The following is a 115,343-nucleotide window of genomic DNA, read 5'->3' as shown; positions in this document are numbered from 1 at the left end:
CGAAGAAGTCGAAGACCGATGATCTCTTGACTGCCGCCGAAGAGATAGTCAATTTACTGCAGAGTGGTGACCTCATGAGGGGGCAATAAATGGCACCTACAGCGGCACAGATATCGGTTGCGCTCGCCGCTCTCCGTACACAAGCTACGGGGTGGGCGGAGCGGGCTACGACGACTGCGGGACTCGCCACCGAGGTGACCGGCTATAAATACACTGAGCTGGAGGCCGGCCTCTTCGATGGTTTCATCGAAGAATACAACAAAATTATCGATCTGGTCGAAACGCGACTTAAAGAAGGCGAGCTCGCGCTGAAAGAGATGGCCCGTACTTTGAACACTGTGGCCGATGTCTACGAGCAAGAGGACCTTGCCCGTGAGCACGCGACCCGGAACCTGTACTAGCTCGGAGGGGGTGTCGAATGGATGTATCTGTTGCTCAGATGCAGCAAATTGCACAGGATCTTATCGACAAGGTCGAGGAACTATCGGCGCTGCCGGACAAAATTCTTGACAACTTCACCAGCGCGGCTAATTCGGCAATTGTTCGCTTTGTGCTCCGCAATGGTGACGAGATCATAGAACTCGGCACCAAATTTGCCAACGCGGTCAAAGAGCTGTGGAACGATTTCATAGAAGCGCTGAAAGGGCTCGCTGCGCCTGGGTTCTTCATAAGTACCTCGCATGATTGGACGTCCTTCGCGGCGAAAGCGAATCGAATGGCAGGTGAGCTCGAGGATACGGCAGTAAAAGTAGACGGTTACTGGCAAGGCTCCGCCGCATCGGCATATGGCACGGCGATTACGCCGCAACGAGTGGCAATGGCGCGGATCGGAACAATCGCCAATGCTGCTCGGTCCTCGATGGTTACAATCGGTACCGCCGGTATAGCCTTTTACGCATCGTTATTGGGTATCGGAGTCGCGCTCGTCATCGAGGCGACTATGGAGGCGCTCGCTGCAGGCACGGGTATCGGCGCAATCCCAGCTGGTGTTGCGGGGCTGTTGACTGCCGCGAAATTCGCGGCCTTGGTTACTGCCGCGATCACCGGAATGGTCACGATCATCAACTCTGAACTGACGCAGGCGCAGGCGTTGCAAGTAGAGTTGGACAACCCGCAAGGGTTCCCATCCGGGCATTGGCCGACGACAGGGGCGGCCGGCTTCAGTGACGCGACCGTGAAGGATGGCGATGCTGATTGGTCGGTGAAAACGTCGTGATGACACCGATTCCGGATGACAGAAGCGCAGCAGTCCTCGCGCGCCGTATCGGGCGGATTCGTGTTGTGGTCGCGTGTGCAGTCGCGTTGTTCTTTTTTGCGGTGTCCGCCGGGCTGGCTTTACTGGCGCATTCGCCGGAGTCTCGATATACCAACGCCGAAAAGGTGACTCTGGTCGTTGCCGCACTTTCGGCCGTAATTTTCGTGTTCGTCGGAATTATTCTCTACCGTAGCCGTGTAGGCCTTGTCGCTATCCGTGCGGCAGAGATCATATTATGGCTCGATTTCGTCGCGCTCGCCATATTGGCTGTCGTCCTTTTGGCGACCGGCTCTATATATGCGGTGGTCTGGATAGCCGCTATCGGTTTCGGATTCGACTTGGCGAAGCAGCTGAGGCAGTATCCCCCGTCCGTGTGAACATTGGGCGGGAAGTCGGTGCTGCCTGCACAAGAATTATCTCAATCCGGACGATAGAAGCCGATCTGATAGTCGCACGTTTCGTCGACCCGAAAGGGTTCATTGATGTATATGCTGAGTTCCGTTGCTTTCGTTGGTGAGACGTCGCAACCATATATCTCTATGCCTTCGTCGATGCCGAGCATTCTTTTCAGTTCCGAGAGTTCCACGTTGTGCAGCGGATACTCGACGACCAGGATTCCGGTCTTTTTGTCATAAGCTTCCAGGTAATTCAATTGCTCTCCTATGGTGCAAGGTCCAGCCGAGTTGTCTCGGCTCGACATCCTGCCTGTCGGTGGGAAGTGGACCAGCGAACCGAGTACGAAATGGCTATCTGCACAGACCATCTGGGTGGCTACTGTCGATCCGGTGGCTGATATACACGAGATTCAGGTAGGGCAGACAGAGCTCGCGGCGGCGGCGATGCTGGCGCTTCGTCCCCGTTGGGAGTCGCGCCGAGCGGTGGTCGAGTTGATCGATACCCGCCTGCGGCCTGCGGGTTATCGGCTCGTGGGTCTCTTCGAGTCGGAAGCGGGCGCGGCAGTATCGGTGATCGGCTTCCGTCCCGCGTGGTCATCGGCGTGGGGTCAGCATCTCTACGTCGACGATGTATCGACCCTCCCCGAGTCACGCGGCCACGGCTACGCCGACCTGCTGATCCAGTGGGTGGTCGAGGAAGCTCGCCGCCTCAACTGCGAGGGAGTTCACCTCGACTCCGGCGTCGGCCCAACCCGCTCCGCAGCCCACCGCCTCTACCTGCGAAACCACTTCCAAATCTCCGCCCACCACTTCGAACTCCCGATCTGAGCCGACTGCGTCGCCCTGTCGAGGAATCTCTCGGAACCGGACCGAACTCTCGCGCGTCATAGAAAATACAGAGGGACGATCACCCGAGACGCTTCGAGAGGAGCATGCCGGTCATGGCAGATCCAGCAGCGCTATCGGTCGAGCCCGAAGAAGTGCAGGCGCTAGGACGGCTGGCCCACCAGATCGCGGACGAGTTGAAGGCTGGGTATTCGTCGCTGGTCACCGACACGAAGGCCGCGATCGATAGTTGGGCGGGCAACAACGCGGAGGCGTTCACCGCTGCCTGGGACGAGTTTCATGAGGGTGCGGACCAGGTGTGGGACGCGTTGTTCGAGCTGGCCGAAAAGCTGGGAGTGACCGCAGAGACCCTCCGCGCGACCGACCAGTCGTTCGCGGCGGGCGTCAGCTCCTTGGATCTGCCGTGAGCGCGGGTGATCCCCATGAGTGCTGATACACCGGCCTTCTCGGTCGAACTCGACAAACTCGAAGAGCTCGCGGCGCGGATGCGCGGCTACAAGGCGGCGGTCACCGATCGACTGGCGGAGCTCGAGGCGAAAGCCAAAGAGGTCGAAGGCGTTTGGGTAGGCAACGCGGCCGTGGCGTACACCGAAGCCCACCGCGAATGGGTTGCGGGCGTCACCGATATGCAGGACGGCCTTGCCGCTCTGGAAGCTGCACTGAAGACCGCCCACGAGAGCTACACCAACGCTGCCACCCAGACCCGACGGATCCTCGGCATATGACCGGGAAGCTGGAGGTGGATCCCAAGGTCTATTACCAGGCCGCCACCAACTGCTTCGACGCGGCCGCCGCGCTGAACGACAGCTTCAAGTACGTCTTTGGTGAACTGAACAGCTGCGGTCATATGGCGGGGCGGGACGAAGACGGTCGCGCGTGGGGGACCTCGTATGACGAATCTGCCCGCGACGCCGTAGCGTTCTTCGATCAAACCTTCGCGACGCTGCGCGCATACGGCACGGCCCTCAATGATCTCGGGTTCGAGCACGCGAAATCCGACGCTGCGCTCAAAGGAACGGTACAACCGGACAAACCGCAGGACCCGGCCTCTACCGTGACGTTCGGCCCGTACGCGCTTCCCGCGTCCGCTGCTGGTGGTGCCCCGCAGGGTCTGTTCAAAGCGTCCGTCGAAGTGCTCGATGCCATCAATTGCCCACTCCCGGACGGCAACACCGACACGCTGGCCAAGGCTGCTGATGCCTGGGATCGACTCGGCCGGGTTTACCAGAACACCAACGCCAAAGACAAAATCACCATCGCCGCAAGTCTTTTCGATGGTGTGACTTCGCAGGATGCCGTCCAGGTCCGAGAGGATCTGAAGACCCTCGAAACCTCCATCGGCGCGCTACTCGATACGTGCAAGGCGATTAGCAAGACTTGCCTCGACTACAAGGAGTCGATCGAAGAACTCCGCAAAGAGATCAAAGGCTTCATCGACGCCATCATCCAAGAAGCCGCGATCGACATGGTGATCACCGTCATCGCCACCTGCCTCACTGGCGTCGGCGGCCTGATCGCCGGTGCGAAAGCCGTGGAGTCGGCCCGCCGCTGGTCCATAAAGATCAAAGCCGCCGTCACCGCCTGGCGAGCACGAAAAGCCTTCCAACTCAAGGGCATGGCCGACGACGCAAAGACCGTGCTCGCGAAGGGGAAACAGGCGGTCAAGGATCTGTGGGATCGTCTGGGAAAGAAGGTCGGTTCCTGGAACCCGTTGAGGACAAAGAAACTCGAGGATCTTTTCAAGGATAGAACCCCGAAAGCGAGCGAGCTGGAAGAGTTCGCGACGAGGCAGGGTTGGGCGAAATCTCAGACGGAGAACGGACCGATAAAATATACCGACGAGAATGGAATCGTGCGGATGACAATCAAGAAGGGCAGCGACCGTGCGCCCGGAAGTGGAGATCCGCATGTCGAGATCAGGGATGCTACTGGTCAGCGAACAGACCCATATGGAAACCCTGTTACGCGTAAGAGTCCGGATAACCACACGTCGATAGATTGGGACCTGCCGTGACGCGAAATTATGCCGACTATCCGAGCCTCGCTGGCCTCTATTTGGAGGACAGCTATGTAATGGACATCGTCGAGAGCGATTCTGGGATTACTTTCGTACTGGAAGCCGTGCTGACACCCGAACACCCTGAATATCATCCACCCGTCGCTGGCGAGCAGTATTGCTACGCGGATGGGAATCTAGTTTTCGGCGATGTGCTCGGTATCGAATGGGTGGATCGGTCGTTTCAGAAGTATAAGGACGCCACCGGTACCGAGGATATGGGCAACATCGACTCTTTGACCAACTCGGAAGGCGTCTATTCGGTTATTGGAGACTGGGGGGACGTTCGAATTCGTAGCAATTCTGACCCGCAATTTCTAACTCGTGCGGATGCTTGATTTCCTGCCCGCTCTCTGTGCATCCGCTCGTAGAAATGTGGCCGTGCTGCGAGCGAAGACTTGGTCGCGCAGGTTCGTGGTGTGACGCCGTCGGCAGCCGGTTTCCAATGAGCTACGTTTTCGAAATTTGCGGTGAGACGGTCTGGAGTCCGTCGTTGCGGGTTGGGGAGCTGTACGTGCGGATGCTTCGGGAGATTGCATCAGTTCTGGGGGTTCCCGCTGGGCTCAGCGCGGTGGCGTCCGATATGTGGAGCATCGATATCGAGTTTTTCGGTGAACTCGTGAATTCGATGCACGAAACGTATTTCACGAGTAGTCACCAGGTACTAAAGGCATTGATTGGGGGTGTCTTGGCGCCATCTCTGGTGATCCTGGAGCGTGGTGGGCTCGGTATTCCTCCCCGCACCGAAGGGGAACGGGAGTTTCACGACAGGGCGCGCAGGCTATCAATGGCTCGTTGAACACGCGTCGGGTCTCGCGGTGTTGGTCGGTTGATCACCAGGTAATGGTGGCGGCATCGGCCGAGAGGCCTCCACCACCATTACCTGGTGATCGCCTGTCCAGCGCGCAGAGCGGGTGAGATGCGCAGATGCATGTGGATGCTGCGGGGGTGCGGCGAACTTGCCGTCGAGGCGGCGGGTGGTCATGCGCAGGGGCGCGCATGCCTGCGAAGGTGACGGCGAGTTTTGTCGCCTAGCCCGCCTAGCCCGCCTAGCCCGCCTAGCCCGCCTAGCCCGCCTAGCCCGCCTAGCCCGCCTAGCCCGCCGCGGCAGCGGTGGTCGCTGATGTAGCGAAGCTGACGGCAAGTTTGTCGCCGAGGCGGCGGATGGTCATCCGCGGGGCGTGGATGCCTGCGAAGGTGCAGCCGAGTTTTGCGGCCGAGCCCACCTAGTCCGTCGAGGCGGCGGTGGTCGCTGATGCTGCGAAGATGCCGGCGAGTTCTGTCGCCGAGGCGGCGGGTGGTCACGCGCAGGGGCGTGGATGCCTGCGAAGGTGACGGTCAGTTTTGTCGCGAGGCCGCGGTTGTCGCGGATTCCGCGGGGGGCGACGGTGAGTGTGTCGCGCAGCGGCAGCTGCACAAGCCGGCGGCGCTACCGCGAAATGGTGCGAGGGCTCGTGAACTATTGCGGATGCGGCGAGGGCTCACCAGCCAATGGGAGATGCATCAAGGGCTCGCGAATGGGAGATGCATCAAGGGCTCGCGAATGGGAGATGCATCAAGGGCTCGCGAATGCGGGACGTATCTAGACCTCGCGAGCGCAATACGCATCAAGATCTCCGGGTCCCGGCAGTCGCCGGGGCGGGGCCGGAGAACCTGAGCACCCGCTGCCGTGCCCACAACCCCCGCACGGCAGCCAAGTGCCGACTTTCAGTTCTGCTGACTCAAAAGTTCCACAGACCTCTGGTGGGCGCGGGCGGCGAGGGCAGTTTCCCTGGCGGCGTCGGCACCACCTTGGCCGGCGAGGTAGGTGTGCAGGTTGGCTTTGGCCTCGTACCAGGCGGCCCGTTCGGTGGCGCCGGCTTCGGCGGTGGGGCGGCTCAGGGTCAGTGCGGTCATTTCGACCAGGACGTTCACCCGCGGTCCTCCTCGACGATGTAGCGGATGGTTCGGTAGGTACACCGTGACCTGTGTTCGAATCGTTACGCCGGTCACTCGATGTCCCACGTAGTATGTCCCATTTTGTGACCTGGACAACAGAGGTCACGTGATATTCGCTGAGGTGTCCTCTGGAGGTTGCTGCGGTTCGGCACTGCGGACCTGGCGGTTTGCGATTATCCCGCTCGCCGGGCCTTTGTTATCGGACCGTGTCCGAGAAGCTGCGGGATTGCCGGGTGGGGTGAAGATCGGCAACCCCGGTGCATCGGGCGTGCCGCGAACATCGAGCCTGCCACGGGAACCGATCGGACCCGGATTTGGTGGCCAACTGGGGTTTGTCTACACTGGACCGGTTGCTTGGGCACCTCTGTGTCCGCATGTCCTGGGTGTGGTTGTCTGCATCGACATGTGGGACGGCCCGGGCACCGAGAACTCTCACGAGAACTCAATCCGGTCGACAAGTGTCGGCCGGACCGCCGAATTGCTGTAGGCCCACGGTTGACGTGCAGTTTTGTACGTCGACGTTGTATGGGAACCGCAGCGAGAAAGGTGTCAAGGTCGAACCATGACCATGACTGATCCGATCGCAGACTTCCTGACGCGTCTGCGCAACGCCAACTCGGCGTACCACGATCAGGTGAAGGCTCCGCACTCGAAGCTCAAGGCGAACATCGCCGAGATCCTCAAGCGCGAGGGCTACATCGCCGACTACCGCACCGAAGACGCGACCGTGGGCAAGAGCCTGGTCGTCGATCTGAAGTACGGCCCCAGCCGTGAGCGCAGCCTGCAGGGCCTGCGTCGCGTCTCGAAGCCGGGTCTGCGTGTGTACGCGAAGTCCACCAACCTGCCCAAGGTCCTGGGCGGCCTCGGCGTGGCGATCATCTCCACGTCGACCGGTCTGCTCACCGATCGCCAGGCGGCCAAGCAAGGTGTAGGCGGGGAAGTCCTCGCCTACGTCTGGTAAGCGGAGGTAGGACAATGTCGCGTATTGGCAAGAAGCCCATCGCAATCCCGGCGGGCGTCGAGGTGACCATCGACGGCCAGCAGGTGTCGGTGAAGGGCCCCAAGGGCACCCTGTCGCACACCGTCGCCGAGCCGATCACCGTCGCCAAGGGCGAGGACGGCCAGCTCGAGGTCGTTCGCCCGAACGACGAGCGCCAGAGCCGCGCACTGCACGGCCTGACCCGCACCCTGATCTCGAACATGGTCGAGGGTGTGACCAAGGGCTACGAGAAGAAGATGGAAATCTTCGGCGTCGGTTACCGCGTGCAGGCCAAGGGCTCGAACCTGGAGTTCGCCCTGGGCTACAGCCACCCGGTGCCGATCGAGGCCCCGGCGGGCATCACCTTCGCGGTGGAGTCGCCCACCAAGTTCTCTGTGTCCGGAATCGACAAGCAGGCGGTCGGCCAGATCTCTGCCGTGATCCACGGACTGCGTAAGCCCGACCCGTACAAGGGCAAGGGCATCCGCTACGCCGGCGAGGTCGTTCGCCGCAAGGTCGGAAAGACGGGTAAGTGATCATGGCGCAAACCGAAAATCAGATCGCCAAGCGCAAGCCGCGCGGCAAGGACGTGTCCACGACGCGTCGTCTGTCGAAGACCCGCCGTCACTTCCGTCTGCGCAAGAAGGTCGTCGGCACCACCGAGCGTCCGCGCCTGGTGGTCAACCGCTCCTCGCGGCACCTGCACGCGCAGCTCGTCGACGACTCGGTCGGCAAGACCATCGCCGCCGCGTCCTCGATCGAGGCCGATGTGCGCGCGCTGGACGGCGACAAGTCGGCCAAGAGCAAGAAGGTCGGCGAACTGCTGGCCGAGCGTGCCAAGGCTGCCGGTGTCGACGCCGTCGTGTTCGACCGTGGTGGCCACGACTACCACGGCCGCATCGCCGCGCTCGCCGACGCCGCTCGCGAAGCGGGGTTGAAATTCTGATGATCAAGAACAACGGAAGGAACGTCTGATGCCGGGACGTCAGAGGCGTGACGGCGGCAACGGACCCGCCGGACAGAATGGCGCTGCTGGTGGTGGCGACAACCGCGACAACCGTGGCGGTGGCCGCGACCGTCGGGGCGGCGACAACCGCCGGGACAACGCTGCCGAGAAGAACCAGCTCGAGCGCGTCGTCGCGATCAACCGTGTCTCCAAGGTCGTGAAGGGTGGTCGTCGCTTCAGCTTCACCGCCCTCGTGATCGTCGGTGACGGCAACGGTCTGGTCGGCGTCGGCTACGGCAAGGCCAAGGAAGTTCCGGCGGCCATCCAGAAGGGTGTCGAGGAGGCTCGCAAGGGCTTCTTCCGCGTCCCGATGATCGGCTCGACCATCACCCACCCGGTGCAGGGCGAGGCGGCGGCCGGTGTGGTCATGCTGCGCCCGGCGTCCCCCGGTACCGGTGTGATCGCCGGTGGTGCGGCTCGTGCCGTGCTGGAATGCGCCGGCATTCATGACATCCTGGCGAAGTCGCTCGGTAGCGACAACGCCATCAACGTCGTGCACGCGACCGTTGCCGCGCTCAAGATGCTGCAGCGTCCCGAAGAGGTCGCGGCTCGCCGTGGCCTGCCGCTGGAAGACGTTGCCCCTGCGGGCATGCTGCGTGCGCGCGCCCAGGCTGCGGGAGGTGCCAGGTAATGGCGGATCTCAAGGTGACCCAGATCAAGAGCACGATCGGTGCGAAGCAGAACCAGCGTGACAGCATGCGCACGCTCGGGCTCCGCAAGATCCGGCAGACCGTGGTTCGCGAGGACACCCCGCAGAACCGTGGCCTGATCAACGTCGTGCGCCACCTCGTGACAGTTGAGGAGGTCTGACATGACCATCAAGTTGCATCACCTGCGCCCCGCGCCCGGTGCCAAGACCGAGAAGACTCGGGTCGGCCGCGGTGAGGGTTCCAAGGGTAAGACCGCGGGCCGCGGTACCAAGGGCACCAAGGCTCGTAAGAACGTTCCGGCCGCCTTCGAGGGTGGGCAGATGCCGCTGCACATGCGGCTGCCCAAGCTCAAGGGCTTCACGAACCGGTTCCGCACGGAATACCAGGTCGTGAATGTCGGCGCTATCGCGAAGCTGTTCCCCGAGGGTGGCGAGATCGGCAAGGCCGAGCTCGTCGCGGCCGGCGCGGTTCGCAAGAACCAGCTGGTGAAGGTCCTCGGCGACGGCGAGATCGGCGTCGCGGTCCAGGTGACCGCCGACAAGGTCACCGGCGCGGCGAAGGAAAAGATCACCGCGGCCGGTGGCACTGTCACCGAGCTGGGCTGACGGTACTCTGACAAACAGTGGCACCGGACGAGTGAGAGCTCGTCCGGTGCCACTGTTAGAGTTCAATAGTTGTCTGCCAAGCCTCGCCATGGTTTTCAGCGTCCCCACATGCCGATTCGTCGGCGATGGGGTATTGCTTGAAATGACCATGTCCTGACCATGTCGTTCGCCAGGAGGATCTGTGCTTTCCGCCTTCGTATCGGCCTTCCGGACTCCGGACTTACGGCGGAAGATTCTCTTCACGCTGGGGTTGATCGCGCTGTACCGGTTGGGTGCCGCGCTGCCGTCCCCCGGTGTCGACTACAAGGCCGTCCAGGAGTGCGTCAAGCAGGTGTCCGGCGGTGAAGACGCCGGTATCTACCAGCTGATCAACCTGTTCTCCGGTGGTGCGCTACTGCAGCTTTCGGTGTTCGCGATCGGCATCATGCCGTACATCACCGCGAGCATCATCATCCAGCTGCTGACCGTCGTCATCCCGCGGTTCGAGGAACTGCGCAAGGAAGGCCAGTCCGGCCAGACCAAGATGACGCAGTACACCCGGTATCTGTCCATCGCCCTGGCCATCCTGCAGGCCACCGGTCTGGTCGCGCTCGCCTCGCGTGGTCAGCTGCTGCAGGGCTGCCAGAAGGACATCATCGCCGACAACGGCATCTTCGCGATGATCATCATCGTGCTGGTGATGACCGCCGGTGCGGCGCTGGTCATGTGGTTCGGCGAGCAGATCACCGAGCGCGGGATCGGCAACGGCATGTCGCTGCTGATCTTCGCCGGCATCGCGGCCCGCATCCCGACCGAGGGCAAGTCCATCCTGGACAGCCGCGGCGGCCTGGTGTTCGGCCTGGTGTGTGTCGCGGCGTTCGCGATCATCGTCGCCGTCATCTTCGTCGAGCAGGGCCAGCGCCGGATTCCGGTGCAGTACGCCAAGCGCGTGGTCGGCCGCAAGATGTACGGCGGCTCCTCTACCTACCTGCCGTTGAAGGTCAATCAGGCCGGTGTCATCCCGGTGATCTTCGCGTCCTCGCTGCTGTACCTGCCCAACCTGGTGGCTCAGCTGACTTCCGCGCGCAACAACCCGGATCCGAGTTGGTGGCAGGACATCATCAACAAGTACCTGGTGTCTCCGGGCAACCCGGTCTACATCGCGATCTACTTCGGTCTGATCGTGTTCTTCACCTACTTCTATGTCGCGATCACCTTCAACCCGGAGGAACGCGCGGACGAGATGAAGAAGTTCGGTGGCTTCATTCCGGGGTATCGCCCGGGTAAGCCCACCGCCGACTACCTCAACTTCGTCCTGAGCCGTATCACCCTCCCCGGCTCGATCTACCTCGGTCTCGTTGCCGTGCTGCCGAACCTGTTCCTGGATATCGGCGCATCCGCTAACACCCAGAACCTCCCGTTCGGTGGCACCGCGGTGCTGATCATGGTGAGCGTCGGTCTGGACACCGTGAAGCAGATCGAAAGCCAGCTGATGAATCGAAATTACGAAGGGTTCCTCAAGTGAGAGTTGTACTCCTCGGTCCGCCTGGTGCCGGCAAGGGCACCCAGGCCGTCCTGCTGTCGGAAAAGCTGGGCGTCCCGCACATCTCCACTGGAGACCTGTTCCGCGCGAACATCAGCCAGCAGACCCCGCTGGGTCGCGAAGCGCAGAAGTACATGGACGCGGGCGATCTGGTGCCCAGCGATGTCACCAACCGCATGGTCGAGGCCCGGGTGAACGAGCCCGACGCCGTGAACGGCTTTGTGCTGGACGGCTACCCGCGCACGGTCGACCAGGCCGACGCGCTGGAGAAGATCCTCAAGGACATGGACACCAAGCTCGACGCGGTGCTGTGTTTCGTGGTGCCCGAGGACACGGTGGTCGCGCGCATGCTCTCGCGTGGTCGCGCCGACGACAACGAAGGCGTGATCCGCAACCGGCTGCGGGTGTACCGCGAGGAGACCGAGCCGCTGCTGGAGCACTACGACGGTCTGGTCGTCTCGGTGGACGGCGTCGGCGAGGTCGACGAGGTCAACGCGCGCGCACTGCGGGCACTGGGCCACTGATGACCGACGCCGGGGCACTGTTGCCGCGCACGATGGAGGCCTGAGGCCGCGTGGTCTTCAATCGCAAGAAGAAGGTCGTGCCGTTCCGCACGGCAGGTGAGCTGGACGCCATGGCGGCCGCCGGTGCGATCGTCGGTCGTGCGCTGGTCGCTGTGCGCGCGGCTGCCAAGCCCGGTGTCTCCACCCTCGAACTCGACGACGTGGCCGAGCAGGTGATCCGTGACGCGGGCGCCGTGCCGTCCTTCAAGGGCTACCACGGCTTTCCCGGCTCCATCTGCGCGTCGGTGAACGACCGTGTGGTGCACGGGATTCCGACCGCGGAAGAGATCCTCTCCGAGGGCGACCTGGTGTCCATCGACTGCGGCGCCATCCTCGACGGCTGGCACGGCGATTCGGCGTGGACGTTCGGCGTCGGCACCATCATCGAGGCCGACCGGCTGCTGAGCGAGGCCACCAAGCTGTCCATGGAGGCGGGTATCGAGGCCATGCTGCCGGGCAACCGTCTCTCCGACGTCTCGCACGCCATCGAACTCGGCACTCGCGCGGCGGAGCAGAAACACGGTCGCGCCTACGGCATCGTCGACGGCTACGGTGGGCACGCCATCGGCCGGGAGATGCATCTCGATCCGTTCCTCGCCAACGAGGGCGCCCCGGGCAAGGGCCCGAAGCTCGTGGTCGGCTCGGTGCTCGCGATCGAGCCCATGCTGACCCTCGGCACCACGCAGACCCAGGTGCTCGGGGACGATTGGACCGTCGTCACCATCGACGGGTCGCGTGCCGCACACTGGGAGCACACGGTCGCGGTCACCGAGAACGGTCCCCGCATTCTCACCCTCCGCCCGGAGTAATCGGGCAACGTTTCCGGGCTCGATCCGATCGAGCCGTGCCTGCGGTGGGTATGCACGGTTCCCCAGTCTCGCGTGGCGAGGACGCGATCGCACCGACACCGGACTCTCGGTCCGGGTGATCACGTCGCGCGATCCGGCGACACGTTTGTTGTCGCTGGATCTGGACGCTACCCAGCTGCCGCGCTGGATCGGTGACGTCGTTCCTTGCGCCTACTGCGCCTGGCCGTGACGTGGCGGTCCGGGCTACGCTGCCCGGCGGTGAATCAGGTCGACTGTCGGTCCTGATTCCTCGGTGTGTCGAACGATGCTGTCAGCGTATGTCCGGGGCGGGCGGCGGCACGTGAGTAGGCAACTACTCGAATCTGCTTGGCGCACCACGTAGTTGGGGCCGACGCCTGCGTGCCACCGAAGCCTCGGCGCGTCCGGAAAGGGCCGCTGGCATGCGGATTCGGCCGGGGCAGGTAATGCCCGGCAGCCGCAGGAAACGACGGACATCCCGGCTTGCCCGAGCCGGCACAACAGGTTCGGGCAAGACCGGTCGTACAGTGCCGCGGGTCAGTTGCCGCGTAGCCGGGCGCGCAGCACCAAAGTGATCAGGGGAAGGTCGAATTCACCCTCGGCCGTCTCCGGCCTGCTGCGCAGATAGTCGACGATCCGGCCGAGCACCTCTGCCCGCTGCTGCGCCGACACCACCAGGGTGTGTGAATGCGTTCCGATGGTCGCGGCCAGCGTCTCGGCGGTCCGGCGCTGGGAATGCGGGAATTCGGCGCTCACGAAGTCTTCGAACAGGGGATGCGCGGGCAGCGCCGAATCGCCGGGTTCTACCGCCGTGGTCGAGGCGTCGGTCCGGGTGACGTCCGCGAGGCCGGCGACCCAGCCGACGCGTTTGTCGTCGGTGTTCCACAGTGCGGCGAAAACGCCGCCGCGGCGCAGCACCCTGGCGAACTCGGGGAAGGCCCGGTCCTGATCGAACCAGTGGAACGCCTGCCCGGCCACGATCGCGTCGACGGAGCCGGTCGCCAGCGGAATCGCCTCGGCCGTACCCTCATACGCCCGCACGCCGGGTAGGCGGCGCATCAATTCGACCCGCATGCCGTCGTCGGGTTCGACGGCGATCACGGTGGCGCCCGCGGCCAGCAGACCCTCGGTGAGTTTGCCGGTACCCGCGCCGAGGTCGAGGACGACCGGCGCGGGCACGGCCGGAACGGGTTTCAAAGCCCACTGGACCGCCGCGAGCGGGTAGTCGGGCCGGTGTTCGGCATAGGCTGCCGCGTGGGTACCAAAAGAGGATGCGCGCCGAGCGCGCAGGGCACGTTTGTCCGTTTCTCGATCAGTCGTATTCCCCATGCGCCCAACCATAGATCCGTGCGGCGGGCGCGCGGGGACATTTACGACGCGCCCGGCAGCCGTCGTACGCCGGCACAGACCTCGGCGGCCAGGTCGTCGTAGCCGACGGCCAGTTCGGCCAACCGCTGCCAGGCATCCCACAGATCCCACTCCGACGCGCTCGCCAGTGCGGCGTAGGCATTGGCGGTGAACTGGGCGAGCCGATCGATCACCGCGCCGACCGTTTCGGTGTGCACGTGGGCGGCGCCGTGCGCGGGCGGCAACTGGACGGTGATCCAGCGATCGATGTCGCGCACCAGACTCGCACGCAGCGCGTCGATTTCGTCCGCGGACTGGCGATCGGCGCTGATCCGCCGCTCGTGCAGGGTGGTCAGCTCGTGCGCGCACCGCAGCAGCGGGTTGTCTTCCGGATGATCACCCCGGCAGGCCTGCAGCACTTGATGTTTGGCGGGTAGCTGGCCCGTCGTCATCGCGACCCCATGTTCCGGCAGGAGCGTACGGTATTGACGATCGAGACACCGGAGGGACGAAAGGTGTTCTCCGGAGCCACAATCCACTCGCGATAGCCGGTACCGGGGTAACCGGGGGAGGGGAGCGCGATCTCACCGCCGATCGGCACGATGGACACGTTGAGCCGGAAAAGTTCGGCGAACAAACGGACGTCGTCGGGCAGGTCGGGACGGATCAGAAAGGTCCAGCGTTTGGATCGAACATGAGAGATGATCGGGCCCAATGGATTTCGATGGCGTATCAGATCGTCGTGTACCTGTTGACCCAGCGCGGCAGGCATCGTGATGGCGCCGACGAAACCGGCCCGGACGGTGATCCGGCCGATCTCCGGATGAAATCCGGCGGGGAGGTCGCAGGTGTGGCGGTAATAGGCGCATCGGGCGGCAGGAGTTTCCGCCAACGCCACTTGGTCCATGGGGAGCCTCGACTAGCATCGTTGTCTGGTGAAGCCGCCGGAGCCGATACGCCATAGGCACTGGGAGTGACCTGGGACACCGTTCTGGCGTGATCTCAGTGAAACACCCCGGGGGACGGTGGTAACCGTTGCGTTCAATTAGTTCTCGTTAAGTTCGCCGCGATGACGTTTACCTGGTGTTTTTCGCTCATCCAGCGGGCTGGACAACCCCCGGTCAGGGGGTTGTGCGGAAGAACAGGGCGCGGTCGCCGTGCTCGGCCAGCGGCGTGGTCGCGCTGATCTGCCGCAGCCCGCTGGAGGGCAGGTAGGTGAGGTTGGCGAACATCTGGGTGTTGCCGAACGCCGCGCGCAGCTTGGTCTCCGTCGCCCGGTCGGCGTTCAGTTCCGCCAGCATCTTGAAGTCCAGCGGCGCGAGCGGTTTGTCCAGCGGTTCCTGCCCGGCGGGCCGGCCGAGCGCGGCGTACTGGGTGGCGACGCCGTGCTCGTACCAGCACAGCTCGTAGGCGATGTGTTCGGTCACGGTGATCGCGGCGACCGGCCAATCCTGGGAAAGTCGCATCGCCAGTGGATGTTTCGCGACCGGTGTCAGTTCCCAGTGCAGGCTCATCACGGTGACCCAGCCGCCGTAGGGCTGGTCGATCAGCACGATGTCGTCGCCGAGTTTCTCCGCCGTGTTCACCTCGGCGTCGGTGGTTTTCACATGTTCGTCGCGTTCGCCGAAGTAGCTGGCCCGATCCAGTGGATAGGCGTCATCGGTCGCGTACGCGCCGATGATCGCCGCCCGGATCTGGGCGATCGCGTCGGGGGTCGGGCAGTACACGCTCAGCGCGCCGAAGCTGGTGCCGATCTGCACCGGCATCGACGGCGGATCGGGCTCCGCGCCGGGCAGCAGCGGTCGCAGGCCGACCAGCGCCAGCTTCCAGTTGAGTTCTTCGACGGTGGACAGGTCGCCCGAGGACTTGAACAGGATCTGCTGCTGGGTCAGCCGACCCGCCTGCTCCAGCGTGCGGCAACCGAGCTCGGTGAGCGCCTTGTACGACTTCGGGGTCAGGTCGAGGTCTTGGATCCCGCACGCGCGCAAGCGGATCGACATATTCGTCGACGTGAACGCGGAGTAGCGCTCGCGGTACATCGACAGGGCCTGCTTGCGCGACCGCCCGACCATCAGCGTGCGCAACAGGGTGCTCAGGCTGGCCAGGTACTTACCGGACAGCTCCGGATTCGCCGCGGCCAGCGCGCTGCGGATGCGCGCCGCCTCCCCGGTCGCCGCCACGGCGGCGTCCTGGTCGAGCCGGCCCAGCCAGACACCGCATTTCGACAGGCCGTCGGCGCAGAGCCCGGCGACTTCCGGATGAATCCGGGCCAGTTGCCGGTAGGCGTCGCAGGCGCGTCGAATGGTGGTGGTCGCCAGCTCGCGGCGGCCGCTGTGCCGAGCCGCCAATTCGACCGCGCGCAGTGCCTCGTTCAGCTCGCCGGCGAGGCGGGCATTCAACACCTGTCCGGTGGCGAGCAACCGCAGCCGGATGCCTACCGCTTCTTCGGCGGGCGCCAGGGCCTCTCGGGTCCGGTCGCGGACCGACCCGTCGGTCTTCGTGGCGATAAAGCCTTTCGCGAGTTCACTCAGCGAGGTCGCGAGCCGAAGATCCGCCTCGATCGAACGATCGAGCGCCGCATAGCGATCCGCGGCGACCTGACGCTCCAACGCGCCCAGATCCATCGAGCCCCTCGTTTCCAGCATGATCCTCCGCTAACCGGCGGCATCGAGCCACTCATCATCCGTGCACGAGTCTGTCACGGTTGTCGGCCGGGCGCACCAGGTTGTCCCGGCCTGCGGCGTTCTCGCTCCTCATGTCCTTGCTCGCCACCGGATTCCGGTACCGGGCGAGGCTGCCCGGGTGGCCGGGGTGCGCGTCGGGTGCGCTGGCCGACGCGCGAAAGTGCTGACGGCTTTGCGGTATTCGTCGTCTTCGGGATGGGTGACGAGCGCCGTAGTCACGCCTCGAGCAGCAGGGTGACCGGTCCGTCGTTGACCAGTTCGATCCGCATGTGCGCGCCGAACCGTCCGGTCGCCACGGTAGCGCCGAGTTCGCGGAGAGTCTGCGCGAACGTGTCGACCAGCGGTTCGGCGACGGCTCCCGGTGCGGCCGCGTTCCAGGATGGTCTACGCCCCTTGGCGGTATCGGCATAGAGCGTGAATTGACTGACCACCAGAATCGGGGCGTTCAGGTCGGCGGCCGAGCGCTCGCCGTCGAGGATGCGCAACCGCCACACCTTGTCGGCGAGTGCTTTCGCGACCGCCTCGGTATCGCCGTGGGTGACGCCTACCAGCGCGACCAATCCGTGCGGTACGCCCGTCGCGGCCGGCTCGACCCGGCCGACCACCTCGTCGTCGACGGTCACCTCCGCGGAGCGGACTCGTTGCAGCAGGACTCGCACAGCCGTTGATCATGCCGGGCCGGTGCGCCGGGCCTGCCGCGGGGTGCTCGGCAGCGCTACCAGAGCGAGCGGGGACGGATGTCGTTCGCGAGATCGATCAGCGCGTAGCGATGCAACCGGCTCGGTGTGGTTCGCGCGACCGCGCGCAGGGCCGATTCCAGCCCGCCCCGCAGCCCTGCCTCGGTGAAGGGGCAGCCGAGGATCGTGGTGCGTGGTTCCGGTTGCCCGCCCGCCTGCACCCAGGACAGGGCCGCGCCGAGCACGATGGCCCGCAACTGGGTCAGGCGCGGGTCGTCCGGCAGCGCGTGCACGTGCGCTACGGCCGCGTCGAGATCCGCCCGGGTCAGGTCGGCCACCGGCCGGGTCGCCGAGAGCAGGCACGCGGTCATCCTCGCGGTGTTGTGGTGCCGCGAGGAATCGGGCACCTGCTGCAGCGTCGATACCGCGGCATCGATGTCGCCGGCGGCGGCGAGCCCGCGCGCGAGCCCGAACGCCGCGCTCGCCACGCCGCGGGTGTTACGCCAGACCGAGCGGTAGCGCTCGGTGGCTTGCTGTCGCCACCGGTCCTGCTCCTCGATCGCCGCGCTCGACTGCAGGACGAGTTCCGCGGTGGCGGCCAGGGCGAGCAGCGGTGCGATCTCACCGGGGACCATCGCGTGCACCCGATCGAAATGCGCATGGGCCAGCACGTATTCGGCGCAGGACAGGTCGGCTATGGCGGTGTACCACTGGATCCGCCAGTCCGCCCGATGGGCGGGCGCCAACTGGGTGAGGTACTGCCGTGCCTGCTCGACCTCGCCCAGATCGAGGTGCGCGCGCACCGCGGTCAGGGTGCCTTCCAGCTCGAAGGTCGCCGGCGTGCCGATGACCCCGGCACTCATATCGGCGGCGCTCTGACGCAGCGTGTCCAAAGCCTGTTGCGAATCGCCGTGTAGCAGTGGGGAAAGCAATTCCGCGCTCGGATCCTCGCGGTCGATCAGTGGAACCGGCAGCGCGGCAATGACACTCGCGGTGTCGAGGGTCGGGGCCGCGTGTACCCCCTCGATGACGCCCTCGGTCTGCCGGATCAGCGCCTCGATGCCGAAATCGCCACGGGGAGAACCGAACACGGCCGAGGTCTGCGGGTATTCGTGGTTGGTGTCCTCGGCCAGCACCGAACGGAGCACGCCGGCGAGTTGCCGGTACATCGCGTAGGCGGAGGGAAAACGCTGCTCCGGGTCGGCGTCGGTCGCGCGCAGCAGCAATCGCTCGAAGGACGGGTAGCGCCGCAGCACCGGTGCCTCGTCGGCCGTCGGGAGGGCGGGGATGGTCGGGCCGAGCCGTTCCAGTGGGATCGGCAGGGTGAGTGCGGCGAGCGTGCGCCCGACCGTGTGAATATCGGAGGCCACTGTTGGTCCGGTACTGGTGAATTCGGGCGCTTGATACCCGAAGGTGCCGTACAGGCTGCCGCCGGATTCCCGGGCGGCGACCGCGCCGAGATCGATCAGTTTGACCTCGTCCTCGGTGACCATGATGTTGTCGGGTTTCAGATCGTTGTAGGCCAGGCCGAACGAGTGCAGATAATCCAGCGCGGGCAGCACTTCCATCACATAGGCGATGGCTTCGGCGACCGGCAAGCGTTCCGGGGCACGGCGGTCGAGCATGGTCTTCAGCGATTGGCCGCCGATGTATTCCATCACGATGTATCCGGAGGAAATTCCGTCGGCGGAACGATGTTTGACGAAGTTGAAGATCTTCACGATCCCCGGATGCGACATTTCGGAAAGGAACTGCCGTTCGGCGAGCGCGACGACGTGCGCTTCGAAATCGAGCGGGTTCTGCAGTCCTTTCAAGACCACCCAGCGGTCGCTGACATTTCGATCACGGGCCAGGTATATCCACCCCATGCCGCCGTAGGCGAGACATCCCCGGACTTCGTATTGGCCCGCCACCAAGTCGCCGGGGTTCAGCGCGGGACGGAAGTTGAACGGAGAGCCGCATTGTGGACAGGTGCCCGCCGACGCGCCGCGTTGCGTGCCGGACGAGCGGCCGACGGGCTTCTGGCATTTCCAGCAGAAACGTTTGTCCTCTGGCACCTCGGGATCGGACAGCATCGCCCCGGCCGGGTCGACTTGGTCGACCTGCGGCAGCTCGACCAGCCCCGCGGTCAGCCTGCGCACGCTGGGCCGGGATCGGACGATGGGACCCGAGCTGGGCATGGTCTCCGAGCCGAGCGCCGCTTCCGCCTCCGGTGACCACTGATCGGTCTCGTTCGCCGACGCGCGCCGGGTGGCCCACGGCGAGGGGGCCCGGTGCGGTATTTCGGTGGGATCGCGGGTCAGTGTCGTCGCCGGCGGGACCGGGCGAATGTTGTCGGACGCACTGAGGTGTTCCGGCATTCGACCCTCTCCGCACCACGAATACAATTCCGGGACCGAACCCGCCCTGTTCGGTGGCGCCGTACGATATCGGCGCCACCGAACAGGGCGAACTCATCGGTCTCAGCGCGATTCTGCCTCATCGGACGTAACAGCGGCGTTAGTTGTGCGGGTGGAATCCGTAATACGAAGATCACGATGTTCCAGCGGCCGCTCCGCGACCACCGGGAACGCGCCGGTATAGCCATCGCGCATTGCGGCGACATGCATGACCCGGCGTCGCGCGAGGTACCAGCCGCCCACCAGGGTCGGGCCCATGATCACCACCATCGCGATGACCGCGCCGCGTTGCACGTCGCTGTCGCTGAACAGCATCAGCAGGACGACCGCGGCGAGGAACACCAGCGTCGCGATGCTCGTGTACGGCGCGCCGAGCAGCCGGAACGCGGGGCGTTCCATCCGTCCCTCGCGCGACCAGGCCCACAGCTTGAGCTGGCAGAGCACGATCGCCGCCCACGCGGTGACGGTGCCGAGAGCGGACATGTTCAGCACGATCTCGAAGGCCTTCTCCGGAACCAGGGCGTTGAGCCCGACGCCGATCAGCGCGACCGCACCGGTCGCGAGAATGCCGACGTAGGGCACGCCGCGCTTCGACATCAGCGCGGCCATACCGGGGGCGCTGCCGTTCATCGCCATCGACCGCAGGATCCGCCCGGTGGAATACAGTCCGGCGTTGAGGCTGGAGAACGCCGCGGTCAGCACCACCAGGTTCATCATCGTGCCCGCGCCGTCGACCCCGATCTTGGAGAAGAACGTGACGAACGGGCTCTCCCCGGACTTGAACGCGGTGTAGGGCAGCAGCAGCGACAGCAGCACCAGCGATCCGACGTAGAACAGCGCGATCCGGGCGATGACCGAGTTGATCGCGCGCGGCATGATCTTGTCCGGGTTCTCCGCCTCACCGGCGGCGGTGCCGATCAATTCGACCGCGGCATAGGCGAAGATGACGCCGGTGGTACACAACACGATCGGGATCAGGCCGTTCGGCAGCAGACCGCCGTGCTCACTGATCACGCTGATCCCGGTGCTGTTGCCCTCGATCGGCGTGCGGCGCGCGAGGAAGACCGTGCCGACGATGAGGAACCCGACCAGCGCGACCACCTTGATCAGCGCCGCCCAGAACTCCATCTCACCGAACCAGCGCACCGACACCATGTTGATGCAGACCACCAGGGCCAGCGCGACCAACGCGATGGTCCATTGCGGAATCACCTCGAAACTGCCCCAATAGTGCACGTAGGTGGCGATCGCGGTGATGTCCACGATGCCGGTCATGCACCAGTGGAAGAAATACATCCAGCCGACACCGAAGGCCAGCTTCTCGCCGTAGAACTCGCGAGCGTAGGACACGAACGAACCCGACGAGGGGCGATGCAGGATCAGCTCGCCCAGCGCCCGCAGGATGAAGAACACGAACACACCGCACACGGCGTACGCGAGGAAAAGCCCAGCCCCGGCATCTCTCAACCGCCCGCCCGCACCTAGGAACAAACCGGTGCCGATGGCACCACCGATAGCGATCATCTGCAATTGACGTGGACGCAGCGCCTTGTGATAGCCCACGTCTTCGGCGTGCAAGGCACGCGCGGCGGCGGCCTGTTGCTGCACCTCGGCCGGCGGTCGAACGATGGTCATGGGGTTGCCTTCCCTGTGACGGCTGTCATATCGCTGAGTAACGTACCGCTAGATAACGGCACGTTCAATAGTTGCGGCCAGTTGTCATCTCATGAAATGAAATCGTCATATTCGGCAATCGAGCGGCAAACCGTTGTGCGGCAGGCGATATCGCGGGGGTTGCGACGGTGTATCCGGGTCGGCCGGACGGGCCCCGCTGGGGTCGCTCAGGGGGTGGTGTGGGCGAGGCGTCGCACCTCAGGTCGGTGAACAACCTTGTTTCGGTGTGGTTTCCTTGAGGTATGGCAGCGGATACCGAGTTCACTATCGACGAGCTGGCGCGCGAGGCGGGGACAACCGTGCGGAGTCTGCGCGTCTATCACGAGCGGGGCGTGCTGCCGCCGCCGCAGGTGAAGGGGCGGACCGGGTTCTATGGGGACGAGCACCTCAACCGGGTGCGCACCATCGGCAGGTTGCTGGACCGCGGGATCAAACTGAACGGCATCCGGGAACTGCTCGAAGCCTGGGATCGCGGCGACGATCTCGGCGACGTGCTCGGGGTGCCCGACCAGGAGCCGCACGCGCATCCCGGCGTGCCCGCCGCGCTGCCCGATCCGGCGGCGCCGATCGCCGACGTCGATGAAACCTTAATTGCCGCAACCGAACTCGCTGACCTGTATCGGGACGTGCCGAACGGCTTCGCTCGCGTGGTCGCGGCCGGTCTGTACGAGCCGCTCGACGCCGCCACCTATCGGGTGGCCGACCGTCCGCTGCTGCGGATCGTCGAGCAGCTGTGCTCGGCGGGCGCGACGCCGGTGCAGGCGCTCGATGAGGTCGAGCGGTTGCAGGGGGATTGCGACCGGATCGCCCGTCGATTCGTCGACACCTTCGAGCGAACCGCGTGGCAGGCGTTCCGGCAGTCCGGGCGCACCGCGGCGGATCGGAACGAGCTGGCCGAGCGGGTTGCCGGAACTCGGATACTCCCTGGTCAGGCGGCTGCGGATCTCGTAGGACGATTCATCGCGCGGTATCTGGAGCGGGATATCCCGGAACTGGGCGACGAATTGTCCGGACGGTGAAACCCCCGGTCGAGGCCATGGGATGACGCTGGCCAAATCTTGCCGCTAGACAGCGGCGCATTATTCGATGTATCGTCGTCTCAGGACCTGGGGGCATGCCCAAAGCGACGCCAATCTCTGCGCATGTCCCCGGGGCCTTACCGTCGGCCCTGGGTGGCCGCCGTGTCCCCTGGTGCGCACACCGATGAGGGGAAGCAGGGGACACCGGCGCTCCCACTCGGGGCTGACCGGTCTTCGGCGGCCGCATTGCAGGCGTACCCGCGCCGGTGCCGAACATCAACGCGTATAGCACATTTCGCCTAGCAGACGATCAGGTGTATCCGCCCGTTGTCTGTAACTGTCGTGGCACTTTCCGTTCATTTCCGAGCAACAGGCGAGTTGCTATCGGCTGTCATCGTCGAATCCGTAGGAGCTGACGTGCGGGTGACCGCACATGCGCGGAGGGAACGCGGGTGGCGGACAAAGTCCAATACGACTCGGATCTGTTCTTCAAGGCTGCGAAGAAGACCGGGGACGCGCGGGACCGGATCAACGCGGTGCTGCACACCCTGCAGGCCTCGCTCAGCGCACGCGGAAACCCTTGGGGCAACGACACACTCGGTCGAAACTTCGCGAACGGACCGGACGGCTCCGGTGGCTACACCTCCTCGCGCGACAACATGATCACCGGCGCGACGAATATCGCGGGCTCGCTCGACAACTTCTCTTCCGGCCAGACCAAGAGCGCCAAGCTGCTGGAGAAGATGGAAAACGGCAACCGCGACGGCTTCAACTGAGTCCAATTGGCGTATAGCCCACAATGATCGAACTGCCCGGCTGGCTCGAATGGCTCGAGCCGATAGTCGGCATGGAGTGGCCCGAGGGCAACGAGGACCAGATGTGGGCCCTGGCCCAGGACTGGCACACCGCCGCGGCGGACCTGCGGACCATCCTCGGCGACATCGACGCCGCGAAAAGCGCTTCGCTGACCGCGTATCCGGCCGGCGAGGGCGTCGAAGAGATGATCAAGGGCTTCGACAGCATGCGGTCCGGCGACGGATCGGAGAAGGACCAGTCGCTGGAGAAGCTGGCCACGCTCTTCGATCAGATCGGCGAATCCGCCCACAGCGTCGGCACCGAGATCGAGTACGCCAAACTGATGTACTGGTCCTCGCTGGGCTTGCTGGCGGCCGAACTCGCTGCGGCATGGCTTTTTCCGCCTACCGCCCCCGCGGTCGAGGCGGCCGCGATCGGGCTCACCCGGGTGGCCGTGCGGATCATCGGTCAGCGGGTCGTCGCCGCGATCATCCGGCACGTCGGCAAACTCGTCGCGTCCAAGTTCGCGAAATTCATGCTGCGGCATGTCGCGATCGACACGATGCTCGGCACTTTGCAGGAACTGGGCGTCCAGCAGTGGCAGGTCGACCAAGGGCATCGCAAGAACATCAACTGGGAACAGGTCGCGGTGACCGCGGTGAGCTCGGCGGCAGGCGGTGCCGCGGCGGGGCCGTTCGGCGATTGGCTCGGCAACAAGCTGAGCGCGGAGATGAAGCCGTGGATGCGCGCCGCGATCACCGGTCCCGCGGCGGGTCTCGTCGGCGCGGGCGCGGGTTTCGTCGCCGCGACCGGCACCCAGTTCGGGATCGATGCCGCGAAGAACGGGTGGGGCGACGCCTGGAACAACCTGAAGAACACCCAGGTCGACTGGCGAATGTTCACCGCGGGCGCCGCCAACGGTGCCATGTCGGCAGTGAACAAGGTTGGTGCACAGCATGCTTGGGGCAGCATGCGGCCGGAGATGTTCGGCAGGCCGGACTTCGGGACACGCTTCGCCGATGCGGTCGATGGTCCCGGCGGTGCACAGTCGACCGACGGTGCGCGCGTCGGATTCCGGCCTGACGGGGCGGGTGCCGGCAGTCGCGGTGCGGCTGGTGACGGCGGTACGGGTGCCGCTGGTGATGGCAGTAGGGCGGCGGGGGACGGCGGTCGGTCCGGTAGTGACGGCAGTGCGACGCGTCCCGCGGGTGCCGAGGGGCGCGGCCGTGCAGCCGATGCGGACGTTGGTCGGCAGAACGGCAGCGACGGGGCAGAGCGGGGTTCCGCGGGCGACGGCAGAGCGTCTGGAGGAGACGGTCGAAGAGCGTCGGCCGAAAGCGATAGCGGCGCGGCGAGGGACAGCGATGACGGAACGTCGAGCGATTCCGCGGGCCGATCGGGGGACTCTGTTCGGAGCGCAAGCAGTGAGGCATCGTCGGATGGCCGGGCGGGCGACGCCGCGGCCCGGACCGGTGACGGCAGCACCGGGCGACCTGCCGAAGGTGGCAGCGCGAGCGCTGATGGTGTGGCCGCGCAGGGCGATTCGAGTGGTGCTGCCGATCAGCGGGCGGGGATGGCGGCGCAGGACGCAGTGCACTCCTCGGAAGGTGGCATCGACGCCACCACTACCGGAAATGACCCGATTACCGCGCATAACGGCCTGGCTGACGGCGGCCCGGTCACTACCGCACCCTCGCACACGCCCGCTACCCACCCGAGTGCTGCTCCGGCGCAACAGGGCTCGACCGGACCGGTCGCGGGAGGTGAAAATCGCAGTAGCCCTGGGTCTTCCAGCCCGTTGCGGCCGGTGGCAAGCGAGGTCCGACCACACACCGGTACGGATGCACCGCGCGTAGAACAGTCGCGTACGGGTCTGGAGCCGCGCGCCGGGACCGCGGACGGCAGAGCGCCGGGCGAGGCACGTACGTCTACTGATCGTCCGCGCGCGGGTGATGTCCGTGGCGAAAACACCGGCGGTGACCGTAGATCGGGCCTGGCCGATGGTTCCGCGCGCGGCAACGATCACCGGTCGGGCTTGCAGTCGGGATCGAGTGGCGAACCTGTGCCACGGGGGCACGCTGTCGCGGACGGTTCCACCCCGGCCGGCCAGGAAACCGATGTCGGGGTTCCGTTGTCGGAGAACGAGCTTCCGCCCCGAGCCGACAGCGATGGTCCGCTCGATGCGGCAGGACTGTTGCCGCTCGCCGCCGCGGCCGGTGCGGAGACGGCTCCGGCACCGCGCGCAGATCGGGCTGCTCCCACGGAGAGCGGCCAGCGCACCACCGACGAGACCGTCGTGACGCGTCCGGAACAATTGGTGGCCGAGCATCCACGCGACTGTGCGGTGCGCAGCCTCGAACTGATCCGGGAACTCACCGGTAGCGCCGTGATCGAGGTGCCGACCAGAGAAATCGGTCTGGACGGTGTGTCCCAGCCGGAAATCGAGCGAGCCGCCGGCGCGCCGCTGCGAGACGTCGAGAACCACAACGTGATTCGCGACGCACTGCGGTACGAGACCGGGCCGGACGGCAGCGTGCTCCGCGACGCCGGCGGCAACCCGATCGAGCGACCCGACGGGGTGGCCGCGCTGGTGGTGGACGTTTACGGCACGGTCGACGAGCACAACGTCGGTGCCCACGCCTACGTGCTGGTCAAAGAGAACGGGACGATCGTCGTCCGCGATCTCACCGCGGGGTTGGCGCACGGCTTCCCGCCGATCCTGCCGGACGGCGACCATCCGGTCGCGCTCATCCGTACGATCCTGTTCGACGAGAACGGGATTCCGCAGCAGCACAGCGAGTCCGACACGGCGCCCACTGCTTCGGAACTGCACACCGTCGATGTCGGCGATCGTCCGCCTGTACCGGACGGCGACCCGGTCGAACCTGCGTCGAGCTCGAACGGTGGCGGGAAGAAGCCGCCGAGCGAACTACCGCCGTCGGCGGCACCAGACGATCCGGGCGAGCAGGCGAAGCCGAATTCGCACCGCGACAACGATTCCGATGACTCGCCGGTACTCGAGCCGGACGAGATCGTACTCGCCGACGACACCCGCCCGCACACGGTCGATATCGACGGCGAGCAAGTGCCGCTGGCGTTGCGTCCGGACGGCGAAGATCGGTGGCGCGCAGCGCCCGCCGCCGACGGCGAGGCGCCCGCCCGCCGCGAGAGCTCGAGCGAGGTCGAGAAGAAGTCGGCGGTTCGCCGTGCGTGGGAACGCTTTCGGGACCGGACTCATGTGCGCGGCTACGAAGGCGACAATCCGAAATACCCGTCCGGCTCGGGTGAGGACGGCCGCGGGCAAACCGCGCTGCGTGACGGGGTTGCCAGCGCACCGGACCTGTTCGATCCGCCGCCCGCTCCGGCACCGCACGTGCCGGCCAACCCGGACGTCCCGACGATGGGCCCCGCCCCGGAACCGGGCGCAGGCAACGCGCCCAACGTCGCCCGCATCCTGAAAGAGGGGGCGACGATGTGGAAGAACCGCGAGCTCGTCCCCCTCCTCGGTCAGCTGTCGGGACGCGAACGCGATGTGGCAGGCGATTTCGTGCCGCCGCGCACGGCGGACGGCGAGGAGTACCGGTTCTGGGTCAGTGACGCGGACCCGGACCTGGTGCGCGAGACCGTCACCGACCTGTTCGAGGTCCGTCGGATGTCTGCCGAAGAGGCCAGGGCGGTCTTGACCGACGCGCTCACCGTGTCCGATCCGGAACAGCGTCGCCGGATCGTCGACGATATGGCACGGCTGGGTCTGATCTCCGAAGCCGAGGCCGAGCTGCTGGCGCAGCAACCGCCGGCGCCGGAGCCCATAGCCGAGCCGGACGGCCCGCCACCCGCCGACGAATCGCTGTCGGACATGGCTGACCGCTTGGGCTTCGAGCTGCCCGACGACGATCCGGCGACGGTGCGCCGAACGATCGACGAGCAGGAATACCGCACCCTGCGCGAGGCCGCGGCAGTCGAAGGCCTCGCGGACGCGTACCGGCGTTTCAACGAGGAACAGACCCGGCCGTACACCAGAGAGGATGTGGCAGGCCAGGATTCGCGGCCCCCGCTGGAAGCGGGCGAGAATCGGAACCGGCCGCCGGGAGAACTCGAAGGACCGGACGCGCACAGGCGCGACGATGACGACGCCGACTTCTACTCGGACGACGACGAATTCGATGAGGACGGCGCCGATCGCCGGCCCACTCGGCACGGGGAACCCGATCCGGCCGGTCAACCCATCCCGTACTCCGACGAAGTCAGCTTCTTCGACGAGAACCCGATGGGCCGCTTCCTCAGGGAGATCAACGCGGCTTTCGACGGCATGCCGGGTGTGCAGAACTACACCCCCGTCGGCAACGGCGCGGACCCGCTCAAAGAGTGGGGCGATATCGGACCGGACGACGACGAACTCGGCCGTGATCAGGGACCGCGCGCCTACTTCGAACATGCGCTGCGCCGCGACCAGCTCCGCGATGAACTGTCCACCTGGGCGCAGATGTTCGGGCTCGACATCGACTCCGTGACCATCCAGCGGATCGAAGAACTGCGGGCCGCGAACCAGGCGCGCGCCGATCGACTGGCGGAGTTCGCCGATGCCGCCGAGATCCGGCTGTATCCGGCATCCGACGATCAGCCGCCCGTCGGACAGCCGTTCGGCGACCAGGTCGTGCGGATTCCGGTCGGCGAGGGTGCGCCCGATCGGCTCGTGGTCATCGACGGACCACAGGACCGGGCAACCGCGCTGGCCAGGGTGCTCACCGAGCATCCCGACCTCGCGCAGGCGGTGAAACGCGGTGAGGTGCAGGTCGATTTCCATAAGGCCCGGACGGATCGAAACGGTCGCATCCAGCTCGAGCCGGTCGGCACCCCCGATGTCTACCACCACCGGGAACGCGTCGACGGCCGCGATCTGGCGGTAACCCTGTTGCGCGACAACGACGGTCAGTGGCGGCCAGTGGTGCTCGACGACACCACCGCGCCCCGCACCGAGCCGGATGGCGTGGACGCGCCGGAAGCCCCGCCCCGGCCGCGCCCGGAGATCCTTGCGGATCTGGTGGACGTGGCAAGGACACTCGGGCTGCAACCCGACGCCCTGCATCCGGACCGCCTGGCGCGGACGATCGCGGATCTGAAGCTGGACAACGCCGTTCGCGCCGGACAGATCGAAGCGCTGGCCGACTTCGCGCGGTCGATGAACGATATCGCCTCGTTCAACGACATCAGCGACGCGCGCAGCCAATTGGCCACGCGTCTCGGCATTCCCGAAGCCGAGCTGAGCCCGCAACGTCTCGCCGACGCGCTGACCGACAGTTCGTTCCGAAATGCGTTGCGCGCACAGCAGGTAGCCGACCTCGTGGCGTATGCCAAGCAGTTGCGTGATCTGGACCCCGCCGCTTTCGTCGCGGCACGTGACCAACTGGCGAAGCGGCTCGGTGTCGAGCCGTCCGAGCTGGTCCCGCCGAAATACCGTAAGAACGAGGCGGGCCGGCTGGTGCACGGCCTGGACTCGAACAGCCTCGATCCGAAGAAGCTCCGCAAGCTGTTCGCGCAGCTCGAGCGGGACGGCAAACAGGATCTGCTGAAGAACGCGCTCACCGAGTACACGGGCGCCCTGATCCGGGTCGACCCCTACTCCGACGTGCCGCGCGGCGACCTCTCCGCCGATCCGCGCGTCACCGGCGAGCCGCCCATCCACGATCCCGAGGCGATCCACGCCCTGCGCGACATCATCCGCGACGCGATGCCGTCGGGTGATCCGCTCGACTTCGGGCAGACACTCACCGACCATCCCGCTCGGCAGGACGGCGACGGCACCTGGGATCGCGACAGCGACAACACCGATGACCGGCCTGATCCCAACCGGGACTGGGCACGGCTGGTCGGCGTGGACCTCGCCGATGCCGACGACGCCACCTTCCGGAAGGTGTACGAGGCCTACCGCGACGGCAAGATCGAAAAGCACGAGGGGCTCAACCCGCAAGAACTGGCCGCCGAAATCGCGAAGATGCGCGACGAGGTCCGCCGGCGGGCAGCACAGATCCGCGCACTCGGCGTGGTGGCCGACGAGTTCTACGCTGCACCGGAACAGCTTTCGGGTAGTGCGGAGCGCGGTCGGCCGGGTGACGGGCCGCGCACGCCGCTTGATGGGCCTGACGGAGATCCGCCCACGACCGCGCCGCCCACCACCGATCCGCCGCCCCGCCGGCCGAGTTCCGGCGGTGCGGAGGTGCCGCCGGTCTCGCCCGATCAACCGGCATCAGCCGAACCGAAAACGGAGGATTCCGATAATTCTGCGCGGGAGGGCGATTCGGGCAAGGCTGGGACGCGACCCGCGCCGGAACAACCGCGGTCTTTCGTCGAGGAAGTGCTGCGCCGCGAGACCGAGGCGCTGGACGAAGCGCTCCGGCACAACGAGGAGTGGGCGCAGCGCGAACACCAGCGACTGATGGACGAGTTGGCGCAGCGTAGGCGCGAGATCGCGGCGCGGTTCGACGCAGTTGTCGATCGTGACGGTGCCGACCCTGCGCGTACGGACAAGCAATCAGAACCCGTGGCAGAGGGCGAGATTGATCGCACGACGCCCATCCGGGACGGATCGTCACCCGAAACCGGCAGCGTGGCGTCCGCGAAGGATCCGGCGCGGCAGCCGGTTTCCGAGACGCCGACCGAGAACGCGTCGGAACGCTCGTCGCGGATCGATGAGGCGCTGGCGCGTGAGCTGGCGGCGGTGGACGAGTCGTATCGGCGGCACGCCGAGGAGGCCGACGCGGAGTTGCAGCGGGTGCTCGATCGGCTCGAACAGGTGGGTCGCGAGCTGGACGAGGCATTGCAAACCTCGGACCGCACGCCGGAATCGGAGCCGATCGAACCGGTTTCGCGAATCGACGCGGCGCTGGCACGGGAGCTGGCGAAGGTCGACGAAGCGTATCGACGCCATGCGGAATGGGCCGACACCGAACTCCGGCAGGTGCTCGACCGCCTCGAGCAGATCAGCCGTGAATTGGGTGTGCCTGACGCTCAGGCGGATTCGGCCGATCCGCGCTCGCGGATCGATGAAGCGTTGACGCGTGAGCTGGCCGCGCTAGACGAATCGTATCGGCGGCACGCCGAGGAAGCCGACGCGGAGTTGCAGCGGGTGCTCGATCGCCTCGAGCAGGTCGGTCGCGAGCTGAACGAGTCGCTGGATGCGCATGAGAGTGTGCTGGAACCCGATTCGACGGATCCGAGTTCGCGGATCGACGACGCACTGTCAAGGGAACTCGCAAAGGTAGACGAGGCTTACCGCCGTCACGCGGCAGCAGCCGATGCCCAGCTCCGACATACCCTCGACCGGCTCGACCGCATCCGCACCGACCTCGCAGCCCAATCCGAACACCAGCGACTGATGGACGACCTGGACGCCGCCCACCGCGAAATAGCCGACAAGTTCGCCGAACTCGAACAGCGCGATACCAGCGGGACCGCGGCGACAGAACCGGGTGCGTCGCAGACGCGAAATCCGGGCGTCCCGGACGAGTTCGCACCGCGGCCGGGCACAGACTCGCACACAAGCCGCGCAGACGATGCCGATCCGCCGAAACCTGCTACTCCCGAAGACGATTCACACCGAATCCCACAGCTACCAGGTCGAGCCCTGCGTTCACACATCCCTCACCCACCCAGGGACTACGAGTTCGAGTTCCCCGAACCCATCCACCCCACCCCCTCCCATGGCCCGTCCCGGACCCCAACCCCCACCCCACCCCAACCTCCGACCCGGCCTCAACCCCCCACCCCACCTCAACCCCCCACCCCACCTCAACCCCCGACCCCGCCTCAACCCCCGACCCCACCGGTCACCCCGCACCCGCCACACCCCCACGCCACCCCACACCCGCCCACACCCCCTGCACCCCCATGCCCTCCGGCGCCCCCGCAGCTCCCCACACCACCGGTCCCACCAACCGACCCGCCGGAAATCCCGACACCCCCGAACTTCCCCGTGCCGCCGGGCATTCCGGTTCCGCCGGATCTGCCGGTTCCACCGGGCATTCCGATACCACCAGGCATTCCGGTCCCCCCGGATCTGCCGGTCCCGCCAGGGATTCCGGTTCCGCCAGGTCTGCCGGTCCCACCCACCGAACCGCCGGAAATCCCGACACCGCCGAACTTGCCCGTGCCGCCGGGCATTCCGGTTCCGCTGGACCTGCCAATCCCGCTTGGGATCCCGGTGCCGCCGGGGATTCCGGCTCCGCCGGACGGGCCCGTGCCGCCTGGGTTGCCGACGCCGCCGAATCTGCCGACCCTGCCGGATTGGCCCGCTCCGCCTGTGTTTCCGCTGCTGCCGGAGCCTTCAACGTCGCCTGTGCCGCCGGGCCTGCCGGTCCAGCCAGAGTCCGCGGTCCAGCAGGACATAGCGCAGCCGCCAACCCTGCCAGGGCAGGCACAGTCCCCGGTACCGCCGAATTCGCCACAGCTCCCGACCGTGCCGGGCGCACCTGCACCGGATTTGTGGGTGCCGCCGCAGGACCCGGCGCCGAACTCTGCACAGTCGCCAACCCAACCGGGGGCGCCGCAGGATCGCACTCCGCACGTACCGGGTTCGTCGGTACCGGGGAGTCAAGTAGGTCCATCGCAGGAGCCGGCTCGGCCGAATGTCCCATTTTCGCCGCAGGTTTCGCCCACTCCAGGCATGCCGGGCCCGGAGGTATTCCCGGCGCAGAGCACACCACCGTCGCCTCCGTTCGTTCCGCCGATGGGTGGCGGTGCGCAATCCGGCGGGCGCGGTAGCGGGTATGGGCGACGCTCGTACATCACTGAAAGTCCCAGCAGCACAACGGTTGTAGTGCGTCCTTATGTCGGGTACGGCGTGTTCGCCGAGTTCGAACCTGCGACGGGGGCACTGCGGGCGACTCCTGCGGGGGTGAGTCCGCTGGGTGGCGTCTACGGCGATCTGGGTGACATGCCTGTGGTGCTTTATCGGCATCAGGGCCGGTTGGGTTTGCGTATCGGAAATCAGGACATCGATCTGGACGGACCCGTCGCTGTGCAGTGGCTTCCTTACGATCAGCGCACGACACGGTTCGTGGTCAGCGTCGGGGGCGCGATCGCCGCGGACTTGCGTTATCGCTCGCTGCCCGCGGACATGGATCTGGGTCTGCTGGTCCGGGACGTCATCGCGGACGCGTCCCGCCGTGCCGCCATCTTCGTCTGACCACACCATCCTGTGCTACGACACAGCAGGTGAAGGCTGGTTTTGTGCACTCCGCCCGATCGAAACGGCGATGATTGCCAGGGGCGCGAAGTGCTTGGTTCACTGGACAGATGATCAACGGCGATCCGCTGTCCCTACCCAGCCGCGGCACGATCTGGGCGCTGCAATCCACCTTGCGCCCGCTCGGTGCGCGCCTGCCCGCGAACCGGCTCGGGGTGGCCGGTGCGCGACTGGGTTTGGCCCTCGCTTGCCAGCTCTGGTTCGACCGCATGTTGCCGACCACGCCGGTGGATGTCACCGGCCCGCGCGGCCGGACGGCAGGGGAGTGGGTCGGTGTGCCGCCGCGACCGGGCCGCGCCCTCATCTACTACCTGCACGGCAGCGGGTATGTCGGGTGCAGCCCGGCCACGCATCGCGGCCTGGTGTCCGAGCTGGCCCGCCGACTGGACCGTCCGGCGTTCACCCTGCGCTACCGGCGCGCCCCGGAACACCGTTTCCCCGCCGCGCACGACGATGTGCTGAACGGCTATCGCTGGCTGCTCGACCAAGGACACGCGGCGGAAGACATTGTTCTGATGGGTGATTCGGCGGGCGGTCATATGGCGCTCGGTCTGTGTGGGCAATTGCGCGAGCTGGGCTTGCCGCAGCCGAAGGCACTGATCGGCTTCTCCGCGCTGGTGGACGCGACGTGGTCGCTGGCACGGGCCCGCCGCGCGGAGGTGAACGACGCCTTCATGACCCTCGGTCTGGCCCGTCGCATGACCGGTCTTTACTACGGCACAACGCATTTCGAAGACCCGCGAATGGACGTGGCCGCCCACGTCGGAGCCGATCTACCGCCGATGCTCCTCCAAGCGGGCGGCAGCGAAATGCTCAGTGCCGACGCCGAGCACTACGGCACCGCGCAACGCGCCGCGGGCGGCCACTGCGAGGTCCAGTTGTGGCCCGGCATGTTCCATGTGTTCCAGGTCGGTCACCGATTTCTGCCGGAAGCCCGCGCGGCCCTCGACGCGGTCGAGAAATTCGTCGCCGAGGTGGAGAATCCGCAGGTCACCCAGGGTCCGCGCACCGCGTGAACGAGGCGGTGGCCAGTGCCGGGCGCTGTTGTGTCCGGTTACCCGTTGTGGCACAGTCGAGCGCGCAGAAACACGAGGTCCGACGGGGCAACTAGGGTGATCGCATGACGGAATGGCGCGCGCTGACCGACGAGGAGATCGTCGACCTGGCCACTCGGCTGCGTTCGGTGCAGTGGTCGTGGCGGCTGGCGGACGCGGCTGAACTGGCTGCGGAGTTCGGGTGGAAGGTGGTGCTCGCCAAGCCCGAGTGGGCGATGCTCGATACCGGTTTCGGGATGGGCAGTGGCCGCATCGCCGGTTCGGACGGCGCGGCCGAGTACATCACGGCCAAGGTCGCCGGTCCCGCTTCCGACGACGCGGCCGGTCACGCGCAGTCGCGCGACGCGTTCGCCCAGATGGGTGCCGCGCTGACCGGTGCGCTCGGCGACCCGACGGACCGAAAGCCGGGAGCCTCGCCCGAGATCCGTTGGGCCGGTGCGGAAACGACCGTCGTGCTGAAAGATGTCGCCACCGCGGTTCAGCTTTCGCTGATCAACAACGGCAAGCTCGCGCTGCGCGATCAGGCTGTCGAACTCGAAGGGCAAGAGCTTTGACCGGGTGGGATGAGTTCGCGGCCGGACTGGCCGAAGAATTGGCCGCGCTGCCGGAGGGCGCGATCGTGAAGGTCATCCAGTCCGGTTCGGCCTCGGAGGTCGGTCCGTACGCTCAGTTTCTGCAAACCGCGGACAGGGTGTGGGCCGAGCTCGTCAGCGACAAATGGCTGGATTCCGCTGCGCAGGCCGGCGCGGCAGGCAACGAACTGATCGCGGGCGCGGGATGGCAGCTGCCCGATTTCCAGCACGGCGACAACTGGTGGATCGAGTTGCCCTGGCCGATCCGTACCGCCGACTACACCCGGCTGGCGACGATGGTGGTGGTCGGGCTGCGGGACGCACTGCACGTTCCGGAACCCACGGATCTGGTTTATCGGGCCTGGAACGAGAACACCGGCAACAGCCTATTGGAACTGCCTGCTCTCGGCCTGTCCCGCGCTGGGTGAGCCGGTGCGGCGGGCGGCGCGATATTCGCCGCTCGCCATCGGGTCCGCTGTGCCAGGATGAATTCGTGCGGCCGTCCCCGGGGTCGGCCGGTGTCCGTGTGCCAGACGAGGAGAGTTCCGCGACGTGACCAGACCAGACGACGAGGCTCCGCAGGACAAGCCCCGCGCCGAATCGGCTACGGATCGCGAGCAATCCGACGTGTCTTCGCCGACGTCCCCGGCCCGGTCCGCGGAGACGTCGGCCGAGCAGGACGCCTTCATGCGCCGCTACTTGCAGACGGTGATGCGTCGAGCGCCTGAGGAGCCCGCCCTGCCGGGTGTCGTCGCGGCACCCTCGGCTGACGACGAAGCCGCTCGCGCGGAATTCATGCGCCAGTTCTTCGCCTCGCTGTCGGCCGACTCGGACTCGGACTCGGACTCGGATGAAACCGTGGCCGAACTGCTCGAAGGCGTCGGCGTCGAACTGCCGGACGGCGACGACCCCGATGTGGGTTTCACGCTGATGGGCGCGGCGCCGCAGACCGAGGACGTCGCCGAACGGACCAGTGCGATCAGTCATCAGGTCGCCCGCGAACTCGGCGCGGCCGGGCCGGAAGGATGGACCAGGCTGGAGGCGACCTTCGCGATGGCGGTGGGCGCCGAGGTGGCACTGGTCGTCTTCACCGACGAGGAGGGCCGGGTCGCGCGTGCCTTCCCACCCGAGGACGTGCTCGCGCTCATCCGGGAACATCGGCACTTGTCGGCACAGCTCAGTGACGGGCCGTGGTGGCGCTATCTGCTCACCCTGACCAACACCGGTCAGGTCGAGGTCGATTACGACTACGGTGACGAGCCGTTCCCGGACGACCAGCTGTTCGCGCCGGAGATCTACCGCGCCGATCTCGAGGTGTATCCCCGTGCGGCGCTGCCGATTTGGCTATCCGCGTATCTCGGGCACGGCGATCGCCAGTCCCGTACCCCGCTGGACGCGGCCGTGCAGGCGCGGGCGGACCGGGACACCGGCAGGCGCGGTGTGCTGTCCGAGCACGACTTCCCGGCCTTCCCGCTGATGGCCGCCCGCTGGGCCGTGATCGCCGCGGCGTTCGTCGCCGCCGGCTCCGAACTCGGTCCGCGGGTGCTGCCCTCGATGAGCTGGTTCGAGGGCCTCAAGCGCAGCGGTTCCACGCTGTATTCGCTGCCCGGCGGCCGGGCGGTCCTGTCCGGCGGCGTGTGGAACGCGCCCGCGCTGGCCCGGGCCTACAACGACGGCGAGCCGATGCCGCAGCTGTACGCGGGCGCCCCGGAGTGGATCGCCAACCCGGTGCTGAACGCGCGGGTGGCCGGTGGCCTGCTGTCGTTCTGCTACTGGTGGGAAGGCGGCAACTGGTATCGCGGTGAGTCGCCGATCGCGGACGAGCTGAGCGACGCGGTGCCCGGAATGTGGACCTCGGAAACCGTCGTCGACATCGTCTGCGGAGTGCTCGGCGACGAGGTGACCGAGCGGCAGCGCGCGGCCGCCGCGACCCTGGTGTCGGCCGCGGAGATCGGGGTAGTCACCCGCGCCACCCTGGTCGACGTGTTCGGCGACGACGGCGCATTCGACGTGGACAGCGCCTTTTTCCAGCTCGCCATGGCCGGCGCGACGATGACGCTGCCCGAGCCGATGCCGCAGGAGGACGCGCTGGCCCGAGTGCGGCAGTTCGTCATCGACAGCGGTATGAACACCGCACGCTATCCGCTGTCGGATCTACGGGCGGAGCGGATCAGCGTCGGGTGGATGGTCTACGTGCCGACCAAACCGGACGAGATCGCGATTGGCCGGGCGATCTTCTATATCGCCGACGACGGCGTACTCGAGCAGTCCTCGTCGTCGGTGGCGCCCTCGATCTATATCGCGGAGTTCGAGGAACGATTCCAACGACGGCACAGCGCGGTGGAGGCTCAGCGATGACCGGCAACGAACCGATCGACGTCGACGACCCCGACGCGGACATGTCCAATGAGTACAGCCAGATGTTCTACCGCGGGGAGCGGTATACCGGTGAGGCGGTCGAACGTGATGCCGCCGGGACGATCATCGGACTGTGGACGTTTGTGGACGGATTCGAAGACGGCCCGAGTAAGAGCTGGTATTCCGACGGAACGCTCAAGCACACCGGCATGGTCGCCAAGAACCGGCCGGTCGGGGAGTGGCGCGAATGGTATCCGGACGGCAGTTTGCGGGAGGTCAGCGTCTTCGACGGGCCGGGCAAGCTGATCTCTCGGCGGAAGTGGGACGACAAAGGAGAGCTGATCGACCAGATCCCCCGGCCCGGTCAAGAGTGAATTCGCAGGTCGCAGCCTTATGCCCCTAGATTCTGGGGCTCTGTGCACCCCCCGTTTGGAGTAGTGGGTGAGTGTTGTTGGTGTTACCGTTGTTTGACTGATCGCCGCTGCGCACGTGAACGTCGCATGAACGGGCGAGCGGGTCGTGAACGGGGGCATATAGCCTCGGTCGGTACAGGAAGGGGTTCACGATGGCCGATGAGAAATTCGAGGTCGATCCCGCCGCATTCCGCAGAGCCGCCGGAAAGACCCGTACCGTCGGCACGCGCATCGCCGGGGTCTGGTCGAACCTGGAGACCGCTATCACCGGCAGAGGCGCGCCGTGGGGCAACGACAAGCTCGGGAAGCAGTTCACCGACGGTGCCGACGGCCAGCCGGGCTACAACGCATCGAAGAAGAACATGCACGACTTCGCCGTCGGGGAGGGCGGCAACGAGGGAATGGCGGGCACCTTCGATGGCCTCGCCGATTCGCAAGAGAAGGTCGCCGACGATATCCAGAACATCTTGGAAGAACGTAACCGTCAGGGCTTCGAATACAAATGAGTGAAGGTCGGTCGCTGTGACACATGATTTTTCGCGCGGAGATGTCGCGGGGCTCATGGACGAGGTGCAGTCGCAGCTTCGGAACATTGCGCAGCTGCAACGCCGGCGCACGGCGCTGGTGGGCAAGGCCACGGTCCGGGGCGGTCGGGTCACCGTGTCGGTGAACGCCGACGGTGTGGTCATCGACGTCAAATTCGGCCGCAATGTGGAAGAACTCGAATACGCGGATCTGGCCCGTGCGGTGCTGCAGGCCTCGCAGGAGGCAGCGGCGGACGTGATGCGGCAGACGCAGGAGCTGATGGCGCCCATCCAGGAGGATCGCGCCCGGTTGCCCAAACTGTCCGACCTGGTCGAAGGCATGCCGGACGTGCGTTCGATGATGCCGACCATGGATCGGGCCCCGCAATCCAAGCCGGACTCGCCCGATCGTGCCGCCGCGGCGGCCGATCAGGGCATGACGTTCGACAACGTGGAAACCGTGGAGCAGGTCGTACCGAAGAAGCCGGGGGTCACCGATTCCGGTTGGTAATCGGGTGGTGACCAGATATGGGCGATTTTTGGAGCGGCGTAGTCGATGTACTCGGATGGGTCGCCGGTAGCGATTGGCCGGACGGTTCCGAGACCGGCATGCGTGGCCTGGCCGATGATTGGCGCAATGCCGCCGAGGGTATCCGGGGTATCGAATCCGATATCTTGGCCGCGAAGAGCGCTGCCCTGGCTGCGTACCCGCACGGCGCCGCCCGTGACGAAATCGGCGGCGTGTTCCAGAAATTGCTCGACGGCACCGGCGCGACGAAAGAGCAAGAAAACCAAAATCTGAAAAAGATGGCGGAATTCTTCGACGGCATCGCCAAATCCTGTGATCAGGTCGGCGATGAAATCGAATACGCCAAATGGATGATGGCCTCGTCGCTGGGCCTGCTCGCCCTAGAAATCGCTGCGGCGTGGCTCTTTCCGCCCACCGCCCCGGCCGTGGAAGCCGGCGCGATCATCGCCACCAGGTTCGCTATCCGAATGATCGCGCAGCGGGTAATGGCCGCGATCACCAGAGCGCTCGGCAAGATGCTCACCTCCGCTTTCGCCAAGTGGTTCATGAAGCACGTCGCCATCGACCTGGCGCTCGGCACCATGCAGGACCTCGGCATCCAGCAGATGCAGGTCTGGCAGGGCCACCGCAAGGACGGCGTCAATTGGCAGCAGGTCGGCATGACCGCCCTGTCCTCCGGCCTCGGTGCGGCGGCAGCGGGCCCGGTCGGCGACAAGCTCGGCAACATGCTGAGCGGGAAGATGAAGCCCTTCTTCGCGGGCGCGATCACCGGCATGGCCGCCGGCACAGTGGGCGCCGTCGCCGGTGCGCTGCCGCAGTTCGCCCTCGATGTCTACAAGAACGGATGGGGCGCGGCGTTCGGCAACCTCGACCCTCGGATGTTCACCGCGGGCATCTCCAACGGTGCGATGTCGGGTGGCAACAAGGCGTTGGCGAACGGGTACTTCAGCTCGTCGCCGAAGTGGGGCGGCGGCGTGCGCGTCGATCCGGTCGGCGTGCCCCGCGTCGGCTCTCTCGGCACCCTCACCCCGACGGGCGTCGGAGCTGGGGCGAACTCGCCCGCGGTGCATCCTTCCGGTGCAAATGGGTTGGGCAACAACGGTTCTGGTGCACAGGCCGGCACGACGGGTGGCGGTACCGGGGCCGGTCGTACCGGCGACGGCACGGGCACCGGGGGGAGTAACAACAGCGGTAGAGCCGGTGACGGTTCCCGCAACACCAACAGCGGCACCGGCGACGGTTCGTCGTCGCGGACATCCACCGGTGACGGTTCGTCGTCGCGGACCTCGACGGGCGACGGTTCGTCGCATACTTCGACCGGTGACGGCTCGACGCAGACCTCGGGCGACGGATCGAACCGGACGAACCCGAGTAGCTCCGAAACCGGTGCGCAGCAACATGATCGGGGTGGATCGGAAAGCCGTTCTGCCGACGGCGGCCGCCACGAAGGCGGGTCGGAGAGCCGTGCCTCCGACGGTGGGCGCCACGAAGGCGGTTCGGAGAACCGGGCCGGGGCCGCGCCGGAGCAGACCGGCGGCGGTGACCAAAGCCGAAGCGGCGCAACGGATCAGGGCGGCAGCGCACAAGATCGTGGTACCGCGGGTGAGACCGGGAACGCCGGCGCGGGTGCCGATCGCAACGCGGGCCCGCAGCACACGGGCGTCGACTCCGCTGCGCCGATGCAGTCGGGACAAGCTGCGCCGCAACATAATCCGGTCACGACGGCCGATCCGGCGCGCACCGGCGGCGACGGATCGCAGCCGAGAGCCGGTGTGCCGGGTGAAGCGCGACCGCACACCGGTGCCGAGCCGGTACGCGGTAGCTCCGAACCGGTGCGCGGCGGCGAGCAGGCACGGACTCAGTCGGGCGGCGAGACCAGGGCGACCGATCCGCGGGCGGGTTCGCCGGAAGCGCGCCCCGGTGCCGAACGGCCACGCGTTGATTCGCGTGCCTCGGTCGCGGATCCGAATGCCCGTGCTGGAGCGCGTGATTCAACCCCCGGCATCCGTGCGGAATCGAGTGGGGAAGAGGCGCCGCGCGCGAAGCAGCGGGTCACCAGCGAAGCGGGCGGTAACGTCCAAGTTCGTTCGGACACAGGCGATTCCGCAGTTCGCCCACCGGCCGATACGACGCGCTCGGGCGAGGCGGCACCCCGAACGGGCGAGGCGGCACCGCGCTCGGGCGAAGCTCCCCGTTCCGTCGACACTTCGACTCGGCCCGAGACCGATGCGCCGCGTTCGGAGGACACTTCGACTCGCCCTGAGACCGATGCACCGCGTTCGGACGACACCGCGAATCGACCCGAGACCGACGCGCCGCGTTCGGATGATGCTGCGTCACAACCGAATCGGCCGCGCACCGGCGAGGAGCCACGGGCGGGCCGCGAGCCGGGGGAGACCGGTACGCCGCCGCGCGACGACAGCACGACGGCGCGCGACGACGCGGATTCGACCCAGCATCCCGATCGCGTGGACGGCCCCGACGACCGGCAACACGGCGCGGACGATCTGCTCTTGGTCCCGCCGCTCGTGGGTCCGGACAGCGCGAACACCCCGCACGGGCGGCAACCGACCGCCGACGCGCCCAACGACGGTTCGCCCCGACCCGACGGCGATACCGAACCCGGTGACGCGCCGCGACCGCGCGGGGACGACGACCTGCGCGGCAAGTGCGGTCTGCTCTCCGTGGTCGAGCTGATCCGCCGGTTCGGCGCCGAGAACTTCCGCCTGCCGAACCGTACGATCGGCCCGGACGGCATGACCGCGGGCGAACTGGTCGCGTCGGCGGGTGGTGCGCTGCGAGAGTTCCCGGGCGCGGATGCCATCGCGAACCGCCTGATGAGTCTCGGCGAGGGCGCGACCGCCCTGGTGGTCGACGTCTACAGCGGTCCATCGGACCGGCACGGCGTCGGCGCGCACGCCTATCTGATGGTGCACGAGAACGGCAAGATCACCATCCGCGACGCCACCCTGACCGGTGAAGAGGGCGGCGCGCCGGTCCGCGACGTCGACCGTTCCCTGGCGATTCTCTTCAAAGGTGATGGGACGCCGGTCGATCCGGTGCCTGCGCACATCCGCGACGAGCTCATGTCGCAGGGTGCGGACGAAGCCGACCCGGTGCGTATCGGTGCGCGACCCGACGCGAACCAGTTCTACCGGGGTGCCGACGGCAAATGGCACCACCCGGAGGACGCGGACAATACGTGGCGTGACGAGGGCACTTTCCGACTGCGCGACAACACGGGCTGGATCGATGATCATCTCAGCAAGCGCGGGTTCGCCTTCCTGGCCGACGAAGGACCCGCCAAGCCCTACAACGTGACCGACCCGGAACTACAGAAGCAATTGGACGACGCGTCCACCGAGCGGAAGAACCTGCAGACCCAGCGCGACGCGGTCGCCGACGATCTGGTCAAGAATCTCATTCCGGAGTTCTCGCAGTACGGGATCAAGGAGATCCCGCAGCTGAAGGCCAGCGAGCTCGATACGGTGATCAACCGGCTGACCGACAAGGTCATGGCGGACCCCGGGCTGACCGACGAAGCAAAGCTGGCAAAGCTCGAGAAGCTGAATGATCTGCAGAGTCAAGCCGAGAAGTACAACGAACTCGGCCCGAAGATGGTGAACGCCTCCAAGCTGCTCGGCGAGCTCGGTGCGAAGGCTTTCGGGCTCGATCCGGTATTGCACCCGGATGCGGTGATCATCAGTCCGTTCAAGGGCGCGCGGGACGGCGCGGACATGGTCGACTACGCGATCCTGGTGCCGGGCAACGACGGCTCGGACGGCAACCCGCCACGACCACCCAAGTTGGTTGTGATCGAGGCCAAGGGTGTCGGTTCCGGGCTCGGCGGTGCGAACACCGTGGACGGCAGGGCGCAGCAAGGCTCGCCGGAGTACCTGCGGCGCACGCTGGCCATCGACCACAACTTGAAGACCATCTTGTCCGAGACGCCGGAGCAGTTGCGCGCTCGTGGCATCGATGTCGATTCGTCTGAGGGACAAGCGCTTCTGCGTGCACGCGACGAGCTGCTGAAGGCGCACCACGACGGCACTCTGGACATCGAGTACCACAAGGCGCACGTCAATATCCACGGCAAGGTCAAGATCTCCGAGTTCGGCCTGGATCGCAACGGTGTGCCGGTGCGGATGGACAACATCGGTGAGGTCCAATCCGATCACACTCCGCCGCAACAGAGTTCGCCCGACGGCACGCCTCCGGCCGGACCGCATCCCCGCCTCGACAACGATCCGGCCAACCAGCTGGACGACCGCCGTGGCCGCTGCGGCGAGGACTCGCTGATCGACCTGCGCAACCGGCACGGCGACCATATCTGGTTGCCGGAGCGCACCATCGGCCCGGACGGCATGACCGCCAGGGAACTGGAGGCGCTGGCCGGCGGCGAGTTGCGTCCCGTCGATACGCACGAGCAGATCCGGCAGCAGCTCATCGCCCTGGGCGAGGGCTCCTCGGCCTTGGTCGTCGACACCTACGCGGGGCGCGACGAGCACGGTGTCGGCGCGCACGCCTACGAGCTGATCAACGTCGGCGGCGACAACATCATCGTTCGCGATATCGGTGCGGGACTGGACAATCACAGCTTCCCGCCGCGCACGACAGGGGAGGTGCGCAATATTCGCGCCATCCTCCTGGCCGGGCACGAGGGACGGCCGGAACATCCGATCAGTGACGCCGACCGCCGCCGGATTCTCGATCAGGAAGCGGGCGCGCACGATCCGGCCCGGGTCGGCCAGCCGTTCGACGGCAGGCAGCACAACGGCACCGGCAGCCCACGCCACGAGCTTTCCGACACCTCACCACCCGCCGATCTCGACGGGCCCGACACAGACGCTCCGCGCCGAGACACCGACCTGCCCGACGTCGAGATGATCGGCGAGCCCGGCCCCGGTGTGACGCCGGAGATGCTGGACGCCGTGCGCCGCTCCGTCGCCGAAACCGGCGAGCCCCTAGTGCTTTTCGGCAGCCGCCAAACCGGAATCTCGGAGAAGACCGGCGAACCGTTCCGCGCCGACAGCGATCTCGACCTTGCCGCGACCACCCCCGAAGGGCTGCTGCGGCTCGCCGGCCTGCACGAGGGCGAGAGCCCCATCCCGGGCGTCAAAGACGTAGCCGGAATCTTCTCCGAGGAAGTAGCCCGCGAAAAGGGCTACCTGGTCATCAAACCGGTAGCCGCCGACGCCCCCGAAACCCGCACCACCCCAACCAGAGAAGCCGCGCCCCCCGCCGACCGCGCCTCCGCGGACACCACCGACACCCGCCCCCGCCCCGCCGAGGAAACCCCCGAACCGGCCACCCGTCCCGCGGACGAAACAAACCACACCGACGACGGCGCGCATCGCGAGCCGGATGCCAATGCCGATGCGGGCCCGCTGCACGACGGACATCTATCCGACGAAACACGGCCGCTGCCTTCGTCGTTCATCGTGCCGGACAACGGCGCGCCGCTGCCGGGACCGGAAGTCGACAGTCATCCACTGGGGACGCTCGACGAGTCGACGGTGACGCGTGATGCGGGCACAGATCTCATCACCCACGTCGACGGCGTGCCGATCGATGACTACGTGCGCGCCCTCGGCGCGGAACGCGCGGACCTGTACCGGCAGGCCGCAGCGGACAAGGTGTTGGCGCGAAAGGCGCAGGGCGCGTGCATGTCCGTGGGCATCGACCGGGAGACCGGACGCGTCTACGAGGCCGCGAACGGCAAGCGCTCCGACATCATCGCCGACGCGGACGCACACCCGACGCTGAAAGAGAACCTCCGGCTCATGGAGGAAAACGGTCCGTACAGTCACGACGAAGACCCGAATGTGCCGAAGACGGAACCGCATCCGCACCCCGACGAGCCGTTCGGCCACGCCGAGGTCAAGGCCACCAACCAGATGTTGTGGGACCGCCGCAACGCCGGGCTGGCCGACGACCGCGCCGCGATGGCCGCACTGATCCACGCACCGCAGTTCCCGTTCGGTGGCCGGGCGGGTGACGCTCCGTTCTGCGCCAACTGCCACCACATGCTCGACGGTGCGGACAGCGCCACCGATCGGATGACCAAGTACCCGCCGTCGGACGCGGCCAAGCAGAGCGTGCTCGATCAGCAGCGCCGCGCCGCCGAGGAGGCGGGCGCGCCGAACCGGATGCCGGAAGCGCCACCTGTCGGCGATCCGCCCGGTCCGCCACGGGATGCGCGACCGCCGGATTCGTCGCGGCCCGAAGGGGAATCCTCGCCTGAGGTCAAACCCGCGGATTCGTCGACGCAGCCGCGGCCCCGGCCGGGCGGGGCGGATGATCCGGGGAAGATGGCGACCGCGTTGTCGCATGAGCGCGAGGTGGGCTCACGGCTGATGCCGCCTCGGCCGGACGCACCGGTCGACGGCGCCGAGGGCGGGCATCGACCCGGCGACGATGTGCCGCCGCAGCCGCACATCACCGACGAGTGGACGCCGTTGAGCGCGGCCGAGGTCGGCGCCAAGCTGGCCGAGGACACCGGACTCGTCGTCTACGGGTTCGACCGGCCGGGTGTCGATGCCGAGGTGGCGCGTGAAATCGCCAGGGGCATAGTCGATCTGCGCGGCAAGTACCCGAACATGGACCTGCGCACCATCGGTATCGGTGATTTCCGGGGCCGTTGCTTGGCGATGGTCTTGCCCGGGATCAACCCGGAAACCGGTCTGCGGCGGGCCGATTCGATCAAGTTCAGCTCGGACTTCGTCGGCAGCATGGACGCCTTCCGGCAGGAGGTGCAGCGTGGCCTGAACAACGGCCGGTTCGGCCCGAACATGATGGGCGACGGCCGGGCGGTGCTCGGCATCCTGACGCACGAATTCGGTCACGTGGTGGACATGCAGGGCCAGCGGGCCTCGCTACGGCCGATGAACCCGGCCGATCCGCATTCGCTGACGTACGCGGATCACGTACTGCAGGAGTACTACAAGCAGAAGGCGGCATCGGATCCGGCGTTCCCGGCCACCCCGCAGGGTTACGACCGGTGGTTGCGCCAGCTCAGCCCCTACAGCTTCGGCCAGGACGGCGTGTTCAATCCAGGCGAGGCGGTCGCCGACGCCTTCCTGGATGTCGAACTCAACGGCTCCCGGGCGAGCGAGCCCGCCCAGGTCCTGCACCGAATGCTGATGGACTTGGCGGCGCTGGGCGCCGACGCGCTGCCGCCGCGCCTGCCACGGCCGGATGCAAACGGCGTACCCCGTGTCGCGGCGCCCGCCGATCCTGCTGCACCACAACGGGTTCCGAATCCCGAAGGCGCACCGCGGCCGGCGAACGAGCCGCCGATGCGGGCGGGCGACGACGCCGAGACGACGCCCGCGCGGGACGAGGGCAGGCATGAGAGTCTCGCGGATTGGTCGGCACGGATGCGCGCCGAACAAGCGGAGTGGACGGCGCGGATGGCCGCCGAGCACGCGGCGGCGATGCGGCAGATCGCCGATACCGGACCTGCTGACTGGGCGTCGCAGATGCGCGCCGACCACGCCGAATGGCAGGCGCGCATGGCCGCGCTGCGAGCCGAGTTCTCCCGCGATATCGCCGACGGCGTGCTGCCGCGGGTCGCCGCCGAGGCCCCGCCGGAGCCGGCCGGTCGACATCGCGCCGAGGATCCCGAAAACCGGAGCCGCACAGGCGAGTCCGAAGGTGAGCCGCCGCACCCGGGCGACAAGAAGGTCTGGCCGCTCGGCGAGTCGGCGGCCGAACCGGAAGCCGCGGGTGCCGGTGGCGGTAAGAAGCCGCCGGAAACTTCACCGCGCGTAAGTGATCCGGGCGACGAGGACGCGAACAACGGCGACCGGCAGAACCCGGAAAAGCCGGCGGCGCGCGAGCCGGAGCAGACGCCGACGCCCGAGGAGCCCGCACCGACACCGGAGCGGCCCGCGCCGACACCCGAGCAGCCGACCCCGACACCGGAGGAAGTGTTCGCCCAGCGGCAGCAGGAACTCGAGGCCGCGCGCGACCGTGCTCTCGCGGAGCGCGCAGATGCGCTGCGGCAGCGCACCGAACTCGCGATGCGTTTGCGGGTCGACTCCGATGTCGACGCGCCCGGCCTGCGGCCCGAGAACCTGTCCGACACGATCGATGAGATCCTCGGGCGCACCACGGAATTGCGCGAACAGGCGGTGGTCGCGGAGCGAGTCCGGGATCTGGAACACCAGGTGAGCCGGATCGCCGACGCGGACGCCGAAATCGCCCGGATCGACCGGGATCTGGCGTTGCTCGCCGCGGAACGTGAGGCGGCGGCGCGCAACGAGACCCCCGAGGGCGAATACGACCGCCTGCTCGACCAGCGGCGGCAGCTGTTCCAGGATCGCGAAGCGGCACGGGCCATCCGGGATGAACTGGCGGTGCGGCACGGTATTTCCGATCTCGACGGCGACGCGTTCGAGCGCCGGGTGCTCGACCTGTACGACGAGTCGCAGGGCCGCAAGGTGCACGTGCGCGGCGGGTTGGACAGCATGGAGCGGATCGTGCGCGAGCCGCTGTCCGGGCCCGAAGCGGTGGCGCGGCAACGGGAGATCCGCGAACTCGCGGAGGCGCTCGCCGAGTTCAACCGGCTCGATCAGGCGATCGAACAGATCGACGCGCGAATGGCCCAGTTGCGGGAAGACGGCGTCGGTCTCGATCGGCCGCCCACCGAAGACCTTGCCCCCGAATTGGATCGGCTGGCGGGTGAGCGCACCGAGCTACTCCGCGACACCAGGGTGCAGCGCATGATGGTCACCGACCTGGCGCGCGCGTTGCAGATCGACGAGGGCAGCTTGCTGGAGAATCCGCAGCGGCTGGCCGAGGAGATGGAACACCAGCGTTCGCGGACGATGCGGGTCGACGAAATGGCCGACCGCCTCGCGATGCTCGATCTGCTGGAGTCCGCGGCCGCGGATGTGCTCGCGGCCGACAACGCCATCGGCAGGCTCGAAGACGAGATGACCCGCGCCACCGGGTTGTGGCGTGACCTCATCACCGCGCAGGGCGGGCACATGGTGACCGACCGTGTCGGCATCATCTACGGTGAGCGCCCGCGAATCATCGTGTTCGGTCCGCGGGCCGAACACGAGAACCCGCACCGCGCATTCGATGATGCGCTGCGCGACGCGTTGAACCGCAGTCCCGCTGCCGCGCAAGCGATGCTGCGGCATCCGCGCGTCGAATACCACCAGATCGTCACCGATCGGGCAGGCGGGTGGCGCGATGTCGGTATGCCCGGCCCCCGGCTCGAGCGCACCGAAACCGGTTGGATCAACGGGGATCCCGGCATGTTGGTGGTCCGCTGGCAAGACGGTGACGGGCAGTGGCATCCGGTCAATCCGGCCAGGCCCGAATGGCGCACCAACCGTGAGGACGGCACGCCGGATCACTGGGAGGAGCCCAACCCCGACTGGTGGGCCGGTCTGGCCGACTTCATCAACGATCTGGCAACGCCTTTCGCCGATATCCCGCCCGGGCATATCGCGAAGAACATGCTGCCGATGAATCCGATGAGCGCGCCGGTGCTCTACGACGGCCTGGGTGTCGACCCGGATTCGATCGAGACTATCCACCTCGGCGGGGATGTCTATGCCATCCAACGGAATCTGCGCACCCTGTTCGCCGCCATCGACCATCCGATGGTCCGGGACTGGATCCATCGTCACCCGGAAATCGGCGACTGGGTCAAGGCGCGGCCGTGGTTGCAGAAGATGCCGATCTTCGGCACCGTGTGGTCGTCGTTCGACTGGTACAAGCCGCCGGAGTCCAATATCCAGCCGATGTACCGGCGGTGGGAGCCCTCGGAGCATGCACCGCTCGGTCACCGGGTCGAGATTCCGGAGTGGCTGCAGCGCTCGATCGACGCCGATGTCGCGCGCTGGCGCGAGGTGCAGCAGTGGGCCGACCGCGAATACGAGCGATTCCGCGCCGACGACCAGCTGGCCGATCGGATGGCCGGGCCGCTGGCCGACTACCGCCAGCAGCAGCGGGTTGCCGGTGCGCAGGACGTGCTGAAGCACATCCGCGAGGAACTGGTGGATCCGCATCGCGGTGTCGACCTGAGCCGCCCGGATGTCGACAAGCAGTTGCAACTGATCAACGAGCAGATCGATCGGCTCGCGAACAAGTTCGCCAACCACTTCGACACCGACAACCGGGTCGAGATCCGCGACCAGATCGCCGATATTCGCCAGCAGCTGTTGGACATTCGGAACCAGCGCCCGATCACCGATGCCGACATCGCGCGCCTCGTCACGGAACTGACCCCGGCGATGCGCCCGCTGACCCCGGAAATCGAACGGCAGAACCCGGCCCTGAAACCGCCGGATCTGGACTTCGACCACGTCCCGCCCCGGCTCGATTTCCCGGAGTTCAGCACCGCGCAGCTGCGGCAGATCCTCGACCATCTGCTCTTCGACGAGCACCTGGCCAGCGACCACGCCGATCCGAGCGGCCGGCCGGTACTGCGGCGGATGGATCAGCTGGCCGATGTCGCCGAGGCCATCAATCGGATCGTCGAAGGCGAACCGCTGCCCGCGGATATCGTGCTGCTGCTCGACGCGCTCGCCGAGTCCAACTACCTGCGTGACCCGGCGAACGCGGGCAAGACCTGGCATCACGCGAACGCGCACGCCGTCGCCGAGGGCTATCACTGGGACGCGAATCGTCCCCCGCTGACCGGAGAGCGGGCCGGCATCCCGTATGCGCCCGAGCCGCTCAACCCGCCGGAACCGTTCCTGCCCCGCGATCGCTACGAACTCCAGCTCGCCAAGGCTCGAGTTGCCTGGGAAGCGCGCACCGACGCCTTGCTCGAGGCGGCCAGAGCGGCGGGCGTCGACGCGGACGTGGTGTTTGCGGAGGATCCTGCGCCCCGGCTGGCGGAGCTGCGCGCGGAGCAGCCGGACGAGGCTGGGCGACAGCGCATCGACGATCTGAGCAGGGCACTGCAAGAGTTCGACGCTGCCGCCGCTGAGGTGACACGGTTGGAAGACCGCCTCGAGCAGCACGACGCCGACCGCGCGCTGCCGCGGACTCAGCGCATGGAACTGCTTGCCGGGGAACCGGATTCGCCCGTACGGCCGGAACCGGTGGAATCGCCCGAAGCGGTCGCCGAACGGCAGCGGGCCGCCGAACTGGAAACGCAGCGCCGCCAAGCCGAGATCGATCGGCTGGAGCAGGCCAAGGCCGATGCGTTGCGGGCTCGGGACGAGGCAGAGCAGCAGTTGCAGCAGGCGCGGGATCAGGCCGAGGCGGAGGCCGCGTTCGAGCGGCAGCGGTTCGCCGAACGCGATGCGGCGGAGCTGGATCGACAACTCACACAACAGCTTCGGGATAACGCACTGGCCGATGTCGATGCCCGTCCGTTGCCGGGTCTACCGCAGGTCGGTGTGACCGATGGGGATCCGCGTCGCGTGGTCGTGGTGGTGCGCGGGGAGTCGGATCCGACCACGTTGCTCGACCGGGCGGTCGCAGCGCATCCGGACCTCGGTGACCTTGTCGGACCGAACCGTGATAATGCCATCGTCTTCCGGCTCACCCCCGGCGAAGACGGGCGCACGCAGGTCCGTCGAGAAGATCCGCCGGATGCGCCGCCGCTGCACGCCGTGCGGCCGGAGCCCGACGCGCCCAGCGATGGCGGTGCCGCGAAGCGTTTGCCGGTCGCGGAGACGCCGCAGCAGCACCCGGAGATCGATCGGCTGGAGCAGGCCAAGGCCGACGCGCTGCGCGCCCGCGACGACGCCGAGCAGCAGTTGCAGCAGGCGCGCGATCAGGCCGAGGCCGAAGGCGCGTTCGAGCGGAAGGGTGATGCCGAACGGACCGCTGCCGAGCTGGATCGGCAACTCACGCAACAGCTTCGGGACGATGTGCTGGCTCAGGTCGGTGCTCGTCCGCTCACGGATCTGCCGCAGGTCGGTGTGATCGATGGTGACCCGCGCCAGGTGGTGGTCGTGCTGCGCGGCGAGTCGGCGCAACCCGCGACGCTGATCGATCGGGCGGTCGCGCAGCATCCGGACCTCGCCGACGTCGTCGGCCCGAACCGGGACAACGTAGTGCTTTTCCGTCTCGTCGTCGGTGAAGACGGCCGCACCCAGGTGCACCGCGTCGATCCGCCGGATGCTTCGGCCCTGCCCATCTCCCGCCCGGAACCCCACTCCACGAGCGATGGCGGCGGTGCCAAGCAACCTCCGACCACCGAAACCCCGCAGTCCCGCGGAACTCCGCAGCAGGGCGAGCACACACCTGGCGAGGCGCCGCAGTCGCGGCAGACTCCGCAGCCCGGCGAAACGCCCCAGCAGGGCGCGGTTCCGCCGGTCCGCGAGACCCCGGTGGTCGGCGAAGCGCCGCAGTCGCGCGAGACACCGCCGGGAGGCGTGACGCCGCAGTCGGGGCAAGCGCCGCTGCCAGGTGCGGTCGCGCCTGGCGAGGTCGCGCGTCCGGGGCGGGGTCAGGCTCCGCAGACCGGCGAAGGCACCGCGAGCGAGGCACCGCAGTCGCGCAAGGCCCAGCAGCCGGGTGAGCCGTCGCGTCCGCAGGCCGGTCCGGTGTCGCCGGTGCACGAAGCTCCGTCGGTCCCTGAACCCGCACAGGCGGGTGGGGGAGAGCAGGTGCGTCAGGCACCCGCCGGTACTGCGCCGCGGTCGAGTGCGGACCCGCAAGCCCGACCGGCGCCGGAAAACCAGACCGGTCCGCATGCGGGGCCGGTGGCGGGTGCCGATGTGCCGCAGCGTGGTCCTGGTGAGAATGTCGGACAGGGTGAAACCGGCGCACCCGCAGGTGATCCGGTGGTTCCGGCCGGAGGGAATCGTCCGCAGACCGGCGCGCCGCAAGGGCAGTGGTCGACGGTCGGTGCGCCGCGAGCGTACGAACCCACCACCCGCACACCGGAATTCGAAAGCCTTGTCACGCGAATTGCCGATGAGGCGGCCCGCGGTGCGCAATTGCTCGATGGCGCGCGGGCGGCACTGCGCGGGCTCGGCGTCGACCCCGACGGCCTGACTCCCCGGCAGATGGAGGAGCGGGCGCGGGAAGTCGCGGACACCGCCGACGCCCGGATCACCGAGCTGAACAACCGCACCGGCATCCGGCCCGATGAGATGGTGCAGTACTTCGACGATCGCAATGCCGCGCAACAGCGGTATGCCGAGGTCACCCGGTTGATGGGCACGCTGGCGCAGAGCCTCGGCCAGTATCACGAGTCGGTGCGGACCAAGAGCGACCTGTGCGCCGAAGCGGGCGCGGTGATCGCGCGTGACGTGCTCGCCACGGAGGGGCAACCGCTGCGGAATGCGGACGGCGTCGCAGTACTCCCTGGCGATCCGCAGCGTATCCTCGTGGTCTCGCCGTTCCGCGCGCCCGAGCACATCCTCGGCGACCAACTGCGTGATTCCTTGGCGCAGCAGCACATCGACGTGGTCTACCGGCAAGTTCAGGTGGATGACGCAGGCCGTGTGACCATCGTGGATCTACTGCCACCGAGCGGTGCGGCCCCGGTGGGTGAGCCGATTACGCCCGGCCCGCGGCCGACACCCGGCGAGGGTGGCGCACCGGTACGTCCGGGACAGTCGAACGAAGACCCCGGTTCGCGCAAACCGGCTGAACCGGGCGAAGGTTCACGTCCGGGCGAGCCGAAAACCGCAGTGCTGCAGGAACCGATCGCACCATCGACGGCGGAGGGCGCGGGCGGCGGGAAGAAGCCGCCGCAACCGCCGGCGACACCGCCGGTCGGTGATCCGGGCGACGGGCCCGAGGGTGGCCCGAACCGCCCGCCGCAGGGCGACTCCCCCCGTGACCCGAACCAATCCGACACGGGCGCAGCGGATCTCGCCCGCGCGGTGGCTCGGGTCGAGGACGCGCCGACCTCGGGCGAGGAGATCCGCGTAGAGATCCTCAGCGAGGGTGCGCTGCAGATGGCCGAACGGGTCGAGCTGATCACCCTCGCCGACGGCACGCAGCTGATCCGCAAGACGCTGAGCAATCCGATCCACGCCGACGCGGAAGTGCTTGCGGCGCTGGTCGGCCGGGCGGTCGGGGCGAACGTGCCGCACATCATCCGGGTCAGCGACAACATGATCTTCATGCAGTTCATGCCGGGCGACTGGCCGAGCAGCCTGCATCCGGGAGCCTGGAGCCCGCAGCAGACCGGGCTCACCGACACTCCCGCCGGTGTGCGTATGGGCCTGTTGGACGTGCTGATCCGGATGCCGGACCGCGGCATGACGAACTGGCTGGCCACCCGGGACGGTCAGATCAGCGGCATCGACCACAGCCTCGCGTTCGTCGGTGGCCGGCGTGGTGATGCCGAAACCACCAGTGGGTTCGCCTACCACTTCTTCGATCGCGGCGCCGATGGCACGATCCACTGGCGCCGGCACGAGGTCGGTGCGGCCGAGCTCGCCGAGATCCGCCGCCGGATCGAGGCGATGGAGCCGGAGTTCGCCGCGCACCCCGAGTGGTATCAATCCGTGCTCGATCGGTTGACGATTCTCGAGCAGAACGCGCGGCCGGACGACGGCCCGATGCCGCCCGAAGATCCGTCGAGCGGACCGGGCGAGCCGGGTGGTGCGGGTCCGCGGCAGCCGGGCGCACCGCAGCGTCCGGGTGCTCCCGAACAGCCGGTCAGCTCCGAAAATGAAAGCGGCACAACGAGGCCGAAGGGTGCTGCCGAACCTGAAGGCGGGCCGACCCCACCTGATCCCGATCCGGCACCGACGCCGGAGGTGGATCCCGCCGAGCGTCGCGCCGAGCTGGTCGAGTCGCGTGACCAGGTGATCGCCGACCGCGACAGCGCGGTGCGCCGGCGCGACGAGCTCGCCACGCTGCTCGGTGTCGATCCGTCCGACGACTGGGCGGCCCTGCGTCCGGGCGACGCCCTTGCCGACACGCTGCGCGAACTGAACCACCACCGCATCGAGGGTCAGGAGCGGCTGCCGCACGACGTGCTCCGAGTGAAAGAGCTGGAGCGGCTGTGCAATCGGATCGCGACCGACGAGGAAACGCTCGCGCGGTTGACCACCGAGCTGGCCCGGCTGGACGCCGAGTACGCGCCGCTGGAAACCCGTGAGGCCGAATACGACCGGCTGCTCGAGGAACGGGCAGACCGCGCTCGGGAACGGGAAACCGCCCGTGCCGCAAGGGATGACCTCGCGCGGCGTCTCGATGTGCCGGAGCTGAGCGGTGACGCGTTCGACCGGCGGGTGCTCGACCTCTACCAGGAGGCGCGCACCCGAACGGTGCGGGTGCCCGGCAACCTCGACAGCCCCGGCCGGGTGGTGCACGAGCCGGTGGCGGGGCCGGAGCGGGAACTGCGCGAACAAGCCATCCGCAGCCTGCAGCAGTCGGTCCGGGAGTTCAACCGGCTCGACCAGCTCGTCACGGGTATCGATGCCAGGCTCAACGAACTGCAGCGGCAGGGTGTGGATCGGGACCGTCCGCTTTCCGATGACGTTGTCGCCGAACTGGATCAGCTGGCGGGCAGGCAGGCCGCCATTTTCCAGGAGAGCAGGCGCCCACGCGCGGTGCTGGAGGATCTGGCGGAGCGGTTGAGCATTCCGCTGACCGACCTGGGCCCGGAGCCGCAGCGACTGGCCGACACGATCGATCATCACCTGCGCACCGACGACGGTACCGACCCCGATCGGCCCGCGATGCTCGACGTGCTCGCCACCGCCGCCGCGGATGTGATCAGGGCCGACAACGCGATGACCCGGTTGCAGGACCAGATGACCGCGCTCACCGAGCGCTGGCACGAGGTCGCGGGCTGGCGCGATGCGCTCACGGCCGAGGGCGGGCGGATGGTGACCGACCAGGTCGGCTACTTCGGCGGTGATCGGCCGCGCATCGTGGTCTTCGGACCCGTTTCGACCTCGGACAAGCCGCGGGCCGGGCACGATGCCGCACTCGAGCACGCCATCCGGACGAATTCCGATGTGGCGCAGGGCATGATGCGGTCGCCGCAGATCGAATACCGGCACACCGCACCCGGCCGGGAAACGGTGGTCGCACGCGGGCCCGAGGTGGAACGCCTCGAGACGGGCTGGATCAACGGTGATCCGGGCCTGTTGATGGTTCGCTGGCGCGACAGCGACGACGTCTGGCATCCGGTGAACCCGAGCAGGCCGGACTGGAAGACCAACCGCGACGCCGAGACGCCGGATGCCTACGACCCGGGTGATCCGGACTGGTGGGCCGGTCTCGCCGACTACATCAATGATCTGGCAACACCTTTCGCCGATATCCCGCCCGGGCATATCGCGAAGAACATGCTGCCGATGAACCCGATGAACGTGCCGGTGAAGTACTTCCAGGACGGTGTGCCGGACGATGCTCTGGTCAACGTGCACATCGGCTCGGATTTCTATGCCATTCAACGGGATATCCGTACGCTGCTCGCGGCGATCGATCACCCGAAGGTCAAGGCGTGGATCCAGCGTCATCCGGAGATCGGGGAGTGGGTCAAGGCGCGGCCGTGGCTGCAGAAGCTGCCGCCGTTCGGGACGGTCTGGTCCGGATTCGATTGGCACAAACCGCCGGAGACCAATATTCAGCCGATGTACCGGAGCTGGGAGGCGAGCGAACACACCAGCTATGACCACGTCGAGATCCCTGAGTGGTTGCAGCGCCAGTTCGATCACGAGGTGGCCGAGTGGCAGAAGGTCCAGGACTGGGCCGACCGTGAATACGAGAAGTTCCGTGCCGACGATCAGCTGGCCGACAAGATCGCCGACCAGCTGGCGCAGTACGGAAAAGACCAGCAGGAGGCCGCCGCTCGCGCGCTGATCGACCTGGTGCGTAAGCAACTGGTGGACGGGCACCGCGGCATCGACCCCACCCGGCCCGATGTCGCCGAACAGCTGGAGCGGATCGACAAACAGATCGACGAGCTGGCTGCGCGCACGGACACCCTGTTCGACGGCAATGACCGAGACCTGGTGCGCGACACCATCGCCGATATCCGCAACGCGCTGCTCGACGAGCGGAGCAACAACGGCAGGATCAGCGACGAGCGGATCAACGAAATCGTCGCGGAGCTGGTGCCGAACATGTGGCACGACGCCACCGCCGAGGGCGCACTGCCGCCGCCACGGTTCAGCAAAGAGCAGATCCAGCAGGTGCTCAACCATCTGCTGACCGACGAGCACCTGGTCACCGACTACACCGATCCCAACGGGCGGGTGGTGCCGAAGCGGATGGACCAGCTCGCCGATGTCGCCGAGGCCATCAACCGTCTCGTCGCGGGCAAAGCGATGAAACAGGACATCGTGCTGCTGTACGACGCGCTGGCCGAATCGGAGTTCCTGCGGGACCCGGAGAATCACGACAAGACCTGGCACGACGCGAACACGCACGCGGTCGGCCTCGGCTTCCACTGGGATGCGGATCGGCCGCCGTTGACGGGCGAGCGCGCGGGCGTTCCGTACGCGGTCGGTCCCTTGCCGGAGCCGCCGCCGTTCCTGCCGCGCGACCGCTACCAGCTCGAACTGGACAGGGCACGTGCGGCATTGGACACGCGTATCGATGCGCTGCTGGAGCTGGAGCAGAGCCTCGGTCTGGACCCGGAGTGGATGTTCGGTTCCGACCGGCCGGTCGAGGCGTTGCTGGCCGACCTGCGGGCAGCGCAGAGCGATGCCGAAGGTGAACGGCGAGTTGATGATCTGGCGCAGGCCTGTCGCGACTTCGACGCCGCCACCGAGGTGGTGCGGGTGCTCGAAGAGAACATCGCGCGCCATGACAGCGAACTCGCGAAGGCCCGCGAGCTGGTGCGCAGCGGCCGGCCGGAACTGCCTGAGGTCGAAGCTGATTCGGCCGAGCATCAGCCGGATGGTGATCGCGGGCCCGACTCCGCCGCGCAACGCGAGACCGAACGCCTTTTGGTGGAAGACCGCCGCGAGGGTCTGGAGCAGGAACTGACCCGGGCGCAGGAGGCCCTGGAACGGGCCGAGGCAGCGCGCGCGGCGGCCGCCGAGGCACTGCGCGTATCGATCGAGCCGAACCAGCTCGGCTCCGAGAGCGAGATCGTCGCGCGTGGCGACGAATTGCGCGCCCGGACATTGGATGTCACCGAACAGCAAGCTCGGTTGGACAAGGTCGCCGAACTGGAGCGGGCCGCCCGTGACTATCTGGCGGCCGAGCTGGAAGTGGCGCGGATCGAGGAAGACTTGGCGCGCGCCGAGTCTCGGGCGGCGGCACTGGCCGCCCCGGAGACGGGTGCGCCGGACCGTCCGCGATCGGAGCCGGAGCACGAAAACCAGGAAGGGGCCGTTGATTACACCGCTCCGGTGCGCCCTGGTTCGGAGGATGGCGTGCTGGAAGGCGCCGATCGTCCTGAGCAGCAGAGCGATTCGGACTCGGGTCGGGACCGTGACGGTGCCGGAAACAGCACGGATCGGGATCGGGCGACCGACGACGATGACGGCGACGACGGTGATCGGACGCGTACGGCGGAGGGCGAGTTGACGCCGCCGGTGTTCCGTTCGCACATCCCGCATCCGCCGCACGAATTCGAGCTCGAGTTCCCGCCGCACGCGATGGCTCCGCCGCCGCCCAAGGCGCCGATGCCGGAGCTGCCGGAACCCGAAAAGCCGCCGGTGCCACCCGTTCCGCCGGTGCCGCCGCAGCCGCCGGTCTCGCCGCGGCCGACCAGTCCGACCGATCGTCCGGTGGGACGGCCGACCGGATCGCCGACGCCGACCACGCCGCGGCCGACGACGCCACCCACCACGCCGCCGCCGACGACGCCACCGCCCACCACGCCGCCGCCGACGACTCCGCCGACGACGACGCCACCCACTACACCGCCGACGCCGCCGCCGACGACGCCACCCACTACACCGCCGACGACGACGCCGCCGCCCACCCCGACGTTGCCGCCGGATCCGACGCCATCGCCGGATCCGACGGGCTCACCGGACCCGACAGGTTCACCTGGCGGGTCGGGATCGCCGCGTCCGCCGCTGACGCCGTACCCGAGCGACGTGGCCAAGCCCGGCTACCCGGGGCAGAACGGCAACCAGGGCCACAACGGCAACCAGGGCCACAACGGCATCCCGAACCAGCACGGGCTCCCGCCGAACCCGCTGCTGTCCGGCGGACCGCAACAGCCGTTTGTCCCGCCGATGATGCCGCCGCCGATGGTGCCGCCCATGGCCGGGGCCGCGGCCGGTGGCGGCGCGGGCGGGCGTGATGATCGGCGTCGCCGCTGGCACGACGAGAACGGCTCGGGCAGTTCGGAAGTCATCCTGCAGGCGCTCGACGGCGGCCGGCTCGCGACCTTCGACCCGGTCACCGGCACGTTGCGCGCCGCAACCATCGCCACCGGACAGGTGGGCGGCGTGCTCGGCTACTTCGGGGAGACCCTCGCCGTGTTCTACCGCAAGGACGGCAGGCTGACGCTGCGGCTCGGCGCGAACGAGTTCGACCTGGATTCGCCCGCGGTCGGCGTCGGCTGGGAACAGCGGGGTCCGCGACAGGCCCGGTTCCAGGTGCACGTCGACGGCCATACCGTCACCGATTTTCCGTATCCGCTCACCGGCCTCGGCACCGACCTCGGGCTGCTGGTCCGGGATGTGCTGGCCGATCCGCGGCGCTGTGCCACGATCTTCAACTGAGGAGGAATCATGCTCTCGGATCACCCGAGCGAGGACGAACTGCGGGTGTTCTTCGACGAGGCGCTGACCGCGGTCCGCGGCGGTGCCGGTGTGCCGACCGACAACGGGCTGGACCTGCGCACCGCGAACGCCCTGTGGGAGATCGCCGAGGCCTACCCGAACATCCCCGACCACCTGATCACCGCCGCCGAAGCCGCTTTCGCCGGCCAGTTGGACGGCTCCAACGCCGCCGCCCGCCAAGCCGCCATCAACCGCGCCTTCGAGTAGTGCGCGAGCACGGCTCCAGCAACGGTAGGGTGACCAGCGAGTTGCTGCACGACGCTTTCGGGAGGCGTACCTGCGTTATTTCTGAGGGTGGGCCAGATGCCTCGGACACGATGTACATGTGCCACCAAGATTCGGGTCTGTACGTGCGAAGCAAGCACTAGTACCCATAGGATTGGGACGCTGTAGTAACTGGCTGCGAAGCCGACGTGCGCACACAGCGTCAGCATCGCAGCTGCGAGGAGGGCCAGTAGCGGATGAGGGATCCAGCGCATGCGCATCGTTCGATGCCGAGGACAGGTAGGGAGCTTGCTGCTGCCGGGCAGTGCTGCTTTGCCGGTACTCGGAACTTCGAGCTGCTAGGAGCATGATCGATGGGTGAGCCGAAGGACGACTGGAAGGGCTTCAAGAGGCCCGGTGCGCTCAAACTGAATCACGACGTCGCGACCAAGGCGGCGACTTATTGTGCGGACATGCTCGACATCATCGACCTGGTGCTGGGCAGTGCGGGTGAACTATCGGATCAGAAACTGCCGACCTCGTATCAGCTTTTCGGTCATCTGCCTTCGGGTCAGGAGATGACGAGGGAAGTTTACAAGGCGGGCACGAAGTTTCGCGAAGATATCATCGACGCGCACAAGAAGATTCTGACCGACATGGCTCAATCGTTCTTGATCGCGGGCAATAAGTACAAGAATGCGGACGGGGACTCGAAGGCTGAGCTGGCCAGGATCCAGAACAGCCGCCATCCTTCCGAAGGCATCGAGCACGCTGAGCAGCACTACAACGGAGAGATTGCAGACCCGGACCATTGGTACGACAATAAGCTCCCGGCGGCGAAGCCGAAATATGAGAAGGCGGCGCCGGACGGCAAAGGTGGTTATCAGGTCGGCAAGTACGAGGGCCTGCCTTCTAGCGTCAAAGTCACGGACAAGGGCGCGATGATCGACGCGGAGCCGGCGGCGACTTTGGTCTACGAGGACTTTCACAAGTTGTATACCACGCTGCAGGGCATCAACTACGTCCAGGACCTGGCTTCGGACTGGCATCGAATGGCGACCCAGTTGGACCGCGGGTTCGCTGATTTCAAACGGGACATCTCGAATCTTGTGGATTCGGAAGAGTGGACCGGTTACGGCGCGAACAGCGCGAAGAAGGCTGTCAATATCTACACCGGTACCGGTGCGGCACTTGTTCAGGCGATGAAAGTCATGAGCGCTAATCTCATGGATGCCTATAACTGGGGCAAGACCACGCAGGTAAACATGCCGGATTCGCCGAAGGATACGTACTCCAAAGACAATCAGGTATTGGTGCTGGGACTGGCCCGAGACGCTTTTGCCAATTGGTACGAGCTCGGCATGGAAGCGACGTCCACCGCCTTCCCGCCGTTGCCCTTTCCCGAAGGTCCCAAGCAGCAAACGCAAGAGCCCGGCCCGCCCGGACCTCCCGGTCCGCCCGGGACCGCGAACCCCGGACTTTCGCAGAAACAGGCGCAAGACCAACAGCGGCGTTTGCAAGAGCAGGCCGAGCAGCAGCGCAAGGCGTTGGAAGAACAGATGGCGCGCGCCCGGCAGGAACAGCAGCAGCGCGCCCAGGAACAGCAACGGCAAGAGCAGCAGCGAGCCGCGCAGCAAGCACAGCAGCAGGCGGCGCAGCAAGCCATGCAGGCGGCACAGCAGCTCGGCCAACAGCTCGGCCAGGCGGTTCAGCAAGCGGGGCAGCAGCTGGCCAGCGCGGCTCAGCAGGCAGCTCAGCAGGCCGCCCTGGCAGGAATTCCCGGTCTGCCCAGCCTGAAGGATCTGGAGGAGCAGGCGAAGAAAGCCATGGGCACCGCTGGATCGAAGGGCGCCGGCGGGGCGGGCGGTCCCGGTGGTGCCCCGAAAGGGCTCACGAACCAGAACTTGGACAAGGCATCCAAGTTGTTCCCGCGCGCCGAGGCGACGACCACCGGTACGGCGGCCGCCGCACGTGCCGGGCTCGCCAACAGCGGCATGGGCATGGGCCCCGGCCCCGGCCCGGGCGCCGCGGGACAGCAGAAGGAGCACAAGCGCGCTGACTACCTCGACTCCACCGAGCATCTGGAAGACGCGATCGGTGATGCGCCGGTTGTGGTCAAACCCGTTGTAGAGCAATGAACCGCACCTGGACGTTCACGGACCTCGAACTCTTCGCCGTCTGGCAACGGGCGACGACGACGTGGTTGCCGTGGCCTTTGGTCTGCACCATGCGGGCGCGCACTCGCAGTGAGCTCGATTACGAAATGCGGCGTGCCATGAACCATGTGGATGTCACATACCCGGAGTTCGTCGGCGAGGTATTGGAGACGCTGTGCTCGCCGGAGATTTCGATCGCGGTCAACGGATATGACGGCCGTGACGAAAACAAAGCCGAAACTCTCGTGCGGGTATTGGGTGTTCGACGCGCCGACACGGGCTACGTCGTGACACAGAAACCTGGTGAAACGTTCTGGCACAGTGGCGGATACACCATTGCCGAATGTGATGCGGTGAGATTGGCGGACAAGGTGGTGGCGGCGCTGCCCGACGTCCCTGCGGGCCGGGAAGCGGACTATATCCTTCCCGCAGAGGATCACGCGGAGGAACTGGACTATTCATTCGCCAGTTCTGTTGTGCGAGATTCGTTTTCGGATCCGGTGCAGCGGCGGTCCGAGAAGTTTCTGGCCGCGCCGATCGAGTATCGCGGAACGGTCGATGTCAGGCAGGGGCGCTCGCGTTTCGGTCCGCGTGGCGTCACCCGCCACCAGCTCCAGTGGCGCGACATCGAAGATGACGGTCGTTATGTGATCACCGAGGAATCCCCGCCGGTGGCGGTGGCCGCCGACGGTAAGCGGTTCGTGCAGTTGATCAACAGCAGGGTCGCCGAGGTGGTTCGGGCGATCAAAGACGAACGAGCATAAAGGGGGTTGACGTGCGTGAGACGCTGTTATTGATCCCATGTCTGGAGAGGGGCGGATATGACGGCACCTAAAGACGAAACGGGGCAGGAGTTTCCGACGGAATTCGTCGTGACCTCGCTGACCGGGTCGCTTGCCGTGCGCACCACCGAACAGGGCCTGCCGCTGGGTATCAAGCTCGATCAAGATCAATTGCGGCGCGCGCCGGAAGCCTTGGCGGCGGAGATATTGCGGTTGTGCAAACAGTCGGCGAACCGGGCCGGCCTGGCTCGGCGGAATCAGCTGAAGGAAGCGGGTTTCACGTCCGAGATGTTGGCGATGACCGGTCTGCCCACCGAGCAGGAAGTCGCGCGGCAGGAGATCATCGAAGAGCAGGAATACGAGACCGAGCCACAGAGCTGGCTTCGATCGGTCTGAGCGGGGAGAGGATTCGGGAGGACCTCATGGTCGACACGATGGACGAGCTGATCGCTCGGGTGCAGCAGCAGATGTACCGGCTGCGTGATCTCAACGACGCGACCGCCGCGATCCTGGTCACCGAAACCTCGCCCGACGGCGCGGTCACGGCGTCGGTGGACGGCAACGGCGCGCTGGTCGGGCTGGAACTGTCCGGCGCGATCGCCAAACTCACGCCCGCGGATTTCGAGAAGACACTGGTCGACACCGCGCAGGCGGCGGCTTATCGGGCCTTCGCCGAGCGGGCCGGGCTGGTTACCGCTTATAACGAGGAAAGCACGAGGTGAGCGGCCCGGATGAGCCCGCAGTTATCAGCGAATTACGTTCCGATAGGTAAGGTTTTGCACGAAACATCGAGGGGTGTTTCGGGATTGGACGCACAGTCATGAATCACATTGAAGTTGTTCCGGATGCGGTTCGGGCCTATGGTTCCGCCTCGGCCGCCATGGCGGCCGGCGTCGCGACGGCGGGTGCGGTCGACCAAGCCGCCACCATCGCGACCGTGGTGCCGGTGTTCGGCCTGATCGGTCAGGAATTCCTCGCCTCGTTCGCGTTCGCGCAGGCGAATCATCTGTCCTCGGTGGCCGAACTCGCCGCGGTGCACGCGGGTACGGCGCTGACCGCGCATCAGGCCGCGAGCACGTACGAGGTCACCGACAGTGCGTCCGGTGCGGCCATCGGATCGGTCAGCTCGAAGTCATGACCAATCCCGGGGCCATCCCACCGCCGGGGGCGGAGCCACTGGATCCCACCGTGCTGGATCTGTTGCGCGGCAGTGTTCTTGCCCCGATGCTCGACCAGCCGGTGAACGACATCCTGCACAACTTGGGCCTGCCGAACCTGCCCGAGATGCCCGCGCACATCCAGATGCCGGAGATGCCGCCGCTGCCGCCGCTCGATCTGACGGCGCTGATGCGGCCGCTGACCGATCTGGCGTCGGCGTTCGGCAGCGGGCAGTTGCCCGCGGCCGCGCCCGCCCCGGCCCCGGCCAACGCGGACGGTACGCAGAACGCGGCCGCACCGGCGCCTGCGCCCGACCCGACCCAGCTGCTGTCCGGCATCTCCACGGTGATGCAGACGGTGATGCAGGTCGGCACCTCGGCGATCCAGACGGCGATGTCGGTCTGGCAGGGCCTGGCGGCGATGGAGGCGGCGAAGAAGGCCGGTGAGGCGCAAGCGGATGCGGGCAAACTGCAGGCGCAGAGCACCGAGGAGAAGCTCGTCCTCGGCGAGGCGGCGGGCAGCGTCTTCACCGGCGCGGGCCTGATGTCCGCGGTGGTGGCGAAGTTCTCCGCGACCCTAGCGCTGGCACCCCTCTACGCGGCTACGCCTGCGGGACAGGTGTTCCTGGCGGCGTCGGCGGTCGAGGCGATGGCCGAGGCGCTCGGCATCACCGTCAAGACCAAGGGCGAACTGCTCGGGCACAGCGGCACTATGACCAAGGCGGGCACGAAGGTCCCGATCACCAACGCGCCCAAGGGCGTTGCGGGTGCGGGCGGTGCCGACCAGCTCAGCCAGCTGATGAGTTTGGTGACGCCGCTGATCAGCACCGCGAGCACGGCGGCTCAGTCGCTCGGCCAGCTCGCACAGGCGAGTTCGTCGCTCAGTGCGCCGAAATCGCCCATCGAATCGAAAGCCCATGTGGCCAGCGAACTTTCCGACGAGGAGAAGGCCAAGGCGGAGGCCTCGCGCGGTGCAGGCCCGGGCGTGGGCGCGTACGGCCCCGGTCCCGGCGCGGCGGCCGCTCCGGCGCAGCCGTTGAATCCGTGGCAGGGCACCCGGGTCGCCAGCGGTTCGGTGGGCGCGCTCACCGGGCTGGGCAGTGTCGGCGCGAGTCCGGCTGCGGCAGCGGCGATGTCGGGCTCGACCGGTGCCGGCAGCGGCATGATGCCGATGGGTGGCGCCGGTGCGATGGGCGCCGCGGGCATGGCCAGGGACGGCGAATCGTCTACCGACGCCTTGCGCGGGCAGATGGTGACCAGCCAGCACGGCGACGAAGTGGTCGGCCGGATCGAGGGGGTCTCGCTGCCGGTGGTCGGCGCGGCCGACACGACGTCGGAACCGCCGCCGGATAAAGAACTCACGCTCTGACTTTGAGGAGGGTCTCATGAGTGGTGAAGACGCGTTCGCGAGCGTTCAATTCGACGCTGTCGCGGCGGGGAAGGCATCGAACGGACTCGATGTGCTGGCCGACCGGCTGACCGCGGATCTGCAGGCGGCGGAGGAGGCCTTGCGGATTCAGCCCGCAGGCGCCGACGAAGTCTCCGGCCGGGCGGCGCAGACCGGGAACGAGGTCGCCACCTCGTACCTGGCGAGTGCGCAGGCCAGCGTGCACGAGATGCGCAAGCTGGCGGCCACGTTGCGGATGCACACGAACGAGTTCGCGCAGATCGAAACCGACAGCGTCGCGGACTTCGACGCCGCGGGCGGCCGGGCCGTCTGAGGCACGGTCCATGGAAGGGCACAGCGCAGCAATGATCGAACCACCGAAGCCAGGGTTCACCGGCGTGGTGTGGGAAGCGCGGCCGCCGGAGCGGCTCGCGCAAGACCTCACCACGGGGCCGGGTTCCTTGCCGATGGCCGAGGCAGCCGCCGAATGGGCGCGGCTCGCCACGGTTTTCGGCGCGGCGGTGCTCGAATACGAGCAGGTTCTTGCGTCGCTGCGCGGTGCCTGGCAGTCCGGGCGCAGCGGCGAGGTCATGGAGAAGGTGTCCACGCTGCGGCAGTGGCTGGTCGACGCGGCGGCGACGGCGAGTTCGAATGCCGCGCGCCTGCAGGCGCAGGTCACCGCGTACGAGGTGGCCAGGCTGGCCATGCCGAACACCGCGGAGATCGAGAAGATCAAGCAGGTGCAGCAGGCGGTGGAGAGCGTGGGCGCCATGCTCGGCGCGCCGATCCGGGCCGTCGCCGCGGATACCGACGCGGACGCGGATGTGGCGAAAGCCGTTGCGTCGCGGGTGATGCGCAGCTACGAGTCGGCGGCCGAGCCGCTGGCGACGCCGTGGCAGCATCAGGAACCGCCGAAGATCGCGCCCGAGCAGGCGTTGGTCGCGGAGCAGTCCGCGGCGGCCGCCGCGGCCGCGGCACCGAAGGCGATGCCGGGATTCCCCGGTGTGCCGGTGGGTTCGATCGGCATTCCCGCGTTGCCGCCGCGTGCGCTGTCCGCCTATCGCGCGCCGGTGTTCTCGCAATCGACCACCGCCGCCGAGCCGGTGGCGCGCAGCACGCAGGTCGGCACCACGGCCGCGACCGGACAGTCCGCGCCGATCGCCCCCGGCGCGATGGGCGCCGCGGGCGGAGCCCAGGATTCGGCTCGGTTCCCGCGCGCCAGCCTGGCGGGTGAGGCCGATCAGATCGGGTTGGAAGGCGAAATCCAGGCCGCCCCAGCCGTACTCGGCGGCACCGAGGCAGTGGCCAAGGCGCCCACCGAGACTCGGACCGAGACCGGCGGTGCGCCGTGACCGTGCTGACCAACGACGCGTTGCTCGCGGTCGCGGACCGAGCCGGCGTGCAGACCCTGCCGCTGGCGCTGGCCGTAGGGCCGCAACAGGATTCGTTCGAGGAGTGGCAGCGTGCGCAGGAGTCGGCGGTGGCCACGCTGATCGACGACGGCCTGATCGACGCGCACGGCGAGGTGGATCCGGAGCTGGCCGACGTGCTGTTCACTCTGGCTCATCCGGAGCAGGAGCTGGCGGCCCGCATCTACACCGGAAACGGTTCGCGCCGAGTCTGTGTGGTGCGCCGCGCGCACATGCACGCCGTCGCGGTGCGCTCGGGCGACGACTTCGACGTGCGCCCGGTGTGGACCGACGGCTCGGCCGCCGATCTGGTGCGGCCGGTGCTCGCGGCCATGGACGCGTGCCCGCCCGCCGAGATCCCCAACTTCAGCGTCCCCGCAGCGGAGCTGGCCGAACGGCTCGATGGAGCCGCGACGTCCAGCGAGCTCACCGACGCTCTCTATGCCTTGGGTGCCACCGATCGCGACGCCACCACTTTGGGGCTGACCTTCGGTGCGACGCACGCCTACGCCGAGATCGTGGCGTGCGCCCATGAGGATGGTGTGACCACCAGGGCGCCCGGCGCCGTCGCCGTGTACGACACCGCTCGCGGGCGGATCGTCGCGGCGCCGATGGTTTCTCCGGATCAGCAGGTCTGGTCCACGGTCACACCGGGTACCGATCATCGGGTTGCGCAAGCAGTCGCCACGTTGATCGAGGGGTTACCCGGGGGAGGTGGCTGCCTCAGTAGTTCTCGGGGTGCAACTTCGGTTGTCTCGTATTGCAACGAGATCGCTCGTATGGGACAGCGATCAACAAAAATGACGAAAGGTCAAAGAAATGTCTCTCACCTCTCTCGGTGGCTCGGGCAAGGCTGTTGGTGTCGAGGCCGGTGGCGTCGACAAGGTCGTCGGTGATCTGGAGACCGCGATCAACAACCTGCGGACTTCGGTCAAGGAAATCGATCAGGCCGCACAGGATGTGCTGAAGGGCTGGAAGGGCGATGCGTCCGACAAGTTCGTTCAGGTCGCCCGTGACTGGCACGACGAAGCCGAGGACCTGAACAAGCGGCTCGACCAGTTCTCGCAGGCCGTCGACGGCGGCAAGAAGACCCTGCAGGCCATGGACCAGGCCTGACGGTCTGTCCATCCTCTATCGGAACCCCATCGTTCTAAGGAATAAAGAATGACCATCCTTTACGATCCCGCAGCCATGAACGAGCTGTACAGCGACCTGCAGAACCACGGCGGCAAGATGAAGGGCGAGATCGACTCGCTCAACGACGCCGCCAAGGCGTTCCACGACAACCTGACCGGTGAGAACGCGTCGCAGGGCTTCGACGCGGCGCACAAGAACCTCACCACGGGTCTGGAGGACACCCTGCAGAAGCTGGATGCTCTCGGTGCTCAGGTCGAGAACGCGCTGCAGCGCGCGCTCGAGGCCGACGGCAAGGTCGGCGACGGTTTCGCCGCATTCTGAGATGACGGCTACCTGACGGCCGGCCGGAACCTGCGAGTTCCGGTCGGCCGTTTCGGTTTTCGGCGCATCGAGCGCGAATCGACCCGGCCCGTCCGGGCTTTCGCGCGGGTGGGCCGGGTGTGCTTCAGCGTGCGGCCAGCGATTCGCCGATGTAGTGCATCTCGTCCGGCGTCGTCACCATGAACACGGTCGCGCTCGCGGTGGCGGTGCGCACGGTGATCCGGTTCGGCGCGAGCGGATCCTGGATCAGCGTGACGTCCGCATCGATCGGTGCGGGCGGCTCGTCCGGCGTCCGCACGTGCACGATCGTGGCACCGCCCGCGTGCGCGGTGGGCGCGATGCCGTCGAAGACCACCACGGTCGTGCTCGGGTAGGGCGCGGCGGGCAGCGGTGGCGCGGCGGGTGCGTGATAGCTGGCGCCCGCGGAGCGCGGTGCGATCGAGATGACGTGCGGCGCATCGAGATTGGTCACCATGGTGTGCCACGCGTCTGGCCGTGCGGTGTGCACGATGGCGTGCGCGCCGAGCGCGGTGGCGCGCAGGATCACCTGCTGGGCCAGGTCGAGATTGCCGACGACCTCCAGGTGCCGGGTGCCCTCGCCGACCAGCGGCACCGCGATGCCCTGGCCGAGTTCGTCGGCGCCGATCAACTGCCCGCAGCCCGCCGTCGGTACCGCGATATCGGTGAGCGCGGCGATGGTGCCGCGATAGCCGGTATCGGAGCCCCAGCGGCCGGTGGCGCCGATCGGCAAGGTGTCCAACAGGATTCGCATCTGATTGCCGGGCAGTTCGCGCAGGCCGGGCAGCGGCGGTTCGTCGGGTTCGAAGGTGGTGTCGAACCGGACGACGGCGTTGAGCACGACGGTGCCCAGGTGATCGGCCCGGGTGTCGTGCCGGTTCGCCCCGGGGCGCAGCCGCAGGGTCACCGTGGTGGACAGGCTCTGCACCGTCCAGATATCGGCGAGGCCGGACGGGGCGATCATGTCCGCGCCGATCTGGTACTGGGTGAGGTAGCGGCCTTGGTACTCCAGCGATCTCGGCGATTCGGTGAGTTGATCGACCTCGAAGCCGTGGGTGAGTTCCCGGACCGCGGTGTTCATCTCGGTGGCGGTGAGTACCGAGGTGGCGATGTCGTGCGCGGCCAGCCGGTTGGCCACCCGGCGGGTGGCGATCATCGCGGTGCGCAGCGCGCCGGTGCCGCCGCCACCGCGCTTGTCCACCGCCTCGGCGTTGGCCAGCGGGTCCAGCCGCAGCACCAGCCAGAGGGTGCGGTGCGCGATGGCGGGCAGCGGGCCGAGGATGCGGTCGTAGAGGTGCGAGATGATGCCGGTGCCCGCCGTGCGCGCCCCCGTGCTCACGATGTCCACGCTGGCCAGCGTCAGGTCGAATTGATCCAAGCAGCGGGCGATTTCGGTGAGCGGCAGCAGCTGGTCGGTGCTGAGCGAACCACGGCGCAGCAGCGTCATCGTGTCCGGCGGCGGGTCGATGCGCAGCATGGTGAGCAGCAGTTCGCCGTCCCAGCGCACGCCGTAACCGCCGCCCTCGCTGAACGGCACGTCGAAGGCGGGCGCCTGGGTGAGCTGGTCCGCGGGCCGCAGACCGCTGCGCCGGCGGGCCAGCGCGCCGCCGATCATGCCCGCCAGGGTGCGGCCGCGGATCGGAATCAGGCCGATCAGCGCGATGCCGACGCCGGTACCGAGCGCGGCCCACAGGTTCTCGCTGGTGGCGAGGACGACCCAGGCCGCCGCCGCGGCGAGCACCACCATCGGCACCACCACCCGCAAGGGATAGACACGGAAGAGCCAGAATTCGGGATCGCGCAGGGTGTCGTAGGTCGAGGTGCGGCCGGGCTCCGCCGCCGCACCGCCCTCCTGCTCGGTCGCCCCGTCGGGCCTGGTCTCGTTCACACTCGTCGTCACCGCGTAGTCCCTGTCTGCCACCCGTGCGGATACTCCGCCAGCCATGAATTCATCGGTTCAGGGCCGTCCTGGAATTACGGTACCGTGTCGATGAAGATGGTTCTCGACAGTTCGATGGAGACCTTGTGCCGGCACAGTTGACCACCCGAGCCCAGGTCAACGGGTATCGATTCCTGTTGCGCCGACTCGATCACGCGCTGGTGCGGCGCGACGTGCGGATGCTGCACGACCCCATGCGGTCTCAGGTGCGCTCGCTGTGGGTCGGTTTGGTGCTCGGCATCCTCATCATCGCCGGTGCGGCGATCCTGGGCTTCCTGCGTCCGCAGGGCGCGATCGGCGACAACCTGATCGTCTCGGGCAAGCAGAGCGGCGCACTGTACGTCGTGGTGCAGGCCGAGGACGGCAGCAAGACGCTGCATCCGGTGCTCAACCTGGCCTCGGCCCGATTGATCACGGGCAGCAATGCCGAGCCGCACGGCGTCAAGGACAGCAAGCTCAACGACATGCCGCGCGGCCCGATGGTCGGTATTCCCGGCGCGCCCAGCGCGCTGCCCGGGTCGTCGCAGGGCTCACGGTCGGCGTGGACGCTCTGCGAGACGATCGCACTGTCGCAGGGCGGCAGCGCGGCCTCGGCGACCGGTGGCACCACTACGATCATCGCGGGCAAACCGGAGCTCGGCGATCGGATCCGCACGGTCGGCGCGGACCAGGCGCTGCTGGTGAAGCGCAGCGACAAGACCTACCTCGTCTATGACGGCAAGCGGGCCGAGATCGACCCCAACAACTCGGTGCTGGTGCGCGCGCTGAATCTGTCCGCGCACCGGGCCCGCCCGATCGGTACCGGAATGCTCGGCGCGACAACGGAAGTCCCCGCGATCACGGCGCCGCAGATCCCGCAGGCGGGGCAGCCCGGGCCGGGCCCGCTGTCGAAAGTCCCAGTGGGCGGCGTCATTTCGGTCAGTGACGTCGGAGACGGCAAACCCGGCCTGTACGTGGTGCTCGCCGAGGGCCTGCAGCCGGTGAGCCCGTTCACCGCGCAGGTGATCCGGTTCGCCGACTCGCACGGGATGAGCGATATCCCGACCATGCCGCCGGACGTACTGGACCGGCTGCCGATCCTGCATTCGTTGCCGGTCAACGACTTTCCGGTGGAACCGCCGAAGATCCTGAACGCGGAGGACGCGCCGGTCACCTGTGTGGCGTGGACCAAGACGCCGGGCACGGCCCCGGCCAACCGCAAGGTGGACGCGGGCGACGGCCCGAACGAACGCGCGGCGATCACGCTGCTCGCCGGGGTCCGCGTGCCGATCGCGGAATCCGCCAAGACCGTCACGCTGGCCACCGCGGACGGGACCGGCGACCATGTGGACGCGGTGTACGTCCCGCCGGGCACCGGTGAATTCGTCCAGGTGACCGGGATGGGACCGGGCAGCCCGCGTCGCGGCAGCCTGTTCTATGTCGCCGACAACGGTGTGCGCTACGGCATCCCCGATATGGCGACCGCGCAGGTGCTCGGCCTCGGAAATACGCCACGCCTCGCGCCGTGGCCGATCATCGGCCAGATGGTGCCGGGCGCGACTTTGTCCCAGAAGGAAGCGCTCACCGCCCGCGACCAGCTCCCCCTGGAACCGCCGGGGTAATCCGGCGGCCAGGGGTCAGTCGTTGAAGCCCTTGACGTTCAGCGACGCGATGATGCCCGACAGCGCGGTGTGCATATCCGGGGCCTCGATGCGCATCAGCATCGACTCGTCGATATTGGCCAGGTCCAGTGACTCGTCGTTGGCCAACCGGAACTCGCGTTCCTCCTCGGCGGCCTCGATGACGTTGCGGATGAACCGGCCGTTACCCGCCAGGTCGACGCCGCGACGCGGCTGGCCGCTCTGGTCGGTGCTCTGCAGCGAGTAGAGCTTGGTGCAGGCGATGACGAGCAGTTCGAGCGCTTCGTCGGACAGCTCCGAGTCGCGCTTGTGCGCGATGACCTTGCCGATCTCGCCGAGTTCCTCGGGAGTGTAGGACGGGAACTGCACGCGCTTGGAAAAGCGGGACGCCAGACCGTCATTGGCGGCCAGCAGGCGATCGATCTCGCCGTCGTACCCGGCGATGATCACGACCAGCCGATCGCGGTCGTTCTCCATCCGGGCCAGCAGCGTGTCCACGGCTTCGCGGCCGAACGAGTCGCCGCCCTGCAGACCGGTCTGGATCAGCGTGTAGGCCTCATCGATGAAGAGCACGCCGTCCATCGCGCTGTCGATCAGCGCCTCGGTCTTGAGCGCGGTGCCGCCGAGGTTCTGGCTGACGAAGTCGACGCGCTTGGCCTCGACCACCTTGTCGGTCTTCAAAATGCCTACGCCGCAATAGATCTTGGCGACCACGCGGGCGATCGTGGTCTTACCGGTACCGGGCGGGCCGGTGAAGGCCAGGTGTTGACCGCGGGCGCCGGCGGCCAGGCCCTTCTCCGCGCGGATCTTCGCCATCTGCGCACTCGACTGCAGCTTGGCCACCTGGGTCTTCACCGAGGACAGGCCGATCTGGGAGTCCAGCTCCGCGCGGGCCTCGGCCAGGATCTTCTTGGCGCGGTCCTCGGTCTCGGCCTGCTCCATCTGCTTCATCGACGGCGCCGAGTTCGGATCCCATTTGTCGGTGCGGGCGTCGATCGTCTCGCGGGAGGTGACGCTGATCCGGTAGGTGCGGTCGCGCATGGCGGCGGCGTTCGCCTCGAAATCCGGGGCCTGCGAATACACCTTCTCGAACAGGCCCTGCGCGATCTCCTCGTTGCCGGATTCGCGCAGGCACAGGCCGCGGCAGAACATGGCGGTCGATCGGGCGGCCGGGATCGGGCCCACCTCGGCCTGTTCCATCCGGCGGATCGCCTCACCGAACAGCCCGAGCTGGGCGCAGGCGGTGCCGACCATGACGTGCGCGCCCGCGGCGAGATACGGATCGTCCCACTCGGCCGAACCGGCCAGCACCGCCATCACATCGGGCCAGCGCTGGGTGTTGTAGTGCAGCACGCCGCGCACGTAGGCGCAGATGCGGTTGTCGATCTCCCGGTCCGGATCGCTGAGCTGCGACTTGCGGTGCGCGTCGAGCTCGTTGAGCACGCGCTCGGCCTCGTCGTACTCCTTGTCCGCGATGAGTTGCGCGGCCCAGGCCAGCCAGATCTCGGTGTAGCTCGACAGCGGGTAGTCGATATAGAGGCCGGGCAGGAAGCGGCCGGCGAGCTCGCGGGACTGCAGGCCGAGCCTGCGCTGCTCCCGGTACAGCGTGCTGGTGCTGGTCCGGTGCATGTTGAACAAGACGTCCTTGGTGAGCTCACCCGCGGCCGCGCGACCGAGCCAGGCGTCGCACATGGTGGGGTCCCACTCGGTGGCCCGCTGAAAAGCGAGCTTCGCGTATTCGAGATCGCGCGCGGATTCCTGTCCTTCGATGGACAGTCCGAGTGACAGAATTCCGGCGTCGAAGGCTCGTTGTGCTTGGCGATTGCCGGTCATGGCTGTCTGACCCCGAAGTCTTCGTTCGTAGTGATGGGATGAGTTCTTGTGGACTCCAGACTACCGATCGCGCAGTGCCTGGTCTGTCCGTTACATTAGGTTCAGCTGCCGGGAGGTTGCAACGCAAGTGTTGTCTAGGTGAGAGTCTTAGGGTGTCGAAGTCGTTCACTCAGAAGACGTTCCACCCAGCACAGATTCACGCAGTGCAGCTGGGGCGTGAACCATCGCCAGTGGAGAGGCTGGGGGTCCGGGGTCGTTGATCGAAACACCAACCAGTGGCGCACGCGCTACTGAGCCAGAATTGAGTCGGGTATCCGTTATCGGCGGTAATACTCAGCTCGACGTCGGGCTGCCCGCGACCGTGCCGATCGCCGGATTCATCGGCGATCTGGTGGCCCTGATCGAATCTCGTAATCCCGAGCAGATCGACGCCGAGGACGATTCGGTGCCGCTGCAGGCCCAGCACTGGACGCTGGCCCGGGTCGGCCAGGAGGCCTTCGCCCCGAGCCGCACGCTCAACGACGCGGACGTGCACGACGGCGAACTGCTCGTGCTGCGCTCGGTCACCTCGAAGGAAGCCCCCGCGCTCTTCGACGACGTGATCGACGCCGTCTCCCGGCTCACCGCGGAGGAGTTCCGCAGCTGGACCGGCAACTCGGCACGGTGGACCGGCCTGGTCACCTCGGTGCTGACGGTGCTCACCGTCCTGCTGATGCTGGCGAACGCACGCGGGCACGGCGATCCACTCGCCCCCGCGTTCATCCTGACCGCCGCAGGCATCGGCGCCTTCGTCGCGGCCGGCTTCGCCGCCCGCAAGTATTTGGACCCGATCACCGCCACCTGGCTGTCACTGGACGGGCTGTTACTGGTGTTCGGTGGCGGCGCGCTGTTCGTGCCGGGTGCGCTGGGGAGTGCGCATCTGCTGCTCGGCTGTTCGCTGACCCTGGTGGCCGCGGTGCTCGGATACCGGGTGATCGGCACGGGCGCCACCCTGTTCTCCGCCGCGGCCGCGGTCAGCGTGATCGCGGGCGGGTCGGCGGCGGTGTATCTGGTCTGGCATCCCGGTCTGCCGAAGCTCTCGGCCGGTCTGGTGGTGGTCGGTATTGCGCTGCTGTCGATGGTGCCGCGGCTCGCCGCGGGCCTGGCCCGGCTGCCGATCCCGCCGGTGCCGACCGCGGGCGCGGCGATCGATCCGGCCGATCACGAGCCGCGCCCGACCATCGAGGGCATCGGCGCGATCGGCGCCACCGCGCTGCCGTCGGCGGCCGGTCTCGGCGAGCGGGCCCGCGCGGCCAACCAGTACCAGTCCGGCCTGATCATCGCGTGCACACTGAGCGCGGTGATCGGCGCGTTCGGTGCGGCCGACCCGTTGGGCTCGGCGCGTTGGCAGGGCGTCACCCTCGCCGTCGTCACCGCGATCATCCTGTGCCTGCGCGGCCGCTCCTTCGCCGATCTCACGCAGGCCGCGACCCTGATCGCGGGTGGCTGCCTGACCTTCGTCGCGCTGATCGTCGGCGCGGCCGTCGGCGACACGGACCTGGAACTGCTCGTGGTCGGTCTGCTGGTCGTGTTCGCGGCCGGCACGGTCGGCTTCGGCGTGATCGGACCGCATATCGAAGTCACGCCGGTGACCAGGCGGATGATCGAGATCTTCGAGTACATGCTGATCATCTCGTTGATTCCGCTGGTGTTGTGGATCATGAACGTCTACTCGATGGCCAGAAACATATGAGCGCAGGGAAGCATGAGACGTAGGGCCTTCCGCCGCAGCCTGCTGCGGATGGCCAGTGTCGCCGCAGTGATCGGCGTGGTGAGCCTGCCCACGCCGCCCGCTTTCGCGATCTCACCACCCGTCATCGATCCGGGTGCGCTCGGTATCGCGCAGGCCCTCAGCGGCCGTCCCGCCCCGCTGGAACCCACCGAGCAGCGGGATCTGTGCGCCGAACCCGCGCTCACCGGCGCCCCGCCGAACGAGCCGCCGATCTCGCAGCGGGTGCTCGAACTGCCGGCCGCCTGGCAGTTCAGCCGGGGCGCGGGACAGAAGGTCGCGGTGATCGATACCGGGGTGAACCGGCACCCGCGGCTGCCCGCCCTGCAGCCCGGCGGCGACTACGTCTCCGATACCGACGGCACCGTCGACTGCGACGGACACGGCACACTGGTGGCCGGAATCATTGCGGCGCAGCCGAATCCGGGTGACGCCTTCACCGGCGTCGCGCCCGACGCCGAGATTCTCTCCATCCGTCAGCTCAGCCTGGCGTACGAGAAGAAGGACCGCGGCGGTGACCGGCCGCCCGGCACCATCCGCGCCGACGGTTACGGCAGCGTGCTCACCCTGGCCGCGGCGGTGGTCCGCGCGGTCGACCTCGGCGCCACTGTCATCAACATCTCCGAAGTCGCTTGCAGCCCAGCCGGTTCTGATCCCGCCGACTCCTCGCTCGGCGCCGCGGTGAAGTACGCCTACGACCGCAACGTGGTGGTGGTGGTCGCCGCGGGCAACGTGGAGTCCGACGGGCCGTGCAAGACCCAGAACGAGGGCACGGGGTGGGGTGCGGTCAACACCATCGCCAGCCCCGCGTGGTTCTCCCGATACGCGCTCGCGGTGGGTTCGGTGGACGCCGACGGCAAACCGTCGGATCTGTCACTGCACGGCCCGTGGGTCGGCGTTGCCGCGATCGGGCGCAACATCGTGTCGCTGGACAGCAAGCCGGGCGGCGTCGGGCTGGTGAACGGCGTGCAGACCAGCGAGGGCATCCGTCCGGTGGACGGCACCAGTTTCGCCTCGCCCTACGTCGCCGGGCTGGCCGCCCTGGTGCGGTCCCGGTTCCCGAATCTGGACGCACAGGGCGTGATGGACCGGATCACCCGCACCGCGCAGTCGCCGGGCACCGGCCGTGACGACGCGATCGGCGCCGGGCTGATCGATCCGCTCGCCGCGCTGACCGCGCAGCTGCCCGAGCGGCCGGTGAGTGCCGGCGCCGACGTGTCCCGCGCGATCGCCGCCCCGGTCATCCCGCCTGGGCCGGATCCGCGCCCGCGCCGGATCGCGGTGATCGGTTCGCTGGTCTGCCTGAGCGCGCTCGGCATCGGTATCGCGGTGGCGATTCCGTACCGGCGCAGACGCAAGGAGATCGAAGCCGAATACGACCCGTAGCGGTAGGCCCCGCGCCGACCGCCGACAGCTCGACCGATCGAAGGAATCATGGCTACCGAAGGTTTCGTACGACGCCCCAGGATAGCGCCGCCCCGCGCACCCGGCGGGGAGGTGGCGCTCACCCCGCCACCGGAGGTCACCCGCGCGCTGCCCGCGCCGCTGATGATGAAGCTGATGCCCGTCGTCATGGTGGTCGCGGTGATCGGCATGATCGCGATGATGGCCATGATGGGTCGCAACCTGCTGGCCAACCCGCTGTCCATGATGTTCCCGATGATGATGCTGATGTCGATGGTCGGCATGATGGCGGGCTTCCGCGGCGGCACGGGCAAGCGCGCGGTCGAGCTGAACGAGGAACGCAAGGACTACTTCCGGTACCTGGACCAGGTGCGAAAAGATGTGCGGCGCACCGGAAACAAGCAGCTGGAGACGCTGGTCTGGAGCCACCCCGAACCCGCCGACCTGCCGTCGCTGATCGGCACCCGGCGGATGTGGGAGCGCAGGCCCAACGATCCCGATTTCGGTCACGTCCGGGTCGGCATGGGCAGCCACCGGCTCGCCACCAAGCTGGCGCGGCCCGAGACCGGCCCGCTGGAGGACCTGGAGCCGGTCTCGACGGTCGCGCTGCGCCGGTTCGTGCGCACTCACTCCGTGGTGCACGGCCTGCCGACCGCGGTGTCGCTGCGCGCCTTCCCGGCGATCAACATCAGCGGCTCGCCCGAGGACTCCCGCATGCTGGTGCGGTCCATGCTGATGGAACTGGTCACCTTCCACGGCCCCGACCACCTCGCCGTCGCCATCGTCTGCGCGGATCCGGACGGAGCCTGGGGCTGGGCGAAATGGCTTCCGCACCTGCAACATCCGACCCAGCGCGACGGCATGGGTTCGGCCCGCATGATGTACACCTCGCTGGGCGAGCTGGAAACCGCGCTGGCCGCCGAGCTGATGGAGCGGGGGCGCTTCATGCGCAATCCGCAACCGACCCAGGGGCGCCTGCACCTGGTGGTGATCATCGATGACGGCTATGTCAACGGCAACGAACGACTGATCAGCGAGTCCGGTCTGGACTCGGTGACCGTGCTCGATCTGACCGCGCCCGAGGGCGGGCTCGCGGCCCGGCGCGGGCTGCAACTGATCGCCTCGGACGGCGACGTGTCCGCGCGCAGCGCGGCGGGCGTCGAGAAGTTCGCCACCGCCGACGTGGTGAGTTCGGCAGAGGCCGAAGCCTTTTCCCGCACCCTCTCGCGGTATCGGCTGGCCACCGCGGCGCAGATCGTCAGCCTCGGCGAAGGCTCGACCGCCGATCCCGGACTGATGGCCCTGTTGAAGATCCCGGACGCGGCGCAGATCGACCCGGCCCGGGTGTGGCGACCGCGCACCGCGCGCGAGCGGTTGCGCGTGCCGATCGGCATCACCCCCGACGGCACGCCGGTGGAGATCGACATCAAGGAATCGGCCGAGAACGGTATGGGCCCGCACGGCCTGTGCATCGGCGCCACCGGCTCCGGTAAGTCGGAATTCCTGCGCACCCTGGTGCTTTCGCTGGTCACCACGCACTCGCCGGACGCGCTGAACCTGGTGCTCGTCGACTTCAAGGGTGGCGCGACCTTCCTCGGCTTGGATTCGCTGCCGCACGTCGCTGCGGTGATCACCAACCTCGAAGAGGAACTCTCGCTCGTCGACCGTATGAAAGACGCACTGGCCGGTGAAATGAACCGGCGCCAGGAGCTGCTGCGCTCGGCGGGCAACTACGCCAACGTCACCGACTACGAAAAGGCCCGCGCCGCAGGCGTTCCGCTCGACCCGCTACCTGCGCTGTTCGTCGTGGTCGACGAGTTCTCCGAATTGCTCTCGCAGAAGCCGGACTTCGCGGAACTGTTCGTGATGATCGGCCGGCTCGGCCGCTCGCTGCACGTGCACCTGCTGCTGGCCTCGCAGCGGCTGGAGGAGAACAAGCTGCGCGGCCTGGAATCGCACCTGTCGTACCGGATCGGTCTGCGCACCTTCTCGGCCAACGAATCCCGTGCGGTGCTCGGCATCACCGACGCCTACCACCTGCCCAGCGTGCCCGGCGCGGGCTATCTGAAGAGCGATGCGTCGGATCCGTTGCGGTTCAACGCGAGTTACGTGTCCGGCCCCTACGTCGCACCGCAGGGCACGGTCACCGGTGAGGACGGCACCCCGGTCGGCGGCCAGCGACTCGCGCTGTTCACCGCGGCGCCGGTGGAGATGCCCGCGCCGTCCGAGGAAGAAGAAGCCTCGCCGCTGGATCTGCCGCCGTCGCCGACGAACCCGATGCTCGAATTGCCGCCGCCGCCTTCGGCACTCGGCCTGCCCGGCGCTCCGGGCAGCGACGAGGGAATTCCGGATTCGCTGCTCGACGTCGTCGTGAAACGGCTGACCGGGCACGGTCGTCCGGCGCACGAAGTGTGGCTGCCGCCGCTGGACGAATCCCCGACGGTCGACATGCTGCTGCCAGACCCGGACTGGCGCTCGCCGGTCAACCGGCACGGCCAGCTGTGGATGCCGATCGGCGTGATCGACAAGCCGTACGAGCAGCGTCGTGACGTGCTGACCATCAGTTTGGCCGGCGCGCAGGGCAATGTCGCGGTCGTCGGTGGTCCACAGTCGGGCAAGTCGACCACGCTGCGCGCGATCATCATGGCCGCCGCCGCGACGCACACGCCGCAGCACGTCCAGTTCTACTGCCTGGACTTCGGCGGCGGCAGCATGGCGGGCCTGGTCGGCCTGCCGCATGTCGGCTCGGTGGCCGGTCGGCTCGACAGCGACCGGGTCCGGCGCACCATCGCCGAACTCACCTCGCTGATGCGGCAACGCGAGGAACGGTTCGCCGAACTCGGGATCGAGTCGATGGCCGAGTTCCGGCGGCGCAAGTTCGCCGCGGCCGCGCATGTACCGGAGGGCGCGGCGTCCTCCGGTAATCCGCTGGCGGACGACCGATTCGGCGACGTCTTCCTGGTGATCGACGGCTGGGCCGTGATCCGCGAAGAGTTCGACGTGCTGGAATCGCAGATCAATGCCATTGCGGCGCAAGGCCTGTCCTACGGCATCCACGTGATCATCGGTGCGTCCCGCTGGGCCGAGATTCGGCCGGTGGTCAAGGACCAGATCGGCACCAGGCTGGAGCTGCGCCTCGGCGACCCGACCGACTCGGAGATGGGGCGGCGCACCGCTTTCCAGGTTCCGGTCGGTCGCCCCGGCCGCGGTCTCACACCTGAACAGCTGCATATGCTCATCGCCCTGCCGCGCTTGGATTCCGACTCCGATCCGTCCACCCTGGCCGACGGCGTCTCCCGGGCCCGGCAGGAACTCGCGGAGCTGCACGCGGGCCGGCACGCGCCCGAGGTGCGCATGCTGCCGATGCAGTTCAGCCGCGACGAACTGCTCGCCACCACGCGCGCACAGGGGATCGAACTCAGCCCCACCAAGGTGGTCGTCGGACTCGGCGAATCCGAATTGCAGCCGCTGGTCCTCGATTTCCAGACCGAGCCGCATTTCATGGCGTTCGCCGACGTGGAATCGGGCAAGACCACGCTGCTGCGCAACATCGTGATGGGCGTGGTGGAGAACTCGGATCCCGAGCAGGCCAAGATCATCATGATCGACTACCGGCGCACCATGCTCGGCGTGGTCGAGGGCGAGCACCTCGCCGGCTACTCCACCTCGTCGCAGACCTGCGGTCCGATGATCCAGGAGGTCGCGGAGTTCCTGTCCAAGCGCATCCCGGGCTCCGACATCACCCCCCAGCAGCTGCGAGACCGCAGCTGGTGGGAGGGCCCGGAGATCTACATCGTGGTCGACGACTACGACATGGTGGCGACCGGCGGTATCAATCCCTTTGCGCCGCTGATCGAATACATGCCGCAGGCCCGCGATATCGGCATGCACTTCGTGGTCACCCGGCGCATGGGCGGCGTCTCCCGCGCGCTGTACGACCCGATCATCGGCGGCCTGAAGAACATGTCGGTGGACACGCTGATCATGAGCGGCTCCCGGGACGAGGGCAAGATCATCGGTGAGATCCGCCCGAGCAAACTCCCACCGGGCCGCGGCACGCTGGCCTCGCGCAGCAAGGGGCAGGAGATGGTGCAGATCGCGTATCTGCCGCCGGTGTAAGCACTTCCGGTACTCCCTTGGGCCGGGCGCGGTTGCCGCACCCGGTCAGAGGTCGGATGGCGCGCGGTCGATCAGCCGCGCGCCCAGGAGATCTCGGGTTGCGCCGGGTCGAAATCCCAGCTGTCCGTGCGGCGTTCGAACAGCGCCCGGGACGGTCCGGTGGCGATCGGGCCGGCGATGCGGGCCAGCCGGAAGCCCGCACGGCGGTAGTAGTCGTGCAGTTCGGTGTTGGTGGTCCAGGCGTCGAGCCGGACCCATTCGCGTTCCTGTTGGCGCGCAATGGCTCCCGCGTGCGCCAGCAGTCGATGGCCGAGGCGCTGGCCCGCGAATCGCAGATCCACGATCATGAAGTGGACCACGACCGCGTCGGCTAGTTCCCACGGCGACCACAACCCCGGGTCGGCGCGATGGTTGATGGTGATGGTCGCTGCGGGCTCACCCGCGACCTCGGCGATCCAGGTCTCGCCCGCGTCGAGCGAACGTCCCACCGCCCGCGCGAAGATCTCGATCGGCAGCCCGCGCCCGGCCACCGTCCACTGGTCCGAACCCTGCGCGGTCAACCACGCGGTGCGTTGCACGCGTAGTCGGCAGATCACGCCCAGGTCCCCGATTGTCGCGCGGCGTAGAACGGTACTCATGGCAACGCGATACCCGGCCCGAACGGCACACCGAGGGTGCGCCCGATGACTGCCATGCCCTCGGCGTCGCCCAATTGATAGGCCAGCCGGTTGCTCGATGCGATGGAGCGGTGCCGGGTGGCCCGGGTGACCCGCTCGTGATTGGCGCCGATCCGCAAGTGGTCCAGCAGGATCGTGCCGGTCGCCACGCCGAGCACGGTCGCCTCCTCCGCGCTCGCCGGCCGCGCCGTCAGGGTGTCGCGGTGGGCCGTCTCGGCCTGACCGCGTTCGGCGAGCCTGCGGGTGGTGCCCTCCGGGATGTCGTGCGGCGAGTCGATTCCGGTGGCCTCGGCCAGATCTCGCGGATAGAAGCTGACCTCCCAGGACCACGGCTCGTTGTCGAGGTACTGGACGACCGTCCTGGCCAGCACCCAGGAGTCCTCCGGCACGCCGAGCCACAACGCGACCTCGGGGCCCGCGGGTTCCATCTTCGCGCTGAACTCCTTGGACGGCACGCGGTTCGCGGCCCGCGCGATCTCCTCGAAGATGTCGTGGCCCGCCCGCGGCCGATCCTGTCGGATATGGTCGGTGACAACTGATTCCAGAACTTCCTGGTTTCGCACGATGGTGCCGCGGGAAGTCGCTGTATAGACCAGATTTTCGGTGACAAGCACCTGAATCGCGTTACGAGCGGTCGTGAGTGAGACCTGCATGTGTTCGGCCAGCTCCGTGTGGCTGGGCAACCGATCACCCGGTTTCCACTTGCCTGCGCGGATCTCCTCGCGGAGGAGGTCTGCGATCCGGTGATACGTCGGACCGTCCGCCATCTTGCTCCTCGGTTGGTCGTGCAGGTAACGAAGTGTACTCTTCGTGACTTCCTACGGCCCGGTAACGCTTGACAGGTGCCTTCAGAGGTTTATTGTAATGAACGTCCTGATCCGGTGTTGTGCGGCGATGACGGCGAGGCAACGTGGCAGGTTCGGATACAACGGTCGTAATGGCTCTTCCCGGCACACTGCGGTGCGCCGATTCGGTGGTGCAGTCCCCGGCTTCCGGGCTACTTCCCACCTCTGATCTACTCGTTCGGGCGTGTCGCGGCCATCGCGTCGTCGGCGGCCCGCTGCTCTGGTTCGCCCGCGATCTCGCGGTGCTGCACGAGCGGCGGCTGGTCGGCCGAGGTGGTTCGGTGGACACCGATCCCGTGGTGGTTCTCGAAATCGAGCGCCGCAGAGTCGAATTGGTGATGGCGATCGACGATTGGGTCGCGCGCAGCGTGCCCCAGCATCGACTCGGCGCCACCCTGCACACCGAAACCGTCGGCGCGGTCATCGACCGGCTCGCCGAATCCTCGGTGCGGGCCCACCACGCGCTGATGACTCTGGACGCGCACGACGAAAGACTGCACGGCGCTTGGCATCACCTCGCCGAGCTCGCCGACGCTTACGACGATCTGGTGCGCGACATCAGCGCAGGCAGGCGTCGACTCCCCGAGTGGTAGACCCGGTCCACAGAGTGTGCGGACGCTCCACAGCACCGGTAACCGCTGTGCTGCGCTCGGAAACTCTGTGGGGCTGACGTTTTCCCGGGCGATCGCCGAGAGTGCGTGCGCCGCGCCACCGTTTCGCGGTGCCGGTGTCCGGAAGCTCTGCGCGCGTAGTGCATTCACCACCGCGCCGCGCAGCGAGGAGCTGGCTGCGGGTGCTCGGAACTCTGGAACGGTGCAGCCGGGCGGTGGAGCGGCTGCACAGAGTGTGCGGACGCTCTACAGCAGCTGTAGCCGCGGTGCTGCGCTCGGAAACTCTGTGGGCTGAAGGATTTCCGGGCGACCACCGGCTTGCGCGCACGGCGAGTGTCGTTGCTGTGCGGTGCGCGCAAACCCTGGTTTCAGGAGTGGTAGCGGCGGTGGTCGGTGGCGAAGTCGTCGGCGATGGTGGCGGCGAGTTCGACGTAGGCGCGCTTGGTGTGCTTGTGCAGGCGGTGCAGGTCGATCTCGGCGCCCTCGGACATGTGCGGGTCGAACGGGATGATGTGCACCGCCCGGCAGCGGGACAGGAAGTACTCGCGCAGTTGCTGCACACCGACATTCGGCGAGCCCGCGCGGGGTGAGTTGATCACCACCACGGCGTTGCGCACCAGATGGTCGTGCCCGTGCAGCGACAGCCAGTCCAAAGTCGCTGCGGCGCTGCGAGCCCCGTCGATGGCGGGGGAGGAGATCAGCACCAGCGAGTGCGCCAGATCGAGCACGCCCGACATCGCCGAGTGCATGAGCCCGGTGCCGCAGTCGGTCAGAATGATGTTGTAGAAGCGCTGCAGGATCCGTGCGACCGCCCGGTACTCCTCCTCGCTGAACGCCTCCGACGCCGCCGGATCGCGTTCACTGGCAAGCACTTCCAACCGGCTGGTGGCCTGCGAGGTGTGCCTGCGGACATCCGAGTATCGCTGAATGGACGGGTCGAGCAGCAGGTCACGCACGGTGGACCTGGTCTGCAGCGGCACCCGCTGCGACAGCGTGCCGAAGTCGGGGTTGGCGTCCACCGCGATCACCCGATCGCCGCGAATCGAGGCGAAGATCGAGCCGATACCCATTGTCGTGGTGGTCTTTCCGACGCCGCCCTTCAGCGACAGCGTCGCGATCCGGTAGTCACCGCGCACCGGCTGCCGGATCCGCGCGACGAGTTCCTGCAACCGCAGTTCCTCGGCGGACAGCCCCGGATTGATCGCACCGCCGGACACGTGATGCACGGCCTTACGCCAGCCGCTACCCGGTGACTTCTTGGCGCGCCGCATCGGCACATCGTCGAGCGAGGGCGGTGGGCCCGGCTGATACGGCCCACCCGGCACGACCGGGCCGGGCTGCCGTCCCCACTGCCCGGGCATGGCCGGTGGCGGGGCGGGCGCGATACCGCCTGGCGGCGGACCGCCCATGTGCGGGCCCGTGTAGCCGCCCGGCGGTCCCTCGACCGGCGGGGGTCCGGACTGCTGGCTTTGCGGTGGGCCCTGTTGCGGTCCCGATGTCTGGCCGCCCGCCAAAGGTGCGGGGCGCCCGACGGTTTCGTCGGCCCAGGTCGGCGCTGCGGCATTGCGCCACGGCTCGTTCGGCGCCGGCGCGCCCAGTTCGTCGCTGCTCGGTGCCTGGCCGCCGGTCGCGGGGGCCGCGTAGCCGGACGGACCGGTCTGGTGGGGGCCGGTTTGCGGCGGGGCCGATTGCTGCTGTGCGGCCGGTGGCTGGTTGGCCTCGTCGGTCGGCATCGCTTCAGCGGGCAGCCGGTGCCGTCCGCTGGTGCTCGGTCGAGCGGTCTCGGCACCGGACGACGGCACCCAGCTGGGTGTTTGGCGGCCGCTATCGCGTTGCGGTGGACCGGATTCCGGGCGTTCGGTGACACCGGGCGGCGGCCCGGTCACCCAGTTGGGCCCGGGCATTCCGTTCGGGCCCGGTACCTCGGCGGCCGGTGCCTGCGGTGCGGTGTGGTGCGGCATGGGCACACCGAGCGGACCGCTCTCCGCGGGAACCGGGCCGGGCGCGCGGCTCTGGTCCAGTGGACCGGGGCGATCCGGCGAGGTGGCCTGGCCCGGTCGGCGCTCGGCCACGGACCCGGTGTCGATCGGTCCGGTGCGTGCCGGGTCGGCGGCTCCCTGTTCGGCGCCTTCGGCGAATTCTCCAGGGGGCGGCGGAAGTTCCGGCCGCCTGCTCGCCTGTTCGGCCTGTTTCGCGGCCTGCTCATCGGCGACCGTCGCGGCCAGCCACGGCGGCGGGCCGTCTGTTCCCAGCGGTGCTTCGAAGCGGGCAGGCGGAACCTGCTCGACCGGCGCGGGTGCCGGGGCGCCTTGCGGTGCAGGAGGTTCGGGCAGCGGCGGACGCTGCGACTGCTCCGCGGTTCCTTGTTCGGACCGCGGCCCGGCCAGCCACGGCGGCGGGCCGTCGGGCTCCGCCGGCGCGTGCCGGTCGAACGGCCCCGGTGCGCTACCGGACGAGGTGGGCGCCTCCGGAAGAGGCGGCCGCGCAGGGCTTTCGGGCGAGTGCCGATCCGCGGCGGACTGCGGGCCACGTGTCGAAGCCTGCGGCGGAGCGTCGGGGAGCGCGGGTCGCTCGGTCGAGCCTTGCGGGGCGCGTGTCGGTGCGTCCGGAGTCGCCGGTCGCTCGGCCGAGCCCTGCGGCGGTGCATCGGGGAGCGCGGGACGCTCGGCCGAACCCTGTGGGGCGCGTGTCGGCGCGTCCGGAATCGCAGGTCGCACAGCCGAAGCCTGCGGCGGTGCATCGGGGCGTGCAGGTCGCTCGGTCGAGCCTTGCGGGGCGCGTGTCGGCGCGTCCGGAATCGCCGGTCGCTCGGCCGAGCCCTGCGGTGGTGCGTCGGGGAGCGTGGGACGCTCGGTCGAACCTTGCGGGGCGCGCGTCGGTGCGTCCGGAAGTGGGGGTCGCTCGGCGGCGGCCTGCGGGGTTCGCGGATCGGCGTCGGGACCTGCGGTCCATTGGGCCGGTGCCTGTGGCGGGCGCGCCGGACCTTGCTGTGCGGCGTCTGGGTTCGCGGTCCATTCGGCCGGTGCTTGCGGGGCGCGAGCCGCACTCTGTTGTGCGGCGTCCGGGCTTGCGGTCCATTGGTCCGGTGCTTGCGGGGCGCGAGCCGGACCCTGCTGTGCGGTGTCGGGGTTCGCGGTCCATTGGGCGGGAGCCTGCGGGGTGCGCGCCGGCGGGGCGTCCGGGAGCGGGGGACGTTCGGGAGCCTGCGTCGACGACTGCGGGGCGTCCGGGAGAGACGGGGGCGGCGGCAGATCGGGGCGGCCGGACTGCGGGCGCGCAGGCAACTCGCTCGACTGCGGTGCATCGGTACCCGAGCGTCGGCCGAGCGGCTGGAAACCCGCCGGCGGCGGGCCGGGGTTACGGGTGGGCAGACCCTGCGGGGGCGCCTCGGTGCGCTGCGGCGGCGCGGGCGGGGCCGCTTCCTCCCGCGGCGGGACATAGGCGTCCAGACCCTGCTGCCGCCACGGGTCTTCCCGCGGGACATCGGGGTGCGGTGCGTCCGGTCGGCGCGGGGCCACCTCGTTCGGTAGCTGCTGCGCGGCAGGCTGCTCTTCGTGCTTGTCGCGCCGCCAGCCCTTCCGGCGCTTACCGGGCGCGGCATCGGGGCGATCGCCTTCAGGCGCGCGCTTGAAACGGCCGCGGCCGCGGCTCGGCGCCTCTTCGATCAGATCGTCGGCAGGCAGGTTCTGTACCGGAGCCTCATAACCGACCTGGGTGACATCACTCTCGGACAGCCACGGCGGCAACATGGGCAGGCCGTCATTATTCCTACTCACGACTGGACCTCGCGGACGCTCGGTACCGTCGCTCCCATGGACGCTGTGGGCTCGGTGTTCCTTGTCGGCGCTGCGCATGGGGTTCGCTCGCTGCGCTCGCTCACGGATCCCCCTCGATCTGCTCGACCCTTAATACCTGGACAGCGGTCAGTTTACGCGAAGCCCGGACACCGCCGCGGCGCAGGAGGCCAGGGGGTCGCGGGACTGGTTTCCCGGTTCTGATCGGGGCGAAAAGGCTACCCGGACCCAGCTAGGTTCAACCCCGAAAGCGTGCTCGGGGCGAGGCATTTTTGCCGGAACCAACCGGTACCGGTAAGCTGGAGCGGCGGTGCACCTATGCGCCGACTGTTTGCATGTCACCGGTCAGGTCGACCGACGGGTACATGTAAGCAGAAACAAGCCAAACAAACCAGGTTGAGCGTAACCGGGATCGCGGAGGACATGGCGAAGAAAGACGGGGCCATCGAGGTCGAGGGTCGAGTTGTCGAGCCGCTGCCCAATGCGATGTTCCGGATCGAGCTCGAGAACGGGCACAAGGTTCTCGCGCACATCAGCGGGAAGATGCGGCAGCACTACATTCGTATCCTCCCCGAGGACCGCGTGGTCGTCGAGCTTTCTCCCTACGACCTGTCGCGCGGCCGGATCGTATACCGCTATAAGTAATCGTCGCGGGTGAGGTGTGCTCGCGGAGAGCGCTCGCCGAGCCGCCGATTACTTAGTGTTCTTGTGGGGGTGCAACCCCCACGCCCCGCCCGGTGGGCTTCGCCCCCCGGACCCCCAGTCGGGTACGTACCCGACTCGGGGAGGGACCGCACCGCGGGGATCACGTTCAGCAGAGCGTGGATTTCTCGGAGTGTTGAACACAGCGGTGCGCAGTAGCACTACCTGGACTCGCCCGACAGGGCGAAATCGCCACCCGGTAGGGTGGAGCGTCGCCCTCGTGGCGATACAACAGACTTCCCCGGCCGGGTGGCCGGGGAAAAACTGTGTTCACACCTGTGTGAACCACAACAAGATTGGACGGACGTGAAGGTTCAGCCGAGCGTCAAGAAGATCTGCGAGAAGTGCAAGGTGATCCGCCGCCACGGTCGGGTCATGGTGATCTGCGACAACCTGCGCCACAAGCAGCGTCAGGGCTGATCAAACGGGGTTCGCCCCGACGATCACCAGCCGGGCACCGATCACTGATCGGCTTGGCCACAAGAAGAAGAACTCCCAGCTCCAGCCGCACGCTGCGGTATTCCGGGCTCGTCCCGGAAGGCGTGTGTGCCTACCACCGGTACGGAGGCCGGTGCCCCACACAAGACGAGGGGACGGACAGGGAGCAGACCTCCGACACAGTGAAGGAACCTGCCACATGGCACGTCTCATGGGCGTCGATCTCCCGCGTGAAAAGCGCATGGAGATCGCGCTGACCTACATCTACGGCATCGGCCGTACCCGCTCCAAGGAGATCCTCGCGGCCACCGGCGTCAGCCCGGACCTGCGCAGCAAGGACCTCAGCGACGACCAGGTGACGCAGCTGCGTGACTACATCGAGAGCTCGCCCGAGCTCAAGGTCGAAGGTGACCTGCGCCGTGAGGTGCAGGCCGATATCCGTCGCAAGATCGAGATCGGCTGCTACCAGGGTCTGCGCCACCGTCGTGGCCTGCCCGTGCGTGGCCAGCGCACCAAGACCAACGCGCGCACCCGCAAGGGCCCGAAGCGCACCGTCGCCGGCAAGAAGAAGTAGGGATAACCGATGCCTCCGAAGTCACGGGCCTCCGGCCCCAAGAAGACCCAGAAGTCGCGTCGCCGGGAAAAGAAGAACGTCCCGCACGGCCACGCGCACATCAAGAGCACGTTCAACAACACGATCGTGTCCATCACCGACCCGAACGGCAACGTCATCTCCTGGGCGTCCTCGGGTCACGTCGGCTTCAAGGGTTCGCGCAAGTCGACCCCGTTCGCCGCGCAGCTCGCCGCCGAGAACGCTGCCCGCAAGGCGCAGGAGAACGGCGTCAAGAAGGTCGACGTCTTCGTGAAGGGCCCGGGTTCGGGTCGCGAGACCGCGATCCGCTCGCTGCAGGCCGCCGGTCTGGAAGTCGGCACGATCTCCGATGTCACCCCGCAGCCGCACAACGGCTGCCGTCCGCCCAAGCGGCGTCGCGTCTAGCGGGAAAGGATAGATAACACATGGCTCGTTATACAGGCCCCATCACCCGCAAGTCGCGTCGTCTGCGTGTCGACCTCGTCGGAGGCGACCAGGCGTTCGAGCGTCGCCCCTACCCGCCCGGCCAGCACGGCCGCGCGCGGATCAAGGAGAGCGAGTACCTGCTCCAGCTGCAGGAGAAGCAGAAGGCTCGCTTCTCCTACGGCGTCATGGAGAAGCAGTTCCGCCGGTACTACGAAGAGGCCAACCGCCTCAAGGGCAAGACCGGTGACAACCTGCTTCGCCTGCTGGAGTGCCGTCTCGACAACGTCGTGTACCGCGCCGGTCTGGCGCGCACCCGTCGTCAGGCGCGTCAGCTGGTCAGCCACGGCCACTTCCTGGTGAACAACCGGGCCGTGAACGTCCCCAGCTTCCAGGTGACCCAGTACGACATCATCGATGTCAAGGAGAAGTCGCTGGGCACGCTGCCGTTCCAGGTGGCGCGCGAGACCGTCGGTGACCGCCCGGTTCCCGGCTGGCTGCAGGTCCTTCCGGGCCGGCTCCGGATCCTGGTGCACCAGCAGCCGGAACGCGCTCAGATCGATGTGCCGCTGCAGGAACAGCTGATCGTCGAGTACTACTCGAAGTAATCGGCTCTGCCGCTGTTCCCTTCCGTCGTCCTCGCGAAAGCCGGAGGACGGAAGGGAAACCCCCAGAACGAGGCGTCAAATAGCGGGCGCCCAAACAGGAGGATGATCCTAAATGCTGATTTCACAGCGTCCGACACTGACCGAAGAGGTCGTCGCCGAGAACCGCTCGAAGTTCACCATCGAACCGCTCGAGCCGGGTTTCGGTTACACCCTGGGCAATTCGCTCCGGCGTACCCTGCTGTCCTCGATCCCGGGGGCCGCGGTCACGAGCATTCGTATCGACGGCGTGCTGCACGAGTTCACCACCGTTCCCGGGGTGAAGGAGGATGTCACCGACATCATCCTGAACCTCAAGGGTCTGGTCGTGTCCTCGGAGGAGGACGAGCCGGTCACGATGTACGTGCGCAAGCAGGGCCCCGGCACCGTCACCGCCGGTGACATCGTGCCGCCGACCGGTGTCGTCGTACACAACCCGGATATGCACATCGCCACCCTGAACGACAAGGGCAAGCTGGAGATCGAGCTCGTGGTCGAGCGCGGTCGCGGCTACGTCCCGGCCGTGCAGAACAAGGCGTCGGGTGCGGAAATCGGCCGGATCCCGGTGGATTCGATCTACTCGCCGGTGCTCAAGGTGACCTACAAGGTCGAGGCCACCCGTGTCGAGCAGCGCACCGACTTCGACCGGCTCATCCTGGACGTGGAGACCAAGAACTCCATCAGCGCGCGGGACGCGCTCGCCTCGGCGGGCAAGACCCTGGTCGAGCTCTTCGGCCTGGCCCGCGAGCTGAACGTCGAAGCCGAAGGCATCGAGATCGGCCCCTCGCCGGCCGAGGCGGATCACATCGCCTCGTTCGGTCTGCCGATCGAGGACCTGGACCTCACCGTCCGGTCCTACAACTGCCTCAAGCGCGAGGGTGTGCACACGGTGGGCGAACTCGTCGCCCGCACCGAGTCGGACCTGCTGGACATCCGCAACTTCGGCCAGAAGTCCATCGACGAGGTCAAGGTCAAGCTGCACGCGCTCGGCCTCTCGCTGAAGGACAGCCCGGCGTCGTTCGACCCGTCCAGCGTGGTCGGCTACGACGCGAGCACCGGAACGTGGAGCGACAGCGGCACGTTCAGTGACACCGACGGTGGCGAGCAGGACTACGCCGAGACCGAACAGCTCTAGGCCGCCGGGGTAGGCACCCCGGCCCGGCCTCACACAAGGAGAACAAACCATGCCCAAGCCCAAGAAGGGTGCTCGCTTCGGCGGGTCGGCGTCGCACCAGAAGGCGATCTTCGCCAATCTGGCGACGGCGCTCTTCGAGCACGGTCGAATTTCGACCACCGAGGCCAAGGCCAAGGCGCTGCGCCCCTACGCGGAGAAGCTGGTCACCAAGGCGAAGGGCGGCACTCTGGCCGACCGTCGCGAGGTGCTCAAGGTGATCCGTAACAAGGACGTCGTGCACGAGCTCTTCGCCACGATCGGCCCCTCGTTCGAGGGTCGCGAGGGTGGCTACACCCGCATCACCAAGACGCTGCCCCGCAAGGGTGACAACGCGCCGATGGCGATCATCGAGCTGGTGCGCGAGAAGACCGTGACCAACGAGGCCGACCGGGCCCGCCGGGTCGCGGCGTCCAAGAAGACCGAAGAGGCTCCGGCCGCCGAGGTCGTCGAGGAGACCGCCGACGAGGCAGTCGCCGAGACCGCCGAGGCCGACGCCCCGGCCGCCGACGAGGCCGCTGAGGAAAAGAAGGACGCCTGAGATCGTGTTCCCCGCACCCGCGGGGATGATCCAGACGCCTGACGTCCGGAGTTCTCGAATGAACCCGCCGCCCGCTCTGCGGGTCGGCGGGTTCGTTCGTTATGACAGGAGATCGTTGTGACGGTGCAGGATTCGGCGGACCCCGCCGCGCAGTCACCCGACCCGGTCCGGGTTCGGCTCGACATCGGTTACGACGGCACCGATTTCACCGGTTGGGCGCGTCAGCCGGGACTGCGCACCGTGCAGGGCGTGCTGGAGGAATCGCTGACGAAGGTGTGCCGCGAGCCGGTGCAGTTGACCGTCGCGGGCCGCACCGATGCCGGCGTGCACGCCGAAGGCCAAGTCGCACACTTCGATACGGCCGCCGAGGTGGACCCCGCCAAACTGGTGCACCGGATGGCCCGGTTCCTGCCGAAAGACGTGCGAATCAAGGATGTTCAGCTCGTCCCGGCCGAATTCGACGCTCGTTTCTCGGCGATCCGCCGGCATTACGCGTACCGGCTGACCACCGCCCGCTACGGTGCGGAACCTTTGCAGGCCCGCAGCGTGGTCGCCTGCCGCCACGACGTCGATCTCGGGGCCATGCGCGCGGCTTCGCGAAATCTGTTGGGCCTGCACAACTTCGCTGCCTTCTGCCGGCGGCGCGAGGGCGCGACCACGGTGCGTGAGCTGCAGCGCTTCGACTGGGAACAGCAGGGCGAACTGCTGACCGCCTACGTCAGCGCGGACGCGTTCTGCTGGTCGATGGTGCGCAGCCTGGTCGGCGCGGTGCTCGCGGTGGGGGAGGGGCGGCGCACGCCGGACTGGGTGGCCGGACTGCTCCAGGAGACCGAACGTTCCAGTTCGGTCACCGTCGCGCCCGCGCACGGCTTGAGCCTGATCGCGGTGGACTATCCCGCCGACGCCGACCTGGCCGCGCGCAACGCGCAGACCAGAGAGGTGCGCACCGTGCCCGCGGCGCACGGCTGCTGCGGCGGCTGACGAACGGCACCGTCAGCGGAATAGGCTGCGCGACCGGATCGTTCCGCAAGCATGACCTTTGATCAGTTCGGACGGTTCGGTGTATGGCGGGCGTACAACGGGTTCAGCCCGGAGGACGCACGGGAGCTGGAACAGCTCGGCTACGGGACGCTGTGGCTGGGCGCGTCGCCGCCCGGCGAGCTGGACACGGTCGAGCCGCTGCTGGCGGCGACCGAGACGATCTCGGTGGGCACCAGCATCGTGAACGTCTGGTCGACGCCCGCGAAGGAGGCCGCCGCGTCATTCCATCGGATCGAAGCGAAGTACCCCGGCCGGTTCCTGCTCGGCGTCGGTGTCGGCCACCCGGAGCACGCCGGTGACTACCGCAAGCCCTACGACGCCCTCGTGGACTACCTGGACGAACTCGACGCCGCCGACGTCCCGGTGCAGCGCCGGGCCGTCGCCGCGCTCGGCCCGCGGGTGCTGAAGCTGGCCGCGGAACGTTCCGCCGGCGCGCTGCCCTACTTCGTGCCGGCCGCGCACACCGCGCAGGCCCGCCCGGTGATCGGCGCGGACGCGCTGCTCGCGACCGAACACAAGGTCCTGCTGTCCGAGGACGCGCAAGCGCGAGCCGCCGCCGAGCAGACGGTCAACTTCTACCTGGGCCTCACGAACTACGTCTCCAACCTGCGCAGGCTCGGCTTCACCGACGAGGAAGTAGCCGATCCGAGCGGTCGCGTCTTCGACGCCGTCGTCGCCCATGGCACGCCGGAAGCGGTCGCCGCGCAGCTGATCGCGCACCTGGACGCCGGCGCCGACCACGTCGCGGTGCAAGCCCTGGACGACGACTACCTCGCCGCCCTGCGCACCCTCGCCCCACTGTTGCGCTCCTGACGCGACACCCCTAAGGGAACGTTAGAAAGCGACCCGGACGGTTCCCCCGGGCCTGTGACTGGCCACACACTCGTTCTTGCTGACGCGCTGAGGCGTCGAAGAAGGAGATCTTGTGACTACGACACAGCCCGCGGGCGAGCGCCGGGTCGTCGCGAACGTGCTGCGCGGTTCGATCGGCAACCTGGTCGAATGGTACGACTGGTATGTCTACGCGGCGTTCAGCGTGTACTTCGCGAAAACGTTCTTCCCCAAGGACGATCCGACGGCGCAGCTGCTCTCCACGGCAGCGGTGTTCGCCGTCGGCTTCCTGATGCGCCCGATCGGCGGCTGGTTGCTCGGCCGCTACGCCGACAAGTTCGGCCGCCGGTCGGCGCTCACCCTCTCGGTGACGGTGATGGCCGCGGGGTCGCTGCTGATCGCGGTGACTCCCGGGTACCAGACGATCGGTATCGCCGCGCCGGCGACCCTGTTGATCGCCCGCCTGCTGCAAGGACTTTCGGTCGGCGGCGAATACGCCACCAGCGCGACGTATCTGTCCGAGGTGGCCTCCTCCGGCCGGCGCGGTTTCTACTCGAGCTTCCAGTACGTCACCCTGGTCGCGGGTCAGCTCGTCGCGCTCGGCGTGCAGATCGTCCTGCAGCAGTTCCTCACCAGCGCCGAAATGAACAACTGGGGCTGGCGCATTCCGTTCGTCATCGGTGCGGCAGGCGCGCTCATCGTGATGTGGCTGCGCCGCGGCATGGACGAGTCCGAGCAGTTCCGGGCCGCCGCGGACGCGGACAACCGGGTGTTCGTCACGGACGGGATCACCGAGCACGCCTATCAGCACGGTAAGGACCAGGCTGCGGCCGCTGCCGCGGCGCACGAGGGCGCACCGAAACCGGAAGCCGCGCGCGGTTCGTTGCGGATGCTGTTGCAGTACCCGCGCGAATGCCTGCTGGTGATGGGCCTGACGCTCGGCGGGACGGTGGCGTTCTACACCTACACCACCTACATGCAGAAGTTCATGATCAACACCTCGGGCATCTCCAAGGGCACCGTCGCGTGGATCAACTTCATCGCGCTGCTGGTGTTCGTGGTGTTGCAGCCGTTGGCGGGCGCGCTGTCGGACCGGATCGGCCGGCGCAAGCTGCTCATCTTCTTCGGCGTCGCGGGCACACTGCTGACGGTGCCGATCATGACGGTGCTGGCGCACACCACGAATGTGGTGGCCGCGTTCGCCTTGATGATGCTGGCTCTGGTCATCATCACCGGCTACACCTCGATCAACGCGATCGTGAAGGCCGAGCTGTTCCCGACCAAGATCCGCGCCCTCGGCGTCGGCCTGCCCTACGCCCTGACCGTCGCCATCTTCGGCGGCACCGCGGAAACCATCGCCCTCGCGCTGAAGAAGGCGAACCACGAGTCGGTGTACTTCTGGTACGTCGCAGGGTGCATCCTGATCTCGCTGGTCACGTACTTCTTCATGCGGGAGACCTCGACGTCGTCGACCATCGACGCCGAGGGCGCGACCACCACCGCCGACACTGGGGTCGGCGCCGGGGTGGCCGAGCCGGATCGTCAATTGGCCACTGTGCGTGACTGACCGCCCGGCACACGCGCCGATCCACCCGCTATGGGAGGATCGGCGCGTGCGGCTTGCGGTGGTCGAAGATGACGACGGCGTCGGTGACGCGCTGGTAGAAGCGCTCAACGCCCGTGGCTACCGCGCGGAACGCAAGCGGCGCGGCGCGGATCTGCTGACCGCGCACCGCGGTTACGACGCGGTCATTCTCGATCTCGGCCTGCCCGACGCCGACGGCTTGCAGATCCTGCGGCAGCTGCGTGAAGTCAGTCAGGTGCCGGTGCTCATCCTGACCGCGCGCAGCGACGAACGTTCGATCGTGCGCGGACTGCGCGGTGGCGCCGACGACTACCTGGTGAAGCCGCCGCGGATCGCGGAATTGATGGCCCGCCTGGAGACCGTCACCCGGCGGGCGGCCGCGGCGGCCCAGCCCACCCAGGCCGTGGTGGTCACCGGTGACGTGCGGGTCGATCTGCAGGCGCGGCTGGTCGAGGTGGCGGGGACGCCGATCACGTTGACGCAGAAGGAATTCGAGCTGGTCGAGGCGCTGGTGGAGCGGCCGGGAGCCGCGGTGAGCCGCCAGCAGCTGATGGACCGGATCTGGGGCGACGCGTTCGTCGCTGTATCGCGGTCACTGGACGTGCACATGACGGGGTTGCGCGCCAAGCTGAATCGGCCGGGACTGATCACCACCATTCGCGGCTACGGGTATCGGTGGGGGCAGTGATCAGGGGCAGGGCGTGCGGCGCCGCCTACTCATCGCGCTGACCGTCTTCGCCGCGATTGCGGTGCTGGCGTTCGCCGTTCCGCTGTCGCTGACGGTCGCGACCAGCCGGACCCAGGCTCTGGTGCTCGCTCGTTCCGGCGACGCCGATCGCTTCGCGAATCTCGCGGCCGCCGCCGCGACTACCGGGGATACCCGAGCGCTGGCGGATGAGGTGGGCCGCTATCACGAGCTGTACGGCGAGAGCGTGCTGATCGTGGATGCCAAGGGTGCGACGACTGCCAACGGCGGTGCGAGCCTGAACGATCCGGGGATCGGGGCGGCAGTGGCGGCGGCGCGGCGCAATCAGCGCCCGCACGTGCCCGGCCAGCTGACGCCGTGGGGCGCGCGGACGGTGCTCATCGCCCGGCCGGTCGGGACGGGGGTGCAGGTCGGCGGGGCCGTGGTGATCCAGGCGTCCACCGCGCGGGCGCGCGCCGATATCGCGCGGACGTGGGGGTTCATCCTGCTCGGCGGCGCGGGTGCGATGGCGCTGTTCACCCTGCTGGCGCTGACCCTGAGCCGCTGGGTGCTGCGGCCGCTCGCGGCGCTCTCGGGTGCGGTCGCCGAACTCACCGCGACACTGCCGAAGCCGCCCGCGGGCGAGGTCACCGCCGAGCCGCCGGTGTCGATCGCCGGACATCACGGCGGTCCGCCCGAGATGCGGGCCGTCGCGGAATCTTTCGACGCTATGGCGCTGGCCGTCGCCGGTTCCGTGGAGGCGCAGCGCCAGCTCGTCGCCGACACCGCGCACGCCATGCGGAACCCGCTGGCGGCCTTGACGATTCGGCTCGACTCGCTGGAGCCCGCGATACCGGGCGACGCGGTGGCCACCTTTCGCGGCGCCAGTGCCGAGGTGGAGCGGCTGGCCGCGCTGCTGGACGGCCTGCTCACCCTCGCCGTGGCCGAGACGCCCGCCGCGTTCGATGCCGCCCGGCTCGTCGAGGCCGAGAACCATTGCGACGCCGTGCAAGTGGTCGCCGACCGGTTCGACGCGTGGTGTTCGGCCTACGAATCGTCCGGTCAGGAGTTGAGTGTCGCCCCGGCGGTCGCGCACGCCGACGTCGCGGTATCCGCAGACGTGCTGGCCCAGATCCTCGATGTGCCGCTGAGCAATTCGTCGCGCTATGCCGGGGCGGGTGCGCGCACCGAGATCGTCGTCGCGGTCGAACCCGGCTGGGTCACGGTGACCGTGCACGACGACGGAGCAGGCGTTCCTTCCGCCGAAATCGCCAAGCTCACCACGCGTTTCTATCGCGGGTCGACGGCGGCGCGTGGTGGCTCCGGTCTCGGCCTGCCCATCGCCGCGGCGCTCGCGCAGGCGCGTGGTGGGACACTCACCGTCGAGCCCGTGCGACCCCACGGCCTGTCGGTCCGGGTGCGCTTACCTGCAGCGGTGCCGGAATGAGCGCGGGGGTGGTCGAATCTGTTGGCGCGGTGAAGGTTTGGGCGTGGACCGTGGGGGTGGTCCGGTCGGGTGTCGGGACCCGGTGCCATGCCGCGCACTGTGCGAGGAGGGTGCGATGACCATGCGGCGGCGGGGTTTCCTAGCGCTGGCCGGTATGGCGGCGGCGGGTGTGGCCGGGTGCGGCCCGAGCAGGGGTGGTCCGTTGGTGCGGTTGGCGTCCGGCGAGGTCGGTGGCTTCTATCATGCTTTCGCCGGGCTGCTTTCGGCCGCGGCAGCGCGATCGGGGAAGGTGCGGATCGAGCGAGTCACCACCTCGGGGTCGCAGGAAAACTTGACGCTGCTGACGCACGGGCAGGTGGACGCGGCGCTGGCGTTGTCCGATTCGGTGGGGGACAGCGCGGACCGGATGCTGGCGCTCGGCCGGGTGTACGAGAACTATCTGCAGCTGGTGGTGCGGTCGGACAGCCGGATCGGCAGCGTGGCCGACCTGCGCGGCGCGCGGATCAATCTGGGCGCGGACGGGTCGGGTGCGGCGCTGACCGGCGAGCGGATCCTGCGGGTCGCCGGGCTGGACCCCGCGACGGATGTGGCGGTTTCGCATCGGCCGCTGCGCGAAGCGGTGACGGCGCTGGCCGCCGACGAGTCGGACGCGCTGTTGTGGGCGGGCGGCGTGCCGACGATGGTGCTGCAGGTGCCGGCGCGCATGCGCCTGGTGGACATGGGTGAATTGGCGGCCCCCATGCGGGAGCGCTTCGGCCCGGTATACGACCGGGTGGAGATCCCCGCCGACGCCTACCCCGGTGGTTCGGCGGTGCGCACCATCGGTGTGGCGAACCTGCTGCTGGTCGCGGCGGGCCTGCCTGCCGATACCGCCGCCTCGATCGTGGAACTACTGGTGTATCAAGCGGATTCGCTGGTGCCGACCGAGGCGGCGGGCACCCAGTTCCTGGACGGCCGCTCCTTGATCAGCACCGCCCCGATCCCACTGCACCCCGGCGCCGCGACGGTCTACCGCAAGTGGCACGGCTGACTTCGCGTCAGTTCGCCAACCCCGTCCGGCCGAGCGCGATGCGTCGGAAGGCCGCTGATCAGGAGCGGACCAGGCGCGCGATCGCGTCGGTCGCCTCCTTGATCTTCGCCTCGGCTTCGGGGCCGCCCGCGACGGCGGCGTCGACGACGCAGTGGCTGATGTGGTCCTCGAGCAGGCCCATCGCCACCGCCTGCAGCGCCTTGGTCATCGCGGAGACCTGGGTGAGGATGTCGATGCAGTACTTCTCTTCCTCGACCATCCGCTGCAACCCGCGCGCTTGCCCCTCGATCCGGCGCAGCCGCTTGAGGTAGTCGTCCTTCGCGGTGATGTAGCCGTGTGCCGCGTGATCGTGCGCGTCGTGCTCCTGCGGGGTGGATGCCACCGGTGCTCTCCTCGTCGATTGCCGGTCCGTGACCGGACCGGATTCATACCCCCCTAGGGTACAGTTCCCGGCCCGGCTTGTCAGGTCAGCGCCGGTGGCGCCGTGTTGCGCCCCGATGCCGTCCATCATCGCCGACGGCACCGGCAACCGCGCGCACGGCCGGTGCGGGGGCCGTTGCTCGGCTCGCGAGCCGGGACGGGAGAATTGCGGCCATGAGTTCGCATGCCAGGCCCGCGCTCGCCGTTGTCGGCGGGAGTGGGTTCTACGATTTCTTCGACAACGAGGCGACCCAGGTCGAGGTCGAGACGCCGTACGGAGCGCCGAGCGCACCGATCGCGATCGGTGAGGTCGAGGGTCGTCCGGTCGCCTTCGTGCCCCGCCATGGCAAGAATCACGAGTTCGCGCCGCACACGCTGCCCTACCAGGCCAATATGTGGGCGCTGCGCTCGCTCGGCGTGCGCCGGGTGTTCGCGCCGTGCGCGGTGGGCAGCCTGCGCGGAGACTGGGGTCCGGGCACCGTGGTGGTGCCGGATCAGCTGGTCGATCGCACCTCGGGCCGCCCGCAGACCTACTTCGACGGGGGCGGCGTGCACGTGTCGTTCGCCGATCCGTACTGCGACGAACTCCGCACCGCCACCATCAAATCCGCGGACGAGACGCTGCCGATGAAGGGTGCGGGCACGATGGTCGTCGTGCAGGGTCCGCGATTCTCCACCCGGGCGGAGAGCCGCTGGTTCGCCGGACAGGGCTGGGATCTGGTCAACATGACCGGGCATCCCGAAGCGGTGCTCGCCCGTGAGCTCGAAATGTGCTACTCCGCAGTGGCTTTGGTGACCGACCTCGACGCCGGGCTGGAGGAGGGCGCGGGCGTGCACGCGGTCGACGTCTTCGCCGAGTTCAAGCGCAATCTGGCCCCGTTCAAGGACCTGATCCGCCGCTCGGTCGCCGCGGTCGCCGAGACCGACACCTGTGACCGTTGCCGTGTTCATACCGGGGTGTCGCTGCCATTCGCGCTACCGTGACCATGCGGGGGTGCCGAACAGAGGTGCGGTGAATGAGAGTTCTGGTCACCGGCGCGGCCGGGTTCCTGGGTACACACGTGCGCGCGGCCGCGGCGGCCGCGGGGCACGAGGTGATCGGCATCGACCTGATGCTCGATGCCGTGCACGGCCTGAACGCCGAACCGCCGGAAGGCGTTTCGCGGGTCGACGTGCGGGACGGCGCGGCGCTGGCGCCGCTGCTCGCCGGGATCGACGTGGTCTGTCATCTCGCGGCGGTCAGCGCGGGCAGCCCGGCCGATATGGCGACGCACAACGATCTCGGTACCGCGGCGCTGCTGGGTGCGATGGAGCAGGCGAAGGTGCGCCGGCTGGTGCTCGCCTCCTCGATCACGGTCTACGGCGAGGGGCGCTACCGCAGTGTGCGCGGCGGGCCGTTCTTCCCCGGCCTGCGTAGGCGGGCCGACCTGGATCGAGGGCTGTTCGACCATCGCGCCCCGCGCACGGGCGAGGTGCTCACCTGGGAGCCGGTCGGCGAGGACGCGCCGCTGCGGCCGCGCGGCAGCTACGGCGCGAGTAAGGCGGCGCAGGAAAACTACGCGTTCGCTTGGGGTTTGGGCGTCGGCGGCGCGGTGACCGCGCTGCGCCTGCATCAGGTCTACGGTGACGGCGCGCGGACCGGGTTGGTCGGGCAGCTGCGTGCCGCGCTGGACGAGGGCCGCGCGCCGCACGTGTTCGAGGACGGCGGCCAGGTCCGGGACTTCGTGCATGTCCGCGATGCCACCGCGGCCCTGCTCGCCGCGATCGAGCGGGCGTTGCCCGGGTTCGTGCCGCTGAACATCGCATCCGGCTGGCCGATCACGCTGTGGGAGCTCGCCTCGATCATGGCCAAGGCCCGCGGCGGACAGCCGCCCGTGGTCACCGGTCAGTACCGCATCGCCGACGTCCGCCATTTCGTGGCCGATATCGAAAGAGCCAAGCGCACGCTGGGGTTCGCGCCTACGACACCGCCCGCCAAGGGGCTGGCGGAGTTCGCCACCGCGCGGGCCACCGCCGCCACCGGCGGCTGATCACGCGGGGTGCGCCGGGAGGTCCAGCTGCACCAGCGCGAACTCGGGCACGGCCGCGCCCGCGGTCCCGCCGGGCAGCGGCGAGGCCTCGAGATCGGCGACGAGCCAGTCACCGCTGTCGGTGGCCAGGCGGACCCCGGTCAGCGTCACCCGTTCGACGCCGGAGCGGATGTCGTCGCGCGCCGCGACGATGCGTGCCCGGTCGGCCGGGTGCGGCACGGTGCGTTCGTCGATGCCTCGTCCCCAGCGCAGAGCGGGGACGGGCTCGGTGACCCAGCGGATGAGCCGGACCTGGGCCAGGTCGACGATGGCCAGATAGAGGTTCGGTTGCGCGCCGCGCAGCAGGTCCAAGGTCGCTGCTTCGAACGATTTACGCTGCGGAGCAACGCTTTCGGTGACGTCGACGGCCAAACCGAGCCAGTGGTAGCGGTTCTCGTCCGGATTGTGCGCGGCGAGCAGCAGGGTGCGCGGGCCGGTGCGGGCCCGCACCGTCGCGGTGTCGAGCCAGCGGGCGCCCGGCGTGGACCGGGCCAGCGTCGCGACGAGTTCGAGTGCGCCGTCGAAACGTTCGATGATCTCGAAGGATTCCGCACCGATCCAGATGTTGTGCTCGTTGTCGAAGTTCGCGCCGAGATCGTAGGAGAGCGCCTCGATGCGGCGGATGCGCGCGTCGACGCTGAACGCCGCCACGCCGACCGGCTCCGGTGGTTCCGCGCTGCCGACCCACAGCCGCACGGCGTGCACGCGGCCGCCGGGCCCGTGCAGCGGTACCGCGCGCAGATGCCGCCCGGACCAGTCGTGGCGCGACTGCGGCAACTCCTGATCGATGACCGTGCCACCGGTGTAGGCGGCCGCGATGAACGGCTGCAACCGGGTGGACACCGCGCGCTGGAACGACTTCCACTCCCGCGGCGCGGTGCCGACCGCGAGCAGCGACCAGGTGTCGACATGACCGAGTGTCTCGATCAGCAACCAGCGTCCGATTATCACAATCCCCCTCCCCGAAGTCGAACACTATGCCACGGTCAGGCGGCTATCCAGTGCATATCGTGCCTGATCCGGTCGTGCGTGCAGCCGATGGGTCCGGCGAAGCTCGGCCTGCCCGAGGAGCTCGGCGTCCCGCGCACCGGGCGATCAGCGGTGTGCGGGTTAAGCTCGCGCGGTGGACACTCCGTTGCGGCTCGAGGTCATCGTGGCCAGCGTGCGTCCGGAGCGGTTCGCTCCGGTGGTCGCCGACTGGCTGTTGCGAACACTACGCGCGCACGACGAGTTCGATACGGGTGTCATCGATCTGGCGGACACTTTGTTGCCGACCGAACTGATTGAAACCCCGGAAGTGGTCCAATATCGCACCAGATTGGCCGCCGCGGACGCGTTCATCGTGGTGACCTCCGAGTACAACCACGGTTACCCGGCCGCGCTGAAGACCGCGTTCGACACCGCCAAGCACGAATGGCGGGCCAAGCCCATCGGATTCGTGTCCTACGGCGGACTGTCGGGGGGACTGCGCGCGGTCGAGCAACTCCGTCAGGTGGTCGCGGAGATCCACATGGTGTCGATCCGCGAGACGGTCAGCTTCCATCAGGCCAAGAAGCGGTTCGACGCGGCAGGGGAGACCGCGGACGGCGCTGCGATCGACGCCGCCGCCCGCATGCTTCGCCAATTGTCCTGGTGGGCAAGAACTCTGCGCGCGGCGCGGGCGAGCGACCCCTACCCCGCCTGACGCGCGCAGTTCAGCGCGCCGCGCACGATTTCGCCGACGAATGTGCGCGGCGTCAGCCGACGGGTGCGCCGCGGCGACCGCGCGGGTGGCCGATGTAGGTGGCCTCGCGCGGGATGGAGACCAGGGTCAGGTCCACCTGGGCGGTGCCGGTGCGCAGGATGACGTGGTTGCCGATCGCCGCGGGCTGATGGATGGACAGGTCCGGCCGGGTGGCGGGCCAGCCCATCGGATCACCGGTGACGTAGATCGTGGTGACACCGGCGTGCGGGGCGGGCGCGAGCACGCCGTCCACCACGGTCGCGGTGAAACCCGCGTCGGACTGGTGCGTTTCGACCGCGAGGGTCAGCCGTTCCGGATTGCCGATGGTGGTGACCAGATTCTCCCAGGCGTGTGCCCGGTCGGTGCGGATCAGCACCCGCTCACCGACCGCGAGCGCGCGGAACACCAACTGCTGGGCGAGATAGAGCTCGCCCGCCACGTACACCGTCGAGATGCCGGTGCCGACGATGCGCACCGCGACGCCGTTGCCCTCGTCGTCCGAGCCGATCAGCTGGCCACAGCCCGAGGAGGGCAGGTGCAGCGCGTCGATCACCTCGATCGGGTACTCGCTCATCGGCACGGTGCCGTCGACGCCGGGCACGGCGAGCGGCAGATGGGCGAGCAGCCCGTCGCGGTGCCGTCCGTTCATCGAGACCATGCCGGCGAGCTTGCTGCGTTCGGGCAGCTCACGCGCCGTCAACCGCCAAGCCGCGCCGATGCTCACCGCCTCGGCCGAACTACCCGGCCGCAGCCGCACGGCCACCGTGGTGCCCCGCGAAGGCGCCACCCACAGCTGCGCGAGCAGATCGGAGCCGAGCTTCTTCGGATCCACCGCCATGCCGATGTTCACGCTGTTGCCGATTTCGGCGTAGCGCCAACGATGTTCGAGGGTGCGCGGGTCGAAGCCGCCGGTGATCTGCAGGACCGCCTTCTTGATCTCCGGGGCGGTCAGGATGCGCGCGTTGCAGTCGGCGTCCTCCAGTGCGCGCATGATCCGCTGGGTGGCGATGGTGACCGCGCGCGAGGCGCCGTCCGCGCCGCCGCCGCGCCGGGCCGCCGCGTCCGGGCAGGCGACCGCGTCGAAACCGATTGCCAGCCAGACGGTTCGGTGCGCCGTCGCGGGCAGCGGCCCGAGCAGCGATTCATAGATCTTGCCTGCGGGCGTGCCGGACCGGGAACGGTGGCCGTGGCTGATGATGTCGATGCCGCTGAGCAGAATGTCGTGCTGGTTCAGGCATTTCGCCAGCTCCGGCAGCGGCAGCAGGTGCGAGGCGTGCACGGTGTTGCGGGCGATGCGGGTCAGTCCGCCGGGCGGGGCGAGCACCTCGACCACGGTGACCACCCGGCTGCCGTCCCAGTACAGGCCGAGTGAGCGACCGTCCGCGCCGCGGAAGTCGACGGTGTCACCGATGCGGTAGTCCCGCTTGGTGAGATAGCGCCACCAGGTGGCGATCCAGTCCAGCAGGGTGCGCTTGGCGACGGGAATCAGCGGAATCAGCGCGACGACCACACCCACCGCCAGCGCGGGCAGCGCCTGCAGGCCGAGCAAAAGCGCGGCCACCCCCGCGACAAACCCCATGACCTGCGCGATCAGCAAATTCTGTAGCGAGATGCGGCCAAGGAGCGGTCGTGGTCCCGCCCCGGCAGGTTCCGCCATCGTCGTCCCCCAAGTACCCGGTGTCGGCCCAATCGGAGTAGCCGAGCTGAACAAGAGTCCTCGGGAACTGTACTGTGTTGCGCGAACGCGAGCACTGTTCGGGGGAGGAATAATGCCTTCAAAACCCACCACTCGGTGGCAGGTGAGCGGCTACCGCTTCCTGGTTCGTCGGATGGAACACGCCCTGGTCCGCAGGGACGTGCGGATGCTGCACGACCCGATGCGCTCACAGTCGCGGGCCTACGCCGCCGGGCTCGTGCTCGCGCTGGTGGTCTTGGCGGGTTGCGGCATCCTCGCCCTGCTGCGCCCGCAGGGCAAGGTCGACAACAGCAAGATCCTGGTCGGCAAGGAATCCGGCGCGATCTACGCGGTGATCGACGACGTCGTGCATCCGGCGCTGAACCTCGCCTCGGCCCGCCTGGCGGTGGGGGACGCGTCCAAGCCCGCGATGGTCAAGGAATCCGAGATCGGCAAGAAGCCGCGCGGGCAGCTGATCGGCATTCCGGGGGCGCCGAGCGCGTTCAGCTTCGACAAGGCGGGCAAGGGCCGCACCTGGACCGTCTGCGATTCGCTCAAGACCGACGGCAGCGACGATCGCACCACCTCCGTGCTGATCGGCGACCTCGACATGGGGGAGAAGGCGTCGGCGCTCGGGCGGGACAAAGGCCTGCTGGTGAAGGGCAAGGACGCCACCTACCTGGTGTGGAACAACACGCGCGCCCGCGTCGACATGAACGATCCGACCGTCACCGTGCCGCTGAACATCCGCGGCGCGACACCGCGGCCGATCAGCGAGGGACTGCTCAACGCGATCCCCGAGGTGAGCCCGATCGTGCCGCCGAAGATCGCCGACCCGGGCGGGACGCCCGAGGGCTACTCGATCCGGAACTTGAAGATCGGCACCGTGGTCCAGCAGGCGGGCAAGGCCGACAAGAACTATGTGCTGCTGCGCAACGGACTCCAGGCGATCAGCCCGCTGACCGCCGAGATCATCCGCATCGACCAGCGCAACCCCGACCACGGCACCTCGGTCAGCGATGCCGAGGTGGCGATCCCGCAGCCGTCGAAAGCGCTGCAGGTGGACACCTATCCCGAGGTCGCGCCGACGATCGTGCAGCCCAAGGCCCGTCCGGTGAGCTGCATGTCGTGGCAGCCGATCGCGGGCGCGGCGGGCAACGCCGACGTCGCGGTGCGCGCCAAACTCGATGTGATCGACGCGAGCGATCTGCCGCTGCCGGACAGTGCCCGGCTCGTGCCGCTGGCCCAGGCCGACGGTAAGGGCGACAACGTCGACTCGGTGTACTTCAAGCCAGGCTCCGGAGCGTTCGTACAGACCACCGGCATCGAGGTGGACAGCCGCCGCAAGGACAGCATGTTCTACGTGGCCGACACGGGTGTCCGGTACGGCATCAAGAACGACGACGCGGCGAAGGCACTCGGCCTGGACAAAGAGTCCGGCGTGACACCGGAGTCCGCCCCGTGGCCGATCGTCGGCCTGCTCGCCAACGGCCCCACCCTCGGTCGCGAAGAAGCCATGGTCGCCCACGACGGCGTCGCACCCGACGCCAACCCGGCCAAACAACCCGTCGCCGCGAAGTAGACGTCAGGTTCCTTCCGCGCCAACGGGTTTCGTGGACTTCGGCGATGCGGTGGGCATGGTGCCGTCGTCGTCCGCGGCTGGGCCCGTCGACCGGTGCAGGCCCGCGATCTCCGCGCGCAAGGCCTTGACCTCGTCGACCAGCGCGACGATCTCGCGGTCGGTGCTCGCCGCGGTTTCCTCGACGGTTTTGAGCTGGTCGATCACCCAGCTGGTGGTGGTGCCGATGGCGAAGGAGATCAGGCCGATGCCGAAGGTCATCAGAACCAGCGAGATCAGCCTGCCCTCGGCGGTCACCGGATAGACGTCGCCGTATCCGACGGTGGTCACCGAGACCGCCGACCACCACAGGGCGTCGCCGAAATGCACCACCTTGCTGCCCTCCACGCCCCGCTCGGCATCGAAAAAGGCCAGGCTGCACAGGAACAGGATCAGGATCGAACTGCTGCCGACGAACACCGACAGCCGCGTCCGCTGGCTCAGCGTGTGCCGGTTGAGCGTGCCGAGCACCAGCACCGCCGCGCGCAACAACCGCAGCGGGCGGAACGGTGGAATAAGCACGATCAGCAGTTCCAGCGGATGCGAGCGCACAAACGCCCAGCGGCGAGTGGAGAGCCAGAGCCTGATCAGGAAGTCGGCCCCGAACAGCACCCAGATCGCCACATCGACCCGCGCCAGCCAGGTGTCCAGCTGCGGTGAGGCGCCGGTGTCCAGCACGAACCAGGCGTAGGTGCCGAGAAAGACGACGGCCAGTGCCACCATCGGCACGCCGGTCGCCCGCTCCCAGGCCTGCCGGCGGCTCAGCCGCTCCAGTGCGGATTCGGATACTTGATTGAGTTGCGCCATGGTAACTACCTGCATCGATCGGTTCCGGCACCTTGTTTAACGCAATGTGCTGCGCAGACGCTACAGCGTGGGCCGAGGTACGCATCGGCGGGTTCTGAGAAAAGATTCGATTCGGCGGAACCGATTTTGATCTTGCCGCGTCAAACCTTGTGTCAGAACGAATTTCGGGGCGGGGGTCGAGTGATCCGGGCTGCACAGGCAGGCCCTCGGAGTTCACCGCAAGTCTCGGACGAGGTCGGCTACCCGCCCGGGGCCGATGAAGGGGAAGTTATGAAGAAGACCATGCAGGCGATGGCGACCCTCTCGATGATCGTCGCCGCCGTTGGCGGTGTCACTGTGCTCGGCGCGGGCACCGCCAACGCCGCAGGCATGACGCACGACCAGTGCGTCAAGGAAGCGGCCCGCAAGCAGGCCGCCTACGACTCCCGTCGCGCGCCCGACGCCACCCACGCGACCTACGTCAAGTTCTACTGCCGCGAGGCCGGCGTCGACACCAGCGGCCGCAAACTCTACGAGGTCACCTACTCCGAAAACGCCATCTGAGTAGTTCGCCCGTACCTCGTTGCAAGTCGCACCCACGGAGAAGCCTCGATGAAACGCGCGTATATCGCCGTCGTCGTGTTCGAATCCACCTCGGATTCGCCCGACTACACGACCATGTACCAGGAGGACTTCGTCCTTCTCTACGCCGAGTCGGAGGACGCAGCCCGGGAGTTGGCGCTAGCGGCTGCACGGGAGCAGGAGTGCACCTATCGGAACGAGCAGGGTGAAAGCATCACCCTGTCCCTCAAGGGCGTCATCGATGTGACTCCGTCTCTCACCGACGATCTTTCTACCGGTGGTGATCTGTACTCGCGGCATTTCAAGGACTACGAGGCATATCAGAGGATGGAGCCCCTGCTGGGTGAAAACCCGCTGTAACCCTACTGCCTTCAGGATGCGGCCCTGCCGCGTCATGCCAAGTAGTACAACGTGTTCCGAATCAATCGTAGTGATGGAGATCTGCGAGATGGCGAAAAGCCGATCTTGCTACGTCTTGTTAAGTGACAGAACGAATTTCGGGGGCGATTCTCGCGCAATGCGGGTCGCTCGGCTGCCCCGGAGTTCGCCGGAAGCTCTGCACGAAGAAAGGTGAGCAATGAAGAGCACTTTGAAGTCAGTTGGGTCGGCGTTCGTTATCGCTGCGGCGTTGTGCGGCGTCGGTGCGGTCAACAGCGCGGCCGCTGTGGCATATCCGGAGGTCACTGGATTGTCGCGGCAAGATTGTGAGGATCTCGCCGCACGGGAGAGCGCCCGGCTGGCCCCCGAACCGAATCAGACTTACGCCACGTACTGGAAGGTCATATGTGTTCGGGACGGGGCGGACGCGAAGGGTAATCCGCTGTACAAGACAACATTGAGCGGCGGCAATGTGTAGTCAGGGACATCCGTCGTAAACAAATGTGGGTCTCGGCCGCACCGGCCGAGACCCACATTTGTTTCCGGAATCTCCCGGCCTTACATGTCATCTCCGTGGACGCCGAACCGGCGGCGGATCGGGAACGAGGCGAGTATGCCGAGGATCAGCAGGACCGCGACCGAGCCACTGCCGATCAAGGCCACATCGCGGGCACGATGGTCCGGGGGTGGTGGCGGGGCGGGGACCGCTAGTTGTACCTGTTGGGCGGCGGCCGGGCGTTTCGGCGGAAGCGCCTTCGTGGTTTCGGCGGTCAGGGCCGCGACCGGATCTATCGCGCCGTAACCGACGTAAGGGTTCCAGCCTTCGGCTGGTGCATGGGCAGTGGCCTCGATGCGCTTGATCACGTCGAGCGCGCTCAGTTCGGGGAACCGCGCACGGACGAGAGCGACGACACCCGAGACATACGGCGCGGCGAAGCTTGTCCCGTTCAGGTTGACGAGCCGGTCGCGTTCGTACTTGCCGGTGATTGTGCCGGTGCCGCGGGGATCGAGAGAAACAATGTTCTCGCCGGGTGCCGCGACACCGAGCCAGGGGCCGGGCACAGAGAACTTCGAGGGGGCGCCGTTCTGGTCGATCGAACCGACCGAAAGGACGTAGTCGTCGTATCGAGCAGGTGTGACGTTGGTCGTCACGTTGCGCCACGGGTCGCTGTTCGGGCGTAGCGGGTCGATCACGTTCGGATTGCTCGGTTTGCACTTGTCGTCGGTGTTTCCTGCGGCCACCACGACCACCGCGTTCCGCTCCAAGGTCGCGTAGCGCACTGCGGCGCCAACCGCGCCATCGGCAGGCTGTTGACTGCCGGGCACACAGGACACGAGTGAGATGTTGATGACCGAAGCGTTCCGGTCTGCGGCCCGTCGGATCGCGGACGCGAGAGCGTTGATATCGCCGTACCCCTGGGCCGGGTCTTCCGGGCGTCTGTCCTGTCGGCCCGGGGTGTCGTAGAGCGCACTGGTCTGGCGAATCGACAAGATGCGAGCCTCGGGTGCCACCCCGGAAAAGCCTTGGCCTTCTACAGGTTTCGCGCCGATAATGCCGGCGACCACGGTGCCGTGCGCATCGCAGTCCTCGCTGACGCCATCACCAGGATCTGCGACGTAATCGCCGCCGGCTTCCACGTCCGGCAGTCGAGGGTGACGGACGACCCCTGTATCGATGACTGCTATGAGCTGGCCCTCGCCCCGGGAGAAATCCCAAGCGCGTCGAAGATCTAGTGACAGCTGTGGTGCCGGGACCGTCGGGCCCTCTCCACCCTGCTGGGTCGAATAGCAGGGGGAGTTGGCCGGATGCTCCGTCTTGTCCGGCGGTCTGGCCGGATCACCCGAAGGCAACAAACCCGGATCGACCGGGGGTGGGCGGTCGGCGTGGGCTATGCCCTGACCTGTGCCCATGCCGAGGGACATGCTCAGGGACAGCACCGCTGCGGCTGCACCGGCGCGCAGGATCCGGTTCACAGTCCGCGGACTAGGGAGTAGAGGCTCGCCACCCAGAAGGCCAGGGGGAGAACTGCTGCTACGAAGGCGTATTCGAGCAGTTCGACGCCGCGGCGCATCGGCGGGGTCGCCGACTGGTTCGGGATGATGATGCCGAGGATGAGGGCGGCGATCAGGATGACCATCGCGGCGCCGAACACGGCGAGCGGCTGATCCATCGCGAAACCCGCGCCCACCAACATGATCAGCACGATGCCCGCGCCGCCCGCGATCAGTACTACGGCCTGCTCGGCCCCGGCGTAGGTGCGGCTGCGGAACATCAGCACGGCCGCGCACACCAGCGCGAACGCGATGCCCTGCCAGTACGGTCCGTCGGCCTGCGGGTCGGTGGCGCCGAGCGCGCCCAGCACCGTGACGAGGGTGGTCGCGGCGACCAGGCCCGCCAGATACATCCGGGCGCGTTCGGACTTCACGCGCAGCGCCTCCATGGTGGGTAGTGCGCGGTGGTCGTCGGGGTCGTCTTCGGTCGGGTCGATCGGGGTGCCGGGCGAGGGCACCGGCGGCAGCGGCAGTTTCGCGAGCAGCATCGAGATGCGCGGCGAGAGCGCGAGACCGGCCAGACCCAGCGCCGCGGCGCCCGCGCCGATCGCCCGCTCCGGCTGCCCGGTGAGCAGCCCGACCAGCGCGGCGGGCACGACGTACACCGCGAGGGTGGCCGTGCCGATGAACAGGGCCAGGCCGACGCCGGTGACCCGCCAGGCGAGCACCGCGGTGGCACCGGCCAAGACCGCGCCGAGCAGGATATGCGCCCATCCGTAATGGTCCGGTACATAAAGCATTCCAGCCGTGAAGGCAGTGGGTAACGCGCAGCCGCCGAGGACGAGCGCGGTCGCGGTGTCGCCGTACATCCGGCTGAGCACCATGGCGGCGACCACGAGCAGCAACGTCACCGCCAGCGCGACCGAGCCGCTGACCCAGTACGGCAGCGCGCCGGGCGAGAGCAGCAGGCCGAGACAGCCGACGATCATGGTGATCGCGGCGAGCACCGAGCCGGTGATCCGCGCGACCTTCGGGGTCCAGCTGCGGTAATGATCGGTGTCGGCGATCGCGACGTTGTACATGATGTCGTCGAACAGCGGCGTCGGCGCGATGTGTGACGCGCTCTCCAACATGAGCAGTTCGCCGTCACGGACACCGTGCTCGCCCAGGCTGAGCGAATTGGAGAAGGGCGGATGACCGATCCGCGCCAGCACCCATTCGGCGGGCTCGAAGCGCTCGCCTTCGTTGTCGAAATCATTGGTGCGGCTGTGCTGAGCGACCATGTCGACGACGCTGGGAATGACGAGTGCGACCGGCACGTCCACCGGAATCGCCATATCAACCTGGGTGTGTTTGGCCAGAATGGTCACCCGGGCGAGATCGGGTGCGCGGACGATACCGCGCGAGGAATCTTCGTCGATGTGGTCAAGTCGCGCGTGCGTCAAGCTTCCCCCAACTCGTCTTCTACCTCTTCTACCTCGTATTTTCGCAAACTCACGAGCTGGCGTCGAGCTTGCGAACCCACGGTTCGGGCAGCAGAATGCTGGTCGAACTGTACGACATGTCAGCGGTGGCCTCTACACTGAGCCCGAAACTCGGCAGCCCGTGAATGCGTGGCGGCCGTAGTAGAGCTGTCGAAGAGGGGGAAGGCTTCGCAATGAGCACCGTCCGGTTTCAGCGTCGGGCCCGTCGGGAGATGCCGCGTTCGCCCGGCGGTGAGGTGACGTTGCAGCCGCCGCCCGAGATCCCCCGGGTGACGCCGGGAAATCTGCTGATGAAGCTGATGCCGGTGGTGATGATCATCGGCATGGTCGGCATGATGGCGCTGCTGTTCACCCAGGGCGGCGGTATCGGGTCGAATCCGATGAGCATGATGTTCCCGCTCATGATGATGTTCTCCATGGTCGGCATGTTCGCCGGGCAGGGCGGTGGCAAGGGGGCCAAGGCCGCCGAGGCGAACGAGGATCGCAAGGACTACCTGCGCTACCTGGATCAGGTGCGCCGCGATGTGGACGAGACCGCGAAACAACAACGCGCCTCGGTCGAATGGAGTCATCCCGAGCCCGGCCTGGTCTGGATGCTCGCGGGTACCAGCCGGATGTGGGAGCGCCGCGCCGGTGACAAGGATTTCTGCCACGCCCGCATCGGCGTCGGCGGTCAGCGGCTGGCGACCCGGTTGGTCGCGCCGGAGACCGGCCCGGTGGAGGAGCTGGAACCGATCGCGGCGGTCTCGCTGCGCCGTTTCGTGCGGGCGCATTCGACGGTGCCGGACCTGCCCACCGCGATCGCGGTGAAGGGCTTCGCGACGATCGCGCTGGACGGTGACCGGGGCGAGGCCAGGGACATGACCCGCGCGATGTTGTTGCAGCTGGCCATGTTCCAGGCGCCGGACCAGGTGCTGTTCGCGATCGTCTGCGGGCCGGACACCGCCCGGGAATGGGAGTGGACCAAGTGGCTCCCGCACACCCAGCATCCGGACGCGCAGGACGGCATCGGCACCCAGCGCATGTTCTACGGCTCGATCCGCGAGGCGATGGCGGGCCTGCAACCGCTGCTCGGCAACCGGGTGCGCTACTCGCGTAACCAGCCCGCCAACGCGAACATGGTGCACATCGTGATCGTCGTGGACGGCGGCCTGCTGGAGGCCGAGGAAGATCAGCTGCGCGAATCCGGCTACGAGGGCGTCACCATCATCGACCTGTGCGGTTACGCGCCGCGGCTCGCGGTGTCGCGCGGCATCAAGATGATCGTGGAGAACGGCGAATGCGTCGGCCGCGGCGCGACCGGAAACCAGGAGCGCTTCGCGCTGATCGACCGGATCTCGCCGCAGCAGGCCCAGCAGGTGGCCCGCAGGCTCGCGCCGTATCGCGCCGCGACCCAGCGCAGCAGCGACGTGGAATCCGATGACTCCGAGGTGATCTCGACCTGGAGCCAGCTGATGGGCCTCGGCGATATCGGCACGTTCAATCCGGAGCACGCCTGGCGGCCGCGCTACGGCCGGGAACGGCTTCGGGTGGCCTTCGGTGTCGGGGCGGACGGTCTGCCGGTCGAACTCGATATCAAGGAGGCCGCCGAGAACGGCATGGGCCCGCACGGCCTGTGCATCGGCGCGACCGGTTCCGGTAAGTCGGAGTTTCTGCGCACGCTGGTGCTCAGCCTGCTCGCCACGCATTCACCGGATCAGCTCAACCTGGTGCTCGTCGACTTCAAGGGTGGCGCGACCTTCCTCGGGCTCGACGGCGTGCCGCATGTCGCGGCCGTCATCACCAACCTGGAGGAAGAGGCCGACCTCGTCGACCGTATGAAGGACGCGCTGGCCGGTGAGATGAACCGCCGCCAGGAGGTGCTGCGCTCCGCGGGCAACTTCGCCAACGTCTCCGAATACGAGAAGGCCCGCGCGGCCGGCGCCGACCTGGACCCGCTGCCCGCGTTGTTCGTGGTGCTCGACGAGTTCTCCGAACTGCTCACCCAGCACCCGGATTTCGCGGAACTGTTCGTGATGATCGGCCGCCTCGGCCGCTCGCTGCACGTGCACCTGCTGCTCGCCTCGCAGCGACTCGAAGAGGGCAAGCTCAAAGGCCTGGAAAGTCACCTGTCCTACCGGATCGGCCTGAAGACCTTCTCCGCCAACGAATCCCGCCAGGTGCTCGGTGTGCCCGACGCCTACAACCTGCCGAACAATCCCGGTGGCGGCTACCTGAAGTCGGACTCCGGCGAGATCGTGCGTTTCCAGGCGTCCTACGTCTCCGGCGCCTATGTGGGCGGCGGCTCGCAGCGCGACATGAGCGTTGCCAACCAGTCCGGCGAGATCGACATCAAGGCCCGGCCGTTCACCGCGACCCATGTCGGATTCCGTGCGGCGGACCGGGTTCCGCTGCCCGCCGAGCCGAGCCTCGAGCCGCAGGAGGGCGAGGACGGCGAGGAGATCTCGAACCTGAACATGCTCGTCTCCCGGATCCGCAACCACGGCCGTCCGGCGCACGAGATCTGGTTGCCGCCGCTGGACGAGGCGTCCACGCTCGATCAGCTCATCCCGCGGTCCATCCTCACCGGTGAGTACTCCGCGGTCGCGACGCTGCGCGCGCCGATCGGCATCGTCGACCGCCCGTACGATCAGCGCCGCGATCCGATGCTCGTCGACCTGTCCGGCTCGCGCGGCAACGTCGCCATCGTCGGCGGCCCGCAGTCCGGTAAGTCGACGGCGCTGCGCACGATGATCATGGCGATGTCGTTGACGCACACCGCCGAACAGGTGCAGTTCTACTGCCTCGACTTCGGTGGCGGCACGTTGATGAGCCTGCAGGGGCTGCCGCATGTCGGCTCGGTGGCCAGTCGCTTGGACGAGGATCAGGTGCGGCGCACCATCGCCGAGATGACCACCATCGTCCGGCAACGTGAGGCCCGGTTCCGGCAGCTCGGCATCGAGTCGATGGTCGAGTTCCGGCGGCTGCGTGCGATGGACCCGTCCAGCAGCCCGGCCGCGACCGGCGCGCACGAGGACCCGTTCGGGGATGTGTTCCTGGTGGTCGACGGCTTCAGCTCGATCCGCCAGGACTTCGAACTGCTCGAACAGACCATCATGAACCTCGCGGTGCAGGGTCTGTCCTACGGCGTGCACGTCGTCATCGCACTGAACCGGTGGGCGGAGGCGCGACCCGCGCTGAAGGACCAGATCGGCACCAGAATCGAACTGCGCCTGGGCGATCCGATGGACTCCGACCTCGGCCGCAAGTTCGCCGCCATGGTCCCGCAGGGCCGGCCCGGTCGCGGTATGACCCCGGACTGCCTGCACATGCTGACCGCCCTGCCGCGCATCGACGGCAGTTCGGACCCGAACAACCTCGGCCAGGCGGTCGGCGACGCGGTCGCCACCATCGCCCGGCTCACCCCGGGCCGTCCCGCGCCGCCGGTGCGGATGCTGCCCGAGCAGCTGGCGCGCGAGCAACTGCTCTACCTGGCGGGCGGCTGGCCCGCGCAGGTCGATCAGTCCGCGAAGTGCATGCGAATCCCGATCGGTATCAACGAGTCCGAGCTCGCGCCGGTCTACGCCGACTTCGCCGAGAGCCCGCACCTGCTCATTATCGGCGACACCGAGTCGGGAAAGACCACGCTGCTGCGCTCGATCGTGGAGGGCATCTGCGCCTCGAACACGCCGAGCCAGGCCCGGATCATCATGGGCGACTACCGGCGCTCGATGCTCGGCATGGTGCCGGAGGGCTACCTTGCGGGATACGGTTCCACCGCACCGCAATTCACCCAGAACATGACCGACCTCGCGGCCTACGTCGACAAGCGGACGCCGGGATCGGACGTGACGCCGCAGCAACTGCGGGACCGGTCCTGGTGGAGCGGGCCCGAGCTGTACGTGATCGTCGACGACTACGACCTGGTGGCCACGTCCGCGGGCAACCCGGTGCAGGCGCTGGTCGAACACCTGCCGCACGCGCGCGACCTCGGTTTCCACCTGATCATCGCCCGGCGTTCGGGTGGCGCGAGCCGCGCCATGTACGAGGCCACGCTGGCCAGGATGAAGGATCTCGGGTCGGCCGGCCTGATCATGAGCTGCAGTCGTGACGAGGGTGTGCTGATGGGCACCACCCGGCCGAGCGCGATGCCGCCGGGACGGGGCACGTACGTCACGCGCGCCGGTGAAGGTCTGATCCAGACGGCCTGGATGCCGCAGCCCTGATGTCCACCGTCGAGTTGGTGGTCACCGAGACCCGCGTGTGGGCGCGCAGTGCGGCCACGCACTGGGACGGGCCGCCTTCGATCGTGCTGGGCAGCAACGGTTTCGACCTCGTGGTCGGGGAGTCGCTGACCCCGCCGACCCAGGTGAGTTCCGTGGTGCAGCATGTGTCGGCCGAGGCGGTCGCGCTGCTGCCCCGCATCCCGTCGGTGGCCGACGCGATGGCCGCGGTGCTCAGCACGGCCATGGAGAACTTGCGCGTCGCTGCGCCGTGCGAGCGGATCACCGTCATCTGCCCGACCGAGTGGGGCGCGGCGCGGCGCGCGGTGCTCGAGCAGGCCGCCCGCCGCTGGACCGGCGAGGTGCGGTTCGAGGAGCTGGCCGTGCGAGCGGTCGCCGCGGACGACGGGACCAGTCACAGCCGACGCACCTTGGTGCTGGAATTCGGCGCGCTCACCACCACGGCCGCGACGGTGCTGCGCAGTCATGAGGGTGTGCGCCTCGAATCCTGTGCGCACGAGCCGAATCTCGCGCTGGCCGAGGTGCTGCCCGAATCGCGGGGGTTCGACGAACTGGTCACCGTGATCAGTCGGCTGCTGGACGGCCAGCAGGTCGAGTTGGCGCAGGTCGTCGGTCTCGCCGATCAGACGAAACTCGAGGTGCTCCGCGCGGCCGTGCAGCAGAGCTGCGGACCGGGGGTGGAACTGCGGTCGATCACGGGACCCGATCTCATCCGCGGCAAACAGACCGAACCGATCCCGGTGCCCGAGTCGGCACCCGTGGGGCCGCCGCCGGATTGGATGCAACCGCTGCGCGAGCGCGCGGCCGCCCAGCAGCCGCGAGGTCGCGGCACCGCGTATGTGGGAGTGGCGGTGGCGGCAGTGGTTGTGGTGGCGGCCGCGGTGGTCGGCGGTGTGCTGTTGCTGAACCGATCGTCGGACACGACGACGGCGGCACCCACGACCATGCTGCCGCCGAGCGGTCCGAGTGTGGGACCGCCGCCGCCGTTCGGTGCCCCGCCGCCGCCCGGTGGGGAGCCGGAAGTGTTCGGCCGCGTCCGATTCCAGGTGCCCGACGGCTGGCATCTCGCCACGCCGCCCGACGCCACCGGCCGGGCGCGCGTCGAGCTGTCGCCCGACGACGGCACGCGCATGCGCATCATCGTGACGCAAACGCAGGTGGCGTTCGGTGCCGGCTACGAGCAGGTCGCGTCGAACCTGGAAGCGCAGATCGGGCAGCGCCCGCCGGGCGTGCTCACCGACCTGAAACGGGACGTAGTGTTCGGTGGCCGTTCCGGTCTCGCCTATCGGGAGCGCCCCGGCGACGGTTCCACCGTCAACTGGCATGTCTTGCTGGAGTACGGAATTCAGCTCAGCATCGGCTGCCAATATGTCGGCGACGGGTGGAACGCGCTGTCCACCACCTGCGATCGTTTCGGCGGCTCGGTCCGCGTAGTTCCGTAGCGGGTCACGCGGTTCGGCGCTGTCCCGCGCACGTTTCGTCACCCCGCGCACGTTTCGTCGCCTCGTGCGCGTTTCGTCGCCCGCGCACTAATTCGCTGACGAAACCCTGCGCGCCATCAAAACTTGTGCGCGCCAACATAACTGTGCGCGCGAGCAAACCTTTGCGCGCCCCCTCGAAGAGGCACCCTGCCCGGAGTACGGTTCGCGGGATACGTAGCGGCCTGGGGATTCGATCGGCGGGCGCGCTGCCGAATCTGCGTGCGGCGGCGCTATCTGTGCGTGAGCAAGACCTCCGCGCACCACATCGAAGGTGCGCCCTGCCAGGAGTGCGGTTCGTGGGATACGTAGCGGCCCACGGAATCGATCGTCGGGCGCGCGCCGCTGAATCCGCGCCACATCGAAAGGTGTACTCCTGCCCGAAGTATGGTTCGCGGGATACGTAGTGGCCCGGGGATTCGATCGGCGGGCGCGCTGCCGAATCTGCGTGCGGCGGCGCAATCTGTGCGCGAGCAAAACCTTTGCGCGCCACATCGAAGAGGCACTCTACCCGGAGTACGGTTCGTGGGATACGTAGTGGCGGGGGGATTCGATCGGCGGGCGCGCTGCCGAATCTGCGTGCGGCGGCGCTATCTGTGCGCGAGCAAGAGCTCTGCGCGCCACATCGAGGACGCACTCTGCCCGGAGCTTGGTTCGCGGGACAGGCAGGGGCGTGCGGAATCGATCGTCCGTTTCGCCACTGACTCCGCGCAACCTCCGGCTGCGTTCGCTACCGAATTATGCACGCTACCAATTTCTTTGCGCGCCATCGCCGATGTCCGGTGCGTTTCCGCCACTCGCGCACCCTTTCTGAGCTGACGCACCCGGTATGGCCTGCCATAGCGGGTGCGAGGCATCAGAACGGGTGCGGGAACTCGGAGTCCAACGGCGGTTCGTCTGTCCTGTCAAACCTTTTGCGTGCTGGTAGTAAGAGGTGCGCTTTGTCAGGGGTGCGGTTCACTGCGGCTCTCGCGGAAACGATCGTCGGGCGCGCGCCGCTGAATCCGCGCCACCTCCGGTTGCGTCGTGC

General features: G+C 67.7%; 89 protein-coding genes (1 of these 89 running past the window's edge). 69 read left to right on the top strand and 20 right to left on the bottom strand.

The annotated features are described in order from the left end of the window. The 4 genes in view from TY25_RS43120 to TY25_RS38875 are tightly spaced (at most 17 nt apart) and all read left to right on the top strand, a layout consistent with a single transcriptional unit that may run on beyond the window. On the top strand, nucleotides 1-89 hold the final stretch of the coding sequence (locus tag TY25_RS43120) for a globin family protein (RefSeq protein WP_146154091.1). 319 nt of this gene lie to the left of the window's left edge; only the last 89 of its 408 coding nucleotides appear in the window; its start codon lies off the left edge, out of view; its stop codon occupies nucleotides 87-89. Then, the gene (locus TY25_RS43775; RefSeq protein ID WP_201773753.1) at nucleotides 90-401 is read left to right on the top strand and encodes a hypothetical protein; all 312 of its coding nucleotides are present in this window, start codon (nucleotides 90-92) and stop codon (nucleotides 399-401) included. Between the two features lie 17 nt (nucleotides 402-418). Next, complete coding sequence (locus TY25_RS38880; RefSeq protein ID WP_146154090.1) at nucleotides 419-1,216, top strand: hypothetical protein; 798 nt, start codon at nucleotides 419-421, stop codon at nucleotides 1,214-1,216. Continuing rightward, nucleotides 1,195-1,632, top strand: a complete 438-nt coding sequence (locus tag TY25_RS38875) for a hypothetical protein (protein WP_146154089.1) — start codon at nucleotides 1,195-1,197, stop codon at nucleotides 1,630-1,632. The genes TY25_RS38880 and TY25_RS38875 overlap by 22 nt, the downstream gene beginning before the upstream one ends. Nucleotides 1,633-1,673: 41 nt before the next feature. Here TY25_RS38875 and TY25_RS38870 read toward each other — a convergent pair whose 3' ends face one another. Beyond that, complete coding sequence (locus tag TY25_RS38870; RefSeq protein WP_042265092.1) at nucleotides 1,674-1,907, bottom strand: DUF7683 domain-containing protein; 234 nt, start codon at nucleotides 1,905-1,907, stop codon at nucleotides 1,674-1,676. 133 nt (nucleotides 1,908-2,040) lie between these two features. Here TY25_RS38870 and TY25_RS38865 point away from each other — a divergent pair, with 133 nt between their 5' ends. From TY25_RS38865 to TY25_RS44370, 6 genes are all read left to right on the top strand, one after another. After that, entirely contained in the window at nucleotides 2,041-2,478 is a 438-nt protein-coding gene (locus tag TY25_RS38865) for a GNAT family N-acetyltransferase (RefSeq protein ID WP_052383487.1), read from the top strand. Between the two features lie 113 nt (nucleotides 2,479-2,591). Then, complete coding sequence (locus TY25_RS38860; RefSeq protein ID WP_042265272.1) at nucleotides 2,592-2,903, top strand: WXG100 family type VII secretion target; 312 nt, start codon at nucleotides 2,592-2,594, stop codon at nucleotides 2,901-2,903. A gap of 15 nt (nucleotides 2,904-2,918) precedes the next feature. Next, nucleotides 2,919-3,221: a WXG100 family type VII secretion target gene (locus TY25_RS38855; protein WP_042265089.1), complete on the top strand. Its 303-nt coding sequence runs from the start codon at nucleotides 2,919-2,921 to the stop codon at nucleotides 3,219-3,221. Further along, nucleotides 3,218-4,510, top strand: coding sequence for a WXG100-like domain-containing protein (locus TY25_RS38850; protein WP_042265087.1), 1,293 nt, complete (start codon nucleotides 3,218-3,220; stop codon nucleotides 4,508-4,510). The genes TY25_RS38855 and TY25_RS38850 overlap by 4 nt, the downstream gene beginning before the upstream one ends. Before the next feature lie 59 nt (nucleotides 4,511-4,569). Continuing rightward, nucleotides 4,570-4,890, top strand: a complete 321-nt coding sequence (locus tag TY25_RS38845; protein ID WP_042265269.1) for a hypothetical protein — start codon at nucleotides 4,570-4,572, stop codon at nucleotides 4,888-4,890. 35 nt (nucleotides 4,891-4,925) lie between these two features. Then, nucleotides 4,926-5,351, top strand: coding sequence for a DUF6086 family protein (locus TY25_RS44370; protein ID WP_342448145.1), 426 nt, complete (start codon nucleotides 4,926-4,928; stop codon nucleotides 5,349-5,351). Between the two features lie 908 nt (nucleotides 5,352-6,259). On the opposite strand, the gene TY25_RS38835 is transcribed toward TY25_RS44370, so the two are convergent. Next, a complete protein-coding gene (locus TY25_RS38835; RefSeq protein WP_042265084.1) occupies nucleotides 6,260-6,466 on the bottom strand; it encodes a hypothetical protein in 207 nt (68 codons plus the stop codon). A 586-nt stretch (nucleotides 6,467-7,052) separates the two neighbouring features. Between TY25_RS38835 and rpsH the strand changes: the two genes are divergently transcribed. The 9 genes from rpsH to map all read left to right on the top strand — a co-directional run bounded on the left by rpsH (nucleotide 7,053) and on the right by map (nucleotide 12,624). Continuing rightward, the gene (rpsH, locus tag TY25_RS38830) at nucleotides 7,053-7,451 is read left to right on the top strand and encodes a 30S ribosomal protein S8 (RefSeq protein WP_014981717.1); all 399 of its coding nucleotides are present in this window, start codon (nucleotides 7,053-7,055) and stop codon (nucleotides 7,449-7,451) included. A 14-nt stretch (nucleotides 7,452-7,465) separates the two neighbouring features. Next, nucleotides 7,466-8,005 carry a 50S ribosomal protein L6 gene (gene rplF, locus TY25_RS38825; protein ID WP_014981718.1) on the top strand — a complete coding sequence of 180 codons (540 nt, stop codon included), beginning with the start codon at nucleotides 7,466-7,468 and terminating at the stop codon, nucleotides 8,003-8,005. Between the two features lie 2 nt (nucleotides 8,006-8,007). Next, complete coding sequence (gene rplR / locus TY25_RS38820) at nucleotides 8,008-8,415, top strand: 50S ribosomal protein L18 (protein WP_014981719.1); 408 nt, start codon at nucleotides 8,008-8,010, stop codon at nucleotides 8,413-8,415. Nucleotides 8,416-8,443: 28 nt separating this feature from the next. Beyond that, nucleotides 8,444-9,106 carry a 30S ribosomal protein S5 gene (gene rpsE / locus TY25_RS38815; RefSeq protein WP_042265080.1) on the top strand — a complete coding sequence of 221 codons (663 nt, stop codon included), beginning with the start codon at nucleotides 8,444-8,446 and terminating at the stop codon, nucleotides 9,104-9,106. Continuing rightward, nucleotides 9,106-9,285, top strand: coding sequence for a 50S ribosomal protein L30 (rpmD, locus tag TY25_RS38810; RefSeq protein WP_014981721.1), 180 nt, complete (start codon nucleotides 9,106-9,108; stop codon nucleotides 9,283-9,285). The genes rpsE and rpmD overlap by 1 nt, the downstream gene beginning before the upstream one ends. A gap of 1 nt (nucleotide 9,286) precedes the next feature. Next, nucleotides 9,287-9,730: a 50S ribosomal protein L15 gene (gene rplO, locus TY25_RS38805; RefSeq protein ID WP_042265077.1), complete on the top strand. Its 444-nt coding sequence runs from the start codon at nucleotides 9,287-9,289 to the stop codon at nucleotides 9,728-9,730. A 181-nt stretch (nucleotides 9,731-9,911) separates the two neighbouring features. Next, nucleotides 9,912-11,234, top strand: coding sequence for a preprotein translocase subunit SecY (secY, locus tag TY25_RS38800; RefSeq protein ID WP_014981723.1), 1,323 nt, complete (start codon nucleotides 9,912-9,914; stop codon nucleotides 11,232-11,234). After that, on the top strand, nucleotides 11,231-11,776 hold the full coding sequence (locus tag TY25_RS38795) for an adenylate kinase (protein WP_029892542.1): 546 nt from the start codon (nucleotides 11,231-11,233) through the stop codon (nucleotides 11,774-11,776). Before secY ends, TY25_RS38795 begins: the two co-directional genes overlap by 4 nt. Before the next feature lie 50 nt (nucleotides 11,777-11,826). Then, nucleotides 11,827-12,624, top strand: coding sequence for a type I methionyl aminopeptidase (map, locus tag TY25_RS38790; protein WP_014981725.1), 798 nt, complete (start codon nucleotides 11,827-11,829; stop codon nucleotides 12,622-12,624). Between the two features lie 555 nt (nucleotides 12,625-13,179). Here the strand turns inward: map and TY25_RS38785 are convergent. The 7 genes from TY25_RS38785 to TY25_RS38755 form a co-directional block, all read right to left on the bottom strand. Then, complete coding sequence (locus TY25_RS38785; RefSeq protein WP_042265075.1) at nucleotides 13,180-13,971, bottom strand: class I SAM-dependent methyltransferase; 792 nt, start codon at nucleotides 13,969-13,971, stop codon at nucleotides 13,180-13,182. Between the two features lie 41 nt (nucleotides 13,972-14,012). Further along, the gene (locus TY25_RS38780; protein WP_029892539.1) at nucleotides 14,013-14,441 is read right to left on the bottom strand and encodes a DUF4254 domain-containing protein; all 429 of its coding nucleotides are present in this window, start codon (nucleotides 14,439-14,441) and stop codon (nucleotides 14,013-14,015) included. Continuing rightward, nucleotides 14,438-14,896: a hypothetical protein gene (locus TY25_RS38775; RefSeq protein WP_042265073.1), complete on the bottom strand. Its 459-nt coding sequence runs from the start codon at nucleotides 14,894-14,896 to the stop codon at nucleotides 14,438-14,440. The genes TY25_RS38780 and TY25_RS38775 overlap by 4 nt, the downstream gene beginning before the upstream one ends. Before the next feature lie 214 nt (nucleotides 14,897-15,110). Then, nucleotides 15,111-16,634 carry a hypothetical protein gene (locus tag TY25_RS38770; RefSeq protein WP_226887066.1) on the bottom strand — a complete coding sequence of 508 codons (1,524 nt, stop codon included), beginning with the start codon at nucleotides 16,632-16,634 and terminating at the stop codon, nucleotides 15,111-15,113. 254 nt (nucleotides 16,635-16,888) lie between these two features. Next, nucleotides 16,889-17,332 (bottom strand): D-aminoacyl-tRNA deacylase, encoded by a 444-nt coding sequence (dtd, locus tag TY25_RS38765; protein ID WP_042265071.1) that lies wholly within the window; start codon nucleotides 17,330-17,332, stop codon nucleotides 16,889-16,891. Nucleotides 17,333-17,388: 56 nt separating this feature from the next. After that, nucleotides 17,389-19,710 carry a serine/threonine-protein kinase gene (locus TY25_RS38760; RefSeq protein ID WP_042265068.1) on the bottom strand — a complete coding sequence of 774 codons (2,322 nt, stop codon included), beginning with the start codon at nucleotides 19,708-19,710 and terminating at the stop codon, nucleotides 17,389-17,391. Between the two features lie 102 nt (nucleotides 19,711-19,812). Further along, the gene (locus TY25_RS38755) at nucleotides 19,813-21,384 is read right to left on the bottom strand and encodes an amino acid permease (RefSeq protein WP_042265066.1); all 1,572 of its coding nucleotides are present in this window, start codon (nucleotides 21,382-21,384) and stop codon (nucleotides 19,813-19,815) included. Between the two features lie 281 nt (nucleotides 21,385-21,665). Here TY25_RS38755 and TY25_RS38750 point away from each other — a divergent pair, with 281 nt between their 5' ends. From TY25_RS38750 to TY25_RS38640, 23 genes are all read left to right on the top strand, one after another. Beyond that, entirely contained in the window at nucleotides 21,666-22,442 is a 777-nt protein-coding gene (locus tag TY25_RS38750; protein WP_042265064.1) for a MerR family transcriptional regulator, read from the top strand. Between the two features lie 452 nt (nucleotides 22,443-22,894). After that, nucleotides 22,895-23,218, top strand: a complete 324-nt coding sequence (locus tag TY25_RS38745; protein WP_042265061.1) for a hypothetical protein — start codon at nucleotides 22,895-22,897, stop codon at nucleotides 23,216-23,218. A 23-nt stretch (nucleotides 23,219-23,241) separates the two neighbouring features. After that, a complete protein-coding gene (locus TY25_RS38740; protein WP_042265060.1) occupies nucleotides 23,242-32,418 on the top strand; it encodes a WXG100-like domain-containing protein in 9,177 nt (3,058 codons plus the stop codon). 110 nt (nucleotides 32,419-32,528) lie between these two features. Beyond that, on the top strand, nucleotides 32,529-33,494 hold the full coding sequence (locus TY25_RS38735; RefSeq protein ID WP_042265059.1) for an alpha/beta hydrolase: 966 nt from the start codon (nucleotides 32,529-32,531) through the stop codon (nucleotides 33,492-33,494). A gap of 104 nt (nucleotides 33,495-33,598) precedes the next feature. After that, nucleotides 33,599-34,087 (top strand): DUF6301 family protein, encoded by a 489-nt coding sequence (locus tag TY25_RS38730; protein WP_042265057.1) that lies wholly within the window; start codon nucleotides 33,599-33,601, stop codon nucleotides 34,085-34,087. Beyond that, nucleotides 34,084-34,533 (top strand): TY-Chap domain-containing protein, encoded by a 450-nt coding sequence (locus TY25_RS38725; protein ID WP_042265054.1) that lies wholly within the window; start codon nucleotides 34,084-34,086, stop codon nucleotides 34,531-34,533. The genes TY25_RS38730 and TY25_RS38725 overlap by 4 nt, the downstream gene beginning before the upstream one ends. Before the next feature lie 124 nt (nucleotides 34,534-34,657). Next, nucleotides 34,658-36,463: a hypothetical protein gene (locus TY25_RS38720; protein ID WP_042265052.1), complete on the top strand. Its 1,806-nt coding sequence runs from the start codon at nucleotides 34,658-34,660 to the stop codon at nucleotides 36,461-36,463. Beyond that, nucleotides 36,460-36,837, top strand: a complete 378-nt coding sequence (locus TY25_RS38715) for a toxin-antitoxin system YwqK family antitoxin (protein ID WP_042265051.1) — start codon at nucleotides 36,460-36,462, stop codon at nucleotides 36,835-36,837. The genes TY25_RS38720 and TY25_RS38715 overlap by 4 nt, the downstream gene beginning before the upstream one ends. Nucleotides 36,838-37,028: 191 nt before the next feature. Next, nucleotides 37,029-37,382, top strand: a complete 354-nt coding sequence (locus TY25_RS38710) for a hypothetical protein (protein WP_042265049.1) — start codon at nucleotides 37,029-37,031, stop codon at nucleotides 37,380-37,382. A 16-nt stretch (nucleotides 37,383-37,398) separates the two neighbouring features. Then, nucleotides 37,399-37,911 carry a YbaB/EbfC family nucleoid-associated protein gene (locus TY25_RS38705; protein ID WP_042265047.1) on the top strand — a complete coding sequence of 171 codons (513 nt, stop codon included), beginning with the start codon at nucleotides 37,399-37,401 and terminating at the stop codon, nucleotides 37,909-37,911. 17 nt (nucleotides 37,912-37,928) lie between these two features. After that, nucleotides 37,929-57,515: a WXG100-like domain-containing protein gene (locus TY25_RS38700; protein WP_042265045.1), complete on the top strand. Its 19,587-nt coding sequence runs from the start codon at nucleotides 37,929-37,931 to the stop codon at nucleotides 57,513-57,515. Between the two features lie 9 nt (nucleotides 57,516-57,524). Continuing rightward, a complete protein-coding gene (locus TY25_RS38695; RefSeq protein WP_042265043.1) occupies nucleotides 57,525-57,782 on the top strand; it encodes a hypothetical protein in 258 nt (85 codons plus the stop codon). Nucleotides 57,783-58,153: 371 nt separating this feature from the next. Continuing rightward, entirely contained in the window at nucleotides 58,154-59,917 is a 1,764-nt protein-coding gene (locus TY25_RS38690) for a hypothetical protein (protein ID WP_042265040.1), read from the top strand. After that, nucleotides 59,914-60,699, top strand: a complete 786-nt coding sequence (locus TY25_RS38685) for an ESX secretion-associated protein EspG (RefSeq protein WP_042265037.1) — start codon at nucleotides 59,914-59,916, stop codon at nucleotides 60,697-60,699. Before TY25_RS38690 ends, TY25_RS38685 begins: the two co-directional genes overlap by 4 nt. Before the next feature lie 57 nt (nucleotides 60,700-60,756). After that, nucleotides 60,757-61,113 carry a hypothetical protein gene (locus TY25_RS38680; RefSeq protein WP_014981748.1) on the top strand — a complete coding sequence of 119 codons (357 nt, stop codon included), beginning with the start codon at nucleotides 60,757-60,759 and terminating at the stop codon, nucleotides 61,111-61,113. A gap of 26 nt (nucleotides 61,114-61,139) precedes the next feature. Continuing rightward, entirely contained in the window at nucleotides 61,140-61,439 is a 300-nt protein-coding gene (locus tag TY25_RS38675; RefSeq protein ID WP_014981749.1) for a YbaB/EbfC family nucleoid-associated protein, read from the top strand. A 98-nt stretch (nucleotides 61,440-61,537) separates the two neighbouring features. Continuing rightward, entirely contained in the window at nucleotides 61,538-61,855 is a 318-nt protein-coding gene (locus tag TY25_RS38670) for a type VII secretion target (protein WP_042265034.1), read from the top strand. After that, a complete protein-coding gene (locus TY25_RS38665; RefSeq protein WP_042265030.1) occupies nucleotides 61,852-63,243 on the top strand; it encodes a hypothetical protein in 1,392 nt (463 codons plus the stop codon). Before TY25_RS38670 ends, TY25_RS38665 begins: the two co-directional genes overlap by 4 nt. 16 nt (nucleotides 63,244-63,259) lie before the next feature. Beyond that, nucleotides 63,260-63,595 carry a PE domain-containing protein gene (locus tag TY25_RS38660; protein ID WP_014981752.1) on the top strand — a complete coding sequence of 112 codons (336 nt, stop codon included), beginning with the start codon at nucleotides 63,260-63,262 and terminating at the stop codon, nucleotides 63,593-63,595. Nucleotides 63,596-63,626: 31 nt separating this feature from the next. Continuing rightward, nucleotides 63,627-64,613 carry a PPE domain-containing protein gene (locus TY25_RS38655; RefSeq protein ID WP_042265265.1) on the top strand — a complete coding sequence of 329 codons (987 nt, stop codon included), beginning with the start codon at nucleotides 63,627-63,629 and terminating at the stop codon, nucleotides 64,611-64,613. Continuing rightward, nucleotides 64,610-65,566, top strand: coding sequence for an ESX secretion-associated protein EspG (locus TY25_RS38650; RefSeq protein ID WP_156055188.1), 957 nt, complete (start codon nucleotides 64,610-64,612; stop codon nucleotides 65,564-65,566). Before TY25_RS38655 ends, TY25_RS38650 begins: the two co-directional genes overlap by 4 nt. Next, on the top strand, nucleotides 65,490-65,786 hold the full coding sequence (locus TY25_RS38645; protein ID WP_029893149.1) for a WXG100 family type VII secretion target: 297 nt from the start codon (nucleotides 65,490-65,492) through the stop codon (nucleotides 65,784-65,786). Before TY25_RS38650 ends, TY25_RS38645 begins: the two co-directional genes overlap by 77 nt. Nucleotides 65,787-65,834: 48 nt before the next feature. Next, nucleotides 65,835-66,128 (top strand): WXG100 family type VII secretion target, encoded by a 294-nt coding sequence (locus TY25_RS38640; protein WP_014981756.1) that lies wholly within the window; start codon nucleotides 65,835-65,837, stop codon nucleotides 66,126-66,128. Nucleotides 66,129-66,252: 124 nt separating this feature from the next. Here the strand turns inward: TY25_RS38640 and eccE (TY25_RS38635) are convergent, their stop codons facing one another. Further along, nucleotides 66,253-68,046 (bottom strand): type VII secretion protein EccE, encoded by a 1,794-nt coding sequence (gene eccE, locus TY25_RS38635; RefSeq protein WP_226887065.1) that lies wholly within the window; start codon nucleotides 68,044-68,046, stop codon nucleotides 66,253-66,255. Between the two features lie 125 nt (nucleotides 68,047-68,171). Between eccE (TY25_RS38635) and eccB (TY25_RS38630) the strand changes: the two genes are divergently transcribed. Continuing rightward, a complete protein-coding gene (gene eccB / locus TY25_RS38630) occupies nucleotides 68,172-69,686 on the top strand; it encodes a type VII secretion protein EccB (protein WP_042265022.1) in 1,515 nt (504 codons plus the stop codon). 15 nt (nucleotides 69,687-69,701) lie between these two features. Here the strand turns inward: eccB (TY25_RS38630) and eccA are convergent, their stop codons facing one another. Further along, entirely contained in the window at nucleotides 69,702-71,537 is a 1,836-nt protein-coding gene (gene eccA / locus TY25_RS38625) for a type VII secretion AAA-ATPase EccA (RefSeq protein ID WP_042265019.1), read from the bottom strand. A gap of 301 nt (nucleotides 71,538-71,838) precedes the next feature. Here eccA and eccD (TY25_RS38620) point away from each other — a divergent pair, with 301 nt between their 5' ends. Genes eccD (TY25_RS38620) through TY25_RS38610 form a run of 3 tightly spaced genes read left to right on the top strand, consistent with a single transcriptional unit; the run spans nucleotide 71,839 to nucleotide 78,828 of the window. Continuing rightward, on the top strand, nucleotides 71,839-73,269 hold the full coding sequence (gene eccD / locus TY25_RS38620; protein ID WP_042265016.1) for a type VII secretion integral membrane protein EccD: 1,431 nt from the start codon (nucleotides 71,839-71,841) through the stop codon (nucleotides 73,267-73,269). 12 nt (nucleotides 73,270-73,281) lie between these two features. Then, nucleotides 73,282-74,691, top strand: a complete 1,410-nt coding sequence (gene mycP / locus TY25_RS38615; RefSeq protein ID WP_370466202.1) for a type VII secretion-associated serine protease mycosin — start codon at nucleotides 73,282-73,284, stop codon at nucleotides 74,689-74,691. Nucleotides 74,692-74,739: 48 nt separating this feature from the next. Next, nucleotides 74,740-78,828 (top strand): type VII secretion protein EccC, encoded by a 4,089-nt coding sequence (locus TY25_RS38610; protein ID WP_042265010.1) that lies wholly within the window; start codon nucleotides 74,740-74,742, stop codon nucleotides 78,826-78,828. A gap of 71 nt (nucleotides 78,829-78,899) precedes the next feature. Here TY25_RS38610 and TY25_RS38605 read toward each other — a convergent pair whose 3' ends face one another. Both TY25_RS38605 and TY25_RS38600 read right to left on the bottom strand, forming a co-directional pair. After that, nucleotides 78,900-79,466 (bottom strand): GNAT family N-acetyltransferase, encoded by a 567-nt coding sequence (locus tag TY25_RS38605; RefSeq protein ID WP_042265009.1) that lies wholly within the window; start codon nucleotides 79,464-79,466, stop codon nucleotides 78,900-78,902. Beyond that, a complete protein-coding gene (locus TY25_RS38600) occupies nucleotides 79,463-80,272 on the bottom strand; it encodes a GntR family transcriptional regulator (protein ID WP_042265007.1) in 810 nt (269 codons plus the stop codon). Before TY25_RS38600 ends, TY25_RS38605 begins: the two co-directional genes overlap by 4 nt. Nucleotides 80,273-80,442: 170 nt before the next feature. On the opposite strand from TY25_RS38600, the gene TY25_RS38595 reads away from it, so the two are divergent. Then, nucleotides 80,443-80,943: a DUF4254 domain-containing protein gene (locus tag TY25_RS38595; RefSeq protein WP_014981765.1), complete on the top strand. Its 501-nt coding sequence runs from the start codon at nucleotides 80,443-80,445 to the stop codon at nucleotides 80,941-80,943. Nucleotides 80,944-81,329: 386 nt separating this feature from the next. Here the strand turns inward: TY25_RS38595 and TY25_RS44840 are convergent, their stop codons facing one another. Continuing rightward, a complete protein-coding gene (locus TY25_RS44840; protein WP_439650357.1) occupies nucleotides 81,330-82,865 on the bottom strand; it encodes a MinD/ParA family ATP-binding protein in 1,536 nt (511 codons plus the stop codon). Nucleotides 82,866-85,178: 2,313 nt separating this feature from the next. Here TY25_RS44840 and infA point away from each other — a divergent pair. The 13 genes from infA (at nucleotide 85,179) to TY25_RS38525 (ending at nucleotide 95,885) form a co-directional block, all read left to right on the top strand. Continuing rightward, entirely contained in the window at nucleotides 85,179-85,400 is a 222-nt protein-coding gene (infA, locus tag TY25_RS38585) for a translation initiation factor IF-1 (protein WP_003418601.1), read from the top strand. A 363-nt stretch (nucleotides 85,401-85,763) separates the two neighbouring features. Further along, nucleotides 85,764-85,877, top strand: coding sequence for a 50S ribosomal protein L36 (rpmJ, locus tag TY25_RS38580; RefSeq protein ID WP_011207363.1), 114 nt, complete (start codon nucleotides 85,764-85,766; stop codon nucleotides 85,875-85,877). 217 nt (nucleotides 85,878-86,094) lie between these two features. Beyond that, complete coding sequence (gene rpsM, locus TY25_RS38575; protein WP_014981767.1) at nucleotides 86,095-86,469, top strand: 30S ribosomal protein S13; 375 nt, start codon at nucleotides 86,095-86,097, stop codon at nucleotides 86,467-86,469. A 9-nt stretch (nucleotides 86,470-86,478) separates the two neighbouring features. After that, entirely contained in the window at nucleotides 86,479-86,892 is a 414-nt protein-coding gene (gene rpsK, locus TY25_RS38570; protein WP_014981768.1) for a 30S ribosomal protein S11, read from the top strand. A gap of 20 nt (nucleotides 86,893-86,912) precedes the next feature. Beyond that, nucleotides 86,913-87,518, top strand: coding sequence for a 30S ribosomal protein S4 (rpsD, locus tag TY25_RS38565; protein WP_014981769.1), 606 nt, complete (start codon nucleotides 86,913-86,915; stop codon nucleotides 87,516-87,518). 112 nt (nucleotides 87,519-87,630) lie between these two features. Beyond that, nucleotides 87,631-88,689: a DNA-directed RNA polymerase subunit alpha gene (locus tag TY25_RS38560; RefSeq protein WP_014981770.1), complete on the top strand. Its 1,059-nt coding sequence runs from the start codon at nucleotides 87,631-87,633 to the stop codon at nucleotides 88,687-88,689. A 49-nt stretch (nucleotides 88,690-88,738) separates the two neighbouring features. Next, nucleotides 88,739-89,266, top strand: a complete 528-nt coding sequence (gene rplQ / locus TY25_RS38555; protein WP_042265004.1) for a 50S ribosomal protein L17 — start codon at nucleotides 88,739-88,741, stop codon at nucleotides 89,264-89,266. 111 nt (nucleotides 89,267-89,377) lie between these two features. After that, a complete protein-coding gene (gene truA / locus TY25_RS38550) occupies nucleotides 89,378-90,247 on the top strand; it encodes a tRNA pseudouridine(38-40) synthase TruA (RefSeq protein ID WP_370466216.1) in 870 nt (289 codons plus the stop codon). Nucleotides 90,248-90,298: 51 nt separating this feature from the next. Next, the gene (locus tag TY25_RS38545; RefSeq protein WP_042265002.1) at nucleotides 90,299-91,120 is read left to right on the top strand and encodes an LLM class F420-dependent oxidoreductase; all 822 of its coding nucleotides are present in this window, start codon (nucleotides 90,299-90,301) and stop codon (nucleotides 91,118-91,120) included. 112 nt (nucleotides 91,121-91,232) lie between these two features. Beyond that, nucleotides 91,233-92,705 carry an MFS transporter gene (locus tag TY25_RS38540; protein ID WP_042265001.1) on the top strand — a complete coding sequence of 491 codons (1,473 nt, stop codon included), beginning with the start codon at nucleotides 91,233-91,235 and terminating at the stop codon, nucleotides 92,703-92,705. Between the two features lie 46 nt (nucleotides 92,706-92,751). Further along, nucleotides 92,752-93,411 (top strand): response regulator transcription factor, encoded by a 660-nt coding sequence (locus tag TY25_RS38535; protein WP_014981775.1) that lies wholly within the window; start codon nucleotides 92,752-92,754, stop codon nucleotides 93,409-93,411. 13 nt (nucleotides 93,412-93,424) lie between these two features. Beyond that, entirely contained in the window at nucleotides 93,425-94,855 is a 1,431-nt protein-coding gene (locus TY25_RS38530; protein ID WP_042265000.1) for a sensor histidine kinase, read from the top strand. Nucleotides 94,856-94,970: 115 nt separating this feature from the next. Then, complete coding sequence (locus TY25_RS38525) at nucleotides 94,971-95,885, top strand: TAXI family TRAP transporter solute-binding subunit (RefSeq protein ID WP_042264999.1); 915 nt, start codon at nucleotides 94,971-94,973, stop codon at nucleotides 95,883-95,885. 58 nt (nucleotides 95,886-95,943) lie between these two features. Here the strand turns inward: TY25_RS38525 and TY25_RS38520 are convergent, their stop codons facing one another. After that, nucleotides 95,944-96,267: a metal-sensitive transcriptional regulator gene (locus TY25_RS38520; RefSeq protein WP_042264998.1), complete on the bottom strand. Its 324-nt coding sequence runs from the start codon at nucleotides 96,265-96,267 to the stop codon at nucleotides 95,944-95,946. A gap of 212 nt (nucleotides 96,268-96,479) precedes the next feature. Between TY25_RS38520 and TY25_RS38515 the strand changes: the two genes are divergently transcribed. Both TY25_RS38515 and TY25_RS38510 read left to right on the top strand, forming a co-directional pair. Next, entirely contained in the window at nucleotides 96,480-97,289 is an 810-nt protein-coding gene (locus TY25_RS38515) for an S-methyl-5'-thioadenosine phosphorylase (protein ID WP_042264997.1), read from the top strand. Nucleotides 97,290-97,321: 32 nt separating this feature from the next. After that, a complete protein-coding gene (locus TY25_RS38510; RefSeq protein WP_042264996.1) occupies nucleotides 97,322-98,335 on the top strand; it encodes an NAD-dependent epimerase/dehydratase family protein in 1,014 nt (337 codons plus the stop codon). Here the strand turns inward: TY25_RS38510 and TY25_RS38505 are convergent, their stop codons facing one another. Further along, nucleotides 98,336-99,307, bottom strand: a complete 972-nt coding sequence (locus TY25_RS38505) for a GAF domain-containing protein (protein ID WP_236639178.1) — start codon at nucleotides 99,305-99,307, stop codon at nucleotides 98,336-98,338. A 190-nt stretch (nucleotides 99,308-99,497) separates the two neighbouring features. On the opposite strand from TY25_RS38505, the gene TY25_RS38500 reads away from it, so the two are divergent. Then, the gene (locus TY25_RS38500) at nucleotides 99,498-100,058 is read left to right on the top strand and encodes an NADPH-dependent FMN reductase (protein WP_042264994.1); all 561 of its coding nucleotides are present in this window, start codon (nucleotides 99,498-99,500) and stop codon (nucleotides 100,056-100,058) included. Between the two features lie 52 nt (nucleotides 100,059-100,110). On the opposite strand, the gene eccE (TY25_RS38495) is transcribed toward TY25_RS38500, so the two are convergent. Continuing rightward, nucleotides 100,111-101,754, bottom strand: coding sequence for a type VII secretion protein EccE (gene eccE, locus TY25_RS38495; protein ID WP_042264992.1), 1,644 nt, complete (start codon nucleotides 101,752-101,754; stop codon nucleotides 100,111-100,113). Between the two features lie 112 nt (nucleotides 101,755-101,866). Here eccE (TY25_RS38495) and eccB (TY25_RS38490) point away from each other — a divergent pair, with 112 nt between their 5' ends. Next, nucleotides 101,867-103,354, top strand: coding sequence for a type VII secretion protein EccB (gene eccB / locus TY25_RS38490; protein ID WP_081869379.1), 1,488 nt, complete (start codon nucleotides 101,867-101,869; stop codon nucleotides 103,352-103,354). A gap of 3 nt (nucleotides 103,355-103,357) precedes the next feature. On the opposite strand, the gene TY25_RS38485 is transcribed toward eccB (TY25_RS38490), so the two are convergent. Beyond that, nucleotides 103,358-104,197: a potassium channel family protein gene (locus TY25_RS38485; protein ID WP_042264990.1), complete on the bottom strand. Its 840-nt coding sequence runs from the start codon at nucleotides 104,195-104,197 to the stop codon at nucleotides 103,358-103,360. A gap of 270 nt (nucleotides 104,198-104,467) precedes the next feature. On the opposite strand from TY25_RS38485, the gene TY25_RS38480 reads away from it, so the two are divergent. The 3 genes from TY25_RS38480 (at nucleotide 104,468) to TY25_RS43110 (ending at nucleotide 105,614) form a co-directional block, all read left to right on the top strand. Then, nucleotides 104,468-104,740 carry a hypothetical protein gene (locus tag TY25_RS38480; protein WP_042264989.1) on the top strand — a complete coding sequence of 91 codons (273 nt, stop codon included), beginning with the start codon at nucleotides 104,468-104,470 and terminating at the stop codon, nucleotides 104,738-104,740. Between the two features lie 48 nt (nucleotides 104,741-104,788). Further along, on the top strand, nucleotides 104,789-105,118 hold the full coding sequence (locus tag TY25_RS38475) for a DUF4288 domain-containing protein (RefSeq protein ID WP_042264988.1): 330 nt from the start codon (nucleotides 104,789-104,791) through the stop codon (nucleotides 105,116-105,118). A gap of 217 nt (nucleotides 105,119-105,335) precedes the next feature. Then, complete coding sequence (locus TY25_RS43110; RefSeq protein WP_146154088.1) at nucleotides 105,336-105,614, top strand: hypothetical protein; 279 nt, start codon at nucleotides 105,336-105,338, stop codon at nucleotides 105,612-105,614. 80 nt (nucleotides 105,615-105,694) lie between these two features. Here the strand turns inward: TY25_RS43110 and mycP (TY25_RS38470) are convergent, their stop codons facing one another. Continuing rightward, complete coding sequence (gene mycP, locus TY25_RS38470; protein ID WP_226887511.1) at nucleotides 105,695-107,047, bottom strand: type VII secretion-associated serine protease mycosin; 1,353 nt, start codon at nucleotides 107,045-107,047, stop codon at nucleotides 105,695-105,697. 59 nt (nucleotides 107,048-107,106) lie between these two features. After that, on the bottom strand, nucleotides 107,107-108,573 hold the full coding sequence (gene eccD / locus TY25_RS38465) for a type VII secretion integral membrane protein EccD (protein WP_042264987.1): 1,467 nt from the start codon (nucleotides 108,571-108,573) through the stop codon (nucleotides 107,107-107,109). Between the two features lie 212 nt (nucleotides 108,574-108,785). On the opposite strand from eccD (TY25_RS38465), the gene TY25_RS38460 reads away from it, so the two are divergent. Together TY25_RS38460 and TY25_RS38455 are read left to right on the top strand one after the other, a co-directional pair. Continuing rightward, the gene (locus TY25_RS38460) at nucleotides 108,786-112,817 is read left to right on the top strand and encodes a type VII secretion protein EccC (RefSeq protein ID WP_029903285.1); all 4,032 of its coding nucleotides are present in this window, start codon (nucleotides 108,786-108,788) and stop codon (nucleotides 112,815-112,817) included. Next, nucleotides 112,817-114,277 carry a type VII secretion-associated protein gene (locus TY25_RS38455; protein WP_042264986.1) on the top strand — a complete coding sequence of 487 codons (1,461 nt, stop codon included), beginning with the start codon at nucleotides 112,817-112,819 and terminating at the stop codon, nucleotides 114,275-114,277. Before TY25_RS38460 ends, TY25_RS38455 begins: the two co-directional genes overlap by 1 nt. Nucleotides 114,278-115,343: the final 1,066 nt, after the last annotated feature.

Origin of the sequence: Nocardia brasiliensis NBRC 14402 (genome assembly GCF_000308475.2) — a bacterium.
GTDB lineage: Bacteria > Actinomycetota > Actinomycetes > Mycobacteriales > Mycobacteriaceae > Nocardia > Nocardia brasiliensis.
The sequence above is the reverse complement of the archived record's forward strand: the minus strand, read 5'-3'. Positions and strand labels throughout refer to the sequence as shown.

What these genes read in the sequence shown, in the direction of transcription:
- rpsH (WP_014981717.1), top strand. Translation starts at nt 7,053, where the DNA reads ATGACCATGACTGATCCGATCGCAGACTTCCTGACGCGTCTGCGCAAC.
- TY25_RS38610 (WP_042265010.1), top strand. Translation starts at nt 74,740, where the DNA reads ATGGCTACCGAAGGTTTCGTACGACGCCCCAGGATAGCGCCGCCCCGC.
- TY25_RS38685 (WP_042265037.1), top strand. Translation starts at nt 59,914, where the DNA reads ATGAACCGCACCTGGACGTTCACGGACCTCGAACTCTTCGCCGTCTGG.
- TY25_RS38510 (WP_042264996.1), top strand. Translation starts at nt 97,322, where the DNA reads ATGAGAGTTCTGGTCACCGGCGCGGCCGGGTTCCTGGGTACACACGTG.
- TY25_RS38855 (WP_042265089.1), top strand. Translation starts at nt 2,919, where the DNA reads ATGAGTGCTGATACACCGGCCTTCTCGGTCGAACTCGACAAACTCGAA.
- TY25_RS44370 (WP_342448145.1), top strand. Translation starts at nt 4,926, where the DNA reads ATGTGGCCGTGCTGCGAGCGAAGACTTGGTCGCGCAGGTTCGTGGTGT.
- mycP (WP_226887511.1), bottom strand. Translation starts at nt 107,047, where the DNA reads ATGGGCACAGGTCAGGGCATAGCCCACGCCGACCGCCCACCCCCGGTC.
- infA (WP_003418601.1), top strand. Translation starts at nt 85,179, where the DNA reads ATGGCGAAGAAAGACGGGGCCATCGAGGTCGAGGGTCGAGTTGTCGAG.
- TY25_RS38680 (WP_014981748.1), top strand. Translation starts at nt 60,757, where the DNA reads ATGACGGCACCTAAAGACGAAACGGGGCAGGAGTTTCCGACGGAATTC.
- TY25_RS38675 (WP_014981749.1), top strand. Translation starts at nt 61,140, where the DNA reads ATGGTCGACACGATGGACGAGCTGATCGCTCGGGTGCAGCAGCAGATG.
- TY25_RS43110 (WP_146154088.1), top strand. Translation starts at nt 105,336, where the DNA reads ATGAAGAGCACTTTGAAGTCAGTTGGGTCGGCGTTCGTTATCGCTGCG.
- rplO (WP_042265077.1), top strand. Translation starts at nt 9,287, where the DNA reads ATGACCATCAAGTTGCATCACCTGCGCCCCGCGCCCGGTGCCAAGACC.
- TY25_RS38595 (WP_014981765.1), top strand. Translation starts at nt 80,443, where the DNA reads ATGGCTCTTCCCGGCACACTGCGGTGCGCCGATTCGGTGGTGCAGTCC.
- TY25_RS38645 (WP_029893149.1), top strand. Translation starts at nt 65,490, where the DNA reads ATGTCTCTCACCTCTCTCGGTGGCTCGGGCAAGGCTGTTGGTGTCGAG.
- TY25_RS38780 (WP_029892539.1), bottom strand. Translation starts at nt 14,441, where the DNA reads ATGACGACGGGCCAGCTACCCGCCAAACATCAAGTGCTGCAGGCCTGC.
- TY25_RS38785 (WP_042265075.1), bottom strand. Translation starts at nt 13,971, where the DNA reads ATGGGGAATACGACTGATCGAGAAACGGACAAACGTGCCCTGCGCGCT.
- rpsD (WP_014981769.1), top strand. Translation starts at nt 86,913, where the DNA reads ATGGCTCGTTATACAGGCCCCATCACCCGCAAGTCGCGTCGTCTGCGT.
- TY25_RS38850 (WP_042265087.1), top strand. Translation starts at nt 3,218, where the DNA reads ATGACCGGGAAGCTGGAGGTGGATCCCAAGGTCTATTACCAGGCCGCC.
- TY25_RS38480 (WP_042264989.1), top strand. Translation starts at nt 104,468, where the DNA reads ATGAAGAAGACCATGCAGGCGATGGCGACCCTCTCGATGATCGTCGCC.
- TY25_RS38600 (WP_042265007.1), bottom strand. Translation starts at nt 80,272, where the DNA reads ATGGCGGACGGTCCGACGTATCACCGGATCGCAGACCTCCTCCGCGAG.
- TY25_RS38730 (WP_042265057.1), top strand. Translation starts at nt 33,599, where the DNA reads ATGACGGAATGGCGCGCGCTGACCGACGAGGAGATCGTCGACCTGGCC.
- TY25_RS38845 (WP_042265269.1), top strand. Translation starts at nt 4,570, where the DNA reads ATGGACATCGTCGAGAGCGATTCTGGGATTACTTTCGTACTGGAAGCC.
- TY25_RS38475 (WP_042264988.1), top strand. Translation starts at nt 104,789, where the DNA reads ATGAAACGCGCGTATATCGCCGTCGTCGTGTTCGAATCCACCTCGGAT.
- mycP (WP_370466202.1), top strand. Translation starts at nt 73,282, where the DNA reads ATGAGACGTAGGGCCTTCCGCCGCAGCCTGCTGCGGATGGCCAGTGTC.
- TY25_RS38690 (WP_042265040.1), top strand. Translation starts at nt 58,154, where the DNA reads ATGGGTGAGCCGAAGGACGACTGGAAGGGCTTCAAGAGGCCCGGTGCG.
- rpsK (WP_014981768.1), top strand. Translation starts at nt 86,479, where the DNA reads ATGCCTCCGAAGTCACGGGCCTCCGGCCCCAAGAAGACCCAGAAGTCG.
- eccB (WP_081869379.1), top strand. Translation starts at nt 101,867, where the DNA reads ATGCCTTCAAAACCCACCACTCGGTGGCAGGTGAGCGGCTACCGCTTC.
- TY25_RS38560 (WP_014981770.1), top strand. Translation starts at nt 87,631, where the DNA reads ATGCTGATTTCACAGCGTCCGACACTGACCGAAGAGGTCGTCGCCGAG.
- TY25_RS38485 (WP_042264990.1), bottom strand. Translation starts at nt 104,197, where the DNA reads ATGGCGCAACTCAATCAAGTATCCGAATCCGCACTGGAGCGGCTGAGC.
- TY25_RS38515 (WP_042264997.1), top strand. Translation starts at nt 96,480, where the DNA reads ATGAGTTCGCATGCCAGGCCCGCGCTCGCCGTTGTCGGCGGGAGTGGG.
- TY25_RS38715 (WP_042265051.1), top strand. Translation starts at nt 36,460, where the DNA reads ATGACCGGCAACGAACCGATCGACGTCGACGACCCCGACGCGGACATG.
- TY25_RS38710 (WP_042265049.1), top strand. Translation starts at nt 37,029, where the DNA reads ATGGCCGATGAGAAATTCGAGGTCGATCCCGCCGCATTCCGCAGAGCC.
- TY25_RS38880 (WP_146154090.1), top strand. Translation starts at nt 419, where the DNA reads ATGGATGTATCTGTTGCTCAGATGCAGCAAATTGCACAGGATCTTATC.
- TY25_RS38700 (WP_042265045.1), top strand. Translation starts at nt 37,929, where the DNA reads ATGGGCGATTTTTGGAGCGGCGTAGTCGATGTACTCGGATGGGTCGCC.
- TY25_RS43775 (WP_201773753.1), top strand. Translation starts at nt 90, where the DNA reads ATGGCACCTACAGCGGCACAGATATCGGTTGCGCTCGCCGCTCTCCGT.
- TY25_RS38775 (WP_042265073.1), bottom strand. Translation starts at nt 14,896, where the DNA reads ATGGACCAAGTGGCGTTGGCGGAAACTCCTGCCGCCCGATGCGCCTAT.
- rplF (WP_014981718.1), top strand. Translation starts at nt 7,466, where the DNA reads ATGTCGCGTATTGGCAAGAAGCCCATCGCAATCCCGGCGGGCGTCGAG.
- TY25_RS38670 (WP_042265034.1), top strand. Translation starts at nt 61,538, where the DNA reads ATGAATCACATTGAAGTTGTTCCGGATGCGGTTCGGGCCTATGGTTCC.
- TY25_RS44840 (WP_439650357.1), bottom strand. Translation starts at nt 82,865, where the DNA reads ATGCCCGGGCCCAACTGGGTGACCGGGCCGCCGCCCGGTGTCACCGAA.
- TY25_RS38640 (WP_014981756.1), top strand. Translation starts at nt 65,835, where the DNA reads ATGACCATCCTTTACGATCCCGCAGCCATGAACGAGCTGTACAGCGAC.
- rplQ (WP_042265004.1), top strand. Translation starts at nt 88,739, where the DNA reads ATGCCCAAGCCCAAGAAGGGTGCTCGCTTCGGCGGGTCGGCGTCGCAC.
- TY25_RS38760 (WP_042265068.1), bottom strand. Translation starts at nt 19,710, where the DNA reads ATGCCGGAACACCTCAGTGCGTCCGACAACATTCGCCCGGTCCCGCCG.
- rpsM (WP_014981767.1), top strand. Translation starts at nt 86,095, where the DNA reads ATGGCACGTCTCATGGGCGTCGATCTCCCGCGTGAAAAGCGCATGGAG.
- eccE (WP_042264992.1), bottom strand. Translation starts at nt 101,754, where the DNA reads ATGGCGGAACCTGCCGGGGCGGGACCACGACCGCTCCTTGGCCGCATC.
- TY25_RS38605 (WP_042265009.1), bottom strand. Translation starts at nt 79,466, where the DNA reads ATGAGTACCGTTCTACGCCGCGCGACAATCGGGGACCTGGGCGTGATC.
- TY25_RS38525 (WP_042264999.1), top strand. Translation starts at nt 94,971, where the DNA reads ATGACCATGCGGCGGCGGGGTTTCCTAGCGCTGGCCGGTATGGCGGCG.
- TY25_RS38740 (WP_042265060.1), top strand. Translation starts at nt 23,242, where the DNA reads ATGATCGAACTGCCCGGCTGGCTCGAATGGCTCGAGCCGATAGTCGGC.
- TY25_RS38860 (WP_042265272.1), top strand. Translation starts at nt 2,592, where the DNA reads ATGGCAGATCCAGCAGCGCTATCGGTCGAGCCCGAAGAAGTGCAGGCG.
- TY25_RS38770 (WP_226887066.1), bottom strand. Translation starts at nt 16,634, where the DNA reads ATGCTGGAAACGAGGGGCTCGATGGATCTGGGCGCGTTGGAGCGTCAG.
- rpmD (WP_014981721.1), top strand. Translation starts at nt 9,106, where the DNA reads ATGGCGGATCTCAAGGTGACCCAGATCAAGAGCACGATCGGTGCGAAG.
- TY25_RS38460 (WP_029903285.1), top strand. Translation starts at nt 108,786, where the DNA reads ATGAGCACCGTCCGGTTTCAGCGTCGGGCCCGTCGGGAGATGCCGCGT.
- rpsE (WP_042265080.1), top strand. Translation starts at nt 8,444, where the DNA reads ATGCCGGGACGTCAGAGGCGTGACGGCGGCAACGGACCCGCCGGACAG.
- TY25_RS38455 (WP_042264986.1), top strand. Translation starts at nt 112,817, where the DNA reads ATGTCCACCGTCGAGTTGGTGGTCACCGAGACCCGCGTGTGGGCGCGC.
- TY25_RS38695 (WP_042265043.1), top strand. Translation starts at nt 57,525, where the DNA reads ATGCTCTCGGATCACCCGAGCGAGGACGAACTGCGGGTGTTCTTCGAC.
- TY25_RS38660 (WP_014981752.1), top strand. Translation starts at nt 63,260, where the DNA reads ATGAGTGGTGAAGACGCGTTCGCGAGCGTTCAATTCGACGCTGTCGCG.
- TY25_RS38755 (WP_042265066.1), bottom strand. Translation starts at nt 21,384, where the DNA reads ATGACCATCGTTCGACCGCCGGCCGAGGTGCAGCAACAGGCCGCCGCC.
- TY25_RS38665 (WP_042265030.1), top strand. Translation starts at nt 61,852, where the DNA reads ATGACCAATCCCGGGGCCATCCCACCGCCGGGGGCGGAGCCACTGGAT.
- TY25_RS38735 (WP_042265059.1), top strand. Translation starts at nt 32,529, where the DNA reads ATGATCAACGGCGATCCGCTGTCCCTACCCAGCCGCGGCACGATCTGG.
- eccA (WP_042265019.1), bottom strand. Translation starts at nt 71,537, where the DNA reads ATGACCGGCAATCGCCAAGCACAACGAGCCTTCGACGCCGGAATTCTG.
- TY25_RS38750 (WP_042265064.1), top strand. Translation starts at nt 21,666, where the DNA reads ATGGCAGCGGATACCGAGTTCACTATCGACGAGCTGGCGCGCGAGGCG.
- rplR (WP_014981719.1), top strand. Translation starts at nt 8,008, where the DNA reads ATGGCGCAAACCGAAAATCAGATCGCCAAGCGCAAGCCGCGCGGCAAG.
- TY25_RS38655 (WP_042265265.1), top strand. Translation starts at nt 63,627, where the DNA reads ATGATCGAACCACCGAAGCCAGGGTTCACCGGCGTGGTGTGGGAAGCG.
- TY25_RS38545 (WP_042265002.1), top strand. Translation starts at nt 90,299, where the DNA reads ATGACCTTTGATCAGTTCGGACGGTTCGGTGTATGGCGGGCGTACAAC.